The sequence below is a fragment of the Polynucleobacter sp. IMCC 29146 genome (genome assembly GCF_021395195.1).
Taxonomy (GTDB): Bacteria; Pseudomonadota; Gammaproteobacteria; order Burkholderiales; family Burkholderiaceae; genus Polynucleobacter.
Genome location: NZ_JAJVCR010000004.1, coordinates 1 through 113,486, shown reverse-complemented (window position 1 = coordinate 113,486; position 113,486 = coordinate 1). Strand labels below are relative to the sequence as shown.

Annotated in this window: 120 protein-coding genes, 1 other RNA gene and 1 pseudogene (1 of these 122 running past the window's edge); 52 read left to right on the top strand and 70 right to left on the bottom strand. The window is 45.8% G+C overall.

The genetic code is table 11. The features are described from left to right. Both glp and LZT22_RS06220 read left to right on the top strand, forming a co-directional pair. Positions 1–1,009: the 3' portion of a gephyrin-like molybdotransferase Glp gene (gene glp / locus LZT22_RS06225; RefSeq protein WP_233924205.1), read on the top strand. Its footprint begins 323 nt before the window's first position; the window shows 1,009 of its 1,332 coding nt (coding positions 324–1,332); its start codon lies off the left edge, out of view; the stop codon is at positions 1,007–1,009. A gap of 12 nt (positions 1,010–1,021) precedes the next feature. Continuing rightward, complete coding sequence (locus tag LZT22_RS06220; RefSeq protein ID WP_233924376.1) at positions 1,022–1,312, top strand: hypothetical protein; 291 nt, start codon at positions 1,022–1,024, stop codon at positions 1,310–1,312. A 57-nt stretch (positions 1,313–1,369) separates the two neighbouring features. On the opposite strand, the gene LZT22_RS06215 is transcribed toward LZT22_RS06220, so the two are convergent. Next, complete coding sequence (locus tag LZT22_RS06215) at positions 1,370–2,359, bottom strand: D-glycerate dehydrogenase (protein WP_233924204.1); 990 nt, start codon at positions 2,357–2,359, stop codon at positions 1,370–1,372. A 110-nt stretch (positions 2,360–2,469) separates the two neighbouring features. Here LZT22_RS06215 and fdxA point away from each other — a divergent pair, with 110 nt between their 5' ends. From fdxA to LZT22_RS06195, 4 genes are read left to right on the top strand one after another with little or no spacing between them, the layout of a single operon-like run. Then, entirely contained in the window at positions 2,470–2,793 is a 324-nt protein-coding gene (gene fdxA / locus LZT22_RS06210; RefSeq protein ID WP_233924203.1) for a ferredoxin FdxA, read from the top strand. A 29-nt stretch (positions 2,794–2,822) separates the two neighbouring features. Then, positions 2,823–3,869: an NAD(P)/FAD-dependent oxidoreductase gene (locus tag LZT22_RS06205; protein WP_233924202.1), complete on the top strand. Its 1,047-nt coding sequence runs from the start codon at positions 2,823–2,825 to the stop codon at positions 3,867–3,869. Between the two features lie 20 nt (positions 3,870–3,889). Beyond that, positions 3,890–4,684, top strand: coding sequence for a thymidylate synthase (locus tag LZT22_RS06200; RefSeq protein ID WP_233924201.1), 795 nt, complete (start codon positions 3,890–3,892; stop codon positions 4,682–4,684). A gap of 11 nt (positions 4,685–4,695) precedes the next feature. Further along, positions 4,696–5,184 carry a dihydrofolate reductase gene (locus LZT22_RS06195; protein ID WP_233924200.1) on the top strand — a complete coding sequence of 163 codons (489 nt, stop codon included), beginning with the start codon at positions 4,696–4,698 and terminating at the stop codon, positions 5,182–5,184. Positions 5,185–5,206: 22 nt separating this feature from the next. On the opposite strand, the gene pmbA is transcribed toward LZT22_RS06195, so the two are convergent. Further along, on the bottom strand, positions 5,207–6,553 hold the full coding sequence (pmbA, locus tag LZT22_RS06190; protein ID WP_370634812.1) for a metalloprotease PmbA: 1,347 nt from the start codon (positions 6,551–6,553) through the stop codon (positions 5,207–5,209). A gap of 26 nt (positions 6,554–6,579) precedes the next feature. Here pmbA and mog point away from each other — a divergent pair, with 26 nt between their 5' ends. After that, on the top strand, positions 6,580–7,203 hold the full coding sequence (gene mog / locus LZT22_RS06185; protein ID WP_233924199.1) for a molybdopterin adenylyltransferase: 624 nt from the start codon (positions 6,580–6,582) through the stop codon (positions 7,201–7,203). 38 nt (positions 7,204–7,241) lie between these two features. Here mog and orn read toward each other — a convergent pair whose 3' ends face one another. Then, on the bottom strand, positions 7,242–7,811 hold the full coding sequence (gene orn / locus LZT22_RS06180) for an oligoribonuclease (protein WP_233924198.1): 570 nt from the start codon (positions 7,809–7,811) through the stop codon (positions 7,242–7,244). 15 nt (positions 7,812–7,826) lie between these two features. Here orn and LZT22_RS06175 point away from each other — a divergent pair, with 15 nt between their 5' ends. Together LZT22_RS06175 and rsgA are read left to right on the top strand one after the other, a co-directional pair. Then, positions 7,827–9,077, top strand: coding sequence for a M48 family metallopeptidase (locus tag LZT22_RS06175; RefSeq protein ID WP_233924197.1), 1,251 nt, complete (start codon positions 7,827–7,829; stop codon positions 9,075–9,077). Between the two features lie 30 nt (positions 9,078–9,107). Next, complete coding sequence (rsgA, locus tag LZT22_RS06170) at positions 9,108–10,085, top strand: ribosome small subunit-dependent GTPase A (protein ID WP_233924196.1); 978 nt, start codon at positions 9,108–9,110, stop codon at positions 10,083–10,085. Here the strand turns inward: rsgA and LZT22_RS06165 are convergent. From LZT22_RS06165 to rpsP, 6 genes are all read right to left on the bottom strand, one after another. Beyond that, positions 10,066–11,028 carry a CobD/CbiB family protein gene (locus tag LZT22_RS06165; RefSeq protein WP_233924195.1) on the bottom strand — a complete coding sequence of 321 codons (963 nt, stop codon included), beginning with the start codon at positions 11,026–11,028 and terminating at the stop codon, positions 10,066–10,068. The genes rsgA and LZT22_RS06165 overlap by 20 nt on opposite strands. Then, entirely contained in the window at positions 11,025–11,756 is a 732-nt protein-coding gene (locus tag LZT22_RS06160; protein ID WP_233924194.1) for a CoA pyrophosphatase, read from the bottom strand. The genes LZT22_RS06165 and LZT22_RS06160 overlap by 4 nt, the downstream gene beginning before the upstream one ends. A 66-nt stretch (positions 11,757–11,822) precedes the next feature. Next, positions 11,823–12,233: a 50S ribosomal protein L19 gene (gene rplS, locus LZT22_RS06155; protein WP_233924193.1), complete on the bottom strand. Its 411-nt coding sequence runs from the start codon at positions 12,231–12,233 to the stop codon at positions 11,823–11,825. A gap of 101 nt (positions 12,234–12,334) precedes the next feature. After that, positions 12,335–13,084: a tRNA (guanosine(37)-N1)-methyltransferase TrmD gene (trmD, locus tag LZT22_RS06150; RefSeq protein WP_233924192.1), complete on the bottom strand. Its 750-nt coding sequence runs from the start codon at positions 13,082–13,084 to the stop codon at positions 12,335–12,337. A 13-nt stretch (positions 13,085–13,097) separates the two neighbouring features. Next, entirely contained in the window at positions 13,098–13,655 is a 558-nt protein-coding gene (gene rimM, locus LZT22_RS06145; protein ID WP_233924191.1) for a ribosome maturation factor RimM, read from the bottom strand. Positions 13,656–13,661: 6 nt separating this feature from the next. Beyond that, positions 13,662–13,913 carry a 30S ribosomal protein S16 gene (gene rpsP / locus LZT22_RS06140; protein ID WP_233924190.1) on the bottom strand — a complete coding sequence of 84 codons (252 nt, stop codon included), beginning with the start codon at positions 13,911–13,913 and terminating at the stop codon, positions 13,662–13,664. A 126-nt stretch (positions 13,914–14,039) separates the two neighbouring features. Between rpsP and LZT22_RS06135 the strand changes: the two genes are divergently transcribed. Then, positions 14,040–14,600 carry an META domain-containing protein gene (locus LZT22_RS06135; RefSeq protein WP_233924189.1) on the top strand — a complete coding sequence of 187 codons (561 nt, stop codon included), beginning with the start codon at positions 14,040–14,042 and terminating at the stop codon, positions 14,598–14,600. 14 nt (positions 14,601–14,614) lie between these two features. Further along, positions 14,615–15,079, top strand: coding sequence for a hypothetical protein (locus LZT22_RS06130; RefSeq protein WP_233924188.1), 465 nt, complete (start codon positions 14,615–14,617; stop codon positions 15,077–15,079). A gap of 21 nt (positions 15,080–15,100) precedes the next feature. Here the strand turns inward: LZT22_RS06130 and LZT22_RS06125 are convergent, their stop codons facing one another. From LZT22_RS06125 to LZT22_RS06105, 5 genes are all read right to left on the bottom strand, one after another. Further along, positions 15,101–16,888: an acyl-CoA dehydrogenase gene (locus tag LZT22_RS06125; RefSeq protein ID WP_233924187.1), complete on the bottom strand. Its 1,788-nt coding sequence runs from the start codon at positions 16,886–16,888 to the stop codon at positions 15,101–15,103. Positions 16,889–16,900: 12 nt separating this feature from the next. After that, a complete protein-coding gene (locus LZT22_RS06120) occupies positions 16,901–17,839 on the bottom strand; it encodes an electron transfer flavoprotein subunit alpha/FixB family protein (protein ID WP_233924186.1) in 939 nt (312 codons plus the stop codon). Beyond that, a complete protein-coding gene (locus LZT22_RS06115; protein ID WP_233924185.1) occupies positions 17,840–18,589 on the bottom strand; it encodes an electron transfer flavoprotein subunit beta/FixA family protein in 750 nt (249 codons plus the stop codon). 108 nt (positions 18,590–18,697) lie between these two features. After that, entirely contained in the window at positions 18,698–20,350 is a 1,653-nt protein-coding gene (locus LZT22_RS06110) for an acyl-CoA synthetase (protein WP_233924184.1), read from the bottom strand. Between the two features lie 32 nt (positions 20,351–20,382). Next, positions 20,383–21,303 (bottom strand): histone deacetylase family protein, encoded by a 921-nt coding sequence (locus LZT22_RS06105; RefSeq protein ID WP_233924183.1) that lies wholly within the window; start codon positions 21,301–21,303, stop codon positions 20,383–20,385. A gap of 42 nt (positions 21,304–21,345) precedes the next feature. On the opposite strand from LZT22_RS06105, the gene LZT22_RS06100 reads away from it, so the two are divergent. Then, positions 21,346–22,677: a lytic transglycosylase domain-containing protein gene (locus LZT22_RS06100; protein ID WP_233924182.1), complete on the top strand. Its 1,332-nt coding sequence runs from the start codon at positions 21,346–21,348 to the stop codon at positions 22,675–22,677. On the opposite strand, the gene cysM is transcribed toward LZT22_RS06100, so the two are convergent. The 15 genes and pseudogenes from cysM to gyrA form a co-directional block, all read right to left on the bottom strand. Next, positions 22,674–23,612 carry a cysteine synthase CysM gene (cysM, locus tag LZT22_RS06095; protein WP_233924181.1) on the bottom strand — a complete coding sequence of 313 codons (939 nt, stop codon included), beginning with the start codon at positions 23,610–23,612 and terminating at the stop codon, positions 22,674–22,676. The genes LZT22_RS06100 and cysM overlap by 4 nt on opposite strands. A 95-nt stretch (positions 23,613–23,707) precedes the next feature. Further along, positions 23,708–24,145 carry a ComEA family DNA-binding protein gene (locus tag LZT22_RS06090; RefSeq protein ID WP_233924180.1) on the bottom strand — a complete coding sequence of 146 codons (438 nt, stop codon included), beginning with the start codon at positions 24,143–24,145 and terminating at the stop codon, positions 23,708–23,710. 100 nt (positions 24,146–24,245) lie between these two features. Further along, the gene (gene rfaD, locus LZT22_RS06085; RefSeq protein WP_233924179.1) at positions 24,246–25,265 is read right to left on the bottom strand and encodes an ADP-glyceromanno-heptose 6-epimerase; all 1,020 of its coding nucleotides are present in this window, start codon (positions 25,263–25,265) and stop codon (positions 24,246–24,248) included. Then, the gene (gene rfaE1, locus LZT22_RS06080) at positions 25,262–26,194 is read right to left on the bottom strand and encodes a D-glycero-beta-D-manno-heptose-7-phosphate kinase (protein WP_233924374.1); all 933 of its coding nucleotides are present in this window, start codon (positions 26,192–26,194) and stop codon (positions 25,262–25,264) included. The genes rfaD and rfaE1 overlap by 4 nt, the downstream gene beginning before the upstream one ends. Before the next feature lie 19 nt (positions 26,195–26,213). Then, entirely contained in the window at positions 26,214–27,578 is a 1,365-nt protein-coding gene (locus LZT22_RS06075; RefSeq protein ID WP_233924178.1) for a UDP-glucose/GDP-mannose dehydrogenase family protein, read from the bottom strand. A gap of 34 nt (positions 27,579–27,612) precedes the next feature. After that, positions 27,613–28,824 (bottom strand): lipopolysaccharide assembly protein LapB, encoded by a 1,212-nt coding sequence (lapB, locus tag LZT22_RS06070; protein ID WP_233924177.1) that lies wholly within the window; start codon positions 28,822–28,824, stop codon positions 27,613–27,615. 23 nt (positions 28,825–28,847) lie between these two features. Continuing rightward, positions 28,848–29,174: pseudogene (locus LZT22_RS06065) on the bottom strand (integration host factor subunit beta); the annotation flags it as partial. 52 nt (positions 29,175–29,226) lie between these two features. Then, the gene (rpsA, locus tag LZT22_RS06060; RefSeq protein WP_233924176.1) at positions 29,227–30,900 is read right to left on the bottom strand and encodes a 30S ribosomal protein S1; all 1,674 of its coding nucleotides are present in this window, start codon (positions 30,898–30,900) and stop codon (positions 29,227–29,229) included. Between the two features lie 154 nt (positions 30,901–31,054). Beyond that, complete coding sequence (gene cmk / locus LZT22_RS06055; RefSeq protein WP_233924175.1) at positions 31,055–31,711, bottom strand: (d)CMP kinase; 657 nt, start codon at positions 31,709–31,711, stop codon at positions 31,055–31,057. 19 nt (positions 31,712–31,730) lie between these two features. Beyond that, the gene (aroA, locus tag LZT22_RS06050; protein WP_233924174.1) at positions 31,731–33,068 is read right to left on the bottom strand and encodes a 3-phosphoshikimate 1-carboxyvinyltransferase; all 1,338 of its coding nucleotides are present in this window, start codon (positions 33,066–33,068) and stop codon (positions 31,731–31,733) included. After that, complete coding sequence (locus LZT22_RS06045; protein WP_233924173.1) at positions 33,065–33,937, bottom strand: prephenate dehydrogenase/arogenate dehydrogenase family protein; 873 nt, start codon at positions 33,935–33,937, stop codon at positions 33,065–33,067. Before LZT22_RS06045 ends, aroA begins: the two co-directional genes overlap by 4 nt. Next, positions 33,934–35,070, bottom strand: coding sequence for a histidinol-phosphate transaminase (hisC, locus tag LZT22_RS06040; protein ID WP_233924172.1), 1,137 nt, complete (start codon positions 35,068–35,070; stop codon positions 33,934–33,936). The genes LZT22_RS06045 and hisC overlap by 4 nt, the downstream gene beginning before the upstream one ends. 6 nt (positions 35,071–35,076) lie before the next feature. Continuing rightward, positions 35,077–36,159, bottom strand: a complete 1,083-nt coding sequence (gene pheA, locus LZT22_RS06035; RefSeq protein ID WP_233924171.1) for a prephenate dehydratase — start codon at positions 36,157–36,159, stop codon at positions 35,077–35,079. A gap of 3 nt (positions 36,160–36,162) precedes the next feature. Next, complete coding sequence (gene serC, locus LZT22_RS06030; protein WP_233924170.1) at positions 36,163–37,260, bottom strand: 3-phosphoserine/phosphohydroxythreonine transaminase; 1,098 nt, start codon at positions 37,258–37,260, stop codon at positions 36,163–36,165. A 28-nt stretch (positions 37,261–37,288) separates the two neighbouring features. After that, a complete protein-coding gene (gyrA, locus tag LZT22_RS06025; protein ID WP_233924169.1) occupies positions 37,289–39,976 on the bottom strand; it encodes a DNA gyrase subunit A in 2,688 nt (895 codons plus the stop codon). A gap of 153 nt (positions 39,977–40,129) precedes the next feature. Here gyrA and ompA point away from each other — a divergent pair, with 153 nt between their 5' ends. From ompA to ssrA, 4 genes are all read left to right on the top strand, one after another. Continuing rightward, positions 40,130–40,735: an outer membrane protein OmpA gene (gene ompA / locus LZT22_RS06020; protein WP_233924168.1), complete on the top strand. Its 606-nt coding sequence runs from the start codon at positions 40,130–40,132 to the stop codon at positions 40,733–40,735. 111 nt (positions 40,736–40,846) lie between these two features. Next, positions 40,847–41,548, top strand: coding sequence for a bifunctional 2-polyprenyl-6-hydroxyphenol methylase/3-demethylubiquinol 3-O-methyltransferase UbiG (ubiG, locus tag LZT22_RS06015; RefSeq protein WP_233924167.1), 702 nt, complete (start codon positions 40,847–40,849; stop codon positions 41,546–41,548). Positions 41,549–41,558: 10 nt separating this feature from the next. After that, positions 41,559–42,227 (top strand): HAD family hydrolase, encoded by a 669-nt coding sequence (locus LZT22_RS06010; RefSeq protein WP_233924166.1) that lies wholly within the window; start codon positions 41,559–41,561, stop codon positions 42,225–42,227. Positions 42,228–42,280: 53 nt separating this feature from the next. Further along, positions 42,281–42,639: a transfer-messenger RNA gene (gene ssrA, locus LZT22_RS06005) on the top strand. A 103-nt stretch (positions 42,640–42,742) separates the two neighbouring features. Here ssrA and LZT22_RS06000 read toward each other — a convergent pair. Further along, positions 42,743–44,632, bottom strand: coding sequence for a hypothetical protein (locus LZT22_RS06000; RefSeq protein ID WP_233924165.1), 1,890 nt, complete (start codon positions 44,630–44,632; stop codon positions 42,743–42,745). Between the two features lie 294 nt (positions 44,633–44,926). On the opposite strand from LZT22_RS06000, the gene LZT22_RS05995 reads away from it, so the two are divergent. The 4 genes from LZT22_RS05995 to LZT22_RS05980 all read left to right on the top strand — a co-directional run bounded on the left by LZT22_RS05995 (position 44,927) and on the right by LZT22_RS05980 (position 49,313). Beyond that, entirely contained in the window at positions 44,927–45,613 is a 687-nt protein-coding gene (locus LZT22_RS05995) for a Crp/Fnr family transcriptional regulator (RefSeq protein ID WP_233924164.1), read from the top strand. Between the two features lie 225 nt (positions 45,614–45,838). Continuing rightward, positions 45,839–46,480: an outer membrane protein gene (locus tag LZT22_RS05990; protein ID WP_233924163.1), complete on the top strand. Its 642-nt coding sequence runs from the start codon at positions 45,839–45,841 to the stop codon at positions 46,478–46,480. A gap of 115 nt (positions 46,481–46,595) precedes the next feature. After that, the gene (locus LZT22_RS05985) at positions 46,596–47,954 is read left to right on the top strand and encodes a chitinase (protein WP_233924162.1); all 1,359 of its coding nucleotides are present in this window, start codon (positions 46,596–46,598) and stop codon (positions 47,952–47,954) included. 102 nt (positions 47,955–48,056) lie between these two features. Next, positions 48,057–49,313, top strand: coding sequence for a glycoside hydrolase family 18 protein (locus tag LZT22_RS05980; protein ID WP_233924161.1), 1,257 nt, complete (start codon positions 48,057–48,059; stop codon positions 49,311–49,313). Between the two features lie 37 nt (positions 49,314–49,350). Here the strand turns inward: LZT22_RS05980 and LZT22_RS05975 are convergent, their stop codons facing one another. From LZT22_RS05975 to LZT22_RS05950, 6 genes are read right to left on the bottom strand one after another with little or no spacing between them, the layout of a single operon-like run. Next, positions 49,351–50,553, bottom strand: coding sequence for a class I SAM-dependent methyltransferase (locus LZT22_RS05975; RefSeq protein WP_233924373.1), 1,203 nt, complete (start codon positions 50,551–50,553; stop codon positions 49,351–49,353). Continuing rightward, the gene (locus LZT22_RS05970) at positions 50,546–50,947 is read right to left on the bottom strand and encodes a Zn-ribbon domain-containing OB-fold protein (RefSeq protein ID WP_233924160.1); all 402 of its coding nucleotides are present in this window, start codon (positions 50,945–50,947) and stop codon (positions 50,546–50,548) included. Before LZT22_RS05970 ends, LZT22_RS05975 begins: the two co-directional genes overlap by 8 nt. Beyond that, the gene (locus tag LZT22_RS05965) at positions 50,944–52,116 is read right to left on the bottom strand and encodes a thiolase domain-containing protein (RefSeq protein ID WP_233924159.1); all 1,173 of its coding nucleotides are present in this window, start codon (positions 52,114–52,116) and stop codon (positions 50,944–50,946) included. Before LZT22_RS05965 ends, LZT22_RS05970 begins: the two co-directional genes overlap by 4 nt. Positions 52,117–52,142: 26 nt before the next feature. Next, positions 52,143–53,138: a tripartite tricarboxylate transporter substrate binding protein gene (locus tag LZT22_RS05960; RefSeq protein WP_233924158.1), complete on the bottom strand. Its 996-nt coding sequence runs from the start codon at positions 53,136–53,138 to the stop codon at positions 52,143–52,145. Positions 53,139–53,174: 36 nt separating this feature from the next. After that, complete coding sequence (locus tag LZT22_RS05955; protein ID WP_233924157.1) at positions 53,175–53,837, bottom strand: 3-oxoacid CoA-transferase subunit B; 663 nt, start codon at positions 53,835–53,837, stop codon at positions 53,175–53,177. 31 nt (positions 53,838–53,868) lie between these two features. Continuing rightward, positions 53,869–54,546, bottom strand: coding sequence for a 3-oxoacid CoA-transferase subunit A (locus LZT22_RS05950; protein WP_233924156.1), 678 nt, complete (start codon positions 54,544–54,546; stop codon positions 53,869–53,871). 147 nt (positions 54,547–54,693) lie between these two features. Between LZT22_RS05950 and LZT22_RS05945 the strand changes: the two genes are divergently transcribed. From LZT22_RS05945 to LZT22_RS05930, 4 genes are read left to right on the top strand one after another with little or no spacing between them, the layout of a single operon-like run. Continuing rightward, positions 54,694–55,611 (top strand): DUF6662 family protein, encoded by a 918-nt coding sequence (locus LZT22_RS05945; protein WP_233924155.1) that lies wholly within the window; start codon positions 54,694–54,696, stop codon positions 55,609–55,611. 11 nt (positions 55,612–55,622) lie between these two features. After that, a complete protein-coding gene (locus tag LZT22_RS05940; RefSeq protein WP_233924154.1) occupies positions 55,623–56,162 on the top strand; it encodes an FMN-binding protein in 540 nt (179 codons plus the stop codon). Continuing rightward, complete coding sequence (locus tag LZT22_RS05935) at positions 56,163–57,011, top strand: FAD:protein FMN transferase (protein WP_233924153.1); 849 nt, start codon at positions 56,163–56,165, stop codon at positions 57,009–57,011. It abuts the gene before it with no gap. Further along, positions 57,004–57,504 (top strand): hypothetical protein, encoded by a 501-nt coding sequence (locus tag LZT22_RS05930; RefSeq protein WP_233924152.1) that lies wholly within the window; start codon positions 57,004–57,006, stop codon positions 57,502–57,504. The genes LZT22_RS05935 and LZT22_RS05930 overlap by 8 nt, the downstream gene beginning before the upstream one ends. On the opposite strand, the gene LZT22_RS05925 is transcribed toward LZT22_RS05930, so the two are convergent. Together LZT22_RS05925 and LZT22_RS05920 are read right to left on the bottom strand one after the other, a co-directional pair. Next, positions 57,476–58,027, bottom strand: a complete 552-nt coding sequence (locus LZT22_RS05925) for a carboxymuconolactone decarboxylase family protein (protein WP_233924151.1) — start codon at positions 58,025–58,027, stop codon at positions 57,476–57,478. The two genes, LZT22_RS05930 and LZT22_RS05925, sit on opposite strands and share 29 nt — an antisense overlap. A gap of 46 nt (positions 58,028–58,073) precedes the next feature. After that, on the bottom strand, positions 58,074–59,090 hold the full coding sequence (locus LZT22_RS05920; RefSeq protein WP_233924150.1) for a tripartite tricarboxylate transporter substrate binding protein: 1,017 nt from the start codon (positions 59,088–59,090) through the stop codon (positions 58,074–58,076). Between the two features lie 181 nt (positions 59,091–59,271). Here LZT22_RS05920 and LZT22_RS05915 point away from each other — a divergent pair, with 181 nt between their 5' ends. The 7 genes from LZT22_RS05915 to LZT22_RS05885 all read left to right on the top strand — a co-directional run bounded on the left by LZT22_RS05915 (position 59,272) and on the right by LZT22_RS05885 (position 65,660). After that, positions 59,272–60,048 (top strand): sulfurtransferase, encoded by a 777-nt coding sequence (locus LZT22_RS05915; RefSeq protein ID WP_233924149.1) that lies wholly within the window; start codon positions 59,272–59,274, stop codon positions 60,046–60,048. Positions 60,049–60,142: 94 nt separating this feature from the next. After that, positions 60,143–61,147, top strand: a complete 1,005-nt coding sequence (locus tag LZT22_RS05910; RefSeq protein WP_233924148.1) for a tripartite tricarboxylate transporter substrate binding protein — start codon at positions 60,143–60,145, stop codon at positions 61,145–61,147. A 28-nt stretch (positions 61,148–61,175) separates the two neighbouring features. After that, on the top strand, positions 61,176–62,549 hold the full coding sequence (locus LZT22_RS05905) for an MmgE/PrpD family protein (RefSeq protein ID WP_233924147.1): 1,374 nt from the start codon (positions 61,176–61,178) through the stop codon (positions 62,547–62,549). 19 nt (positions 62,550–62,568) lie between these two features. Continuing rightward, entirely contained in the window at positions 62,569–63,543 is a 975-nt protein-coding gene (locus tag LZT22_RS05900; RefSeq protein WP_233924146.1) for a D-2-hydroxyacid dehydrogenase family protein, read from the top strand. A 1-nt stretch (position 63,544) separates the two neighbouring features. After that, entirely contained in the window at positions 63,545–64,084 is a 540-nt protein-coding gene (locus LZT22_RS05895; RefSeq protein ID WP_233924145.1) for a chromate transporter, read from the top strand. Continuing rightward, positions 64,081–64,602: a chromate transporter gene (locus LZT22_RS05890; protein ID WP_233924144.1), complete on the top strand. Its 522-nt coding sequence runs from the start codon at positions 64,081–64,083 to the stop codon at positions 64,600–64,602. Before LZT22_RS05895 ends, LZT22_RS05890 begins: the two co-directional genes overlap by 4 nt. A 59-nt stretch (positions 64,603–64,661) precedes the next feature. Then, complete coding sequence (locus LZT22_RS05885; protein ID WP_233924143.1) at positions 64,662–65,660, top strand: tripartite tricarboxylate transporter substrate binding protein; 999 nt, start codon at positions 64,662–64,664, stop codon at positions 65,658–65,660. A gap of 36 nt (positions 65,661–65,696) precedes the next feature. On the opposite strand, the gene ygiD is transcribed toward LZT22_RS05885, so the two are convergent. The 3 genes from ygiD to LZT22_RS05870 form a co-directional block, all read right to left on the bottom strand. Further along, a complete protein-coding gene (gene ygiD / locus LZT22_RS05880) occupies positions 65,697–66,476 on the bottom strand; it encodes a 4,5-DOPA dioxygenase extradiol (RefSeq protein WP_370634817.1) in 780 nt (259 codons plus the stop codon). 11 nt (positions 66,477–66,487) lie between these two features. After that, a complete protein-coding gene (locus tag LZT22_RS05875; RefSeq protein ID WP_233924141.1) occupies positions 66,488–66,625 on the bottom strand; it encodes a hypothetical protein in 138 nt (45 codons plus the stop codon). A gap of 94 nt (positions 66,626–66,719) precedes the next feature. After that, entirely contained in the window at positions 66,720–66,884 is a 165-nt protein-coding gene (locus LZT22_RS05870; protein WP_233924140.1) for a hypothetical protein, read from the bottom strand. Between the two features lie 28 nt (positions 66,885–66,912). On the opposite strand from LZT22_RS05870, the gene LZT22_RS05865 reads away from it, so the two are divergent. Together LZT22_RS05865 and LZT22_RS05860 are read left to right on the top strand one after the other, a co-directional pair. After that, positions 66,913–67,581, top strand: a complete 669-nt coding sequence (locus LZT22_RS05865) for a site-2 protease family protein (RefSeq protein ID WP_233924139.1) — start codon at positions 66,913–66,915, stop codon at positions 67,579–67,581. A 7-nt stretch (positions 67,582–67,588) separates the two neighbouring features. Further along, the gene (locus LZT22_RS05860; RefSeq protein WP_233924138.1) at positions 67,589–68,794 is read left to right on the top strand and encodes an MFS transporter; all 1,206 of its coding nucleotides are present in this window, start codon (positions 67,589–67,591) and stop codon (positions 68,792–68,794) included. 7 nt (positions 68,795–68,801) lie between these two features. Here LZT22_RS05860 and LZT22_RS05855 read toward each other — a convergent pair whose 3' ends face one another. Continuing rightward, complete coding sequence (locus LZT22_RS05855; RefSeq protein WP_233924137.1) at positions 68,802–69,743, bottom strand: 3-hydroxyacyl-CoA dehydrogenase family protein; 942 nt, start codon at positions 69,741–69,743, stop codon at positions 68,802–68,804. 4 nt (positions 69,744–69,747) lie between these two features. Next, positions 69,748–71,526, bottom strand: coding sequence for an IlvD/Edd family dehydratase (locus tag LZT22_RS05850; RefSeq protein WP_255700918.1), 1,779 nt, complete (start codon positions 71,524–71,526; stop codon positions 69,748–69,750). Positions 71,527–71,617: 91 nt separating this feature from the next. Between LZT22_RS05850 and LZT22_RS05845 the strand changes: the two genes are divergently transcribed. Genes LZT22_RS05845 through LZT22_RS05830 form a run of 4 tightly spaced genes read left to right on the top strand, consistent with a single transcriptional unit; the run spans position 71,618 to position 76,519 of the window. After that, positions 71,618–72,571: a 2-hydroxyacid dehydrogenase gene (locus LZT22_RS05845; RefSeq protein ID WP_233924136.1), complete on the top strand. Its 954-nt coding sequence runs from the start codon at positions 71,618–71,620 to the stop codon at positions 72,569–72,571. Continuing rightward, entirely contained in the window at positions 72,568–73,488 is a 921-nt protein-coding gene (locus LZT22_RS05840; protein ID WP_233924135.1) for a dihydrodipicolinate synthase family protein, read from the top strand. Before LZT22_RS05845 ends, LZT22_RS05840 begins: the two co-directional genes overlap by 4 nt. Before the next feature lie 36 nt (positions 73,489–73,524). Beyond that, entirely contained in the window at positions 73,525–74,475 is a 951-nt protein-coding gene (locus LZT22_RS05835; protein WP_233924134.1) for a TAXI family TRAP transporter solute-binding subunit, read from the top strand. A 28-nt stretch (positions 74,476–74,503) separates the two neighbouring features. Continuing rightward, positions 74,504–76,519 (top strand): TRAP transporter fused permease subunit, encoded by a 2,016-nt coding sequence (locus tag LZT22_RS05830; protein WP_233924133.1) that lies wholly within the window; start codon positions 74,504–74,506, stop codon positions 76,517–76,519. On the opposite strand, the gene LZT22_RS05825 is transcribed toward LZT22_RS05830, so the two are convergent. Together LZT22_RS05825 and LZT22_RS05820 are read right to left on the bottom strand one after the other, a co-directional pair. After that, positions 76,516–77,649, bottom strand: a complete 1,134-nt coding sequence (locus tag LZT22_RS05825) for a mandelate racemase/muconate lactonizing enzyme family protein (RefSeq protein WP_233924132.1) — start codon at positions 77,647–77,649, stop codon at positions 76,516–76,518. The genes LZT22_RS05830 and LZT22_RS05825 overlap by 4 nt on opposite strands. Positions 77,650–77,701: 52 nt before the next feature. Continuing rightward, complete coding sequence (locus LZT22_RS05820) at positions 77,702–77,950, bottom strand: hypothetical protein (protein ID WP_233924131.1); 249 nt, start codon at positions 77,948–77,950, stop codon at positions 77,702–77,704. A gap of 130 nt (positions 77,951–78,080) precedes the next feature. On the opposite strand from LZT22_RS05820, the gene LZT22_RS05815 reads away from it, so the two are divergent. The 10 genes from LZT22_RS05815 to ccmI all read left to right on the top strand — a co-directional run bounded on the left by LZT22_RS05815 (position 78,081) and on the right by ccmI (position 86,172). After that, entirely contained in the window at positions 78,081–79,568 is a 1,488-nt protein-coding gene (locus LZT22_RS05815) for a M23 family metallopeptidase (RefSeq protein ID WP_233924130.1), read from the top strand. Between the two features lie 11 nt (positions 79,569–79,579). Beyond that, positions 79,580–80,233: a cytochrome c biogenesis heme-transporting ATPase CcmA gene (gene ccmA, locus LZT22_RS05810; RefSeq protein ID WP_233924129.1), complete on the top strand. Its 654-nt coding sequence runs from the start codon at positions 79,580–79,582 to the stop codon at positions 80,231–80,233. Continuing rightward, positions 80,230–80,916: a heme exporter protein CcmB gene (gene ccmB, locus LZT22_RS05805; protein ID WP_233924128.1), complete on the top strand. Its 687-nt coding sequence runs from the start codon at positions 80,230–80,232 to the stop codon at positions 80,914–80,916. The genes ccmA and ccmB overlap by 4 nt, the downstream gene beginning before the upstream one ends. A gap of 72 nt (positions 80,917–80,988) precedes the next feature. Then, entirely contained in the window at positions 80,989–81,729 is a 741-nt protein-coding gene (gene ccmC / locus LZT22_RS05800; protein WP_233924127.1) for a heme ABC transporter permease CcmC, read from the top strand. Next, positions 81,729–81,905: a heme exporter protein CcmD gene (ccmD, locus tag LZT22_RS05795; protein ID WP_233924126.1), complete on the top strand. Its 177-nt coding sequence runs from the start codon at positions 81,729–81,731 to the stop codon at positions 81,903–81,905. Before ccmC ends, ccmD begins: the two co-directional genes overlap by 1 nt. Beyond that, positions 81,889–82,365, top strand: a complete 477-nt coding sequence (gene ccmE / locus LZT22_RS05790; protein WP_233924125.1) for a cytochrome c maturation protein CcmE — start codon at positions 81,889–81,891, stop codon at positions 82,363–82,365. Before ccmD ends, ccmE begins: the two co-directional genes overlap by 17 nt. Then, on the top strand, positions 82,365–84,299 hold the full coding sequence (locus tag LZT22_RS05785; RefSeq protein WP_233924124.1) for a heme lyase CcmF/NrfE family subunit: 1,935 nt from the start codon (positions 82,365–82,367) through the stop codon (positions 84,297–84,299). The genes ccmE and LZT22_RS05785 overlap by 1 nt, the downstream gene beginning before the upstream one ends. A 10-nt stretch (positions 84,300–84,309) precedes the next feature. Next, positions 84,310–84,834, top strand: a complete 525-nt coding sequence (locus tag LZT22_RS05780) for a DsbE family thiol:disulfide interchange protein (RefSeq protein WP_233924123.1) — start codon at positions 84,310–84,312, stop codon at positions 84,832–84,834. Further along, positions 84,827–85,330, top strand: coding sequence for a cytochrome c-type biogenesis protein (locus tag LZT22_RS05775; RefSeq protein WP_233924122.1), 504 nt, complete (start codon positions 84,827–84,829; stop codon positions 85,328–85,330). Before LZT22_RS05780 ends, LZT22_RS05775 begins: the two co-directional genes overlap by 8 nt. Next, positions 85,327–86,172 (top strand): c-type cytochrome biogenesis protein CcmI, encoded by an 846-nt coding sequence (ccmI, locus tag LZT22_RS05770; RefSeq protein WP_233924121.1) that lies wholly within the window; start codon positions 85,327–85,329, stop codon positions 86,170–86,172. Before LZT22_RS05775 ends, ccmI begins: the two co-directional genes overlap by 4 nt. An 11-nt stretch (positions 86,173–86,183) precedes the next feature. Here the strand turns inward: ccmI and LZT22_RS05765 are convergent, their stop codons facing one another. Then, the gene (locus LZT22_RS05765) at positions 86,184–86,624 is read right to left on the bottom strand and encodes a universal stress protein (protein WP_233924120.1); all 441 of its coding nucleotides are present in this window, start codon (positions 86,622–86,624) and stop codon (positions 86,184–86,186) included. An 81-nt stretch (positions 86,625–86,705) separates the two neighbouring features. On the opposite strand from LZT22_RS05765, the gene LZT22_RS05760 reads away from it, so the two are divergent. After that, the gene (locus LZT22_RS05760) at positions 86,706–87,107 is read left to right on the top strand and encodes a DUF2177 family protein (RefSeq protein WP_233924119.1); all 402 of its coding nucleotides are present in this window, start codon (positions 86,706–86,708) and stop codon (positions 87,105–87,107) included. An 8-nt stretch (positions 87,108–87,115) separates the two neighbouring features. Next, entirely contained in the window at positions 87,116–88,759 is a 1,644-nt protein-coding gene (locus LZT22_RS05755) for a SulP family inorganic anion transporter (protein WP_233924118.1), read from the top strand. Here LZT22_RS05755 and LZT22_RS05750 read toward each other — a convergent pair. Then, complete coding sequence (locus LZT22_RS05750) at positions 88,733–89,452, bottom strand: sulfite exporter TauE/SafE family protein (RefSeq protein ID WP_233924117.1); 720 nt, start codon at positions 89,450–89,452, stop codon at positions 88,733–88,735. The genes LZT22_RS05755 and LZT22_RS05750 overlap by 27 nt on opposite strands. 50 nt (positions 89,453–89,502) lie before the next feature. Between LZT22_RS05750 and LZT22_RS05745 the strand changes: the two genes are divergently transcribed. Beyond that, positions 89,503–90,243, top strand: coding sequence for a helix-turn-helix domain-containing protein (locus LZT22_RS05745; RefSeq protein WP_233924116.1), 741 nt, complete (start codon positions 89,503–89,505; stop codon positions 90,241–90,243). On the opposite strand, the gene LZT22_RS05740 is transcribed toward LZT22_RS05745, so the two are convergent. From LZT22_RS05740 to LZT22_RS05685, 12 genes are all read right to left on the bottom strand, one after another. Next, complete coding sequence (locus tag LZT22_RS05740; RefSeq protein ID WP_233924115.1) at positions 90,240–90,500, bottom strand: hypothetical protein; 261 nt, start codon at positions 90,498–90,500, stop codon at positions 90,240–90,242. The genes LZT22_RS05745 and LZT22_RS05740 overlap by 4 nt on opposite strands. Beyond that, positions 90,497–90,685: a FixH family protein gene (locus tag LZT22_RS05735; protein WP_233924114.1), complete on the bottom strand. Its 189-nt coding sequence runs from the start codon at positions 90,683–90,685 to the stop codon at positions 90,497–90,499. The genes LZT22_RS05740 and LZT22_RS05735 overlap by 4 nt, the downstream gene beginning before the upstream one ends. A gap of 37 nt (positions 90,686–90,722) precedes the next feature. Further along, positions 90,723–92,183, bottom strand: a complete 1,461-nt coding sequence (gene ccoG / locus LZT22_RS05730) for a cytochrome c oxidase accessory protein CcoG (protein ID WP_233924113.1) — start codon at positions 92,181–92,183, stop codon at positions 90,723–90,725. Positions 92,184–92,185: 2 nt separating this feature from the next. Further along, the gene (gene ccoP, locus LZT22_RS05725) at positions 92,186–93,109 is read right to left on the bottom strand and encodes a cytochrome-c oxidase, cbb3-type subunit III (protein WP_233924112.1); all 924 of its coding nucleotides are present in this window, start codon (positions 93,107–93,109) and stop codon (positions 92,186–92,188) included. 2 nt (positions 93,110–93,111) lie between these two features. Next, positions 93,112–93,273, bottom strand: coding sequence for a CcoQ/FixQ family Cbb3-type cytochrome c oxidase assembly chaperone (locus tag LZT22_RS05720; RefSeq protein WP_255696488.1), 162 nt, complete (start codon positions 93,271–93,273; stop codon positions 93,112–93,114). A gap of 17 nt (positions 93,274–93,290) precedes the next feature. Beyond that, complete coding sequence (ccoO, locus tag LZT22_RS05715) at positions 93,291–93,944, bottom strand: cytochrome-c oxidase, cbb3-type subunit II (RefSeq protein WP_233924111.1); 654 nt, start codon at positions 93,942–93,944, stop codon at positions 93,291–93,293. 10 nt (positions 93,945–93,954) lie between these two features. Next, positions 93,955–95,397 (bottom strand): cytochrome-c oxidase, cbb3-type subunit I, encoded by a 1,443-nt coding sequence (gene ccoN, locus LZT22_RS05710; protein ID WP_233924110.1) that lies wholly within the window; start codon positions 95,395–95,397, stop codon positions 93,955–93,957. A 112-nt stretch (positions 95,398–95,509) separates the two neighbouring features. Next, on the bottom strand, positions 95,510–95,698 hold the full coding sequence (gene ccoS / locus LZT22_RS05705; protein WP_233924109.1) for a cbb3-type cytochrome oxidase assembly protein CcoS: 189 nt from the start codon (positions 95,696–95,698) through the stop codon (positions 95,510–95,512). Positions 95,699–95,717: 19 nt separating this feature from the next. Beyond that, positions 95,718–98,207 carry a heavy metal translocating P-type ATPase gene (locus LZT22_RS05700; protein WP_233924108.1) on the bottom strand — a complete coding sequence of 830 codons (2,490 nt, stop codon included), beginning with the start codon at positions 98,205–98,207 and terminating at the stop codon, positions 95,718–95,720. After that, the gene (locus LZT22_RS05695; RefSeq protein ID WP_233924107.1) at positions 98,173–99,369 is read right to left on the bottom strand and encodes a nitrate/nitrite transporter; all 1,197 of its coding nucleotides are present in this window, start codon (positions 99,367–99,369) and stop codon (positions 98,173–98,175) included. The genes LZT22_RS05700 and LZT22_RS05695 overlap by 35 nt, the downstream gene beginning before the upstream one ends. A gap of 13 nt (positions 99,370–99,382) precedes the next feature. After that, a complete protein-coding gene (locus LZT22_RS05690; RefSeq protein WP_370635192.1) occupies positions 99,383–100,126 on the bottom strand; it encodes a 2OG-Fe dioxygenase family protein in 744 nt (247 codons plus the stop codon). A gap of 28 nt (positions 100,127–100,154) precedes the next feature. Continuing rightward, positions 100,155–101,174, bottom strand: coding sequence for a Bug family tripartite tricarboxylate transporter substrate binding protein (locus LZT22_RS05685; protein ID WP_370634810.1), 1,020 nt, complete (start codon positions 101,172–101,174; stop codon positions 100,155–100,157). A 73-nt stretch (positions 101,175–101,247) separates the two neighbouring features. On the opposite strand from LZT22_RS05685, the gene LZT22_RS05680 reads away from it, so the two are divergent. Beyond that, positions 101,248–102,021 carry an SDR family oxidoreductase gene (locus LZT22_RS05680; protein ID WP_233924106.1) on the top strand — a complete coding sequence of 258 codons (774 nt, stop codon included), beginning with the start codon at positions 101,248–101,250 and terminating at the stop codon, positions 102,019–102,021. 3 nt (positions 102,022–102,024) lie between these two features. Here LZT22_RS05680 and LZT22_RS05675 read toward each other — a convergent pair whose 3' ends face one another. Then, positions 102,025–102,936, bottom strand: coding sequence for a DMT family transporter (locus LZT22_RS05675; RefSeq protein ID WP_233924105.1), 912 nt, complete (start codon positions 102,934–102,936; stop codon positions 102,025–102,027). 24 nt (positions 102,937–102,960) lie between these two features. Then, positions 102,961–103,287, bottom strand: coding sequence for an NIPSNAP family protein (locus LZT22_RS05670; protein WP_233924104.1), 327 nt, complete (start codon positions 103,285–103,287; stop codon positions 102,961–102,963). A gap of 133 nt (positions 103,288–103,420) precedes the next feature. Between LZT22_RS05670 and LZT22_RS05665 the strand changes: the two genes are divergently transcribed. Next, on the top strand, positions 103,421–104,566 hold the full coding sequence (locus LZT22_RS05665; protein WP_233924103.1) for an alpha-hydroxy acid oxidase: 1,146 nt from the start codon (positions 103,421–103,423) through the stop codon (positions 104,564–104,566). Positions 104,567–104,606: 40 nt separating this feature from the next. Here LZT22_RS05665 and LZT22_RS05660 read toward each other — a convergent pair whose 3' ends face one another. The 9 genes from LZT22_RS05660 to LZT22_RS05620 form a co-directional block, all read right to left on the bottom strand. Further along, the gene (locus LZT22_RS05660) at positions 104,607–106,601 is read right to left on the bottom strand and encodes a tetratricopeptide repeat protein (RefSeq protein ID WP_233924102.1); all 1,995 of its coding nucleotides are present in this window, start codon (positions 106,599–106,601) and stop codon (positions 104,607–104,609) included. Next, the gene (locus tag LZT22_RS05655; RefSeq protein WP_233924101.1) at positions 106,598–108,904 is read right to left on the bottom strand and encodes a heavy metal translocating P-type ATPase; all 2,307 of its coding nucleotides are present in this window, start codon (positions 108,902–108,904) and stop codon (positions 106,598–106,600) included. Before LZT22_RS05655 ends, LZT22_RS05660 begins: the two co-directional genes overlap by 4 nt. Before the next feature lie 100 nt (positions 108,905–109,004). Continuing rightward, positions 109,005–109,781 carry a sulfur oxidation c-type cytochrome SoxA gene (gene soxA / locus LZT22_RS05650; protein ID WP_233924100.1) on the bottom strand — a complete coding sequence of 259 codons (777 nt, stop codon included), beginning with the start codon at positions 109,779–109,781 and terminating at the stop codon, positions 109,005–109,007. After that, on the bottom strand, positions 109,782–110,111 hold the full coding sequence (gene soxZ / locus LZT22_RS05645) for a thiosulfate oxidation carrier complex protein SoxZ (RefSeq protein WP_233924099.1): 330 nt from the start codon (positions 110,109–110,111) through the stop codon (positions 109,782–109,784). It lies immediately after the preceding gene. Further along, positions 110,108–110,557, bottom strand: coding sequence for a SoxY-related AACIE arm protein (locus tag LZT22_RS05640; protein ID WP_233924098.1), 450 nt, complete (start codon positions 110,555–110,557; stop codon positions 110,108–110,110). The genes soxZ and LZT22_RS05640 overlap by 4 nt, the downstream gene beginning before the upstream one ends. After that, entirely contained in the window at positions 110,554–110,997 is a 444-nt protein-coding gene (gene soxX, locus LZT22_RS05635; RefSeq protein WP_233924097.1) for a sulfur oxidation c-type cytochrome SoxX, read from the bottom strand. Before soxX ends, LZT22_RS05640 begins: the two co-directional genes overlap by 4 nt. Before the next feature lie 4 nt (positions 110,998–111,001). After that, positions 111,002–111,943, bottom strand: coding sequence for a molybdopterin cofactor-binding domain-containing protein (locus LZT22_RS05630; RefSeq protein WP_233924096.1), 942 nt, complete (start codon positions 111,941–111,943; stop codon positions 111,002–111,004). Positions 111,944–111,951: 8 nt separating this feature from the next. Continuing rightward, a complete protein-coding gene (locus LZT22_RS05625; protein WP_233924095.1) occupies positions 111,952–112,896 on the bottom strand; it encodes a molybdopterin cofactor-binding domain-containing protein in 945 nt (314 codons plus the stop codon). Positions 112,897–112,907: 11 nt separating this feature from the next. Next, positions 112,908–113,357 (bottom strand): (2Fe-2S)-binding protein, encoded by a 450-nt coding sequence (locus LZT22_RS05620; protein WP_255700914.1) that lies wholly within the window; start codon positions 113,355–113,357, stop codon positions 112,908–112,910. Positions 113,358–113,486 lie beyond the last annotated feature (129 nt).

Here is a 113,486-nt window from a genome sequence, read left to right as displayed (position 1 = left end):
TCATGAATGCATCAAAATAATGACTGGCGCACTCATGCCTGCCGGCTGCGATACCGTTATTCCTCAAGAGCGCATTACAGAAATCATCTCTAACGCCGCTCACGAAAATGAATTGCTATTTCCGGCTAACGCCGTAAGGGTGGGAGAAAATCGTCGGCTACGGGGCGAAGATTTGCGTTTAGGCCAAGTTGCCATTCCTGCGGGACGTATTTTGCGGCCATCTGATTTGGGTTTAGCTGCCTCTTTGGGGATTAAAACCCTATCCGTGCGTAACAAAATACGGGTTGCCATTATCTCCTCTGGCAATGAATTACGGAGCCTTGACCAAGCACTTGATACCGGTAGCGTCTACGATAGCAACCGGTATAGCCTTATTGGCCTGCTCACTCGCCTCAATTTAGAGATAATCGATTGCGGAATTGTGCAAGACGATCCAGTGGCCTTAAAAAAAGCCTTTTGTGCCGCAACCTTAAAGGCTGATGTGCTCATTTCATCGGGTGGCGTCTCCGTTGGTGAGGCAGACTTTACCAAGCAAGTCCTGCAAGAGTTGGGTGATATTGGCTTTTGGCAGATTGCGATGCGCCCAGGTAGGCCGATGGCTTTTGGAGTACTAAAACCGCTGGCGGACGCTGCCAACTCTCCAGAAGCTAAAAATAGTACCTTATTTTTCGGCTTACCAGGCAATCCAGTAGCGGTGATGGTGACGTTTTATCAGTTCGTCCGCGCGGCGCTACTGCAATTGAATGGCGCAACCCAGACCGCTGTCCCCACCATTCAAGTGCGCTCTGGCGAAGCAATTCGAAAAAAACCCGGGCGCACCGAATTTCAACGGGGTATTGTTACGCTTGATGATGCTGGGCAAGCCACAGTTCGGACTACTGGCAGCCAAGGAGCAGGCATCTTACGCTCGATGAGTGAAGCCAACTGCTTTATTGTTTTGCCGGCGGAACAAGGCAATATTCAGGTTGGTGATTTAGTTAATGTAGAGATTTTTGAAGGACTGCTTTAAGATTACGGCATGATGAAATTAACTAAAAAAGAAATAACCTTCCTTGATCCTATGCATACCGCCAAAACCTTAGTTTTGGTTTACTTATGCTTTTCAGTTCCAATCGTGCTTTTAGCCCTCTTTGTTGCCTTTATTCGTGATGGCGCAATACCGGGATTTACAGTGCTGTCTGCTCTTATTCTTAATGCTGTTCTTGGCTTTGGCTTGCTTTGGGTAGCCTGCAAGGTTTATAACTGGGTTGCCAATAATTTCGGCGGTATCGAGTTAGCCTTGAAAGAGGTGCCCGAAGAAACCAATGACTGATTATTAATGCAGAAAATACGCTCGCTGTGAATTCTTTTGGCCAATCAATAAAAATAATTACTTCAGTACTTCAGGATTAATCAAGCTGGGCGGCCTATCACCTGCCAAAGCAGCGCGCACATTTTGAATCGCTAAATCAACCATTGCGCGCCGCGTTTTTTCTGTACCACTAGCAATATGCGGCGCCAACACCACATTACTGAGTTTTAATAAATCAGGGTGCACAACGGGCTCACCTTCAAACACATCGAGGCCAGCGGCAAAAATTTTCTTTTCTCGTAAGGCTTGTGCCAGAGCTACATCATCTACGATCCCGCCCCGCGCAATATTTACTAATGTCGCGGTAGGCTTCATCAGCGCAATTTCTTTTGCGCCTATGGTGTGATGATTGTCAGCGGAATAAGGCAAAACTAAAATGACATGATCAGCTTGACGGAGCAAGCTCTCTTTATCAACATACGTGGCTCCACAGGCCATTTCATCGGCCTCGGGTAAGCGCCGACGATTGTTATAAATCACTTTCATGCCGAAACCTAAAGCCCGTTTTGCAATCCCTTGACCGATCCGGCCCATACCAATAATGCCCAAAGTACTGCCATGAATATCCATACCTAAAGGGTTGTTGGTAATCGACCATTGGTCCCATTGACCATTACGAATCCAATGTTCAGATTCAGTAACGCGCCGCGCCGTAGCCATCAATAGCGCAAACCCAAAATCAGCGGTGGTATTCGTCAAAACATCAGGTGTATTTGTCGCCATCACACCTGCGGCAGTAATGGCGGGTACATCAAAATTGTTATAGCCAACCGAAATATTGGCAACAATTTTTAGTTTTTTTGCCTGGGCCAATGCGTTCGCATCGATCCGTTCGCTGCCGGCTACCAGGGCCGCATCGACTTCGCTTAAGTATTTTTGCAGTTCGGCTGGCGTGAACACACGATCGGCCTGATTATCGATGACTTCAAAAGACTCATGTAAAGCAGCCAAAGCATCGGGGAAAATTGACCTAGCAACTAAGATTTTGGGTTTGTGGCTTGTATTCATCCCTAAACTTTACAACAAGCTGGAAATTGGGGTGCTTGGCGCTTTTAGCTTCATTTCGGCTAAAATCAAGTATCCGCCTTTTATGGGCTTTTATTTATCGACCTAAAATCATGACTTACGTTGTTACTGAATCCTGTATCCGTTGCAAATATACCGATTGCGTTGATGTTTGCCCCGTAGACTGTTTCCGCGAAGGCCCTAATTTTCTCTCAATCGATCCTGATGAGTGCATCGATTGCGCGGTCTGCGTTCCCGAGTGCCCTGTGAATGCCATTTATGCAGAGGATGACGTACCTGGAGATCAACAAGCGTTTATTCAACTCAACGTTGAACTGTCTCGCCTCTGGCCTTCAATTACCAAATCAAAAGCGCCGTTAGCTGATGCCGATGAATGGCAAGACGTTAAAGATAAACTTAACGAATTAGTTAAGTAAACTGTGAGCTGCACTTTTTAGGACTATTTGTGTCACTCCCCCCTATTGAAGCCGATGCCGTCATTATTGGCGCCGGACCCGTTGGACTTTTTCAAGTCTTTGAGCTTGGCCTTTTAGAAATTAAAGCCCATGTAATCGACTCTTTGCCGGTCGTTGGTGGCCAATGCGTGGAGTTATATCCTGATAAGCCTATTTACGATATCCCCGCTGTACCCATGTGTACCGGGCAAGAGCTCACCGATAATTTAATGAAACAAATTGAGCCTTTTGGCGCCCATTTTCATTTGGGGCAAGAAGTGACTGAGGTAGAAAAACGCAGCGATGGCCGCTTCGATCTGCGCACTACTTTAGGCACTCATCTCATCACGAAAACAATTTTTATTGCCGCTGGTGTGGGCTCATTTCAAGCGCGCACCATTAAAATTGATGGCATTGAAGCGTTCGAAAATAAACAACTGTTTTATCGCGTCAAAGATCCAACCCAATTTGCTGGCAAAAATATCGTCATTTGTGGCGGCGGCGATTCCGCTCTCGATTGGGCACTCAATTTTGTTGGTAAAGCGGAAAGTGTCATCTTAATTCATCGTCGCGATGGTTTTAAAGCTGCGCCTAGCTCAGTAGCAAAAATGAAGGAGTTATGTGCCAAATATGAAATGCAATTTGAGGTTGGACAAATTACCGGCTTCGAAGAACGCGATGGCCACCTAAGGGAAATTAAAGTCACTGGTAGTGATGGGGTTACGCGGCGGATGCCACTCGATGTCTTACTAGTTTTCTTTGGCCTTTCACCCAAATTGGGCCCCATTGCTAATTGGGGCTTAGGTATTGATCGCAAGCAACTTACCGTCGATACCGAGCGCTTTGAAACAACCGTTCCCGGCATCTTTGCGGTGGGTGACATTAATATCTATCCAGGCAAGAAAAAACTGATCTTGTCAGGTTTTCATGAAGCCGCCTTGGCGGCATTCGGGTGTGTGCAATATATTTATCCTGATAAAAAGGTGCACCTGCAATACACCACCACCTCAACTAAGTTACATAAAGTCCTTGGTGTTGAATCGCCTATTTTTGATTAATTGCTTAAAGACAGCTGCTAATGCGCCAATACCATGACTTAATGAAAGCAGTATTGGTACAAGGCGTTGATAAGGCTGATCGCACTGGTACTGGGACCAAATCGATTTTTGGCTATCAAATGCGTTTCGATTTGGCTGCGGGTTTTCCCATGGTCACTACCAAAAAACTCCACCTCAAATCGATTGTGTATGAATTACTGTGGTTTCTGAATGGAAGTACAAATAATCAGTGGCTGAAAGACCGTGGCGTTTCTATTTGGGATGAGTGGGCTGCACCCGATGGCGAACTCGGCCCTATTTATGGCTATCAGTGGCGCTCATGGCCAGCGCCAAATGGCCAACATATTGATCAAATTCAAGAGCTCATGGCAACCCTACAATCGAACCCCGACTCACGCCGAATGATTGTGTCGGCGTGGAATGTAGCAGACATTCCTCGCATGGCACTCGCCCCCTGTCATGCCTTCTTTCAATTTTATGTCGCGAACAATAAGCTATCGTGTCAACTCTATCAGCGTAGCGCTGATATTTTCCTTGGCGTACCTTTTAATATAGCCAGTTATGCAGTCCTTACCCATATGGTTGCTCAGCAAGCTAATTTAAAAGTGGGAGACTTTATTTGGACCGGTGGCGATTGCCATCTGTATAACAATCATTTAGCCCAAGTAGAAATGCAATTAGCGCGTGAACCCTTTCCTCTGCCTACATTGCAATTTCGCCGTAAGCCCGCTTCCTTATTTGACTATGAGTTTGACGATTTTGAAGTACTGAACTATCAGTCTCATTCCCATATCAAGGCTCCTGTCGCCATCTAAACCAATCGAATATGACTAATCCAGCCATTGCTTTTATCGTTGCTCGCACCCGTAACCACGTCATTGGCAAAGACAATCAAATACCCTGGAAGATTTCTGCTGACTTGCAATTCTTTAAACGCGTCACTATGGGGCATCCCATTATTATGGGGCGAAAGACTTGGGATTCTATTGGCCGGCCATTACCAGGACGGCGGAACTTGGTTATCAGTCGTAATACCGACTTGCAATTAGCTGGGGCGGAAGTGATGCATTCGCTAGACGATGCCCTGAAGCAGCTTGCTGACGTTCCGCGGGTATTCATTATTGGTGGCCAACAATTATTTACCCAGGCTTTTGCAAAAGCCGACCAACTTTATCTTACCGAAATTGATCTAGATATTACTGGAGATACTTTTTTTGCAGTTCCTGACCCACAAAATTGGCAGGAAATCGAATGTGTCGAAGGTCAAGAAGGGGAAATTCATTTCCGTTTTTTAACGCTAGAGCGCAAAAAATAGTTGCGCAAATAAACGCACTGGCTTATTTACCACCAATAGTCATTGAGCCAATGAGGAGTGAGCCCGACTCCTTCGAGCCTCGCACTAAAACATCACTGCCCACCATTTGAATATCAAGCAACATTTCGCGTAAATTACCCGCAATCGTAATTTCTTCAACTGGATATTGAATTTCTCCCTGCTCGACCCAGTAACCAAAGGCTCCGCGCGAGTAATCGCCAGTGACATAATTGACCCCTTGACCCATTAATTCGGTCACGAGTAGGCCGGTACCCATCGCCTTCAGTAGTGCGGGTAAACCGCCCGATACGGTATTGTTACTCGCCAAGCGAAGATGATGTGAGCCACCTGCATTGCCAGTACTTTGAAGGCCTAATTTTCGTGCGGTGTAAGTCGATAAAAAATAAGCTTGCAGAACACCGTTTGCAACTACCGTGCGAGCCTGTGTTTTAACACCCTCTTCATCGAATGGTGCACTACCGCTAATACCAGGAATATGTGGATCTTCATATAAGCTAAGGTGACTTGCCAAAACAGCTTTACCCAAACTATCTAATAAAAAACTCGAGCGCCGATATAAAGCGCCCCCAGAAACAGCCTGCACAAAAGAGCCTAATAAACCAGCGGCCACTGGCGCCTCAAAAATAACGGGGCAACGCTGCGTGCGAATTGACCGTGCTTTGAGGCGAGCCAAGGCACGCTGAGCTGCATAGCGCCCAATTTCGGCGGGCGGAGCTAATTGAGTTGGAATACGTGAGCTGGAATACCAATCGTCACGCTGCATAGACGGTCTTTTGCCCGTTGTACTCGCGATGGGTGCACATGAAATAAAGTGGCGTGAATAGGCATAGCCGCCTAAAAACCCTTGGCTACTAGCCAAAATAAAATGACCTTGATGCGTTGAGACAGAAGCGCCATCACTATTTTGAATTTGGGGGCTCACTGCAAATGCAGCCGCCTCGGCAGAGCGTGCTATTTCAATAGCGTCTATGGCTTCAATATCCCAAGGATGAAATAAATCGAGATTCAGGGGATTTTTTTCAAGCAAATCATACTCTGGGAGACCTGCACAATCATCCTCGGCAGTATGTTGAGCTATATGAAAGGCGGCTTCGACGGTAGCCCGTAGCGAGGTCGGTGAAAAGTCGCTAGTACTTGCATTACCGCGTCGCTGCCCCAAATAAAGACTTACCCCCACTTGTTTATCGAGGCTTTGCTCTATGGTCTCAATTTCTCCCTTGCGGGTGGTTACAGCTAGCCCATGGCCCTCAGAAATCTCTGCAGCGGCATCGCTCGCCCCTAAACGACTGGCTTCTGCCAGCATAAATTGCACAATTAATTGAAATTGCTCAGTGGTATAGGTAAACATACCCTAATAATAGCTAGAATAGCGATATGAAGCATACCGAAGCTTGGCACCGCAGTACCCCCAATGAACTGAAGATTGGTTTAGTCTCGGTTTCCGACCGAGCCAGTCAAGGGGTATATACCGATCAAGGCATTCCTGCCTTGCGCGCTTGGCTTGATCAGGCCCTAGTCTCTCCCCATGTTTTTGTCGAGCGCCTCATCCCTGATACCCAAGAACTCATTACCGTCACCTTAATTGAGCTGGTCGATGAGTATGCCTGCGATTTAGTTCTCACCACTGGCGGCACTGGCCCCTCTCGGCGCGATATTACCCCCGAGGCGACTTTAGAGGCGGGGACAAAAATCATGCCTGGATTTGGTGAACAAATGCGGCAGATTAGCTTGCATTTTGTACCCACCGCTATTCTTTCACGGCAGCTTGCAGTCTTGCGTGAAATTGTTGACCATGCTGCTTTAATTATTAATTTACCTGGGCAACCGAAGTCCATTCAAGAAACGCTAGAAGGCCTTAAAGACGCTGATGGCAAAGTACTGGTTCCAGGTATTTTTGCCGCAGTACCTTATTGCATAGACCTCATTGGCGGGCCTTATATGGAAACGAATGAAGCAGTGGTGAAAGCTTTTCGACCAAAAAGTGCATTGAAAAAATAGCGATTGCCGTCAAGCGACCCTGCTTTTGCGCTAATTCGCTAATTGGGGGTAATAAAGAATTTTTCGCGGTAATACTTCAACTCTTCAATCGATTCTAAAATATCCGCTAAAGCAGTATGGGCTTGCTGCTTCGCAAAGCCTTTCATTAAATTGGGTTGCCAGCGTTTCGCCAATTCTTTAATGGTTGATACATCCACATTGCGATAATGAAAAAACGCTTCGAGCTTTGGCATATAACGCGCCATAAAACGGCGGTCTTGACAAATTGAATTGCCGCACATAGGAGAAACGCCCGCTTTCAGATATTGCTTAAGAAAATCGATGGCGGCCTGCTCAACCATGGCTTCGTCAAGCACTGAGGCCTTGACTTTATCGATTAGCCCAGATTTACTGTGGGTGCCAGTGTTCCAAGAGTCCATGCCGTCTAAAACTGCATCGCTTTGATGCACTACGAAAACGGGTGCGGTAGCCAGTAAGTTCAAGTTTGCATCGGTAATGACCAAGGCAATTTCCAGAATTCGATCACTATCAGGTTTAAGTCCTGACATTTCCATATCAATCCAAATTAATGACTCACTAGCAGTACTTAGGGCAGTTTTTTCACTCATAACTATAATCATCTCATGACCTTCACAATTATCTTCTTGAGCGCCTTTTTTCTTAGCTTTGGCATACGCTACTGGCTTGCCCAGCGGCAAATAAGGTATGTCGCCCAACATCGTGATGTCGTCCCGGCCGAATTTGCGACAAGGATCTCTTTGGTAGAACATCAAAAAGCTGCCGACTACACCATCGCCAAATTACGCTTAGGCACTATTGAAAACATTCTGAGTGCCATCGTCTTAATCTCCTTCACGCTCTTGGGGGGTCTTGAATACTTAAATCAACAACTCACGCAATGGCTTGGGAATGGCATTTCGCAACAAATCGCTTTACTGTGCAGCATCTTCATCATTACTGGGGTGCTCGATTTACCCTTTAGTTGGTACAAGCAATTCAAGCTTGAAGAGGCCTTTGGCTTTAATCGCATGACCCTAAAACTGTTTTGCCTCGATTTATTAAAGGGCGTGGTCTTAGGTGCTGCTTTGGGCCTACCACTGCTGTGGGTAATCCTAAGCTTAATGGCTGAGGCAGGGCCGCTCTGGTGGCTGTGGACTTGGTTTGTCTGGACTGCATTCAATGGCCTATTACTGTGGCTATTTCCAACCTTTATTGCACCACTGTTTAACAAATTTAAAGCCCTTGAAGATGGTCCCCTCAAAATTCAAATTGAACAACTTTTAAAGCGCTGTGACTTTGCTAGTCAAGGCCTCTTTGTGATGGATGGCAGTACCCGCAGTGCCCACGGTAATGCTTATTTCACGGGAATTGGCAAGGCGAAGCGAATTGTTTTTTTCGATACGCTGATTGAAAAACTAAACCCGGGCGAAGTCGAGGCAGTTTTAGCGCATGAGTTAGGCCACTTCAAACGTAAACATATCCGCAAACGTTTATTGGTGTCATTTGCCCTCAGCTTAGTGGTATTAGCACTCTTAGGCTGGCTTAGTGGGCAACCCTGGTTCTATTTTGATCTGGGTGTCACACCGAGTCTGTCTGGCTATAACGGCGGTTTAGCATTGGCCTTATTTATGTTGGTGTCACCCGTATTTGGTTTTTTCCTTACCCCCCTTAATAGCCTTGCTTCTCGTAAACATGAATATGAGGCCGATAACTTTGCGGCTGAAAAATCGTCTGCGAGCGATTTAATTTCAGCATTAGTGAAGCTCTATCAAGACAATGCGTCAACCTTAACTCCCGATCCGCTCTACACCGCATTCTATAGCTCACATCCCCCTGCACCGCTGCGCATTGCGAATTTAAAGCAAAGCCGCTGATGCACTCTTAACCCCAATGGCTCGCGTTCCATGTCGCTTAGTCGCGCCCTACTAATAGCTTCGTATGGCAGGCATTATTTAGCCCAAACTCTGCGTACCGATGTATCTAAGCATCAATCCCATGGCGGGCCACTGATCGAAGTGACCACGCCAGGCAAACGCCATTTGGGTGCAGTGGGTGATATTTTGCAATTAGAAAGAAGTTCTGATAGACAAGCGCGCTTAGTTGAAATTGAGCCCCGCCGTAATTTGCTTTATCGCTCCGATGCATTTAAAAGTAAATTAATCGCTGCTAATGTGGATCAAATCCTCGTGGTCTTGGCAACTCAACCCGCTTTTTCTCCAGACCTGCTAGGGCGTGCAGTTGTGGCAGCAGAGGCCAATCAAATTGGTTTACATATCTTGCTTAATAAATGTGACTTAAGCGACTCAATTGAAACTGCGCGAAAATTGATTGAGCCCTATGCACGCATGGGCTATCCAGTGAGTGAAGTCTCCGCAAAATTTGATACCGCCTCACTCGAGCGTCTTCATGGCGCGCTGCAGGGTAAAGTTTCTGTACTGGTTGGCCAATCGGGTATGGGTAAATCAAGTTTACTGAATGCTTGGGTACCCAATGCCGCGGCCGTCACCCAAGAGTATTCTGTGCGCCTTGATACCGGCAAACATACAACTACTGCCTGTCGCTATTTTAATTTACCCAGTGAATGGGGCATAGCAGATGGTAAATTAGGCGCCCTTATCGACTCACCCGGTTTTCAAGAATTTGGTCTTGCTCATCTCTCAGTGAGTGAGTTACAACATGCATTTCGCGAGTTCAAAGACTATCTGGGGCACTGTCGTTTTCATAATTGCGCCCATGAAACAGAGCCTGGCTGTGTGATTCGTGAAGCGGTTGCTAAGCACATAATTGCACCAGAGCGTTTGGCTTTATTTCGTCAACTACGCTCAGACTCGCAAACCGCTGATACCCAAATGATGGGTATTACTACAGCCAAACAGCGATAGTCAACATTGCCAACAAAATCATCAGAGCAATAATCACGCGCCAGACTAAACCAATTGCCGAACGCAATGTTCTTTCACTAGGCTCAAGCCCTACATCATAAATTGGCGCGTCACCCACCTCAGCCATGCGTAAAGCTTCTTCACTATCAGGCTCACGTAAAGGCTCACCTAAGCGAACACCCAGAGCGCCACTACCGGCCGCTAAAATCACTGCTGATAATTCATCAGCCCACTTATGCGTGAGATAGCGCCAAGCATAGATGGTGTCTTCAAAATTTCCAGCCAAAGCAAAACTCATCGCCGTTAAACGTGCCGGCACCCAATCGAGCACATAAAAGAAATGACGGGCAGCCGCTTCTAAATTATGTGAATTGGGCACATGCTTACCCCAACGCTCGGCGGCCATATCGGCCAAACGGTATAAAACAACGCCGCCAGGCCCTAGGGGCATCAGAAACCAAAAAAATACGCCAAATACATGACGATGCGAGCCAATAATGGCTTTTTCTAAAGCCAAAGAAATAATCTCAATTTCATTTAAATGTGCAAGCTCTAAATCGGGTCCATACCACTCACCCAATGCAAGGCGCGCTGCTGGCAGATCATGGTTTTGAATGGCCTGATGCACCGCTGTAAAAGAATGACTAAATTGACGAAAACCAAAGAACCAATACACAATTAAGACATTCCAGAAGAAAGCCAAAATTGGATACGTCATCATGCAAGCAATGTGAATAATAAAAACTAAAAAGGTTGGCAAAATAAAAGCAATCAAACAGGCGAGGCGAGCCCCAACTGGAGTGGCACCCTGCCCAGCTTTGCCGCTAAATTCTTTGGCAACCCAATCTAGCCAAGCAACACTCCAACGACGAACCCAATGCTGTGCATTGACTGGCCGATATTGTTCAGCAATGAGGGCAAAGAGAATGGAGAAGAAAATCATACTTTAAGTAAATGATAAAGGTTGCGCAGCATACCTGCTGTAGCACCCCAAATAAAACGATTTTCGAAGGGCATCGCGTAAAACCGACGACTGCCCTGCTCGCTAGTTGCCACGCGCACTTGGTGATGGGCCGGATTCATTAAGAATGTTAAAGGCACCTCAAACGCGTCAGCCACTTCGAATTCATCTAAAACATAATTGGTCTGTGGATGCACTAAACCTACGATGGGAGTAACGCGATACCCCGAGACCGTTAAATATTCAGGCAATTGACCTAGTAACTCAACCTGATCAGCTGCTAGCCCAACCTCCTCATAACTCTCACGTAAGGCGGTCACCGCAGCGCTACTATCGCTTGACTCCATGCGCCCCCCAGGAAAGCTAATTTGCCCCGCATGGTCGTGAAGATGATCGGTTCTTTGCGTCAATAAAACAGCTATACCAGCTGCTCGTAAGACCAGCGGAATCAGCACTGCAGCTTGAGTCGAAAGGCCTTGTGCTTGGCGCTGCGCAATAATATCGCTGGCCATCACATGGCGATTTTCATCGGTAATTTCCGGCGTCCATATTGGTGGCGCAATAAAACGCTGGCGCAATTGATCGGGTAGTAGCCTACTACTTGCAATTGATGGCTCGCCAGCACAATTAGACTGAATCGGAACCGCCTGCGGATTAAACCCAAGTGGTACGGCAATCGAGGTAGCGGACGGCGAAAGTTTAGACATCATTGGACTATTTTAGGGTAATAAAAAAGGCGACTGTAGTCGCCTTAGTTTTGCCGCTGAAAAATGCCCTTATTCAGTGGCAGGCGCTTCAACAACTTCAGCAACCACCGCTTTAACGCGGGCTTGCAACTTTTCTTTAATACGCGCAGATTTGCCTGAGCGATCGCGCAAGTAATAGAGCTTGGCACGACGAACATCGCCGCGACGCTTCACCTCAATATTAGCAATTAGGGGTGAATATAACTGAAAGGTTCGCTCGACCCCTTCTCCAGAGGAAATTTTTCGCACAATAAAGCTGGAATTCAGGCCACGGTTGCGTTTTGCAATCACGACGCCTTCAAAAGCCTGTGTTCGCTTACGCGTGCCCTCAACCACATTGACACTAACCACAATGGTATCGCCAGGCGCAAAGCTCGGCATTTTTTTATTAGCACTGAGACGAGCAATTTCTTCTTGCTCAATTTTTTCAATCAAATTCATTACAACTCCTTAAACATCATGTCTGCGTTTAATCCCGTTTACCTCTTAGTAATAAATACCTGAGAGCGGACCAGATAGAGGATGCAATTAAACCATTTTTATTAAGCTAGAGAATGCAGAAACTGCTCATCCTCTTGACTTAATAACCCTTTTGCACGAGCAGACTCAATGAGATCTGGTCGTAACCTTTTTGTCAGCGCCAAAGACTGCTGCCGACGCCAACCCATTATTTTAGCGTGATGTCCGCCTAAAAGCACGTCCGGCACAGATAAATTACCAACTATTTCTGGTCGGGTGTAGTGCGGATAGTCCAAAAGGCCATTTATAAAGCTATCTTGGGCTGCTGACTCTTGATCCCCAAGTGCCCCAGGAATTAAGCGAATCACCGCATCCATCATCGCCATGGCAGGTAATTCACCCCCAGAAAGCACAAAATCCCCCAAAGAAAGCTGTAAATCGACCTTGCGCTCAATAAAACGCTGGTCAACTGCCTCGTACCTACCGCAAATTAGGGTTAAATTACCGTAATTGAGGATATCTGCTGCTATCTGTTGCGAAAATGCTTTTCCTTGCGGGGCTAAAAGGCAGACTGGGCCTGAACGAATGCCTAGCTGTTGATGTTGCGCCTGAATTGCCTCGACCGCATCTTCAAGCGGCTTGGCCATCATCACCATGCCAGGACCACCGCCATAAGCCCTATCATCGACTGTTTTACGGGCATCAGTAGAAAAATCCCTTGGATTCCAAAGACTTACGCTAGTTAGCTGGTGCTCACATGCACGCCCTGTTACACCCCACTTGGTCAAAGCGGAGAACATTTCGGGAAAGATGGTAACGACATCAAAGCGCATTGAAGCCCCTTTCTTACCAGTCGGCTTGCCAATCAAGCTCAATGGTACGGGAAGATAAATCCACTTTTTTAATGATTTCGGGTACAAAGGGAATCAGGATAGGTTTTGGTCCGACTGACAAGATCGGGTGGGCTGCGTTATCCGTAATCTCGATTACCTCGCCCAAATCTTCCCCCTGGAGATTAATTACTTTACAGGCGATCAAATCAACCCAGTAATACGCGTCATTCTCAGGCTTTGGAAAATCGCTTCGTCTCGCTAAAATACGACCGCCCTTTAAAGCTAAGGCTGCATCACGATCAGTTACCCCCTCTAGGTGGAGCACGACTAAGCCACTATGGCTCTTCGCCTGCTTAACAGCATATTTTTGGGGGGAGAAAACTGAACTAGGAGACTTTTCACCAGCGGCATCTTTCGCCAAATGGGGGCGCAATGACAACCAAACCGACTTAATTGCTAATAGGGCAACAGGATCTGGGGAAAAAGGGCGAACTTTAATTCCGCCCTGCAAGGCTTGTGCATCTTGAATTTGGCCTAACTCAACTAAATCGTCTGGCAGTGAATCAGCCACCTCAGCTTAAACTACAGCAGCAGGATGATCTTTGATCAAGCGTTTTACAGTCGGCGAAATTTGAGCACCGACGGTAGTCCAGTAAGTCATGCGTTCTTGCGCAATACGCATGGCCTGCTCGGATTCAACAGCATTCGGGTTGAAATAACCCAGACGCTCAATGAAGTTCGAGTCACGACGATTGCGTTTATCGGTTGCAACAATGCTATAAAAGGGGCGGTTCTTAGAACCTCCACGTGCCAGTCGAATGACGACCATACTTATTCCTTAAAATCTAAAATGAAAACGGGTTATTGATGACTCATGCCAAAGCAGAGAACCCCATATTCTAGATGAAAACCGTGCTTTGAGCCATCAAATTCCCTAACCTATCATTAGCTAGATATGAAAAACCCCTTAAAAACAACATCTTATACGCCATCTAGGCCCCTATCGGCGATCTGCTTATCGCCTATTAAAGGCATCGTCATCAGCTGCTTACTAGGCCTTCTTACCGCCTGCAGCAGCCTTACCCCACCTTGCGCCGCTAGAGTAAGCCCGCCTTATGCGGAATTGCGCGGCACTAAGTGGGAACTGATACGTTGGAATTTACCCCCCAATACTGCCGGAGAGGTGCGTCAGCGACCAATTCCTCAAGGGGATCTGGGCCAGCCGATTCAATTTGAATTCGCTCCTCAAGGCCTCATCATCAGTGGTTTTACTGGCTGCAACCGCTTTACTGGTGAGATTGTTGAGGAAGCACGAGGTATTAGCATTGAACGCGTGGCTAGTACCCGTATGTCTTGTTCGGGCCCAAGAAATGAATTAGAAAATGATTTTCTTTATGAACTCAATGATTATCGTAATCTAGTGCGTGATGGTGATCGACTGCTCCTCATTGGTCGTGACCGTGAAGTGCTCAGCTTTATACAACGACCCGCCTCCATAAACCCAAAAAAGAATTAAGAGAGTAACGCTACTTGCCCACTATCCAAATTAAACGGAAATCAAAACTGCTCTTTTGCGCCCTTGGCCTACTTTTGCCTGGCACAGGCATGAATTGTTTTTATTTGCGCGGCCTTTCCTCATTTTGGGCTTGGTCTCAGTTACTCGCCCTGCTTTTAGGTTGCATCGGCTGGACCATCTTGCAGGGTGCCGAATTAAATTCCGTACTCGGCTGGATATTATTAACGCTAGGCTTTATTTCTTTAGAGGCCAGTTGGCTAACGACAATTGCCTTTGGTTTACGTACCGATCAACGCTGGGATGCCCAATTCAATCCCTTAATTGACCCGCAGCAAGCTACTCAATCAGGCTGGCTAACCGTGTTAACCGTGATTTTTTCGTTGGTCTTCGGGGCTGGAGTAATGATGACTTTTCTAGCGATTGCATTTGAGCAATTTTTTATTGCCCAATTGGCAGAAGCGCGTAAACTCTCGCAATAAAAAATAGTGTGCACGCCCAATTTAAAATTGTTCGCTAGCGAGAGCATTGGTAATAGCGCCCCCAGTAATAATACTAGTGGCTAAAGCACTCGCCTGAGGCAGTAAATTTTCAGCAAAAAATTGGGCGGTGATTATTTTCGCCTCATAAAATGTTGGATCTTGATCACGTAAACGCTCTGCAGCTAGTAGTGCGCGCGCCATTTGCCAGGCGCCTAATACTAGACCGCATAGCTTTAAATAGGCGTAACTGCCAGCATACACATTTTTAACTTCTGTTTTGGCGTGCAATAAGATATAGCTCAGTACTTGCTCAAAAGCCAAGCGACCTATTTGTAATTGTGCTAACACTGCTAGTGCAGCAACGCTATTACTGGTCCTCAAGTTCGCTTCTGTAGCCACAATACTGGCAATGAGTTCATAGGCTACTTTGCCCCCATCGCGGACCGTTTTACGACCGATCAAATCATTGGCCTGAATAGCTGTGGTACCTTCATAAATCGTCAAAATACGCGCATCACGATAAAACTGCGCGGCGCCAGTCTCCTCAATAAAACCCATTCCGCCGTGCACTTGCACGCCAAGACTCGCAACCTCTATCGCCATTTCAGTAGAGAAGCCTTTAACAATAGGCACTAAAAATTCATACAGCCCTTGGCCATGGGTTCGCTGCTTAAGATCTACAGCAGCATGTGCAGCATCGTATTGAGCAGCAGCCATGTAGGCTAATGCGCGCGCTGCTTCGGTGTAAGCCCGCATCGTTAACAACATGCGTTTCACATCAGGTTGATGAATAATGCTGACAGAATTTTCTGAACCATCTAAATCACGCCCTTGCACCCGATCTTTAGCATAAGCAACGGCCTTTTGATAAGCTCGATCAGCCACCGCTATGCCCTGAATGCCTACTGCAAAGCGAGAGGCATTCATCATCACAAACATATACTCCAGCCCACGATTTTCTTCGCCCACCAGATAGCCGATTGCACCACTCTGATCGCCAAACTGTAAAACTGCAGTGGGGCTCGCTTTAATCCCCAATTTATGTTCTATTGAAATGCACTCAACTTCATTTCGCGCACCTAAACTACCATCTGCTGCTAACAGGAATTTTGGCACCACAAATAAAGAAATGCCTTTGATTCCCGCTGGCGCGTGCGGAGTTCGAGCCAATACCAAATGCACGATATTGTCAGTCATATCGTGTTCACCATAGGTGATATAAATTTTGGTGCCGAAGAGCCGATAACTACCATCGGCTTCTGGTTCAGCGCGGGTGCGCACCAAGGAAAGATCGGAGCCAGCTTGCGGCTCAGTTAAGTTCATTGTGCCAGCCCAAGCACCAGAAATCATCGCGGGTAAATATTGCGCCTTTAAATCATCATTAGCGGCAATTAACAGAGCTTCAATCGCACCATCAGTTAAGAGCGGACATAAAGCAAAAGAGAGGTTAGCTGCATTGACCATCTCTAAGCAGGGTGTAGCAATTAATTTGGGTAGGCCTTGGCCGCCATACTGCGCGGGATGAATCACACCCTGCCAGCCAGCATCTGCATATTGCTGCAAGGCTTCTTTAAAGCCAGCAGTCATGCTCACCACACCGTTATTCCAAGTGCTGGGATTCTGGTCGCCAGCCCAGTTCAGCGGTGCAATAACAGTCTCATTGAATTTCGCAGACTCTTCTAAAACAGCAGGGGCCAGTTCTTCATCAGCACCCGCTTCAGCGTACCGCGGATATTGCACTACCTTAGCCAAATCAGCCAATTCTTGCATCACAAACAACATGTCCTTCACTGGCGCATGGTATGTCATGACAATGGCAGATCAGCTCTTTAACAATGCAGTGAGCTCAGGAATTGCAGTAAATAAATCGGCTACCAAGCCATAATCAGCAACACCAAAAATTGGTGCTTCAGGATCTTTATTAATAGCCACAATAACCTTCGAATCTTTCATGCCAGCCAAATGCTGAATGGCCCCAGAAATTCCGATGGCGATATAGAGCTGGGGTGCTACGATTTTTCCAGTTTGGCCTACCTGATAATCATTGGGCACATAACCAGCATCGACTGCTGCCCGTGAAGCTCCTAATGCCGCCCCCAATTGATCGGCTAAAGGGTCAATCAACTCATGGTATTTTTCACTCGAACCTAAACCTCGACCACCTGAAACAATTATTTTTGCTGCGGTTAACTCAGGGCGATCTGATTTAGTTAAGTCGCGACCTACAAAACTCGATTTACCTAGATCTGCAACTGCAGTTTTTTGCTCAATACTTGCTGTACCCCCCGTGGCAGCAACGGCATCAAAACCCGTAGTGCGCACAGTAATGAGCTTTTTAGCGTCACTGGACTGCACCGTCGCAATCGCATTTCCCGCATATATAGGGCGTTCAAAGGTATCTGCCGAAATCACTTTAGTAATATCAGAAATTTGGGCCACATCTAATTTTGCTGCCACGCGAGGTAAAACATTTTTACCATGCGAGGTTGCAGGCGCCAAAATATAATCGTATGACGGTGCTAACCATAAGATTTGTGCAGCAACGGGCTCAGCCAACTGATTACTTAAAAAATCGGCGTCAATGTGAATAACTTTACGCACGCCCACGATTTTTGCTGCTGCTTGTGCCACGCCCTCTGCTACATAACCAATCACCAAGAGATCGACTTCAGGAGAGCAGGCTAAAGCAGCAGTAACGGTATTCAATGTTGCAGATTTGAGCGATTGATTATCATGCTCGACAAGAACTAAAGCGCTCATTTAAATTACCTTTGCTTCATTTTTTAATTTATCAACTAAAGCCGCTACATCGGCAACCATGACTCCAGCAGTTCGTTTAGGAGGCTCTTCCACCTTCAGGATTTTTAAGCGGGGGTTCACGTCAACGCCCAAGTCTGCTGGCTTGATGATTTCAAGGGTTTTCTTCTTCGCCTTCATGATGTTAGGCAAGGTTACATACCGTGGTTCATTTAAGCGTAAATCGGTGGTAATGATAGCGGGTAAAGTAATTGAAATAGTCTCTAAACCACCGTCAACTTCGCGAGTTACATTCGCCTTACCATCAGCAACCGTCACCTTAGAGGCAAAAGTAGCCTGGGGGAAATCTAATAAGGCAGCTAACATTTGGCCAGTTTGATTGCTGTCATCATCAATGGCTTGCTTTCCAAGAATGACCATTTGCGGGGCCTCCTTAATACAGAGGGCTTGCAAAATTTTTGCGACTGCTAAGGGTTGCAAGTCAAGCTCGGTCTCAACCAAAATGGCGCGATCGGCACCAATTGCCAAAGCAGTGCGTAAGGTTTCTTGACATTGGGGTAAGCCAGCAGAAACCACAATCACCTCGGAAGCTAAACCAGCCTCTTTTAAGCGTACTGCTTCTTCAACAGCAATTTCATCAAAAGGATTCATACTCATTTTGACGTTGGCGATATCAACTCCAGATTGATCTGATTTAACCCGCACTTTGACGTTGTAATCAACGACTCGCTTTACCGCAACTAAAATTTTCATTGCACTCTCTTTAAATACTAAAAAATCACTTTAGGGCATTAAAATTAATGGGGGAAATGGCTTATTCCAGCCTCAGTGCTATTTTATCAAGCTCTGGCAATAGACTATCTAAACATCTATAGCCGTAGCTGAGCCAGCGCGTTTACGTAACTCAAACTTTTGAATTTTGCCAGTTGAAGTTTTGGGCAATTCACCAAAAACAACCGCCTTAGGCACCTTAAAGTTGGCTAAATATTGCTTACAATGGGCGATAATCTCGGCGGCAGTTACGGTTTCACTGGCCTTAAGCTCTAGAAATGCGCAGGGCGTTTCGCCCCACTTAGGATCGGGCTTAGCGACTACTGCGGCGGCTAATACCGCCGGATGGCGATACAGTACATCCTCAATTTCGAGTGAAGAAATATTTTCACCGCCAGAAATAATAATATCTTTACTGCGATCTTTAACTTTGATGTAACCATCAGGATTCATCACGGCTAAATCGCCTGAATGAAACCAACCGCCCGCAAAGGCTTCTTGTGTTGCTTGCGGGTTTTTTAAGTAACCCTTCATGGTGATGTTGCCGCGAAACATAATTTCACCCATAGTTTCCCCATCAGCTGGCACAGCTTGCATGGTTTCTGGATCAAATACCATAAAAGCTTCTTGCAAGTGATAGCGCACACCCTGCTGTGCATTAAGACGTGCCCTAGTGCCTAAATCTTGCTGCTCCCAATCATCCTGCTTGACACAGACAGCGGCAGGACCATAAGTTTCAGTAAGGCCGTATACGTGGGTCATATCAAAGCCCATCATTTCCATGCCCTCAATAATGGCTGCGGGAGGCGCCGACCCAGCGATCATTGCCTTAACACCGCGTGGCACACCAATTTTTAATTCAGCTGGGCTATTGACGAGCATATTGTGCACAATGGGTGCCGCACAATAATGGGTCACGTGCTGCTCTTTAATGGCCGCAAAAATCGTTTGGGGGTCAACTCGTCGTAAACAGACATTGATGCCAGCACGCGCCGCAACAGTCCATGCAAAACACCAACCATTGCAATGAAATAGTGGCAAAGTCCATAAATACACAGGATGCTTTGCCATATCCCATTCTAAAATATTGGAAACAGCATTAATTGCTGCACCTCGGTGGTGATACACCACTCCCTTTGGATTACCGGTGGTACCAGAAGTGTAGTTAAGGCAAATTGCCGCCCATTCATCTGCAGGTAATGCCCATTTATATTGGGGGTCTCCTTCAGCTAATAATTGCTCATAGGTCAGCTTGCCAATTTTTTCACTTGCCCCTGAATACTCAACATCTTCTGCGTCAATGACTAAAATCTCACGACCACTTTCTGCGCGCGCTAAGGCCAATGCTTTTTTCATTGTGGGAACAAATTCAGGATCAACAATCACCGCTTTAGCTTCACCATGATTTAACATAAAAGCTATCGCCTCAGCATCTAAACGGGTATTGAGTGCATTTAACACTGCGCCCGACATCGGCACCCCAAAGTGAGCCTCGACCATCGGCGGCGTGTTTGGCAACATCACTGCTACCGTATCGCCTACTGTAATTCCTTGTTTGTTAAGAGCGCTAGCTAAGCGGCGACAACGAATGGCCGTCTCGCTCCAAGTTTGCCGCAAGGATCCATGAATAATGGCTAAATGATGAGGATAAATATCCGCTGCTCGCTCAACAAATAAAAGCGGTGTCATGGGCGTGTAATTTGCCGCGTTTCGCTCTAAACCTTCTTCAAAAATACTTGCCATCTTGACCTCAGAAATGATTCCTGTAAATATACTTATAAATCCCCTAAAGCCTTTAAGTGAGCAACTACACTGCGCCCTAATGCAGAAAGGTTATAGCCGCCCTCTAAGCAACTCACAATTCGACCTTCAGCAAACTCATGTGCAACAGCTTTGAGGCGCTTGGTAATCCACGCATAATCATCTTCAACTAAACCCATTTGACCTAAATCATCTTCACGATGAGCATCAAACCCAGCTGAAATCACAATGAGCTGCGGTTTAAATTCTCTTAAGCGGGGTAACCATACTGCATCTACCAACTCGCGCACAACTTTGCCATTGGTTGATGCCGGCAAGGGAATATTAATCATATTATCGGCAGCCTCTAAGCCGCTGTATGGATAAAACGGATGCTGAAAAAAACTACACATTAACACTCGTGGATCATCGATAAAGGCGGCTTCGGTACCATTACCATGGTGGACATCAAAATCAATAATCGCTACCCGCTCTAAACCATATTGCTGCATCGCATAGCGTGCGGCTATGGCAACATTATTAAAAATACAAAATCCCATGGCACGATTTGGCTCAGCATGGTGTCCAGGTGGCCGTACCGCACAAAAGGCATTTTCTACTTCGCCCTTCATCACCGCATCAACTGCTGCTATTGCCGCACCTGCGGCGCGGCGGGCAGTTTGCCAAGAAGCACTATTCATAATCGTATCGCCATCGAGCATGAAGTAGCCACTGGCAGGTGCGTGCGATTTTACAAACTCAATATGATCTGCGCCATGCACTAATTCTAAATTGGCTTCGGTTGCTAGGGGGGGATCAATCCGTTGCAAATAACCATCAATACGACTTTGAATAATTTGATCTTCAATCGCCTGAATACGCTCAGGACACTCAGGGTGGTGGCGCCCCATCTCATGTAATAAAAAATCTGGGTGGCTGATATAAGCGGTGGTCATTTTTACTGCCTTTCCATCTAAACGGTAAACTACTTCTGCTCTATGAATAAACTTTATTCCATTAATCAATTGAACACTGTCAAGCTTGGCTTCATTTTTACTTTCATTGCCACCTGCATTCTGATTGCGCTCTGCTTGTCAGGCTGCACTACACCCATCCCCTCCGGAACTCCCGAGACACTAGTCAGCCAAGACCCCATTGCTCCAGCCCAAACCCCTAATGCTAGGGCTCCAGATGCTAGTTTCGCAAAAAACTTGACTGAACTATTACTCCAGGTATCAAACAATCATAACGTGCCGCTAGCCATCCTTGAGGCGGGATTTCAAGATACTAAATCGATTCATAGTATTAAGAAATTGGTATTACCCCCATCTCAGGAATTTAAAAAGAATTGGGCCGCTTATCGCCTGCGCTTTATCGAACCCGTGCGCATTAAGGCTGCGCAAGCATTTTGGGTGCAAAATCGCGAATTTTTGAGCCAAACCGAAGCCAGTACTGGAGTTCCGGCCCCTTTAATCGTCGCAATTATTGGCATCGAAACAATTTATGGCCGTCAATTAGGAGCCTTTCGGGCTAAAGATGTCTTAACTACTCTCGCCTTTGAATACCCACCAACCCCTAACCAAGCTACTCGTGAAGCCTTATTCCGAGAGCAAATTAAAGAGCTCATTTTACTTTGCTGGGCCGAAAGCAATACTGGCGCAAATTTTCAGCAAACTCAATTTAATCAATGCCTCAATCAAAATAGCTCTTATGCTGGCGCCATTGGATTACCTCAATTTATGCCAAGCAGTATTCGCGCCTACGCCAAAGATGGGGATGGCGATAATAAGATTGATTTAAAGGTCAGCGCTAAAGACGCCATTGCAAGCGTAGCCAATTTTTTGCAACAACAGGGCTGGCAAGTTGGTATGCCAATTTATTTTCCACTATTACCTAGTTCACAAGCCCTAACTGCCGCTGCTCTCCTTGCCGATGGCGAACCTGATCTAAAACATACTATTCAGGAATTCATTCGACTTGGGATTCTTGCCCCCGAGCGAGGCGATTTACAGCATGGTGGCGTGAGTCCAACAAGCAAAGCGCTGATTGTTGATTTACCTTATCTGGATAAAAAAGGCCTTGAACAAACTCGCTATGTAGTCGGACTAGCCAATTTTCTCAGTATAGTAAATTACAACCGCAGTTATTTTTATGCTCAAAGTGTGGCTGAATTTGCTGAAGCCTTGGGTTACGAAAATAAAAGTGCGGTTCCTATTATTCCTCAATCCATGCAATCTTTAGTGATGGAAAAAACAGTACCGTCAAGCTCTTCAGCGAAAGCGAAAGCGAGTACCAAGAAAAAACGGCAGAAGACTAATCTCGCAAATTAAGCGGGGAAAACCCCTGTCGACAAATAGCGATCACCCCGATCGCAAACAATAAAAACTATAGTGGCATTCTCTACTTCTTGCGCAATCCGTAAAGCAATAACTAAAGCGCCAGCTGCAGAAATTCCACAAAAAATCCCTTCTTCCGCGGCCATTCGGCGCGCCATTTCTTCTGCAGCCGATTGGGTTACGTACTCAATACGATCAACGCGCTCGCCTTGATAAATTTTGGGCAAATAAGCAGGTGCCCATTTGCGAATTCCGGGAATTTGCGATCCTTCGGCAGGTTGCGCGCCAATAATTTCAATCGCTGGATTCATCATCTTTAGATAGGTAGATACTCCAGTAATCGTGCCAGTGGTGCCCATTGCCGAGACAAAGTGAGTAACTTGACCGGCAGTATCACGCCAAATTTCAGGGCCGGTAGTTTCTAAATGAGCGCGGGGATTATCGGTATTGGCAAATTGATCGAGTAAACGTCCACGTCCCTCACGCTGCAGCTGTACAGCATAATCACGGGCTAATTCCATACCCCCAGAAGCCGAAGTTAAAATTAATTCAGCGCCATAAGCTGTCATACTTTGACGGCGTTCTAGACTTTGATTTTCTGGCATTACTAAGAGCATTTTGTATCCCAGCATCGCCGCCGTCATGGCCAAGGCAATACCCGTGTTGCCACTAGTTGCCTCAATCAAGGTATCGCCCGGTTCTATTTCGCCGCGCTCATGGGCGCGTCGTATCATCGATAAAGCTGCACGATCTTTGACTGAACCGGCGGGATTATTCCCTTCTAACTTACCCAAAATGAGATTGTTACGGGGCTCACCTACCGCCCCAGGAATTCGTTGTAAACGGACCAAAGGCGTATTACCCACAGTATCGGCAATAGTAAGGTAGGCAGGAGTTGGGTCGACATTTGGCACGGCAGGCAAGTTCATTGCTTCATTTTAGCTATATTGGAAATTACCTGCCGTAGGCTGAGCATCTTACTTTAGCGCCAACTTACCGCCTGAGTTAACGCCTAAACCGCGGCTTAATTTCTTGGTGACGGCTTTCCTGAATAGGCCTTTTCACGCTCAGCACTTTTATTACTTGGCTTACGACGACCCCCACCTTGATCAGCGCGGCCCTTGCTTTTGGTTTCACGATAACCACTAGCCGCTTCAATCGTCAGACCGTTATCGATTAATTTTTCAACAGATTTGCTGCCAATACCGCGTACCCGTTTTTGCAAGTCATCGGCATTTTGAAATGCACCGCCATCATCACGCGCAGTAATGATCGCTCGCGCACGTGCGGGACCAATACCCTTAATACTTTCGAGCTCACTTTGACTGGCCGTATTCACATTAATACCGTCTGTAGCAGCTATTGCGGTGGAATGCAATATCCCCCAAGATGAAATAAGCGCCAAGACCAAGGCAAGCTTTAAAAGCGTATTACGAAAAACTGTATTCAAATTCCAAGCCATAGATTCTCCAAAAGTTTAAACATCGATAACAATTCACAAGCTGAAGCCTGCGAAGCATTACAACGGAATTGAAGATGGTGAGTTGACTAAAAAAACGGGATTAGATCGGCTGGGCTAAAAAATCAGCGTTAGCTGACAGCCAGTCAACATAACGACTGACGCCCTGCTCAACATTGAGGAAGGAATCAGAATAGCCAATAGCGCGCAATTGTTGCATATCAGCTTGCGTAAAACACTGGTACTTACCTTTTAAATCAGCTGGAAACGGCATGTATTGAATCAAACCAGCTTTAACTAATTCGGGCAGAGTCAGTGGTGGCTCACCGGCAGCTTTGCGCAAAGAATTGACTACTGCACAAGCAACATCATTAAATGGCTGGGCTTGGCCAGTACCTAAATTAAAAATGCCACTTTTGTCGGGATGATCAAAGAAAAATAAATTGACTTTAACCACGTCTTCAATCGAAACAAAATCCCGACTTTGTTCGCCTGACTGATACCCGCCATACTCACCAAATAATTGTACAAAACCTTGTTTTTTAAACTGATGAAATTGATGAAATGCGACTGAGGCCATGCGACCTTTGTGTGATTCGCGCGAGCCATAAACATTAAAGTAACGTAGGCCAACCACTTGCGCCGTATTAACATTTTCAACAAACTTGGCGCGCATATATTGATCAAATAAAAATTTTGAGTAGCCATAAACGTTTAGTGGCTTCTCATATTGGCGCTCTTCCATAAATTTTTCAGAGCCGCCATACACTGCAGCAGAAGAGGCGTAAAGAAATGCTGTCTTTTGAGCCATACAGGTTTCGTAAACATCCAACGAATATTGATAATTGTTTGCCATCATGAATACGCCGTCACTTTCCATGGTGTCAGAACAGGCACCTTGATGGAAAACCGCACTCACCTCGCCAAACCAGCCCTTTTTAAAGGAATTAATAAAAGCTGACTTATCGACATAATCTGCTATGTGCAGATCGGCCATATTCCGAAATTTATCCCCTTGACTCAAATCATCGACGGCAATGATCTGCCGCTCACCGCGCGCATTCAGTGCTTGGACTAAATTAGAGCCTATGAAACCGGCGGCCCCAGTAACAATAACGGTCACTGTAATTCCTCACTAGTAACGGTGGCTGTGCCTAGCTTACCCACGACGATACCACCAGCACGATTAGCTAAAGCCATAGCGCGTTCTAGGGGCCAAGCCGCTGCCAGAGCCACTGCTAAAGTAGCAATGACCGTATCGCCAGCACCAGATACATCAAATACTTCGCGGGCTTGAGCACGTACATGGCTGACACCAGCATCGGTATATAAACTCATGCCATCTTCTGAACGCGTGAGTAGTAAAGCTTGAATTTCTAAGGAACGCCGTAAGGCTTGCGCACGCTCGGTCAGCTCTTCTTCACTAGCCCATTTGCCAATGACTTGCCGCAATTCAGCGCGATTCGGCGTAATCACCGTTGCGCCTCGATAGCGTTCAAAATCGCTACCCTTAGGATCAACTAAGATAATTTTTTGTTGAGCCCTGGCCTGCAAAATCATGGTGGCAACTTGATCTAAAGTGCCTTTGCCATAATCCGACAGAATCACTGCATCGACTGCAGTAAGTAGGGATTCAAACCGGGCTAATTTATGTTTTAAGGCTGCAGCGCTAGGCGCCTCTTCAAAATCAAGGCGAATCAGTTGTTGCTGCCGCGCAATGACACGCAATTTAACCGTAGTCGGCACTTTGGCATCTTCTTCTAATTGACTGTCAACTCCGCTAGCTAAAAGCAGTTCGCGCACACGAGTGCCCGCTTCATCTTCCCCAACGACGCCCAATAAACTGGTTTTTGCTCCCAAGGCAGCCACATTACGGGCGACATTTGCAGCCCCACCCAAACGCTCGTCAATTTTTGCTACCTGCACTATTGGTACTGGGGCCTCAGGAGAGATGCGCTCGCTATCCCCAAACCAATAGCGATCTAACATGACATCGCCCACCACCAAGATGCGGGTTTGTTGAAATTGTGTAGCTTGTGCTTTTTCGACCATCTGCTTTTTGCTCGCTAACTTAACTATGCCGCCCAATGCCAAAATATTCAATCCCTAATTCTTGCATAGTTAACGGCTCATATAAATTTCGGCCATCAAAAATAACGGGTTTTTTCAACTTTTGTTTCAACTGCTCAAAATCGGGACTCCGAAACGCCTTCCATTCAGTCACGATGACCAAGGCATCGCAAGCGTCAACCGCCTCCATAGGACCGTTTACCATGCTGACTTTTTTTAAACCCGTAGGATTATCTTGAAAGTCTAGTTCAAGGCAGTGTTGGGCCTCTGTCATCGCAACAGGATCATAAGCCACGACGCTAGCGCCACGGCGAACCAATTCTTGAATAATGACGCGACTAGGCGCCTCACGCATATCATCCGTATTCGGCTTAAAAGCTAAGCCCCATAAAGCAAATTTCAAGCCGGATAAATCATTGCCAAAACGTTTCACTATTTTTTCAATCAAAATGGTTTTTTGCGCCTCATTCACCGCCTCAACTGCTTGTAAAATTTTTAAATCGCGACCATGCTCAAGCGCTGTTTGACTCAGCGCTGAAACATCTTTAGGAAAACAAGAGCCACCATAACCGGTGCCAGAATATAAAAAACCATATCCAATACGCGAATCAGAACCAATGCCTTGTCTTACCGATTCAATATCTGCACCAACAATATCTGCTAAATTGGCTAATTCATTCATAAACGAAATACGTGTGGCTAACATCGCATTAGCTGCATACTTGGTGAGCTCAGCACTTTTTACGTCCATATAGTAGGTGCGCTCATGATGACGATTAAAGGGTGCATATAGCTTCCGCATTTGTTCTCGTGCACGTAAGCCTGCAGCGTCGGTAGCAGTACCAATCACAATCCGATCAGGGCGCATAAAATCTTCAACTGCAGCACCTTCTTTTAAAAACTCTGGGTTTGAAACAACCGAACACAGATCTAGATTTAAGTTGCGCAGCTGAAGTTCCGCTGTAATTGCTGCTGTTACTCGATCGGCAGTCCCTACGGGTACTGTCGATTTATCAACAATGACTTTCGGAGATATCATGTGGCGGCCAATATTACGCGCGGCGGCAACTACATATTGTAAGTCGGCTGAACCATCTTCATCGGGCGGTGTACCGACCGCAATAAATTGAATCTCGCCATGCGCCACACTGGCGGCAACATCGTTAGAAAATTGCAAACGACCCGCTGCGCGATTACGCTCTATGACCTCTTTAAGTCCAGGCTCAAAAATGGGCACCCCACCTGCATTTAAAGTGGCGATTTTTTTGGGATCTAAATCTAAGCAAAAAACATCATTGCCAATTTCAGCTAAACAGGCACCAGTTACCAAACCAACATATCCGCTACCAACAATGGTTACTTTCATCAATCTTTCCTTACGCCTGCAGAATTGGTCATCATCACATAGAAGGGCCGCTAATCACGACACCCTCTGATCTACGAGGCGAGTATGCCTCCCAATGGTTACAACCTGGACACTGCCAATAAAAACGTCTAGCCCTAAAGCCGCAATTACCACAGGTATAACGCGCTAATGAGGTCGTACGTAGTTTTAGTAGCCCTAGGGTAGCCTGTAAATCGGTGACACGTGTCGCAGGGCCATCGGTCTTTGCTAAAGTCAAGCGCGTTTCTGCCAACTTTGCTAAAGCGCTTAAGCTAGGTGAATGCTGCATGACCTCAACTAACATCTGTTCCGCAGCATTTGCACCCAATAAGCTCATAGTGTGCTTATGAACGATATCCAACAATTCGCCTGAACCTTGCGTTGGTAACAAATCTGCCAGCTGATTTAAGCCTTCCTTAGCCCTATCTAAACTAGTGAAAGCAGCCATCCAACGATCCGCAACTAAATGCATATATGCAGGATGATTTTGGGCAATTAAATTCCACGCTTCAATTGCTTGTGCTGGCCGATCCATAGCTAGCAAATAATCCCCTTGCAAAATGAGCGCTCGCGCTTGATTTGGCACAGCTTGTAAAGCACGCTCAATTGATTGTTCAGCCTCTAGCAAGTCGTTTCTGCGCAGCGCCTCTTGGGCGATCTCACAATGAAACTGGGCAATTTCAATTTGGTGACTTTTCTTTTGTAAGGCAGCAAGTTCAGTAGCAGCAACGATCGCTTTTTTCCAATCGCGCTCAACTTGATACATTTCCAATAAGCTTTCTTTAGCGGGTATGGCGTATTTACCTTCACCCACGCGGTTTAAAGAGGCTTCAGCACGATCTAATAAGCCTGCGCGCAAAAAATCCCGACCTAATTCATATGCGGCATGATCGCGATCACGCGATTTTAAATCAGTACGATTCGCTAAATGCTGGTGCACCCGAATCGCTCTTTCAGTTTCACCTCTTCGCCGAAATAAATTTCCCAATGAAAAGTGGAGCTCAATGGTCTCGGGATCAAGTTGGGCAATTTTGACTAGGGTTTCGATTGCCTGATCAGGCTGCTCATTCAGTAAAAGGCTTAAGCCTTTAAAAGTCGAGCGCTGTTGACGCATGCGCTCTTGTTCATCCATCCGACTTTCTAAACGAAAATCCCATCGCGATGCTAGCCACCCCAAACCAAACAACACCGGCAGGAGTAATAACCATGCGGTTTCAATCTGAATCATGACACCCAAAGCGACTAAACACCCGAACTACCTTTGGCTTTAAGCGCTTGATAGTCGACTCGTTCGCGTAATTCTTTGCCAGGCTTGAAATGCGGCACCCGCTTCTCGGGGATGAGCACTTTTTCTCCAGATTTCGGATTTCGGCCTGCGCGCGCTGGGCGATGATGCAAAACAAAACTGCCTACGCCACGCAATTCAATACGCTTACCCTCAGCTAAGGCTTGAGTCATGGTATCGAGCAGCGTTTTCACCGCCAACTCAACGTCACGAGGTAATAACTGTGGAAATTGCTCCGCCAAGCTTTCGACTAACTCTGAACGGGTAATCGCTTGTTGCTCTTGATCTGACATGATGAATAAATAAAAAAACGCTACCTTCAGATGAAAGTAGCGTAGATTTAAATTAGCCCTGATTGTCCATTTTTGCTTTTAATAAAGCGCCTAAATTGGTCGTACCCGATTGCGCCTCACCTTGCATTTTAGTCATCGTGTCCTGCTGATCAGCACTATCTTTTGCTTTAATCGAAAGATTAATGGTGCGTGACTTACGGTCAATATTAATAATCATTGCAGTTACCGAATCACCCTCTTTCAACACATTGCGCGCATCTTCAACCCGATCAGTTGAAATTTCGGAAGCACGTAAATATGCTTCTACTTCATCGGCCAAATGAATGACTGCGCCCTTGGCATCAACAGTCTTCACGGTTCCTGTAACCATACTACCTTTATCGCTAGTCGAGGTGTAATTGTTGAATGGGTCACCAGACAACTGCTTGATACCAAGCGAAATACGCTCTTTCTCAACGTCAATTGCTAGTACAGTTGCCTCAACTTCATCGCCTTTTTTATACTTCTTCACAGCCTCTTCACCTGGCTCGTTCCATGATAGGTCGGAGAGATGCACCAAACCATCAATGCCCCCAGGCAAGCCAATAAATACTCCGAAGTCGGTAATCGACTTAATTGCACCGCTTAACTTATCGCCTTTTTGTTGACCACGTGAAAACTCTTCCCAAGGGTTCGCTTTGCACTGTTTAATGCCCAAGCTAATACGGCGTTTATCTTCATCAATATCAAGCACCATCACTTCAACTTCGGTGCCTAAAGCAGTGGCCTTACTAGGTGCGACATTTTTATTAGTCCAATCCATTTCAGAAACGTGGACCAAGCCTTCGATACCAGATTCGATTTCAACAAACGCGCCGTAATCGGTGAGGTTCGTGACTTTGCCAAATAAACGGGTATTTGGAGGATAGCGTCGAGCGATGCCAACCCAAGGATCATCGCCAAGCTGCTTCACACCGAGTGAGACACGGTTCTTCTCTTGATCGAACTTCAAAATCTTTGCGGTAACTTCTTGACCAACAGTCAACATCTCGCTTGGGTGACGCACGCGACGCCAGGCCAAATCGGTAATGTGTAAGAGGCCGTCAATGCCACCCAAGTCAACGAAGGCGCCGTAATCAGTAATATTTTTCACCACACCCTGTACGACGGAACCTTCTTTGAGATTCGACATCAACTTAGCGCGCTCTTCACCTTGACTGGCTTCGACTACTGCACGACGGGATAAGACCACATTGTTACGCTTCCGATCAAGTTTAATAACTTTAAACTCCATCGTTTTGCCTTCATAGGGGCTTGTGTCTTTAATGGGGCGGGTATCAACCAGTGAGCCAGGTAAAAAAGCGCGAATGCCATTCACCATCACAGTGAGGCCGCCTTTAACTTTGCCAGTCACCGTACCGGTGACGATCTCGGCTTGTTCGAGGGCTTTTTCGAGATTCATCCATGATGCCAATCGTTTGGCCTTGTCACGGGACAAAATCGTATCGCCATAACCATTTTCAAGCGCATCGATGGCAACAGAAACAAAATCGCCAGGGTTGACTTCAATTTCACCAGCGTCGTTATGGAATTCTTCAACAGGAATAAACGCTTCCGACTTTAAACCAGCGTTTACAACTACGAAATTATGATCAATACGAAGTACTTCGGCCGAAATAACCTGGCCGGTTTTCATATTAGAACGGGTTAGGGATTCTTCAAATAGTGCTGCAAAAGATTCAGACATGTGTATTCACTTTGTGCCGCCGGAAGGCCCGACGGGTTAGGTTGCAAAAGCCTTACAGAAACACGCTTTTAAGAATTTGCGTTGTAGAGTTTCTGAAGACGCCAAAAAAACAAGAAAACGAATTACAAACTACTTTTACCAAAAACACTTGGATTCATTCTTCATACCAAGCTAAAACTTGCCGCACCGCTTGGTCAACTGATAAATCAGAGGTATCCAAGGTTTTGGCTCCTTCTGCTATTAAGAGGGGCGCATTTTTGCGGGATTGGTCCCGTGCATCACGCTCTTCTAAATCTCGCAGTAAGTCTGCCATATTAGCAGAAAATCCCTTAGCTATCAACTGCTTATACCTTCGTTGGCCGCGCGCCAGTACGCTCGCGGTGAGGTAGACCTTAAGGCTGGCATCAGGGAAAATCACACTACCCATATCGCGCCCATCAGCCACCAAGCCTGGCAATTGACGAAAACTGCGCTGCAAACCCACTAAAGCGGCTCTAACCTCAGGATGAATCGCGACTTCCGAGGCCCTTTTGCCAATTGACTCTGCCCGAAGAGCGCTACTAACATCCGCCCCATGCAGTAAAACTAAGCCATTCTTGAAGGAAATGGACAGTGTGGCAGTAAGTTGCCCTAAAGCAACAGCGTTGGTGGAACTTAAGCCCGCTCGCTCACTGGCCAGTGCCACTAGACGATATAAGGCGCCACTTTCTAAATAATGGAATCCCAAGGCCTGGGCGACCAATATCGCTACCGTCCCCTTGCCCGAAGCAGTGGGGCCATCGATGGCAATGACGGGGGGTAAAGATGGCATGAATTAAGTCTTAAATCAATTAAGTGAGGTGCTTGGTGAGGACGGCAAAATAATCAGGGAAGGTTTTTGCTACGCATGCAGGATCATTTATTTGAATTGCCTTTGGACCGAAGCTGGCTAATGAAAAACACATGGCCATGCGATGATCATCGTAGGTATCGATTCCCGCAACTGGTGAACGCCAATTTGCGCGTGTGGTTGGCGGCCGAATACACAAATAATCATCCCCTTCCTCTACGGTTGCTCCTAATTTTTGTAATTCTTTTGCCATCGCTGCAATGCGATCGGTTTCTTTTACCCGCCAACTAGCAATATTATTTAAGCGAGTTTCTCCTTCAGCAAATAAGGCAACTACCGCTAAGGTCATCGCTGCATCTGGAATCGCCGTGCAATCTAAGGTAATGCCTTGTAAGCGACCTGAGGATGTTTGTACTCCAGCCACCTCAAGCCAATCGGCGCCTTGATGAACTATCGCCCCCATTTGCGCCAACGCGGCCACAAATGCGACATCACCTTGGATACTATCGCGACCGACTCCCAACACCCGCATCGGACCCTTAGTAATGGCGCCGGCTGCTAAAAAATAGGATGCTGATGAAGCATCGCCCTCAACCAGAACTGTGCCAGGGCTTTGGTACGCTGTGCCCTTAGCTGCGGGAATTAAAAAAGTATGGTCATCGGGACACTGCACAACCGCTCCAAATAAAGCCATCATCTTGAGGGTAATCTCAATGTAGGGACGAGAAATTAATTCACCGACCACTTCAAGTCGAATGGCTTGTTTTGCCACTAACGGTAATGCCATCAACAAGGCCGTTAAAAACTGACTCGAAACATCACCACGAACTTGCACTGCTGCAGGAATTGAAATCGCAGCTGGATTAATTTGAATGGGTGGATAACCTTCTGTACCAAGATATTCAATCTCTGCGCCCAGTTGACGTAAGCCATCCACCAAATCGCGAATGGGGCGTTCATGCATTCTCGGCACTCCCGATAAGCGATATGAACCCCCTTGTACAGCTAAAGCCGCCGTTAATGGGCGAATAGCAGTACCCGCATTACCCATCATCAAATCAGCTTGCTTAACAGGAAAGTGCCCGCTACATCCCTGCACCGTACAAGCCAACTCAAAGACCTGATCGGTGACCTGTAAACCCAAAGTGCGCAGGGCTTGCCGCATCACTTGCGTGTCATCAGCATCCAATAAATTTTGTAAACGGGTTTCTCCGCTAGCTAAAGCTGCTAAGAGCAAAGCGCGATTAGAGATACTTTTAGAACCGGGCAATTGCACTGTTCCACTAGCTTGGGTAAAGGGGCCCAATTGAATCATGGGAGCTTGACTAAACTCAGTCATTCAGACCCAGTCCATTTTTGGCGTGCCTCACTCGCTTTAATAAATAATTTTTCTAAGGCAGCGCCATCGCTATTGGCAATTAAATCGCGTAAGTGTTTTGTTATAGCAAGATATTGATCTAATTCATGCAAGATGGCTGCCCGATTAGTCAAACAAATATCACGCCACATTTCAGGACTAGATGCAGCTATGCGGGTGAAATCACGAAACCCACCGCCCGCGTGGCCTAACTTCTCAGCTGCATCTTCCGCATTCATCACGCTTAACATCAAGGCATAAGATAAAACATGAGGTAAGTGTGATACAGCAGCATAAATAGCGTCGTGTTGGATTGCTGAAATCAGTTTTACAGTTGCGCCTGTAGCACTCCAAAATTGTTTAATTAAATCTAAATCGGTCGCAGAATTTTCTTGTAAGGGGCAAATAATGGTTTGCTTTCCCCTAAACAAATCGGCTTGCGCAGCTGCTGCGCCATGTTGCGCGCCCCCAGCAATTGGGTGGGCCGGAATAAATTGGCAAGCTTTTTTGCCCAAGACTTCTTTTGCGGCCAAAATAATTTCGCTCTTAGTACTGCCTGCATCGGTCACTAAGGTATTGACTTGTAAGATCGGCTCGAGGGCAATAAAGCAGGCACGCATTTGCGCAACGGGCATGCATAAAACAATAATTTGCGAGCGCGCGGCAGCCTCAGGAAGACTTACTACCGCATCAATCGCACCCATTGTTAATGCTTGATCTAAATTAGCTTGACTACGCCCCACCCCCAAAACTTCTGTTACGCAACCCGCTTTTTTTAAAGCTAAACCAAGTGAGGCACCAATTAAGCCCACCCCAACAATCGTTACCGTTCCAAAATGGGCTTGACTCATAAGATGGCGCGTAAGGCTGCAATAAAAATGGCGTTTTCTTCAGGCAAGCCAATTGAAATTCGCAACCATTGCGGTAAACCATAATTACCAACCGGTCGCACAATAATGCCCCGCTTAACCAAAGCTAAATTCACTCGCACGCCCGCACCTTCATCGTCGCCTACCCTAACTAAAACAAAGTTACCCGCTGAGGGCAGAAAGGGCAAATTGAGTTCGGTGAATGCTGCAGTCAACTGCGCATAACCAGCGCGATTCAAATCGTAACCACGCTGTAAAAATTCCGTGTCTTGCAAAGCCGCAATCGCCGCAGCTTGGGCCAAACTATTCACATTAAATGGCTGGCGAATCCGATTGAGTAAATCGGTTAACTCGGGTTGTGCAACGCCATAGCCAATTCGTAATCCAGCCAAGCCATAGGCTTTAGAAAAACTTCTTGATACCAGTAAATTGGGAAAGCGCTTAACCCAGTCAATCGCGTTATAACGCTGTTCGGGACTTAAGTATTCGTTGTACGCCTCGTCCAACACCACCACCACATGACTAGGTACAGCGCTTAAAAAAGCTTCAATTGCCGATGCACTTAAATAACTACCCGTTGGATTATTCGGATTGGCAATGAAAACTAACCTGACTTTAGATTTACCTAATGACTCGGTATTGTTAACTGCTGCAAGCATGGCAGTTAAATCATGCCCATAATCTGCCGTGGGTGCAACTTCAATAGCCTGCGCGCCAACGGCTTGCGTTGCTAATGAATAGACCGCAAAAGCATGTTTAGAAAAAATAATGGTGTCGCCTGCTTGGGCTACTGCTCGGGCCGCAAGCTCTAAAATATCATTGCTGCCATTCCCCAAAGTAATCCAATCGCTAGGAACGCCGAGGCGATTAGAAAGAACTTCCTTCAGCTCAAAGCCATTGGAATCAGGGTAGCGACCTAAGTCACTTGCTGCACGAACCATTGCATCCATTGCCGACTGCGGCATACCGAGGGGATTTTCGTTCGAGGCTAGTTTGACAATCTTGCTTTCATCTAGACCATATTCCCGTGCTACCTCGCTAATAGGCCGGCCGCCAATATAAGGTGCAATAGCCTGCACATGTTGTAAACCCAGTTGGGCAGTCTTCGTAATCATCGTCAATTAAACCGTAGCGCGAGGATAAGAACCCAGCATTTTATAAAATGCTGCTAGCGCCTGTAAATCGCTAAGGGCTAAAGCAACTTGGGCATCTTCAGCATGACCCGCAATATCAATAAAAAAATGATATTCCCAAGTGCCCTTACGCGCGGGACGAGACTCAAAGCGCGTCATTGACACCCCATGTTGGGCTAGCGGCGCTAATAAGCGATAAACCGCACCGGCTTGGTTATCCACCGATAACACTAAAGAAGTTTGATCGTGACCCGTTGCCTGGCAAGTATGCCGACCAATAATGACAAAACGGGTGCGATTGTGCGCATCATCTTGAATATGCCCTGCATTCACTTGCAAACCATAAGCAATTTGAGCAGGATCACCGGCTATTGCAGCCAAAGTGGGATCGAGTGCAGCCATGCGAGCCGCCTCAGCATTGCTACTGACGGCCTGTCGTTTGAGGTTTGGAGTATGGGCAGTAAGCCATTGCTGACACTGCGCTAAAGCTTGTGCATGTGCACAAACCGTGGTTACTCCAGCAAGCAAGCCTGTCTTGGTAAGTAAATGGTGACGAATCGGCAAAACTACTTCGCCACTAATTTGCAAGGGCGAATCTAAGAGTAAATCTAAAGTTCTAGAAATTGCCCCTTCACTCGAATTTTCTACAGGCACCACGCCAAATTGCGCTGCCCCCTTTTCAACCGCCTTAAATACCTCATCAAGGCTATTGCAAGCAAGGCCTTCAATCGAACTTCCAAAAGCGGCCTCAGCTGCTTGCTCTGAAAAAGTTCCTCTTGGACCTAAATAGGCAATCGTTTGCTTAGCTTCTAAAGCCCGACAGGCAGACATAATTTCTCGCCATATGGCCGTAATGCCTTCCGCATGCAAAGGGCCCTGATTCGATTGCAGCAAATTAGCAATCACTTGTAGCTCGCGTTCAGGCCGAAAAACTGGCGAAGCGGCCTCGCCTTTAATGTGCCCAATCTCCTGTGCGGTACGAGCGCGCTTAGACATGAGCTCAAGAAGCTTGATGTCGAGAGCATCAATTTGCGCTCGCAAGGGTGCAAGGCGTTGATCTTCCGTTGCCATTAATTAAGCCAATCTTTCAAATTCACGCATAAATTCAATTAGAGTCTCGACACCTTTTAAGGGCATCGCGTTATAAATACTAGCGCGCATCCCTCCCGCTGCCTTATGACCCCGCAATGCTGCTAAGCCATTTTCACTCGATTGCGCTAAAAATGCAGTATTTAATTCTTCATTTTTTAAAAAGAAAGTGACATTCATCCGCGAACGTACCGATTTTTCGACGCGATTTTCGTACAAACTACTACCATCTATAAAATCGTAAAGTAGTTGGGCTTTTAGTTGATTACGCTTGGCCATTACGGGGACACCGCCTTGTTGAATCAACCATTTAAATACCAATCCCGCCATATAAATTGAAAAGGTCGCTGGGGTATTAAACATCGATTGATGATTAACTTGTTTAGCCCAATCAAATACCGAGGGCGTTATTTGCATTTGGTGGCCGATTAAATCGCGCCGAATAATCACTATCGCCGCCCCCGCTGGACCAATATTTTTTTGTGCTCCGGCAAAACAAACACCACAGCGTGACACATCGAACTCTCGCGACAAAATATTACTGGAGATATCGGCAACGAGGGGAGCATCACCCACCTCTGGAATCGTTTGAAACTCCACTCCACCAATGGTTTCATTTGCGCAGTAATGCACATACGCCGCATCACTCGATAATTGCCAAGTCGCTCGATCGGGAATCGAGCGGTAATGATCTGCTACTGAAGTGGCCGCTAAATGGGCAACCCCATATTTTTCAGCCTCTTTAATCGACTTTTCCGACCACACCCCTGTGACAATAAAATCGGCTTTGGGCCCATTGGGAGCTAAGGACATGAGGTTCAGAGGAATCGCCGCATTTTGACCAATACCGCCCCCTTGCAATAACAAAATTTCGTAGTTATTGGGAATGTGCATTAAGGCACGTAAATCTTGCAAAGCCTCTTCATATACTGCCATGAACTCTTTGCTACGATGGCTAATTTCCATCACGCTTGTGCCAAGACCATGCCAATTTAATAATTCATCAGCTGCCTGCTGCAAGACTTCGGCAGGCAAGGTTGCGGGCCCCGCTGAAAAATTAAAGATGCGGTGGTCAAACGTCATGTTGGTGAGTTAATTAGCCCAAGACAGGCTAGTTACCCGCATCATCATCAGGCACATCAGACCCCGTATCTAGCGTGCCTTCGCTCACCAGCCCACCATCTGCATCGACCTCTTCGCCATCATCATCGGTATCGCTCTCAGCAATGCGCTGCAGACCTGATAAACGGGTGCCCTCGTCGACATTAATTAAGGTAACGCCCTGAGTAGCTCGGCCCATCTCCCGAATTTCAGCAACCCGGGTGCGCACTAAAACACCTCCCGTTGTAATCAACATAATTTGATCATCTGGGGAAACCAAAGCGGCTGCAACTACTTTGCCATTTCGCTCGGAAGTTTGAATCGCAATCATACCCTTGGTGCCGCGGCCGTGACGGGTGTATTCCACGATAGGTGTGCGCTTACCAAAACCATTTTCGGTAGCTGTTAAGACACTACCCTCGGTAACTTCTGCAGCTGTTTCAGCAGGCGCTACCAACATGGCAATGACCTGCTGGGCGGCGGCGAGGTTCATACCCCTTACCCCACGCGCAGTTCGGCCCATGGGACGCACATCATTTTCATCAAAGCGAACCGCCTTACCAGCATCCGAGAACAACATCACATCATGCTTTCCATCGGTAATTGCTGCGCCAACCAAGAAATCGTTTTCGTTTAAATCAACCGCAATAATGCCGCCTTTACGGGGATTAGAAAAATCAGATAAACGCGTTTTCTTGACGGTTCCCAAGCTAGTGGCCATAAAGACAAAGTGATCATCCTGATAACCCTTAATTGGCAAAATAACAGTGATCTTTTCGCCCTCAATTAAAGGGAACATATTCACAATCGGTTTGCCGCGCGAAGTACGACTACCTTGCGGTACTTCCCACACTTTTAGCCAATACATCCGACCCCGATCGGAAAAACATAAAATCGTGTCATGGGTATTGGCAACAAATAAGGTATCAATCCAATCTTCGTCTTTTGTCGTTGCGGCCTGTTTACCGCGACCCCCCCGTTTTTGTGCCCGATATTCGCTTAAAGGCTGGCTCTTCATGTAGCCGGTATGCGAAAGGGTCACCACCATATCAGTAGGCGTAATTAAATCTTCCGTGAATAATTCCGTCGCATTCATTTCAATAAAAGAGCGCCGCCCTGAATCACCACCAGCAATACCAAATTCAGCTTGCACTTCTTTTAATTCTTCCTCAATAACCTGCGTGACCCTTGATGGCTTGGCTAACAAATCGAGCAGATCGGAAATTTCAGTCATGACCTCTTTATATTCCGCAACAATTTTGTCTTGCTCAAGACCAGTCAAACGCTGCAAGCGCATTTGTAAAATTTCTTGCGCCTGACTATCGGATAAGCGATACAAACCGCTGGCTTGCATGCCATACTCGGGCAATAAACCATCGGGGCGGTAAGCATTACGACCGCCGGGAGTGTCGGTTTCAGCGCGCGCTAACATCTCGCGCACCATGGCAGAATCCCAAGGTTTGCTCATTAATTCTTGTTTAGCAACCACCGGATTTGCCGCGGCTTTAATGAGTACGATGAACTCGTCGATATTCGCCAATGCAACTGCGAGTCCTTCAAGCACATGGCCGCGATCGCGAGCTTTACGCAATTCAAAAATCGTCCGCCGCGTAACTACCTCGCGTCGATGCTGTAAAAAATATTCCAGCATCTGTTTCAAATTGAGCAGGCGTGGTTGGTTATCAACCAAGGCCACCATATTCATCCCGAAGTTATCTTGTAGCTGAGTGCTCTTGTATAAATTATTGAGTACGACTTCTGGCACCTCACCGCGCTTAAGTTCAATAACAACCCGCATGCCTGATTTATCAGACTCATCACGTAAATCGGAAATGCCTTCAACTTTTTTCTCGTTGACTAATTCAGCAATGCGTTCGAGTAAATTCTTTTTATTTACCTGATACGGTAACTCATCAACAATGATGGCTTGGCGTGAACCCTTATCAATATCTTCAAAGTGGGTTTTAGCCCGCATCACTACCCGTCCTCGGCCTGTACGGTAACCTTCACGCACGCCTTGAACCCCATAAATAATGCCCGCAGTAGGGAAGTCGGGGGCGGGCACGATTTCGATTAACTCATCAATAGTGCAATCGGGGTTATGAAGGACATACAAACAAGCGGTGATCACTTCATCTAAGTTATGGGGGGGGATATTCGTAGCCATACCCACGGCGATGCCTGAAGAGCCGTTAATCAGTAAATTGGGTACTTTGGCAGGCATGATCAGGGGTTCGTGTTCGCTCCCATCGTAATTAGGCCCAAAATCAACGGTTTCTTTATCTAAATCGGCTAAAAGCTCATGGGCGATTTTGCGTAAGCGAATCTCGGTATACCGCATTGCCGCGGCATTATCGCCATCCACTGAACCAAAATTGCCCTGGCCATCAACTAACATATACCTTAGCGAGAAATCTTGAGCCATTCGGACAATAGTGTCGTAGACCGCAGAATCGCCGTGCGGATGGTATTTACCGATGACATCGCCAACTATACGGGCAGATTTTTTGTAAGGACGATTCCAATCGTTGTTTAATTCATACATCGCGAAAAGGACCCTGCGGTGGACCGGTTTTAGACCGTCACGTACGTCTGGCAAGGCTCTGCCGACTATGACGCTCATGGCGTAGTCCAAATAGGACCTCCGCATTTCGTCTTCTAGGGATATTGGTAGTGTTTCTTTAGCGGCTTGTTCCATATCGAAATAATATCATCTAGAAGACCCATAACTTGTGCTAACATTCTGGTCAGATTGTAAGAAATTTAGATGTGTCGCCTTGCAAAAGCTTAATAAAGCAAAGCGAAACGTGTGAGTTTGACATTATTTTAAAGTGATTTTTGAGGACAAAAAATGAACAAAACCGTAAAACTATTGCTCGCTTCTGTAATTACCATTTCAGCAAGCTCGGCTATGGCCCAAGGTAAAGACAACTGGGCTAACTCAGATGGCACCATACCTTGGAAAAACTCCGATGGCACACTGTGCTGGCGCGATAACAACTGGACTCCCGCTTCAGCAATGGCAAAGTGTGATGGCTGGATTGCTCCTAAGCCTCCTCCTGCCCCCAAGCCTGCTGCTGCACCTGCTGTAACCCAAAGCAAAATCACTTTACAAGCCGATACCTTGTATGACTTCGATAAATCTACATTGAAGCCTGAAGGCAAAGCTACTTTAGACAAAATTGCTGCTGATTTAAGCAAAATCAAATTAGAAGTCATCATCGCTGTTGGTAACACCGATAGCATTGGTACTGATGCATACAACATGGCTCTTGGCCAGCGCCGTGCGCAATCAGTTAAAGCCTATTTGGTTAGCAAAGGTGTCGATCAAAGCCGTATCTATACCGAAAGCAAAGGCAAGAGCAACCCAGTTGCTAGCAATGCTACTGCTGAAGGACGTGCTAAGAACCGCCGTACCGACATTGAAGTTGTAGGAACAGCTGCTGTTAAGAAGTAAGCGCTTCTCTCGCAAAAAAGCCCGGTTAATCCCGGGCTTTTTTGTTTCCGCTATATTCGTAAATTTGGAAGTCTAGCTCTCTAATTCCTCTTTTCACTCGTCTATAAATATATGAACGTCGATCAATCTGAAATAGCTAAATTTAGCGCTCTTGCCCATCGCTGGTGGGACCAAAATAGCGATTTCAAACCCTTGCATGCTATAAATCCATTACGACTGGGCTGGATAAAGTCTTTCGTCGAACTGAATGATCAACGTGCTTTAGATGTTGGCTGTGGTGGCGGCATTTTGGCTGAAGCCTTGGCACAATCGGGTGCACAAACGACTGGCATTGATTTATCGGAAAAGGCCCTAAAAGTAGCTGAGTTACATGCGCTTGAAAGTGGCGCACAAGTAAATTATCAAGCCATCTCTGCCGAAGCACTTGCGCTAACTGAGCCCGAAAGTTTTGATGTAGTGACCTGCATGGAAATGCTCGAGCATGTACCCAACCCTGCTTCAGTGGTCCATGCCTGTGCAACACTAGCTAAGCCTGGAGCCACCTTATTTTTTAGCACCCTCAATCGCAACCCAAAATCGTATTTATTTGCCATCATTGGGGCCGAGTATTTACTGCGTTTGCTACCAAAAGGTACTCATGACTACCGTAAATTTATTACGCCCTCTGAATTGGGGCGCTTTGTGCGTGATGCAGGGCTTGAAATCATTGACATTAAAGGTCTTAGCTACAATCCGCTTACGCAAATTTATAGCCTTAGTGACGACACTTCTGTTAATTATTTAATTGCGACGCGTAAAGCTTCTAAAAACTAGGGGTAATGATTTGGCCCATAGCCCGTTCGCAGGAATATTTTTTGATTTAGACGGTACGCTTGCTGATACTGCGCCTGATTTAGTTAATGCTGCCAATTTATTACTCATTGCCCGTCAACTTCCACCAAAGCCTTATGAAGAAATGCGTCCCCACTCATCTGCAGGTGCGCGCGGTTTAATCCAATGCGCCTTTGGTATCGATACCAAGCATCCTGACTTCATTCCTTTGCGCGATGAATTTTTTATTAATTACGAACAAGCGCTATTAGTCCATAGCAGCATCTTCGAGGGCATTCATGATCTATTAAATACCTTAGACGATGCCAAAATGCCTTGGGGTATCGTTACCAATAAAAGTGAGCGCTTTACGCATCCATTAACTGAGCTCATGGGTTTACGGCATCGCGCTGCTTCCACCGTTTCAGGAGACACGACTGCCCATCCAAAACCCCACCCCGCGCCATTGCTGCATGCAGCAGAAATTGCCCAAGTTGATCCCAATAAATCCCTTTATGTCGGTGATGATATTCGCGATATCGTCGCTGGTAAAGCCGCTGGAATGAAAACCGTCGCAGCCGCCTATGGCTACTGTGGTTGTGCTGAACCCCCGCAAGACTGGGGCGCTGACTTCCTCGTCAATGACCCACGCGAGCTACTACAGATTATCTTTCCCAAATAAGGTGCAATTTCTTTAGAAGCGCTTTAAAATAGTTGTCCCAACGTTTTTAATTTGGGGTCGACATGGTTTCGACGTGGATTACAAAGCAGCAAGGGCATACCGAGGACCCGTTATCTCGTAAATCAATGGGAATGTAATAACTGCTAACGACGAACGTTACGCACTAGCCGCTTAAATGCGGTTGCCCCTGAACTGATTCTCTCTTGGGTCAGGTAGCGCAAGCTACATCAGGGTCATTTACAAGAGATAAGATCATCTCGTGTCACGAGGGGTGATACGAAAACTAAGTGAATCGCGATTGCATAGCGTGTTGGTTCGCGGTGCAATGGTTAAATTAAATAACACAACTAAGTATGTAGAACTTGTTGTAGAGGATTTGCGGACGCGGGTTCGATTCCCGCCGACTCCACCATTTTGAAGTCTGTAACAGTGCAACGCCACCCACCAGGGTGGCGTTTTTCTTTATAGATAAAGGCCCGCAATATTCGCCGGGGAATTCAAGCAAACAGTGGTGACTAGCTACAACTTTGTACGGTCCATGCAGAGCTAGTTGCACTACCAGTAGCTGGCGCATAAGCCCATTCCGCACTGCTATTGCACCAAGCTGCAACACCGGCATTGCACTTGTATAAAAAACCATCGCTAGCTTTTACGATGGTTCCACTTAAATAGCTACCACGTCCAGCTGGATATACCTGTGAACCACTTGGACAGTTATTACTAATACTTGATGTTGGGCTTGACATTGGTGATGTCGTAGCACCACCAATGGTGGTTTGAGTAACGGCACTAAAGCTAATGTTTAAGTTAGCAGCTAAATTATTAATCGCAGCATCTAATAAATTAAAGAATTGCGTTCTGCCAGCAGTAGTAGAAATATTTAAAATAGTAGTCGAGCTCAAACCAGTGGCTGTTAAGGCTACAGTAAAAGCTTTATTACTATCTGCGGGCGCTATATAGCTATATTGGTTGGAACTGTTAAGGTACGCCATCGTTCCAAATACGTTACTAAAAATAGTCGCAATATCTTGAGCATTTAATTGCACACTATTTGTAGCAAGAATTGCGCCAGAATTAAATGTTTTTTGGTTATAAATTTGATCAAGGTATAAACGAATTTGGCGGGGATATAAAATAAAGGTTGAACCAGCAGATTCTGTTGAGCCAATGGCTGCTATATAAGCGGTGTCAGACAAGCTGTAGTCACCTATTGATTTCAATTGCGCCATTTCTGGGTTTGTTGTGTACATCCCCGCGCAGACTCTGAAATAATCTTTAATGATTGCGGAATACGTACCCGCGTTATAGGCCGCGTTCAAAATTAAATCATAAATATTATTTACAGCTTGAGCCGAGCTAGGTAGCGATAAATTACTCATACATTTGGCATAATATTGAGATTGGGGACCCCAAGTTTGCGCATTATTCATTGCCAAACGATTCATATCATTAAAATGGAAATATGCGGCGGCTAATGGGCCAAAGTATTTTTGATCAAGGGAATCTGGCCCCTTACTTAAAGTTTGACTACCGTTATCTTGTTGTTCCACGGTATACCCAAGGCCTTTTTGGAGTGCCACAAAATTAACCAAACCAATACCGCTTGAATCTTCAAGGCGTTTTGAGTAGTCATTAATTTGATATGGCCCACCTTGGCCAATCGCTAATAAGCTTGCCCGTTGCGCATCATTTGCATTGATCCAATTGGTCGAATTAATATAACCTGCTGTATCAATATTTTCTTGCAATAATTGACCAAACAAACTGCCATAAATATAATCTTTATTAAACTGTAAGTTCGGATATTTTTCGCGCATCATTCGTCCAAGCAGGGCTCCGGCGACATAATTTGAAATCAATAAATCCGTGTAATTTGAAGTCAAGGTTAATTTTTCAATATTTCCAGAGCCATAGGGCAAATTCAAGTGATAATTAATCACCCCACTAGCAGTACTTAATGGCGTAAATTGAATGGGAGATGGTAAACCATTTGTAGCATTGGTAATATTAGATGGGGCGGGTGGCACCGCAGTCGGTGGATTGACTAAGGGTATTGGTTCAGCTATCGGGGTTGGAGCAACTCCACAATTGCTTATTAATGTCCATGGCTGACCACTCCCAGCACCCCCGCTATTCGTTTCTGGATTATTTCCTTGGGTCCACCAATTATTTTTATATTCACTCCCATTTTGTACTACCAGCATGCCAGGGGTTGCATAAACTTTATTGGTATCCCAAGTAGCAATTCCATCGCATGTTGAATTTGTCAGGCCATTGGCCGATAGTTGTAAAGCGCGGTTTTGCGCTACAGTAGGTTCATTAGATGACCCGCCCCCACAGGAGATGAGCCATAAAAGTGGTAGCAAATACACTATCGACAATAATTTTTTTAAATAAGTAAGCATCGCATTCTTCTTGATTTAATTAGGCGCAAGGATTCGCCCGCTTAGCCAAGTCTAATAGACCCTTATAAGCTCTATCAAGAAATGAATTATTTTGGGCGGTAATAGTACCGATTTTAAGAATTATGTTGATTTTTTAATTAATTTTAAGATCCACTTTAGTAAAGTAAATTTTTGCTAAACTATTTCCAAAGGGGTATTAATTGCGCCTAAAAGCCAGTTAATTTATCCTGAATAATTGAAGGGTGACTCTTTTCGCCGCCTAAAATTTATAGTAATTTGCGGAGACTTTAACTGATGACACTCTCACCGACAGTTTCAAATTTACTACTGCAAAACATCCCTCTTTTTTCTTTGTTATCTGAAGATAGCTTAACTTTACTTTCGAGGGCAACGGCTAGGAAAAAATTTCCAAAAGAATACCTTATTATTTCTGCTGGTGAGCATGCCAATAATCTTTATGCAATTATTAGTGGTGAAGTAAAAGTCTTCATGAATGATAAAAAACAGAAAGAAATTATTATTACCAAGTTACATAAAGGAGACTTCTTTGGGCATATGGGGTTATTAGACAATAGCAAGGGTTTGGCTTCGGTGATGACAACCAAAGATACGGAAATATTATTATTAAGTAAAATTGAATTTCAAAAGTGTCTTAAAAAAAATCCTAATTTGGTTTTAGAATTACTACATACTATGGTTCACTATCTTCGTGCCGCAGATCACAAGATCAGTAGCCTTGCTTTGTTAAGTGTTTACCAGCGCGTTGCTGATTTTCTAATCATGACAGCCAAGCCAATGGGTGATAAGCGGGCATATGTTGATGAGGCTTCAAGACAAGATATTGCAGAAGTTGTGGGCGCTTCTAGAGAAATGGTTGGGAAGGTATTGCATAGCTTGGAAATGAAAGGGTTGATCCAGATTCACGGCAAAGCAATCGTTTTAAGCCAGGAGATTGCATTACCTGCCGATGACGATGAATAAACCGTTCGTTTGATTTAAAAATCAAACTAAGTTCATTTAGCGAGCGCAGGATTAACATGCATATATAGGGCAGTTAATTTATGGCGAATCCTGGCCCAGTTGCTGAGATGCAAGGGAAAACCCTACTATATTAGTAAATGATTGGGTTTAGTATTTAATAAATTGATCAAGTACCAATGCTAATGTTGTCATACATTCAAATTTATTAATAAAAAAAGGGGCCCCATGAAAACTAAACAGCTCATCATCACCACAGCACTGGCTAGCGCATTAATCGCACCCAGTGCTTTCGCACAATCAGTTTTTCAAGGGTTTTATGGCCAAATTGGTATTGGTTATGAATCCTCTGCCCCGAGCTTTTCAGGTGGTACTGTTACTGGCACCCCCTACACCTATTCAGTCTCTTCTAGTAATCTCAATTACTTTACTGGCACAGTCGCAGCGGGCTATTACTTTCCGATCACGAACGCCTTTCTCTTGGGTATTGGCGCTGAGTATTCTCCCATTGAGAGCCCTTCTACTAATTACAGCGTAACCATTCCCAGCGCTAAATACACTGAGCAGCAAGGCGTGAAAAAACAAAATTCTTATAATATTTTTATCTCACCAGCTTGGGCTATTGATAAAGAAAAATTAGCCTACGCCAAAATTGGCTATGCTAGTGCCCAATATAAGGCTGAACAAACCGATACCTTTACTGGCTATTCTTTGGGTCTAGGGTATCGTCAAATTATTACGGGTAATTGGTATGGCTTTGGTGAAATTAACTATACCAGCTACGGCAACCAAAACTTAGCTAGCAATGCGACTGGTACCGTTAGTATTAATGCAACCAATGCCCTTGTTGGGGTAGGTTATAAATTCTAATTTAATAATTTTTATTTAAACCGGCACTATTACCGTTTTTCCTACTTTATTGCTGGAGTAAGATCCAATCAGTCCTTTAAACTTAAAAAGCATCCATTAAACGAGATCAATCCAAATGAAAACTCTAATAAAACGTCTTTTTATCTGCGCTACCGCTGTAATAACTTTAGCCTCTTGTGGTGGCGGTAATGATGTCGCTTCCGGTGGCACGGGTACTGGAGTGACCTCCGCTAGTGCGGTGACTAATACTGCACCAACCTCCGTCACTGCCACTAAGGCGGCGATGGATAAGATTGGCGACCCAACACCAGCGTGGGTAATGCAGGCTTACCAACAAATATTTCCGAGTAATCCTGCTGGGTACACTGCGCAATCGCTATCCGATGCGCTAGCCTTCCATAACGTATTTGCCGGGCAAGATTCTGTTCAGCAAGTTTATAATTTTGCTGGGTTCTTGGCCAATGCAGCTCATGAATCGGGTCTTTTTTTATATATGACTGAATTAGGTGGCTACAGCCCAGGATCCCCCACCAATTGGAGTACAAATGGACAAGGGGTATTTTCTGGTAGCTATGCTGGTTGCCAAGTTCCCTATGGTGGAACCGGTACAAATTGCTACTATGGCAGAGGAGCTCTACAAATTTCGCATGACTATAACTATAAGGTATATGACACAGGTAATGGGGTCTATGCAAACCCGGATAAAATTTTAGGAAGTGGTGCGCCAAACTTTACTAATAATCTTTTATTTGACTCAGCAGTCTGGTTTTGGTCGGATGACTCAACGGGACTCCAAGCACTTCGCCCAGTTGATGGATTTAAAGCCGCTTCCAGCACTTATGCTGCAAGTGATCCTTTTGGGCAATCTATTAAAGTTATTAATGGGGGCATTGAATGTGGCCCAAACCCAGCAGGAGGAGCCACGGCTATTGCCGAAAGAAACGATCGGATAGCTAAATTTATCAGCTATCTTCCTACCATTGCCAAGGCGGCGGGAGTGCAACTGGTTTCGGGCTATAGTTCAGCAGCAGATGGCACAATTGGTGTGGCTTGTACAGCCGGCGCGGCTCCCGCAGCTTTTACAATGACCATTCAAAATACTGGGAGCACCTATGCTTCCGTCATTCTTCAGGCGCCTGACTATAGTGCGTATTACTATATCGGCGCAGGGAATATTGCAATTGCGCCAGGCGCAACAGTTACCGTTGGCACTACAGCAGCTAAACTGCCTCTGGTTAGTAGTGGTTTAAATAGTGCATTTCCCAGCACTGCAGCGCAAGTAGTCATTCCCAGAATTAGTATCGGTACTTATGGAAGTGCTGTCGATGTGACCACTTCAAACCCAACTAATGGCGCAGCGGGAACCCTCTGTAGCAGCTTGCCCCTGCCCGCGGCTAATTTTCGGCCTAATACTAAAGCATCAATCGTCATCAATGTTGGGGCTGGGACATGTGCTTTAACAAATCCCAGTTAAAAACTTAGCGCCTCCTCATCTCAACAGTCGTGCTGAATATACAGTGCGACTGTTTCGGGGTTTCAGCATAAATAGTGCTTCTCTTTTAATAGGAAATTGACTATGCTGCCCATCCTCAAAAAAATGACTATGTGCGTTTCTGCCGTCATCGTTTTAGCTTCGTGCGGTGGTGGCAATGATGTGGCCTCTGGTGGCACGGGTACTGGAGTGACTTCCGCTAGTGCTGTTGCGCCTGCTGCGAGTGTAGCCAGTTCTAATACTAGTGCTCGCACTTCGATATCCCCAACCATGGCAGCAATCGATAAAGTGGGGAACTCCTTCTCATCAGTTCCCGCAGGCTCAATTCTGCGCGTAGCTTACGTTGATGCATTTGCAAATACATTTGCAGGGATTCCAACTGCGGGGTTTGCTGCACCCGACATTCTGATTTATGCATTTGTGCAGTCTGGCTTAACTTCTCCGGTCTTAGATTCTGCGCTAATCAGCGCTATTACAAGCGCGGCACCAAAACAAAGTGTGGGATCAAAAACTTTTATTAGCATTGGCGGTCAAAATGGCTCGAGCGCAACCCTCAGCAATACCGCAACGGTAGTGAGCAATGTTAGTGCAGGAATTAAAGCGCTTAATGCTACGCTCCCCAAAGCAAATCAAGTAGTAGGGGTTGATTTAGATTTAGAGAATGGCATTAGTGCAGCGACCATTTCAGCCTTAGCAGCTGGCTTTAAGCAGGCTGGGTTCTTAGTTTCAATTGCGCCGCAACCCATTGCGGGACCTGTGCAAGCTGCACCTTGGAATGCGCCTAACGTAGATCCAGCTGCTCCAAATGGAGTTACAGGAGTTAGCTCGGCATTATATTTAAGCTCGGGGAGCACCTCTAACGACTACGGCGCTGCTATAGCCAGCGGTAATGTGGACTATATTTTTGCTCAGGCCTATAACACTGGGCCGGGTGCAGTTAATATCGGCCAGTGTGCTGAAACCCAAACCTGTATTATTGGTCAGCTAGCAACTGCATTTAATAATCTAATCAAAACAAGTTGTGCAGGCTCTACTGGCACGCCTTTATGTATTCCGAGCACTACTCAATATGCCATTGGCTTACCTTCGATTCGCGGTGCGGCTGGAACTTATACGATCTGGCAACCACCTTCGTCTGCCGCTTACAGCGATCAAACTATTCTCAGTGCACTAGCCGCCGAGATTAATAAAGCGCCACTAAATGGTAAAAATGGAATTATGACTTGGGTCCTAAATGCAGACTATTCACCAGCTAAGGATCCTTACAATGACTCGTATGCCTGTACTGGAGGATTTAGCTCAGTTGTATTTGGAGCAACACAAGCCATGAGTTGCCCCTAAAGCATTTGCTAGCTTGACTCATGAAAACAGTTGACGCCTAAGGTTTAGTCAATACTCCCAAGCGCCACAAATTAGTGATCTCAGCAGAGCGCGCAGCATGTAGCGGATCTGTTGCGTCACTTATCTTGGGATGACGTGGCTTGATGGATTCTTTTCCCAGAACCACTAAGCCTGCATTTTCAATCCACGTCATTAACTCTGCCTGCGAGCGTAAACCTAAGTGTTCAGCTATATCGGAAAGAATCAACCACCCTTCGCCATTTGTTTCTAAATGCGCAGCTAAGCCATTGATAAACCCGCGTAACATTTGACTATCGGGATCGTAAATAGCGCGCTCTAATGCAGAACTCGGGCGTGCTGGAATCCACGGCGGATTACAAACGATGAGGGCTGCTTTACTTGGCGGAAATAAATCGTACTCAGCTACGGTCACCTGCTCGCTTAAGCCCAACTGTAAGAGATTTTCTTGTGCGCAGATTAAGGCACGCGCATCAATCTCAGTGGCAATAATTTTTTCAATGCCACGCTTTGCCAAAATGGCAGCGAGCACGCCCGTTCCTGTACCAATATCGAATGCTGTGGAATTCAAGCTAAGCGCTTTTGGTAGCACAGCATTTGCCACCAACTCAAGATATTCACCGCGAATCGGGGAAAAAACACCGTAATGGGGATAAATACGTTGCGTGCCATTGGCGTCTAAAGCCTTAATTACTACCCCTTTTTTACGCCATTCATGGGCACCTACTAAACCCAATAATTCGCGTAAGGAAATGAGGTAAGACGCATTGATTTCCCCGAAAGCCTCAAAGCAAGCTTCTGCAACTAATGGTGCTCGGCGTAATGCAATCTGGTGATTTGGGTCTACGCGAATTATGATCTGACCTAAAGTTCTCGCACGCTGTGATTGCGCTAGGCGATGCAGATTAAATACATCATTTGTTATTGCAACTGGCAATTTGTCATGCAGCTTCTCCTGCACATTCTTTTTGGAAACACGTTTTTTCTTCCGTGGGCGATCAATGCGCCGCGCAATTGCTTGTAAAAGTTGCCGGGCATTTTGAAAGTCGCCCCGCCATAATAATGCAGTCCCCTCACAAGCTAGCCGATACGCATCGTCTGCGGGGATTGTATCGTCTGCCAGCACCATTTTTTTAGGGGGCAGCAGTCGATTTTCTGAATGCCAAAGTGCCGAGTGGCTTTGATCGCCCTCAAGCCAAGTAACGGTAGACTTATCAGGCAATGGGTTCAAACAACGGTACTTTCTGACCTTCTTGGGTTTCTTGCATCACCACCTTAACCGGTTGACCAATATAAATTGCATCAAAATCACAATTGGTAATATGCGTTAGCATTTTGATGCCCTCTTCTAAGGTCACATAAGCCATGGCAAATGGTACCTCTACGCCACGGCGCATAACGGTAAACGAATAAATTTCGCCTTTACCGCTCGACTCAACCCAACGGGTTTGATCGCTGCCACAATGCGGGCAAATCGTTCGCGGATAAAAATGGGGTTCATTGCAAGTTGAGCACATTTTTAATAACAAACGCCCCTCTTGAGCCGCCTCCCAAAACGGCTTATTTTCGGCATTAATCACTGGGCTTGGCAAGGGCACATTCAAAATATTGCTCATGACACTCTGCCCATAATTAAGGTGGCTGCACCGTGGCGCGTTCCCAGAGCGCCGCCAATGCCAGAGGCTAAAGCAAATTCCAGATTCGGAATTTGCACTGCCGGATGGGCTTCACCGCGTAATTGGCGCACTGCCTCAATGATCTTCGTCATACCGCCACGATTGGCTGGATGGTTGTTGCATAAGCCACCACCATCAGTATTAAAAGCTAGCGAACCTTTACCAGCGATTAACTGGCCGTGCTCGACAAAACGACCACCTTCGCCTTTTTTACAAAAACCCAAATCTTCTAACTGAATTAATACGGTGATAGTAAAACTATCGTAAATCGAGGCATACCGAATTTGCTTTGGCGTTATACCGGCTTCTGCAAACGCGCGAGGGCCAGTCCAAGCTACACCAGAATAGGTTAAATCGACCTTGCCACCCATTTGTCCTTTAGCCGATTCAGCAGCACCCAGCATTTGTACTACTGGGCGCTTTAATGACTTAGCGATATCGGGATGCACCACAATTACTGCGCCGCCGCTATCGGTTACCACACAACAATCGGCTCGGTGCAAGGGATCAGCAATCATTGGCGAGCTTAAAACATCTTCTACCGTTAGCACTTCCCGCAGTAAAGCATGGGGATTATGTTGCGCATGCGCTGAGGCGGCTACTTTAATCCACGCCAGCTGTTCGCTGGTAGTGCCAAATTCGAACATATGGCGCATGGCACACATCGCATACGTATTTAATGGCGCTGGTGAGTAGGGTTTTTCAAAAGCAAAGTCGGGCGCAGATGCATGTTGACTGCGCACCTGTGTACCGCTCGAACCCTCTGATTTAGGCCGGCCTGCTAAGGTAATCAAAGCAACCTTACACTGCCCTTGGGCGATTGCGCGAGCAGCATGATTTACATGCGCTAAATAAGAAGCGCCACCAATATCGCTTGAATCAAGATAGTTAACCTTTTTTAAGCCCAAATAATCGACCATCGACACTGGGCCCATTCCTGGAGCATCGCCAGCACAAAAGTAGCCATCAACATCATTTAAGCTTAAGCCTGCATCTAATAGCGCACCTCGAGCTACCTCAGCATGCAATTGCGCCACCGTATGATTAGGCGCTACCCGTAGTGGGTGTTCATAAATACCTACAATGCAGGCGTTTGATTTAGATGACATTCGTAATTCCTAGCGGACCAGCGCAATTATTCAATGGTAATTTTCGATTGCACTATTAACTTGCGCCAGCGCTCAACTTCACTGGAAATAAAGCGGGTAAATTGTTCTGGAGTGCCTGGCATTGGATCAGCTCCTTGCGCAATTAATTTATCTTTAAATTTAGGATCAGCCAAAATCAGTTGTAGTTCTTTATTTAAACGATTCCGAATCTCTACTGGTAAGCCCGCTGGACCCACTAAGCCATACCATGTGCCCATGTCATACCCAGGTACACCTGCTTCTGCAATGGTTGGTATATTGGGGGCTGAAGGGGAGCGCTTGGCGGTAGTAACACCCAAAGCCCGCAAATTTCCAGCCTTCACTTGCGGTAATGCACTGGGTAAATTCGGGAAAGCCATATCTACTTGCCCCGAAATAATATCGGCCATTGCACTACCAGTTCCTTTGTAGGGAATATGGACTAAATCAATATTGGCCATTTTCATGAAAAGTTCAGCCGATAAATGGACTGAGGTGCCATTACCGCTAGAAGCAAAAGTGAGTTTGCCTGGGCTTGCTTTAGCTGCGGTAATGAGCTCGCCCACTGTCTTATAGGGCGAACTCATCGGCACCACGAACATATTAGGCGCCGAAAAAACGCTACCAATTGCCGTAAAGTCTTTAATCGGATCGTAATTGAGATTCTTATACAGCGAAGCATTGACTGCTTGGCCAATCGAAGGAAAATATAAAACATAGCCATCAGGCGCTGAACGCGCGACTAATTCTGCAGCGATATTGCCATTGGCCCCTGCACGGTTTTCAACAATGACTGATTGACCTAGGCGTAACGATAAATTTTCTGCTAACGAGCGCCCTACCGTATCCGCTGCTCCGCCAGGAGAAAACCCGACAATCAAGCGTATGGTTTTCGATGGATAGGTCGAGTTATCGGTCGCCGCGAATACCGCAGTACCGCATAAGACCAGTAAAGTAGCCAGTCCCGAAGTAAATAGGGATATAAAACGATATTCTTGTCTCATGATGTAATCTGCCGCGCTCTTCTGATCTGCATCAACTTAACTGCTTTTGCCATTGCGTAGCTCAACTCCACTGAGTTCACGCAACTGCTCAAAGCTTAAACCGTCCACCCAATCGAGTGCAACAAGCCCACTTGGGGTAACTAAAATTGTTGCTAAATCGGTATAAATACAATCAACCACGGCTAGCCCTGTAATGGGGTAGGTACAAGTATTAACAATCTTAGATACACCTGATTTAGTCAGATGTTCCATCATCACAAATAATTTTTTTGCCCCTAAAGCTAAATCCATCGCTCCACCTACTGCTGGAATGGCCTTGGGATCGCCAGTACGCCAATTAGCTAAGTCACCTGCTACTGAAACCTGAAAGCCGCCTAAAACACAAATATCAATGTGCCCTCCGCGAATCATGGCGAATGAATCAGCATGATGAAACAATGATGCGCCAGGCAGCATCGTGACAGGTTGTTTACCCGCATTAACAATTTCTTCGTCTATTTGTTCGCCTACAGCTAAAGGCCCCATACCCAGCAAACCATTTTCGCTATGCAAAATAATTTCGCGATCAGGCGGTAAATAATTGGAAATAGTCATTGGCTGACCAATCCCTAAATTCACCGTTGCGCCATCGGGTATGTCTGCGACGATGCGTTTAGCAATCTCTGCAGTACTACGCTTTTTAAGCTGACTTAGATCCATGCTAAGCCCCGCCTTGAATTTATTTTGAGAGTCATTTTTTCTCCCGTTCACCGATACAGACCACGCGCTTCACAAAAATCCCGGGGGTAATAATCGTCTCGGGATTTAATTCTCCTAATTCCACCAGCCGATTTACCTGAGCAATCGTGCACGTTGCGGCAGTAGCCATGACAGGCCCAAAATTACGGCCTGTACCGTGATACGTTAAATTGCCCCAACGATCACCTAGATCAGCTTTAATTAATGCGAAATCGGCTTGAATCGCCATTTCTAAAATTTGTTGAACACCATTGATCTCTTTAATCTCTTTGCCAACTGCTAGTTCAGTGCCATAAGCAGTAGGGGTGAAAAAAGCGCCTATACCTGCACCGCCAGCACGTATACGCTCGGCTAAAGTGCCTTGTGGCACTAATTCCAATTCAATTTTTCCAGCACGAAATAAATCATCAAAAGCCCCAGATTCAGGTTGACGTGGAAATGAACAGATCATTTTGCGTACCCGTCCATTAGCAATTAATTTAGCAATCCCCAAACCCGCATTACCAGCATTGTTACTCACAATGGTTAAGTCTTTAGCGCCCTGTTCGAGGAGGGCATCTAAAAGCTGAAATGGTAGGCCTGCGCCTCCAAATCCTGACACCAGAATGGTGGCGCCATCCAAAATATTTCTCACTGCTTCGGCTGTATTGGCGACGATTTTTTGGATCACTACTGCCCTCCCTTTTGCTTCATGCGCATAGCTTAACCTCTTTTTTTCTTATCCGAATAATCCCACAATTATGTAGTTGATAATTGTTCTCATTTAGAATTTCTCCTCACCCACTCAGTTCATCAACGTATTCACCAAGGAGAAATAATGGCAGTAAGAAAACAATCATTCCCGCTAGGCCTAAAACAATACCTCTGTGCTGGCCTAATTTCAGTCAGTAGTTTAGCAAGTGCGGGTGAAGGCCTATTTGGGTGGATTTATACCCTTGATTTACAACCCAAAGGTAGCCTCGAGTTTGAGCAACGCTTGCAATTAACAACTGGTCAAGCGAACGGGAAATACGATTTTTGGTATTCGCGTTCTGAGCTGGAATACGGCCTAACGGATGATATTCAAGTGGCGGCTTATCTCAATGCCTATTCAGTTGATGCCTCGCAAAATTACCTTAATCCTGAGGTTTGTGGTGATGCCGTCTCTTGTACTTCTGGGTACGGGGTTCCAGATAGTGCCAATGAATTTGATGGCTACGGTAAAACTGGCTTAGATGGCGGCTCATTAGAAGGTATTTGGCGGATTACCAACCCTGTTACTCAACCTATTGGCGTGGGAATTTATTTAGAGCCTACTTTAGGAAAACTGAAAAATGCATTTGAGTCGCGCCTTCTAGTGCAAGCTAACTTTATTGATGATCGTTTAATTTTGGCCGGCAACCTCGTCTTAGAAAATGAGCAGTTGAAATCGACTGGCGAAACCATTCCTGAATCGTTAATTGATGTTTTACTCGGGGCAAGCTACCGATTTGCGCCTAAATGGTCAGCTGGTATTGAGTATCGATATCACACCGATTACAACAGCTATTTCTGGCAAAACCAAGTGCAAACTGCCAACTTCATTGGGCCCAATTTGCACTATGCGGATAAAAATTGGTGGGCCACACTTGCTTGGCGTTACCAAATAGATGGGCAATGCATGGGTGAAGGTACGGCAGAGTGCTCTGGAGGCAATGTCTGGGATAGCCATGGCACGAATGAAATTATTGCCAAAATTGGTTTTCCATTTAGCTAAGAAATCGCAACATGCTTTGGAAACCTAGTTCAATTATGTTTTTGACGGGGGCTAGCGTTATTAGTGGGGCTAGCCTCGCCCACGCCAAGATTTATATCTCGGCCGAACAAGCGCAAAAAATCATCTTTCCTAGTAAGAAATTTACTTTGCAGCCGATGATTATTCATTCTTCACTTCAATCCAGCATGAAAAAAATATCTGGGGTGCACTACCCCTTTCGCGGTGAGCACATTTGGCATGATCAAGCAGGTAACTATCTTATAGTCGATGAAGTCGTTGGCAAACATGAAATGATTCGCTATGCCGTTGGTATAAGCTCTACAGGACGCATTCAGGGGGTTGAAATTTTAGAGTACCGAGAATCATATGGCTATGAAGTAGCTGAGCAGCAATGGCGCCAACAATTTGTAGGTAAAACAGCGCAAGACCCGCTTAAACTCAATCGCGATATCCAAAATATTTCAGGGGCTACTCTTTCTAGTAAGCACATTACTGATGGTGTAAAGCGGGTGATGCATTTCTATGAAATAGCGCTTAAGGTTGCCAACTAAATGAACCAAACTGATTGGCGAAGTTTAAAGCGCTGTAAACCCTTATTAGGCACCTATGTGGATATATCTGCGCATACCTACACAGGACATTCGATTGCATATCGCGATCTTAAATACTGCATCGAAAAAGCTTTTACTACTATTAGCGAGATCCAGAGCAGACTAAATTTTTATGCAGACGACAGTGAGCTTTCACATTTCAATCGCTTAGTACATTTAAGGCCACTAAGCATCTCGACTGAATTAAAGACAATCTTATTAATTGCCCAACAGATCTTTGTGCACTCTGCTGGTTTATTTAACTGCGGAATTGGTCAGCGCACCATTAAATTAAAAAAAGCGCGGGCAGCCTTTGGTGATCTGGCTGATCTGGAATTTCTTCCCAATGGCCTAGTTTATGCAAAACGACCTTTATGCTTAAATCTAGGTGGTATTGCAAAAGGGTATGCGGTTGACTGTGCGGTCGAAAATTTACTGCAACAAGGGGTTGCTGCAGGTTGTGTAAATGCTGGAGGAGACCTCAGAGTATTTGGCGCAAGTGGACAAAAAATTTATATTCGCCTGCCGCATCAATGGCAAAGTTTGATCGAGTTAGGTGAATTACAAAATGGTGCAGTTGCTAGTTCAGCTAATTATTTTTATCGCCACGATCAAGCACAAACAGAACGTCAAGGCATTGTTCACCCTACAGCAGGGTTACGAAGTGACTCACCCCATTCCTATTCAGTTATAGCGCCGCATTGTGTACACGCCGATGCCTTAACTAAGGTATTGATACTTTCAAATGATGTAAGGCATCCCTGCTTTGAGCGATTTAGCGCTAAACCTGTGATTTTTTACCATGAATAAAGTTGCTCCAAAAATGAAGTCGCCCAGTCAGTCTTTAACAAAATCTACTCCTAAGGTGATGCCAAACTGGCAGAGGCAATTAAGTTATCCTAGTTTTTGTATTTGCATGGGGAGCGGTCTTCTCTATCTGCTTATTCAAGAATGGGCTACTGAACTTAGCTTTGTGGCTAATCGATGGGTACTTATTTTGCATGGGGTATCGGCAATGGCAGTAACGATTATTTTTGGTGCCGCTCTGCCCCTACATATTCGGCTTGGCCTGCATTTGAATAAAAATATTCTCAGTGGACTTGGTTTCACTACAGTCCTGATGGTGCTAATGATCTCTGGTCAATTACTCTATTACGGCAGTGGCGATACTCGCGAATGGGTCATTACTGCACATTGGCTTATTGGAGTGTTAAGCATATTAATTGCTTACTGCCATATTGTGAAGCGCTCAGGGAGCAAATGTAGTGTCGCGCTTAAGCGGGGGGATGATCTTCAGGGTTAATATCAAGCGCGATGAGAAAACGTGAAACCATATTGTAGGCGGCGATCACGCTTACCAATTCCACCACTGCCGTATTGCCTAAGGCTTTTTGTAAATGGTTGATAACGGTTTTATCCACCACTACATCACGCGTCATTTGTAAAGTGAGCTTCACAGTATCAAGTTCTACTGCATTAAAACGCTCTTGTGGAAAGCTACTCTCGCCAATGTGACGTAGAGCCTCTACTTGCTCTTCGGTGCCGCCGGCTTTACGAAATGGCGGAGCATGATGAAAAAACTCATACTCCGCACCATTTAACACGGCCACACCACACATTGCTAATTCACGTAGCTTTGGATCCAGCGATAAATTTTCCCGAATTTCACCAATAAATGCGTTCCAGCCCCGTGCCACAGGAATGCTATGCAAAAGCATGCGGTCTAAATTAATCAATTGTCCGCCACGACGTTTACGAATTGCGGCCACTAATTCAGCCGGTTCTGCGATATCAAGTGGTTGATAGTCAATGGCGCGATTGGTCATCAGTTAGCTTTCTGGAGAAATAAGGTGACTAAATGAACGGTATTAATTAAGGCGTATCTTTAATACCATTTTCGATCACAAACTTACCCCATAGGGCAATCTGCTTACCAATCCAATCTTTAGTAGCTTCGGGTCCGCCAGCCACAATCTCAATGCCTTGAGCGCGCAATTTATCGGCGACTGCTGGGCTTTTTAGCGCTTTAGTAACCGCTTGATTCATCGCATTCACAATCGCTGGTGGCGTTTTAGCCGGTGCTAATACCGCCCACCATGCTGGCGCATTAAATCCCGGGAAACCACTTTCTGCAATCGTGGGAACTTTCGGTAATTCGGCAGTACGTTTAGTAGTAGTGACTGCCAAAGGAATAACACCACCGCTATCGATATGCGGCTTGACTAAAAACACCGAGCCAATAGCAAGGGGCACCTGGCCACCCAGAATATCTTGCATTAAAGGCCCACCCCCCCGATAAGGTACGTGTACCCAATCAAAGCCTGCAGTTTTGGCTAAACGCGCAATGGCTAAATGCCCTAAGCTACCGACCCCAATTGAGCCATAGTTAAACTTTTTCTTGGCTTTCGACTCTTCCACTAATTGCTGAAAAGTTTTAATTCCCGAGTTTTTACTAGCTACCAAGACCATAGCTGAGGTGCCAATTAAGGTAACTGGCGCAATGTCAGTGATGGTGTCGTAGGGTAATTTATCTTTGATACTAGGATTCACGCCATGTGTATCAAAAACAATTGCAAAAGTGTAACCGTCAGGATCTGAGCGCACCATCGCCCCAGTACCGATTACGCCAGAAGCACCACCAATATTTTCCACAATCACATTTTGTTTGAGTTCAGCCTGAATAGCGGGCGCCAAAATTCGCGCCACCTGATCAACCGAACCGCCAGGAGGAAAAACCGCAATCAGACGCACTGGTTTTTGGGTCGGCCAAGTGCCTAAGCCAGCAGCAATGCGACTGGTTTGGCTAAAGGCGTTGAACCCGAGCAAACAAGCTGCAAGGCCAAAAATAAAGCTAAAAAGGCAGGTTTTTAATTTGCTTCGGTAACTCATACTCATCTCCTAAATACAGCGTTTTGCGGATCTTTATACCTTGTTTGGGCTCGCTTAGGGTTGACAATAGGCTTGTTTAGACTAAGCCTCGCCAGCAAGCAAGCGCCTCAGTTTAACCGCCTTCGCGCTCTAGCGCAGTGCGCCCTCGATAGTCAGTATTCATCTTGTTTGATAATAGGGTATGTCGCCCATTTTAAATATTGCTAGTTACCAATTTGTGGAGATTGAAAATCCCAGCGAATTGCGCCAAAGCGCTTTGGCAGAGTGTGAGCGCCTTCATTTGAAGGGGACCATCTTACTTGCACCTGAGGGTATCAATTTATTTCTCGCGGGCACTGAAAATGCCGTGCGTACTTTTGTCGCTTGGCTACGGAATGATCCGCGCTTTGCCCAAATTGAAGCGAAAGAAAGTTGGTCTGATGTGCAACCGTTTCGTCGATTGCTGATCAAAATTAAAGCAGAAATTATCCGCATGAATCATCCCACCATTCAACCTAAAAAAGGTCGCGCCCAATTTATTTCCCCTCAACAGTTATGTGCTTGGCTAGATCGTGGTGCCGATGATCTGGGTCGACCAGTAGTCATGCTCGACACCCGTAATGGCTTTGAAGTGGAATACGGTACTTTTATAAATGCCCTGAACTTGCAGCTTGAAAAATTCAGTGACTTTCCTGCCGCAATTCAGCCGCACCTTGCAGACTTACAAAATAAAACCGTCGTCAGCTTTTGTACGGGCGGAATTCGCTGTGAAAAATCGGGTATCTACATGCGTGAATTAGGTGCCCAACATAGCTATCAATTAGAGGGTGGGATCTTGAAGTATTTTGAAGAAGTCGGGTCAAATCATTATCAGGGCACCTGTTTTGTTTTCGACGAACGTGAAGCACTCGAGCCAAATCTTGCAACTATTGGTCTTGAGCAATCGATCCGCAAACAACGGATTAAAATAGTAAAATAACCTTGTAAATATTTCTAGCTCTCAGCAAAGTCTTAAAAAAAATAGAACAAGAAATATAATTAACATAATAAGCATCATATTCGGGGATAAATTCATGAACCAACTAGTTAATCGGCTACCGCCGATTTTTTTATCTATACAAATAGTTGCGCTGGGCTGTTTTACTTTGGGTTGGTCCCTATCTGGGCTAGCACAACCTGCTCCCTACCCTAATAAATCGATTCGTTTGCTAGCACCAGTTGCTGCTGGTGGCGGCCTTGATAAAATTGCCCGCACTGTGGCTGAACGCTTAGGTCATGCTTTAGGGCAAACCATCATCGTTGAGAACCTCACTGGCGGGGGCGGCATTATTGCCTCGCAAGCGACTGCCAAAGCTGCTCCTGACGGCTACACCCTGATGATTGGTTATGTCGGCACCCATGGCACTAACCCTGCAGTCCGCAAGCTTCCTTATGATGCAATTAAAGATTTCACGCCGATTGGCATGATTGGCGCAACTCCAAATGTCCTTGTTTTAAACATGTCCATACCCGCAAAGAACGTGAAAGAATTTATTGCCTATGCTAAAAAAAATCCCGCTAAATTAAGTTATGGTTCAGCTGGCCCTGGTACTCTCACGCATTTATCAATGGAACAATTTAAGAATGAGTCGGGTATTTATTTAGTTCACATTCCTTACCGAGGAATTGCTCCGGCTTTTACTGATTTAATGGGTGGGCAAACCCAAGCGATGTTTCCCGCACTCTTTGCTGCGCTGCCCTATATTGATACCGATAAAATTCGCCCGCTTGCCGTAACTGGCCCAAACCGAAACCCGGCGATTCCCAATGTGCCCACTTTTAAAGAGCTCGGCTACGCTGGGTTTGAAGGTCAACAATGGTACGGTATTGTTGGTCCCGCAAAAATGCCTGAAGTTCTTGTCAATAAATTAAACATGGAATTGAATAAGGTTTTAAATAATCCCGAGTTTGCGGCGAAGTTAACCAGCGAAGCATTAGTAGTCATGCCCATGTCATCCAGCCAATTTGGGCGTTATATGGCCGACGACATTGCCCGCTGGACTAAAGTTGTCAAAGACCGAAAAATCGAAATCGAATAAATAATTAAATAAAGCGCTAGAACCCATCATGTCAAACACAATTCAAGCAGCAGCCGATCTTAACGCCCCACCTGTTACCCAAATTCTGGCTGATTTTGTTGCCAAGCATCCCAGTCGGGGCTGGACTCCTGAAGTCGAACATGAAGCCCATCGCACTTTTTTAAACTGGCTCGGCTGTGCAATTGGCGCAGCTCAACACGAAAGCGTTGCCACATCATTAGCGGCAATTCAAGAATTTCAACCTGCCCCACAAGCCACTATTCTGGGCCGCAAAGAACGGGTTGATATGGCGGGTGCGGCGCTAATTAATGGCATTAGTTCGCACACCTTCGACTTTGACGACACCCACTTAAAAACTGTGATTCATCCTGCTGGACCCGTAGCCTCCGCTATTTTGGCTTTAGGCGAACATATTAATACCAATGGTCGTAAGCTGATTGATGCGCTGGTTTTAGGGATTGATGTTGAATGTCGGATTGGTAATTGTATGTATCCCGATCACTACCATCGTGGTTGGCACATTACCAGCTCAACTGGAATGTTAGGCGCAGCCGCAGCGAGTGCTCGCTTAATGGGGCTCAATGCCCAACAAACTACCATGGCACTCGGAATTGCCGCTTCGCAACCCATTGGGATGCGGGAACAATTTGGCACGATGACTAAACCATTTCATCCTGGTGGAGCGGCACGAGCAGGTCAACTTTCAGCTTTATTAGCAAAACACGGCTTTACTGCTAGCAGTAAAGCGCTTGAGGCTGGTCGAGGATATGTCCAGACCGTTTCAACCAAAGCCGATTGGTCTGAAATCGAGCGCGGTCTAGGTAAGGTATTTGAAATTTCCCTTAATACCTATAAACCTTTTGCTTGCGGCATTGTGATTCATCCAAGTATCGATGCGTGTGTACAACTTAGAGCGCAAGGCGTGAAGCCAGATGAAGTAGAACGCCTTGAAATAAAAGTTCATCCTTTAGTGTTAGAACTAACTGGCAAGAAAACCCCGCAGCGGGGTCTTGAGGGTAAATTTAGTGTTTATCATGGTTGTGCTGTTGGGCTTATTTTTGGTCAAGCCGCTGAAAGTGAATATGCTGATGACATCGTTACCCGTGCCGATGTCGTTGCTTTGCGCGATAAAGTTCATGCCACGATTGATGCTTCAATCAGCGAAGCAGCAGTTGATGTCACGGCCTTCTTAAAAAGTGGGCAGCAAGTGCATGTGTTTGTTGAACATGCAATTGGATCGATTGAAAATCCCATGAGCGATGCCCAACTCGAAGCTAAATTTACCAGTTTGGCGGAGCCCATTATTGGCAAAGAAAAAACCCAGCAATTAATTGCAGCACTATGGAGTCTGGGTAAAGCGCCCGATTTACACACCATCTTGCGCTTAAGTATTCCTTCGTAACACTAGAGGAAATATGCAGATGAAAACGCGTCCAAATATCGTCATTCTAGGTGACTATGAGCAAGCCATTCGCCGTTTCTCAAATTGGGATGCACTTGAACAACGTGCGAATCTAAGCTTCCATCATCAACCGCTTCGCGATGAGGCGCTCTTTGAGGTAATTAAAGATGCTGATGCCATTGCGATTGTGCGCGACCGTGCGCCCTTAAATAAAGCCCTCCTCAAGCGCTTAAATAAACTCAAATTTTTGATGTTTACTGGCGAGCGTAATGGCACTCTTGAAGCTACTGCGCTAGTCGAGCGCAATATTCCCATGGCTTGTTCCCCTGGTGGGCCATCAAAAGAAACTACTGCCGAATTAACTTGGGCTTTAATTTTGGGTGCTTCTAAACGCCTACTTGAACAAAATCAGTTAATCGTCCAAGGTGGCTGGCGTGACGCACTATCTGTTCTGCCAATGCTGAGTGGCGAACGCTTGGGCATTATTGGTTTAGGTGCGATTGGTAGTCGAGTAGCCCGCGTCGGCCAAGCCTTTGGCATGGAAGTGGTCACTTGGAGCCCACGCATGACTGTAGAGCGCGCAGCAGCTGAGAACACAAAATCTGTCACTCTTGATGAGCTACTTAGTACCGCAAAAGTCGTCAGCCTGCATTTAGTAGCTGGGCCTCATACCAAAGGTTTAATCAACGCGGAAAAATTAGCTCTGATGCGATCCGATGCCATTCTGGTGAACACCTCGCGCGCTAGCTTAATTGATATGCAAGCCCTGCCTGCGGCCTTGGCTGACGGTCACCCAGGCCAAGCCGCAATCGATGTATTTGATCTTGAACCACTACCTATTGGTGATCCTTTGCGTAAAACCCCTAATTTATTAGTTACGCCCCACTTAGGCTTTATTGCCGAACCTATTTTTGCCGCCTTTGCTGACGGCATCACGCAAACCTTAATGGCCTGGCTCGATAACAAACCCCTACCGCATCCATTTAAGCCTTAACTTGAAATCAGTCAGTCCCAAACAACTATTTATTGGCTTTACCAAAATTGGATTATCGGGCTTTGGCGGCGTGCTACCTTGGGCGCGCAGGACGGTTGTTGAACAAAATAAATGGTTAACCGCGCATGAGTTCAACGCCATATTAGGTATATGTCAAATCGTGCCTGGGCCTAATATTATGAATTTAGCCGTTTGCATTGGTTCACGCTTTGCTGGTGTCAAAGGTGCTATTGCCGCAGTAGCAGGCTTGATGCTGGGTCCAATCAGCTTGGTATTGGTGTTAGCGGCACTCTATGATCGGTACGGCTACCTGACTGCAGTCCAAGGCGTCTTGCGTGGCATCTCTGCAGTTGGCGTAGGGTTAATTGCCGCCACTGGCTTCAAAATGATGCGCGATGAATTTCACTATCCGCTGATGTTCATTGTGGTAGCAGTCACGTTTGTCGCAGCAACCGTATTTCACTTAGCGCTTGGCTGGGTGGTACTTATCGCTCTGCCGCTGGGCTTGTGGCTCGCGTGGGGTAAGGTCAAGCAACCATGAGCGTCCTTCTCGGTCTATTTCTTCAATTCTCGGCTTTTTCTTTAATTGCCTTTGGCGGCGTCAATGCCTTACTGCCCGTGCTCTACGATATATCAGTCAACCAAGAGCATTGGATTGATGCCCAAACCTTTGCCAACTATTTTGCCATTGCACAAGCAGCCCCAGGCCCTAACTTTATGACTGTCACCTTAATTGGTTGGCATGTTTACGGCGTATTTGGAGCCTTAGTGGCGACTCTGGCTATTGCTTGGCCCTCTTCTATTCTTATTTTCTGGTTACAACGCTATATTCAGAGTATGAAAAATGTGCAACATCAGCAAGCTATTCAGTATGCGGCGGCGGCCCTCGCAATTGGGTTAGTGCTTGCTTCCGCGTGGCAAATATCCTGGCAAATTAATCATGGGGTCGTAGCTTATGTCATTACTCTGGGCACCCTTGCTATCATGCTGCTAACGCCTTGGCACCCCTTATGGCTTATTTTGCTGGGCGCCCTATGCGGTTTATTCGGTATTATTTAAGTTATTCCTATTTCACTTGAACGTACTAATCTCAATTCCTTCAAAACGTGGAGCATGACATGTCTAAACTAAACAATTTACCTTGGGTTCGAATTGCCTTCATTGCGCTGGGCTTAATCGGTGCTAGTTGCAATATCAGCCTTAGTCATGCACAAGCAGACTATCCCAGTAAGCCGATTAATTTCATCGTGCCTTATGGTGCTGGTGGCGGTGCAGATTCACGTAGCCGTCAAATTGCCCTGCGCATGAGCGCAATTTTGAAGCAAAGCATCATCGTGGAAAATAAAGCTGGTGCTGGCGGTAATATTGGTACCGAATTTATTGCCCGGGCTGCGCCAGATGGGTACACCATTGGCATGGGGAATTTTGCCCCCCTAGCCGTTAATAAAAGTTTATTTGGTAATTTACGCTACGATCCTGAAGCCGATCTCGTACCGATTGTATTAATCGAAAAAGGGCCTTTAGTTTTAGTGGTTAATCCTAAATCGCCCTATAAAACTGTGCAAGATATTGTTGCTGCGGCTAAAGCAAAGCCTGGTGTTCTGACTTTTTCTTCTGGGGGTATCGGTGGTAGCCACCAACTTTCAGCTGAAGTATTTATGGATAGCGCCGGTATAACAATGATTCATGTACCTTATAAAAGTGGGTCTGCAGGTCTAACCGATTTAATGGCGGGTAATGTTGACATGATGTTTGATCAAATGTATTCAGCCATGCCAAGCATTAAAGGCGATAAATTACGCGCCTTGGCTATTACCAGCAAAAAACGTTCACCGTTGTTACCTAATATCCCTAGCTTCACCGAGCTTGGCTACCCCAAAGTTGAGGTGCTCAATTGGCAAGGTTTGGTCGCCCCCAAAGGCACACCCAAAGCAATTATTGATAAACTCAATGCAGTGGCCAACGAAGCATTAAAAGATCCCCAGTTTCGTGAATTGATGCTTGCGCAAGGTAATGAAATTGGCGGTGGTACACCGGCAGACTTTGCAGCACTGATTAAAGCAGAAGCGGCTAAGTGGAGTGCAGTAGTAAAGGCTCATAACATCAAGCCTGAATAAATTTGGGACAGCCACTAGGGTCAAAAAATAGGGGTCCTAGTGGATGATGAAGCTCAACATACTAATTGAGCTCATTTCAATTCCATCAGTAATGACAGTAACTTTTTCACCTGGCTGCTGTAAAGCTAGCGGATAAAGTGCCGGCCAATAATGCTCAGGTGTTGGAATCGCTAAGCGGGCCGCCTCACCAAGACTTTCGTAGTCAATTAAAGCCTGATACTGGTTTGCTTGCAACGCCTGTAAAAAGAAATGATTAAACTCCAGAGCCCAAGGATAAGGGGTAGCATCTGCCTGCCAATGAATGAGGCGTAGGTTATGAACTACATTGCCACTCGCCAGAATTAAAATATTTTCTGCTCGCAGGGGGGCTAATTGACGAGCTAAATCGTAATGGCCTTGCGCGTCTAAGCCGCCATTTAAACTCATTTGCACTACTGGTATATCGGCTGCAGGATAGAGGTAGCGCAGTACCGACCAAGCACCGTGATCGATACCCCATTCATTTTCTTCTAAAACCACTGCGGTCAGCGGTGCTAATAAGGTTTTTACCCGTTGCGCTAAATTAGGGCTGCCAGGAGCAGGGTACTGCAACTGAAATAGGGCATCTGGAAAGCCACCAAAATCATGAATTGTTTGGGGCATTTGCATTGCGGTAGCCCAAACGCCGCGGGTTAACCAATGGGCTGAAATGACTAAAATCGCGTCGGGACGAGGGAGATTTTTTCCTAATTCGGCCCAAGCTTTGGTATGCCGATTAGCCTCAAGCGCATACATAGGGCTTCCATGGCCAAGAAAAACAAGGGGTTGTAACTGTATACGGTTAACGTTTATCTAAAAACGTATCCAATATGGGCAGCAGTAATCGCAAACAAAATAGCCAAGCTCGTTGCTACCGCAAGCATTACAACTAAAACAATAATCTTACGATTAATTGCCGATTTTTCCTCACCATGCCATTCATTCATTTTGATCCCCTAGTGCATTCCTCATATTTGAATTATCCCCTATTCAGAAGCCAAGCTCCTACTTCTGCCACCTAAGCGCCTCGCTTCGTGATTCTTAACGCCCACGGCCAGCCTTGCGCATCATGCCCTTGCCGCCACCAAAGCCTGCCTGCGGACGCCCGCCTAAGCTCTGTGGGCCTTTCGCTACAGGACGTGCCGGGGGTTTACCCGCCGCTGGCTTGGCTGGATTCTTACTTGCTGGTTTCTTTTCTTCCGTCACAATTTGCTCCTATCGATATCATATTGTCATGATTACTGACTATTCTATCCAAGCTGTCGCCATTAATGCAATTCCGCTCATTTTTGCCATTACCATACATGAGGCAGCCCATGGTTATGCGGCTAAGCGTTTTGGCGACAACACGGCATACATGCTAGGCCGAGTGACCCTTAACCCAGCCAAGCACATCGACTTGGTGGGCACCATCTTAATCCCCTTAGCACTTATTTTAATGGGGTCTTCGTTTTTAATTGGTTACGCGAAACCAGTACCTGTTCGCTTTGACCATTTACGTAACCCCAAAATCGATATGATTTGGGTTGCTTTGGCTGGCCCCGGCTCGAATTTTATCCAAGCCATCGTCTGGGCCTTTCTCTGGATTACCTTGCAAGGATTCGGTATCGATGAGACTTTTTTTATTTCCATGGCTAAAGCAGGGGTGCTCTGGAATATTGGCTTGCTAGTGTTCAATTTATTTCCCTTGCCACCATTAGACGGTGGCCGAATTTTGTCTGGCCTCTTACCCGTGCGTCAATCCATTGCTTTAGGAAAAATAGAGCCCTGGGGATTTTTTATTGTGCTCGGTTTAGCTTTCACCGGTTTCATTACCACTTGGTGGATGCAGCCGCTCAGTGCTTTTTTTATTTGGTTGCTCACCCTCATTACTTCGCCGCTACGACTCCTCTTTGGAGCATAAACTCGAGATGTCCACTCGCCAAGCTTTTCAAACGCTTTTAATCTACCGCATAGGCGTCACCCTCAACTACCAAATTATCATGGTTGCAGTGGGTTGGCATATTTATGAGCTAACGAATAGCGTGGTGTCACTGGGGTTAGTTGGCTTAGCGGAGCTAGTACCCTACTTTGCTTTTGCGCTTTACTCAGGTCACGCAGTCGATACCTACTCGCGACGTTTGATTGCGGCCATTGCCTGCTCTATTCATATCGGTGTAGCCTTTTTTCTGGTGGCTATTGCGCTCAATTTAATGAGTCCACCAGTACCCCTTATTTATACGGCAGTTGCCTTTCTAGGTATCGGTAGAGCGCTGATGCGCCCCTCGTATACGGCCATCTTTGGCCAAATTATTCCGCGTGCAGAACTCACCCGCTACACCGCGCTCGCTTCTTCGGTATTTCAAATTTGTGTGGTTGCGGGGCCCGGTATCGGCGGCCTACTCATTGGCTTTGCTGGTCTATCGTGGACTTATTGTCTAGCTGGACTCTGCGCTGGAGTCGGCTTGTATGGTGCTTGGCTTATTCAAGCGCAAAAACCGCAGCTCAGCACGGTAAGGGCTCATTTTTTTACGAGTTTTTTAGAGGGCTTTAATTATGTTCGTAAGCACGAGTTAATTTTAGCGACAATGGCCCTCGATATGTTTGCAGTTTTGCTGGGGGGTGCGGTGTCAATCTTGCCAGCTTTTGTGAAAGAAGTTTTACATGCTGGACCAGAAACTTTAGGTATTTTACGTGCCTCACCCGCACTCGCGGCAGTGATTACAGGCGTTATCTTGGCTCGCAAACCCATGCTATATAACTCGGGCCGTTATTTATTAATGTCGGTTGCGGGCTTTGGCTTGGCCATTGTTGGCTTTGGGCTGTCGACTGAGTTATGGGTAGCGGCAAGCTTCTTAATGCTATCGGGCTGCTGTGACTCAGTATCGGTGGTCATTCGCGGTTCGATTATGCAGCTCACTACCCCGGATCAAATGCGTGGCAGAGTCAGTGCTATCAACGGTATTTTTATTGGCTCTTCGAATGAACTCGGCGCACTCGAATCAGGCATTGCTGCCAGCTTAATGGGACTAGTGCCCTCAATTATTTTTGGCGGAATTGCCACAATTGCAGTGGTAACCTGCACTTACTATCTTGCCCCACAATTGCGCCGCTTACATATTGCCGATTTATCTTAAAAATAATTTATTTAATTTCAGGTAATTCTTTTTGAATTAATTGCAAGCTAGCCCTTAAAAGATTGTTATAGCGCTCTCGCTCTGCTCGAATCGTTTCTGGCGTCCATTGAAAAAACCCCTCACCGGTTTTCATGCCCAATTTGCCATGGGCTGCAGGCTCTGCTAAGCATTGCGCAATTTGTGGAGAATTGTTAAGCGATGGATAAATGCTCGCGCCTGCAGCGGCATGAATATCAAGGCCGGCATGATCACGCTGTAACACGGGGCCAGCAGCTAAATAACGAAAGCCAAAGCCAAAGCGCACCGCTTTATCAATATCCTCCAAACTTGCAATACCTTCATCCACCATCCAAAAGGCTTCGCGTGATAAAGCATGTTGCAGCCGGTTGGCTAAAAAACCAGGTAAATCTTTTTTTACCCTCACTGGCACCATGCCGCATGCCGTCATGAGGCGTGACAGGCTTTCGCCGACAAGAGGTGACGTTTTTGGACCATAAACAACTTCGACACAGGGCACCAAATGCGCTGGCATAAAAAAATGTAGTCCAATCATACGAGCTTGCGTTTTTAAATCTGTACAGATCGCGCTAATTGGAAAGCTTGAGCTATTGCTCGCTAAGACTGTTTCAGCTTTAGCGCGTTTTTCTAATTCAATAAATAAGGCTTGTTTAATATCTAAGCGCTCGGGAATACACTCAACGACTAAATCGACTTCAGACCAATCGACGTCATTCAACGAGCCTGCTGTCGTCAAAAGATGGATGCGCTGCTCGTAGCCCAACTCGATCATTTGATTAGCAAAGTAAGTAGGTAAAGCTGCACGGCGTTCGGTGGTGAGTTCACATACTTGCGTAGCACAGCCACCGCGGGCAAATACGGTTGCCACATCAGCGCCCATCGTGCCGCCGCCAATAATTAATACTTTAGTTTCAGCTGGAGTAAATAACATCACACTATTCCTTAATTAGGGGTGCAGAACGAGTTGCTACAGGCACCATAAAATCAAAATCACAGCCCACATCGGCTTGTGTAACAGTCGTTTGGTAAAGCCGACGATAACCTGTCGCTGGAATCTCTAAGCGTGCTTCAGGGGCGCCTAACTCGGCTAAACGTTGCTTAATTTCTGCCTCATCGACTAACAGTGTGATGCTGCGCTTAGGTACATCTAATTCAATCATGTCACCGTTACGTACCGCTGCAAGTGGTCCATTTTCAGCAGCCTCTGGAGTAATATGCAAAACGATCGTGCCAAAGGCAGTACCACTCATCCGTGCATCGGAAAGACGCACCATATCTTTCACTCCAGCTTGGGCTAATTTTTTGGGGATAGGTAAATATCCCGCCTCGGGCATTCCTGGGGCGCCTTTTGGACCCGCATTTTGTAACACTAAAATATCTTCCGCTCGTACATCTAAATCATCGCGATCAATACGCGAAGCTAAATCTTCTAAAGAGGTGAATACCACAGCGCGACCGCGATGCTGCAATAAAGCAGGGGTCGCAGCCGAGTGTTTAATGACGGCTCCGCGCGGGGCTAAATTGCCTTTTAAGACCGCTAAACCTCCGACAGGGAAGATCGGCTCGGCAGCGATCCGAATCACCTTTTTATGACGCGCCATACTTTTATTATTTTGTGCTGATTCTATTTCTTCGCCTAGGGTGCGACCACTAATCGTCAGGCAATCTAAATAGAGATGGGGTTTTAATTCTTGCAAGATCGCCATCAAGCCACCATCTTCGTACAAATGTTCCATGTAATGGCTACCACTCGGTTTTAAATCAACCAGAACTGGCACATGACGACCTAAACGGTCAATCGCCTCTAAGTCAATCTGTATTCCTAGGCGTGCGGCAATGGCAGTGAAGTGAATCAAGGCATTGGTCGAACCACCAATCGCATGCAATACGGTAAATGCATTCGTAAAAGCCTGTGGAGTCAAAATGGCCTGACTAGAAAATGTACTAGGATCAGGTAATTGCGCCAGCTCGACTGCACGCCGACCAGTGAACTCGGCAAGACGAAAGCGTTCAGCCATCACTGCGGGTACTGCTGCCGTTCCCGCTAAACTCATGCCGGCAGCCTCAGTCATGCAGGCAATCGTGCTAGCCGTTCCCATGACCATGCAGGTGCCCGTCGTCGGGGCTAATTTTTCATTCACTGCATCAATTTCAGTCTGATCGATTTCATGCGCACGAAACTTTGCCCAGTAACGCCGACAATCCGTACAAGCCCCCAAACGATCGCCTTGATAAGTGGTGGTTAGCATGGGTCCTGTGGGGATCACAATAACTGGCACTGATACGCTAGCTGCAGCCATTAATTGCGCTGGAATCGTTTTATCGCAGCCCCCAATTAACACCACTGCATCAACGGGCTGTGCACGGATCATTTCTTCCGTATCTAAAGCCATCAAATTACGTAAGTACATACTGGTTGGGAAGGCAAAAGACTCATGAATCGAAATAGTAGGAAAAACCAGCGGCATGCCGCCAGCTTGCATCACACCACGCTTGGCAGCCTCAATCATTTGGGGCACATTGCCGTGACAGGGGTTAAAGTCGCTGAAGGTATTCGTAATGCCAATAATTGGGCGGTCGAGGGCACTATCGCTATAACCCATCGCCTTAATAAAGGCTTTGCGTAAAAATAGTGAAAATCCCGCATCGCCATAGCGTGTCAGCCCCTTAAGCATGCCGCGGGAGGTAGTCTTGGCTGGATCGGAATTGCTCAATGGTTTGCCCCAAAAGTGGTTAATGAATCAGGGTAGCAGGATTAAGAAAACACTTACAATGTGCCATTATTTCAAAAAAACATAAAGAGACATGATTCCCGTCAATTCGGTGCTCCAAGTCGGCCCATTTTCAGGCCCCATGCAAGCGGAAATCGATCGCCGGATCGGTCATGGTAACTATGGTAAGTTACTTAATCCGCTCGATAAACCGCCCCTTGGTGTATTTAAGGCGATCCTCACCCGCTCGCCTACTATTCTTCCCATTAGCCTTTTAGAACAATTGCCAAAATTAGAAATTATCGCCAATTGTGGGGTTGGTTACGATAATTTGCCGCTAGATTACTTGCAGCAAAAACACATTATTGCTAGCAATACACCTGGGGTTCTTAATGATGCAGTCTGCGAATTGGCAGTGGGTTTGCTGTTGGCATTAATGCGCCAAATACCCGCTGCAGAACAGTATTTACGTGCCGGCACTTGGAGTAACGGGCCCTACACCTTAACTAGCAGTTTGGCTGGCAAGCGGGTGGGTATCGTCGGCCTTGGCCGTATTGCCCTCGATTTGGTTGAGCGTCTCAAGCCATTTAAAGTCCATTTGAGTTATTGCGGTCCGAATCAAAAAAATGTGCCCTACACCTACTATAGCGATATCGTCAGCTTAGCTGCCAATAGTGATATTTTGATCATGCTGTGCCCCGCTGGGCCAAGCACCGCAAAAATCGCGAATGCGGCGGTGTTTAAGGCCCTCGGACCCACCGCTTATTTTATTAATATTGCCCGTGGCAGTGTGCTAGATGAAGCCGCGCTCTTACACGCACTAGAAAATAAGCTGATTGCTGGAGCCGCCTTAGATGTATTCGAAAATGAGCCCACTCCTAATCCTGAATTTTTTAAATATAGCAATGTTGTACTCACGCCGCATATGGCTAGCGGTACGAATGAAACCCGCATTGCCATGACAAACTTAACCCTCGATAATCTCGACGCTTTTTTTCAACAGCAGCCCCTTCTTACCCCAATACCATTTGATCTGGAGACCTTATGAAAACGATTGCCTCTTCCCTGCCAACTATTCTTTCGCCGGTGTTAACTCCATTTAACGCAGATGGCAGTCCCAATTCCAAAGTCTTATTAAAACAATGTCAATGGTTATCAAAAAATGGCGTTGGGCATGCCGTTTTTGGTACTAATTCCGAAGCAAATTCCATGTCGGCCACCCAAAAATTGCGGGTACTTGATGATTTATTGGCGGGCGGGCTCGATCCAAGCCAAATGATGCCAGGTACCGGTGCTTGCTCCGTCGATGATGCTGTCACCATGACTAAAGCTGCAGTCAAGGCTAAATGTGCCGGCGTTTTAATGTTGCCGCCCTTTTACTATAAAGATGTTTCAGACGATGGATTGTTTGCTTACTTTGCTGAAGTGATTGAAAAAGTTGGTGATAGCGCTTTACAAATTTATGTTTACAACATCCCGCCTGTGAGCAAAATTGGTTTGAGCTTAGATTTGCTCGAACGCTTAGTCGAGGCCTTTCCAAAAACCGTAGTCGGCATTAAAGACAGTTCGGGCGACTGGGATTACACTGAATCGGTGATTAAAGTATTAGCTCCTACTGGCTTTCGCGTCTATGCGGGCAGCGAAATATTTTTACTGCGTACCATGCGCGCTGGCGGAGTGGGCTGTATTTCTGCTACAGCTAATATCAACCCAAAAGCCATTGCCGATTTAGGCGCCCACTGGGAAGATGCTTATGCTGATGAAAGTCAGGCGGCTTTAGACAAGGTGCGCGCAGTGTTTATGCAATATCCCCCAATGGCCGCCATGAAAGCAGTGGTTGCCCACTTCAGTAAAGATCCAGGTTGGTTACGTATGCGCCCACCTCTCGTCACCTTGCCAGTTGAGCAGCAGAAAAAATTAATTGCTGAATTAGCAGCCATTAATTTCACCATGCCTGGACTGTGATTTCCCCACGTTTATTTTCCTCTTTGGAGACACTTTATGAAACTTTCTAAATTAATTGTCGTACTTGCTACATTGTGTTTTTCTAGCGCCCAAGCAGAAAATTTATCAATTGCCACTGGCGGCACTGGGGGGGTGTATTACCCCATGGGCGGCGGGCTTGCAGCGGTGCTTTCTAAATATATTCCCAATATGTCGGCTACTGCTGAGGTCACTGGTGGCTCGGTTGACAATTTGAATTTGATTGGCACAGGTAAACCGTATGTTGGATTTTCAATGGCCGACGCGGCCAAAGACGCACAAATGGGTGAAGGTAAATTTGCTAATAAAAAAGTTGACTTACGTACGCTCTTAGTACTCTATCCCAATTTAATGCACGTGGTCACAGTTGAGTCAACTGGTATTAAAACCATGAAAGATTTAAAAGGTAAGCGAGTAAGCACTGGAGCCCCAGGTAGCGCTACTGAGATTATGGCCTTTCGTGAGCTCGAGGCAGCTGGGCTGGATAAAGATAAAGATGTGAAACGCGAACGCCTCAGTGTTGCTGAATCCGTCAACGCAATCAAAGACCGGAAAATTGATGCCTTCTTTTGGGTTGGCGGTCTGCCAACTGCAGCAGTTACTGATTTAGCCAATAGTCCTGGCATGAAAATCGTCATGATTGATAATGCAGATGAAGTCGCTGCGATGAATAAAAAGTATGGCAACCTCTATTTTCCTACCGTCATTCCAAAAACCATTTATAGCGGCATGGCCAAAGATAACAAAGTGGCAGCGGTGGCCAATATTTTGGTTGTCAACGCTAATATGTCAGATGCAGAAGCCTACCAAATTGTCAAAACCATTTTTGATCATAAACTCGATTTAGTGCGGACCCATCAGGAATACATTAACGTCACTTTAGAAAATCAAAAAACCAAATCTACGCCAGTAGCCTACCATCCTGGTGCTTTAAAGTACTTCAAAGAAAAGAAATTAAATTTGAATTAATCACCCGCTTCATTTAATTAGGTCAATCATGGAACAAGTGCCCATTGATAACATCACTCAAGCCAAACTTGAGTCATTTATCAAACAAGAAGAAGGTGATGCAAATGATTACCGTGGGTGGTTAGCAACCTTTATTACTTTGGCGGCAGTTGGCATGTCGCTATTTCACCTCTACGCGGCCTATGCCATCGTGCCTACCCAAGTACTGCGCACGGTGCATGTGGGTATTGTGTTGTTTTTGGTATTCCTCAGCTTTCCGTTTTTAAATCGCTTTAAAAATCGTTTGATGTGGTGGGATGTGCTGTTAGCCGTTGGCTCAATTGTGATTGCCTATTACATCTTAAGTAGTGGCGATGAGTTTGCTGATCGTAATACAGCCCCTAATCCCACGGATGTAATGTATGGCATTGCACTAATTTTAATGATTCTAGAGGCTGTGCGTCGCACCAATGGCTTAGTCTTAGTCGCGGTTACGGTCTGTTTTTTACTTTATGCCCTTTTTGGCAATCATTTACCTGCACCTTGGACACACAAAGGTTACGACCTAGATCGCCTCGTAGGCTATATGTACATGACGCTTGAAGGTATTTATGGCACAGCTGTAGATGTTTCGGCAACCTTAATTATTCTCTTCACTATTTTTGGGGCTTTTTTACAGTTCACTGGTGCGGGTAAATTTTTTATCGATTTTTCATTCGCTGCTATGGGTGGTAAATCGTCGGGTGTGGGGCGCACCATCGTCTTATCGTCATTTTTACTTGGCGGCCCATCAGGCTCTGGAGTTGCAACAACTGTTACCGTTGGCTCAGTGGCAGCGCCAATGCTCGAAAAAGTGGGTTATGAACGCAATGCAGCTGGCGGTCTTTTGGCTGCAGGCGGGCTGGGAGCCATTATCTCGCCGCCGGTATTGGGGGCGGCAGCATTTTTGATTGCTGACTTCTTAAAAATTTCTTATCTCGATGTACTGCTAATGGCTAGTATTCCTACGGTTTTATTTTATCTTGGTCTTTTTGTCATGGTTGAAATTGATGTACGTAAATACGGCATGAAAGATATTCATTTTGAAACAGCTGAAAGTGCCTGGTCTTTAGCCAAAAAATACTGGTATCACTTCTTTTCCTTGATTTCTATTGTGGTCTTCATGATGTATGGTTTTTCTCCCATCATGTCGGTCTTCTGGGCTACAGTGGTATCAGCTGCGTCAAGCATGCTGCGGCGAGATACCGCAATTATTCCGTATGCCTGGTTTACCGGTAAATTGCCCTTCCTATCAGGACTGTATCAATCTAACTTAATTAAAGCCCTAGCCGCTGGCTCTACTGGCGTTCTAGCCATTGCGGTGACCTGCGCTGGCGCGGGCTTAATTGTTGGCACAGTCACCCTGACTGGCTTAGGTCTTAAATTTAGTACCATCGTTATTCAATATGCCGGTGGCTCTTTATTACTAACCACTATTTTTACGGCTCTGGTAGTTTGGGTGGTTGGTCTAGCTGTTCCAGTAACTGCTTCGTATATTATTTGCGCAGTTATTGCAGCCCCAGCACTAATTAATTTAGGTGTGCCGGCTTTTGCTGCCCACATGTTTATTTTTTATTACGCTGTACTTTCGGAAGTATCTCCACCTACCGCGCTCTCGCCTTTTGCAGCGGCGGCTATTTGTAAAGGTAATCCCTACAAAACCACCATGCAAACGTGGAAGTATGTTGCGCCAGCTATTTTGGTGCCCTTTATGTTTACTTTAGACAAGTCGGGCACTGCTTTACTGCTGATGGGGTCTATGGAGGCCTTAAGCAAAGCGAATTGGGCTGATATTGCTTGGGTCTCTTTTACCGCCGCAATTGGTGTTGTCTGTTTGGCCGGCGGCTTACAAGGCTGGTTTATTGAAAAGACTAAATGGCTCGAGCGCACTATTATGGTGATCTCGGGTGTGGCCTTAGCTTACCCATCAACTGAAGCAGATTTAATTGGCTTTATTGGCTTTGCGGTCGTTCTAGCAACCCAAGTTCTGCGACACTTCCGAATCCAGCGATCCCAGATTACTTAAGCGATGGTAGTCCACGCTAATTTACCTGCCAACTTTTTAATTTCCACTTCATTAAATTCAAAACCTAAACCAGGGCTTTGGTGCAAAATTAAATCGCCGTTAATGAAGCTTAATTGCTTATTGATAAGGCGCCGGAAATTAAGCACCTGATCGTCAGCAAAAAACTCGACAAACCGCGCATTTGGTGTAGCTGCTACTAGCGGTGCGTGTAAATCATGAAACCAGTGTGGACAAACGGTGATGCCTTTAGCATCGGCATAATTCGCAATGCGCCGCCATTCTGAAATGCCACCACAAACCGCTGCATCGCTTTGTAAAATGCCTGCACCACCCGCGTCAATGAGCTCACGAAAGCGCCAGCGGCCAGCCTCAATCTCTCCAGTGGCTACGGTAATCATGGTGCTACGGGCTAAAGCGGCATGCAAATCAATGGCATCAGGTGAAAAGGGTTCTTCAATCCAATATGGGTCATAAGCCTCAAACCGCCGTAGATAATCTAAAGCAGTAGGTAGGTCGCGCCAAGCATTATTGGCATCTAACATCAATAAAATATCGGGGCCAATTGCCTGACGAGCCGCCTTCACTCGCGCCTCTTCCTCGCGTGGCGAGAGGCGACCTACTTTCATTTTGACCGCTTTAAAACCTAACTTAAGATAGGACTCCATTTCTTTACCTAATTTGGCTGGAGTCTTGCCTGCCAAATAGTAACCGCCACTAGCATAGGCGGGCACCCGATCATTGACCACTGCCCCTAAGTAGAGATGCAAAGGTAAGCTAGCGGAACGGGCATTCAGATCCCAAAGGGCATTATCTAAAATAGAAATGCCACGCATCACCGAACCTGTACGACCCTGTAATACTGATTCGTTATACATGTCTAACCACAACCCTTCACTTCGGTGGCTTTCTTGACCTAGTAATTTGGGGGCCAGTAATTGCACTACGGCAATCTTGGCAATCTCACCAGCGGCGCTACCAACATAACAAAAACCGATACCCTCAAGCCCCTCTTTACTACGCACTTTTACCAAACAATAATGGCGCTCAGAAACCGTACGGGTTGAGAATGAAGTCACTTGATCTAAAGGAACAGCAATGACAGCAACTTGAACCGATTCAATAATAGGCATGGGGCTCTCTTAAAAAAACTTATTGTAGCCATATTTAAAACGCGAATTGGGCTTAATGGCTCGCCGCATCCTTGCTACATTTAAGCACATGACTATGCCGTACTGCACCAGTTAATTTTTTTTCATTGGCGCTCGCCTCGCAAGCCGCTTTAATATCTTTTTCACATTTTTTTAAAAAGCTCGATTTAGCCGCGCCGGTTAATTTTTTTTCAGTTGCACTAGCGGCACACGTTTTAGCTAATCCACTTGGTAGATAACTGCTAGCGGCAATCAGTACTACTAAACCGAGGTACTTGCGCATTTAACATCCTTTTTGCAACGAGGGTACTAGGTAGAACTATGTAGGTAATTATGCCTACTATAGCTATCTAAAATGTTGCAGCACAGCAAAAATAACTAGCCCAAGTCTAACAATATTAGATAATCTAGCGGTGATTGCACTTCTCCATACCCTGCGCGTTTTTAGACTCAAGGCCTTACTGCTTGTTTTATGTGGATTGATGGGGGCTGCGCTCGCTCAAACCCCAGCTTCCAACAAACCCTCAGTTGCGTCTAATGAAGGTAACCCTAATCAAAAAAGGGCTCCTATTGTTGTTAAAGAAAGAAAGCCCACTATTAACTCAAGTAATACAGCGAAAGCGAATAAGGGCGTTAACCCTCAAACTGGCGGCATTCAAGATCGCTCTAAAACGGGTCTAGAAGTACGCAAGCTGAATAGTGCTTTAGTGGATTCAAATGCCCAAGATGATGTGCTCATTACTGGCGCCGGGAATTTAGATTACCGGGTAGAACGTGGCTGTGCCCGCCGTAACTTTTTCGATGACCAACTACTAGAACAAATTGGGGTTGAAAATAAACTGTTCAATGCTTTTTTTGCAACCCAGGCTAATGCTTTTTTTGCCCGCGTACGGGGAAATTGCATTCCCTATGCTTTAGCACTTGGGAAGCGAAATCGCTTCGAGTCCTTAAGTCTTTTAACGGGTAATGAACGTGACTCTAAAACAGAAATTTGGACTTTTACACCCTCAGCATTTGATGGTTTTTTATTACAACAAGAGCCTTTAGTGAATGAATTGGGGCGCTTAACTGAAATTGAAATCCCATTAAAGGCGGTTCTCTATGACCCAAATCAAGTTGAAAATAAATTACCAATTGAATTAGTCTGGGAATTAAACACTGTGGTGAAACAAATTTATACCGAAGAAAATAACATCACAGAACAAACTAATAACATCGTCCGCGTGATCGTAGATTATGGCGATCGCGAGCAATGGGCGCAAATTTGGGCGGTGGAAATTATTGCCCCAAGCACAAAAGAGGTTTTGGCTAGTGCTTTTTGGCTCAATCGCAACGAGCTCCCCGGAGGCTTTTACACCCCTAATGGTGAATCGATAGAACGAACCATGTGGACTAATCCCCTCAGTTATCGGCGCATCTCGCGTGGAGTGGGAATGGTTCCTGCAGGGCGGAAAAAAGTGCCTGCCGTAACTAGTAAAAATAATACTGTACAAGCGCCACCTACTAACTCGAGGTATCGAGCGCATATGGGCATTGATTACTCTGCCCCTATTGGTACGCCCGTCTTTAGCGTGGCTACTGGCAAGGTTGTAGCGCGCGGCTATAACGGGGCTTTTGGTAATCTGATTATCTTAGAACACCCAGGCGGATATCGAACGTATTACGCCCACCTCAGCAACTTCAATGCGGAATTAGATGTAGGTAACGAAGTTCGGCGCGGTTTTGAAATTGGCTATGTCGGCAATACAGGTCGCTCAACTGGCCCCCACTTGCATTTTGAATTACGCAAAGATGGGGTTTACCTCAATCCATACAATCCTAAGTTACAACTCGACTTATGGACCATGTTAAATAGTGATAGCGGACAATTCACTAAATTACTATTACTTTTTGGCAGTTAATTATTTTCCTTATGCCAACTAGCCCTATATCTACTTATCTCGATCAATCATTACTGCTGGAGAACCTCGCTGGTACGCGGGGGGGTAAAGTACTTTTTTCTGAGTTAACCCAGTTAATTAAACCAGGTCAGCTACTACATATTGTGGGTAAAAATGGTTCAGGTAAATCCAGTTTGCTCCGTATCTTATGTGGGCTGCTTAGCCCCAGTAGCGGGCAAGTAAAATGGTCAGGGCAGGCAATTCGTACTGATGCCGAACAATTTAATGCGCAATTGATTTATCTTGGTCATGTGCCAGCACTGAAGGGTGATCTTACCGCCGCTGAAAATCTGCTGAGCGCTGCACTCTGTCGCCAAGATGCCTTGTCAATTTCTGAGATAGACGATGTTCTTAGGAAAGTGGGATTATTAGCCCTCCGGAATACAATGGTTCGCACCTTATCTCAAGGGCAAAAACAGCGAATCGCCTTAGCGCAACTTCAACTTCAGCCGCGTAAACAATTTTGGCTATTAGACGAGCCTTTTAATGCGCTTGATCGTGATGCCAGTGACGCTTTACAACAATATATTCAGCAACATCTTCAGTTGGGTGGAATAGTGGCTCTGAGTAGTCATCAAGAAATTCTGCTTCAGCAGCCCAATGCACTAGTACGTATTGAATTATGACCAATATCTTCAGTCTCTTTACTGCCATGGCCGCGCTGATTCAACGCGACTTAAGCTTAGTCTGGCGACGGAAAAATGATAGCCTTGCAACCCTATTTTTCTTTGCTGTTGTCGCTAGTTTATTCCCCCTGGGGGTGGGACCAGAGCCCAAATTACTACAGCAAATTGCCTCTGGAATGTTATGGATTGCAGCCTTACTTGCAGCGATGCTTTCTTTAAATCGTCTCTTTGCTGATGATTTCCAAGATGGCACGCTTGATCTGCTCCTCTTGGGTACGATTCCTCTGCCATTAGCAGTGCTAGCAAAAATGATTGCGCATTGGATTAGTTCAGGGCTCTTGCTGAGTTTTGCTGCAGTACTGCTGGCCTTACAATTTAACCTCTCGGCTGAAAGTGTGTTGATTCTTTTTCTCTCACTGCTATTAGGTACTCCTATCTTTAGCCTGATTGGCGCCATCGGTGCGGCCCTAACCTTAGGTACCCGGGGGGGTGGTGTTCTGTTATCTCTCTTAGTCTTGCCGCTTTTAATCCCAATCTTAATTTTTGGTGCAGGGGCAGTTGAGGCACATCAATCTGGGCTACCCGTGGCGGGTCATTTTTATTTATTAGGGGCCCTTTTTGTGCTTAGCCTATTTTTTGCCCCTTTAGCTGCTGCCCTGAGCTTGCGTATTGCAGTGGAATAAACGGATCGAATAATCGTTCTAAAATTCCCTATACCATTCAATCCATTTCAATTTTATAGAAAGCACTTCCTTTTGCCCCTCAGAAATATCAACTGGTTCAAGTATTCAGCACCCCAACCCTTTTATGGCTTGGCTGGCAAATTGATCCCTTGGTTTGCGGCAGGCGCATTATTTCTTGGGCTTGCTGGACTTTATGTTGGGCTCTTAGTTGCCCCCACGGATGCCCAACAGGGAGACGCCTACCGCATTATTTTTGTCCATGTACCCGCCGCTTGGATGTCGATGTTCATTTATCTCCTCGTTGCTTTCTGGGCGGCTATTGGCTTAATTTTTAATGCTCGCTTAGCTAGCATGCTGGCTTTATCATTGGCACCCACTGGTGCCCTCATGACTTTTATTGCTTTGTTTACTGGTGCGCTTTGGGGTAAGCCCACTTGGGGCGCTTGGTGGGTTTGGGATGCGCGCTTAACTTCTGAGTTGATCTTATTATTTTTATATTTTGGCTTCTTATCACTTCATGCCGCAATTGATGACCCGCGGCGAGCTGATCGCAGTGCAGCGGTATTAGCTTTAGTTGGCGTGATTAACGTGCCTATTATTTATTTTTCGGTGAAGTGGTGGAATACCTTGCACCAAGGCGCGACCATTAGTATGACAAAAGCACCGTCGATGGCAAGTCAAATGCTGCTTGGCATGCTGCTCATGGCGGGCTCATTTTGGCTTTATGCCATTGCTACTAGCTTTTATCGCTGCCGCACACTGGTATTAGAACGTGAAGAGCATACTGCTTGGGTCATGAAAGAGGCGCAATAATGTACTGGACTAATGTTAGTGAATTTTTCGCGATGGGAGGCTATGGCGCCTATGTCTGGTGGTCATTTGGCGTCACCTTCATGCTCTTTATTGGGGAATGGATTGGCCTGATTCGCAGCAGAAAAGCAACTTGCGAAAAATTAGGCAAAATAAGGGGCTATGAAACCCCGCACTAAACGTCTACTGGCAATTGTTATTGGCCTCATTAGCCTTGCCGTTGCCGCCTTTTTGGTTTTTAAAACCTTTCAAAGTAATTTGGTCTTCTTTTTTAGCCCAAGCCAAATTGTCGCGCAAGAGGCGCCCATCGATAAAGCCTTTCGCCTTGGTGGCTTAGTTAAGGCAGGTAGCTTACAACGTGACCCTGCCGGACTCAAGGTTAATTTTATTGTCACCGACTTAGTTAATGAAACCCCAGTATCTTATGAGGGAATGTTGCCAGACCTCTTTAAGGAAGGTAAGGGTGTGGTAGCCCAAGGACGCCTAAATAATCAAGGCATGTTTATCGCCGATCAAGTACTCGCGAAGCACGATGAAAACTATATGCCCCCTGAAGCAGCAGAAGCCTTGAAAAAAGCCCAAAGCCATCAAACTCAAGCTGCGCCAACCTTGAGCGCACCCGCAGGAAGTGCCCGCTAATGATCCCTGAATTAGGTCAGCTGGCGCTCATTCTAGCTTTAATAACAGCACTCATATTAGGCGTCTTACCGCTCATTGGAGCGCAAACCAACCGCCCCTCTCTTACTCTCGTCGGCAGACCGGCCGCGATCGCTTTATTTATTTGGGTAGCGATGGCTTTTATTTGCCTAATGATTGCCTTTATTCAAAATGATTTTTCTGTTTTATATGTGGCGCAAAATTCGAATTCACTGCTGCCCACAATTTATCGTATTGGTGCAGTGTGGGGTGGCCATGAGGGCTCCATTTTATTGTGGGCTTTAATGCTCGCTGGTTGGACTTTAGCAGTCGCAGTTTTTTCCAAGCACCTGCCCCAAAAAATGGTTGCCCGAATTTTGGCTGTCTTAGGTTTACTCAGCGTAGGTGTGTTGCTATTTACATTATTAACTTCTAACCCGTTCATGCGCCTTTTACCAGCAGCCATGGAAGGAAAAGACCTTAACCCACTGTTGCAAGATCCTGGCATGATTGCGCATCCTCCTTTTTTGTATATGGGGTATGTGGGTTCCTCAGTCGCTTTTGCCTTTGCTATCGCTGCACTTTTATCAGGGCGTCTTGATGCTGCATGGGCGCGCTGGTCACGACCATGGGTTACATCAGCATGGTGTTTCTTGACCATTGGCATTGCCTTAGGCAGTGCTTGGGCCTATTACGAATTAGGTTGGGGTGGCTGGTGGTTTTGGGACCCAGTAGAAAATGCTTCTTTCATGCCGTGGTTAGTGGGTACGGCACTCATTCACTCGTTAGCGGTGACTGAAAAAAGGGGTGGGTTCAAAATGTGGACTGCGCTCTTAGCCATTATTGCTTTCTCTTTATCCTTATTGGGCACTTTTTTAGTCCGCTCAGGTGTACTTACCTCAGTGCATGCTTTTGCCACCGACCCTAAACGCGGTATTTTTATTCTTGGCTTTCTGGCAGTCGTCATTGGCGGTTCTTTACTTCTCTTCGCTTGGCGCGCCCCCAAAGCTAACATCGGCGGCTCATTTGCCACGGTTTCGCGTGAAAGTATGTTGCTAGCAAATAATGTTTTATTTTTAGTAGCAGCCGGCGCAGTATTGCTCGGCACCTTATACCCAATGATTCTGGATGCACTGAACTTAGGCAAAATTTCGGTGGGGGTACCCTATTTTGAAGCCGTGTTCTTGCCCTTGATGACCCCCGCACTCTTTCTCATCGGCATTGGGCCCATGACTCGTTGGCGGCAATCGGCTCCCCTTGATATTGCTGAAAAACTCAAATGGGCCGCGGCAGTAAGTGCACTCACTGCAGTCATTGCACCTTTCATTTTGCGTGGCTGGACACCACTGATTGGTTTTGGATTATTTTTAGCAGCTTGGATTATCACCACCAGTACGGTACAACTTATTGAGCGTGCGCGTAGTACTGCTGAACGAAGCTGGTGGCAAAATTTACTAGCACAGCCAGCCAGCTTTTATGGCATGGTCATGGCGCACCTTGGAGTGGCTTTTTTTATCATCGGCGTCACTGGCGTGCGGGGCTTTGAAAGTGAACAAGATTTACGCATGACCGTGGGTAGCAGCGCCCAACTCGGCGGCTATGACTTTGAATTGCGCGCCTTAAATCCGCTTCAAGGACCAAACTATCAAGCCATGCAAGGTCAATTTGTCGTCACACAAAATGGCCAAGTTATTACCATGATGGCGCCAGAAAAACGTCTCTATGATTCCAGTCAAATGCCAATGACCGAGGCGGCTATTAGCGTTGGCTTGAGTCGTGATCTCTATATTTCACTTGGCGAGCAACTCAACGAGCGCGACTGGAGTGTGCGCATTCATATTAAGCCGTTTGTTGATTGGATTTGGGGTGGGTGTTTTGTGATGGCCTTAGGCGGTTTACTGGCTATTACCGATCGCCGCTATCGCAAACGGTCTTGACCCCTAAATCATGAAGCGATTTCTAATCCCTCTAGCAATTTTTGTCCTACTCTTAGGATTTTTAGGTTTGGGTTTACAACTTCATCCCCGCGAAGTACCCTCACCCTTAATTGATAAGCCAGCTCCAAACTTTACTTTAGGTGTTTTAGGTAATGAAACACTCCGCTTTTCCCCGCCACAAATGCGTGGTCAAGTCTGGCTGCTCAATGTCTGGGCATCTTGGTGCGTAGCTTGTCGAGAAGAGCATGATTTATTAATGACGATTAGCCAACAAAAATTAGTGCCGATGATTGGCCTAGATTACAAAGACAAAGTAGCTGATGCCGAGTTGTGGCTTAAAGAGCGTGGGAATCCATATGTCCTCTCAATTTCGGATAGCCAAGGCCAAGTGGGAATTGATTATGGTGTGTATGGCGTGCCCGAAACATTTGTCATCGATCGAAATGGCGTTATTCGCTATAAACAGATTGGCCCCTTAACACCACAAATATTCCAAGACAAAATTTTGCCACTGATTCGGAAATTAAATGCGTAAAGTGATTTCAGTCGCACTCTTGATTTATGCTTGGCAAGTTAGTTGTTTAGCACAAGCGCCAAGTGCTGCACAACCCCTCAGCACTAATCCTGCTCTCGAAGCGCAAGTGAATATCATTGCCAATGAGTTACGCTGCTTAGTTTGTCAAAATCAAACGATTGCCGATTCGCATGCCGACTTAGCAGTTGATCTCAAAAATCAAATCCGCACCCAGTTAACCCAAGGCCGAACCCAAACAGAAATTCTTGACTATATGGTGCAGCGCTATGGTGATTTTGTACTCTACAAGCCGCCATTAAAAGCCAGTACTTGGTTTTTATGGCTCGGGCCTTTTGCTATTTTATTACTAGCGTTTTTCTTTTTGTGGCGGCAAATTCAGGTGCGCAAAAAATTACTTGGTGAACAGCAATTTTCTGCGGCAGACCTCGCTAGAGCAAAAGCATTACTCAATAATGGTACGCAAAATAATCTAGCTCAGCCTAAGGATCAAGCATGACTTGGTTATTTTTTGCTATTGCACTAGGAATGGTAACGCTGGCAATTCTTGTATTGGTTTTGCCCTTTAGAAAACCGGCCACTTTTAACGCGGGCGATCAAGCTGATAATCTGGCTATTTTGCGCGATCAATTGCAACAGTTGACCATTGATTTTAGCAATGGACGTATCGATCGCGATCAACTTGAGCTGGCCCAAACTGATATTGCCAAACGTGTGCTCCTCGAAGAGCGAGCCATAGCGGCAGACTTACCAAGCCCGGCGACAAAAAAAATAAAGGTGCTGATACCGGTCTTGCTCATTAGTATTGGCTTACCTATTCTCGCTTTAAGCCTTTATTTAATTGTAGGCAGCCCTTTCGCCATAGACGCTCCGCAGCGTACGACCCAAAATATTCCGAGCCAACAAGATATTGAAGGAATGGTTGAGCGTCTGGCCGAAAAATTGAAGTCTGAGCCCAATAATGCCCAAGGCTGGCAAATGCTAGCCCGCTCTTATCTAGCTTTGCAGCGCCTGCCAGAAGCTGTACAAGCTTATAGTAAGGCGGTAGCGTTAGCTCCCAATGATGCGCAGCTCTTAATTGATTACGCTGACTTACTTGCCTTTCAAAATCGCAGCACCAAGGGCGAGCCGCTGCAATTAATTCAGAAAGCGTTAGTCCTTGATCCAAAAAACTTGAAAGTGCTTGCTTTAGCTGGTACAGCCTATTTTGAAGTAGGGGATTTTGCTAAAGCTGAAAAATACTGGCAACAAGCTTATGCACTCGCACCACCAGAAAGTGATTTTGCTAAAGGCATGGCAGAAAATATAACGGCGGCAAAAAATGCCGCCGCTAAAAAATAAAGCGCGCTAAATTAGCTTAAAACTAACACTGGCAAGCTTGCATGAACGATCACCTCCTGAGCTTCACTGCCAAGCAACATACCCTTAATGCCGGTGCGCTTATGAGATGCCATGACGACGACATCCGCCTTGGCTTTCTTGGCCGCGTCTAATATGCCTTCAGCTAAATTGGGATGATACAAATGCAATGTACTCGCTTTAAGCCCTATTCCTAATATTGGTAGGGCTTTTTTAAAGAGCGCTTTAGCATAGGCATCGCAGGCTTTTTTATGCTCTTTCTGCGTAAAACCATAGCCTAAGGTGCTATCCCCATAAACCATCGGCGGGGTTGGATCAGATACATAGGCTAAAACAACCTTAGCATCATCGGCCTTAGCTAAAGCAGCGACCTTTTTCAGGGCCTTTTTAGTCAGCTCAGAGCCGTCAATCGGAACCAATAATTGCTTAAACATACACACTCCCCTTTGAGTAACAAGTCTACATCTATGATAATGCTCTTATTAACTAATCAACAGCTAAAAAGGTGAACTGAATTGCTCAAGTATTTAATCACGTATTTTGCGGTTTTTATCACTCTTTTGGCCCTTGATCTCACTTGGTTGCTCGGCATTGCCAAAAACCTCTACCAGTCCCAAATGGGGGGGCTCATGTCACCAGACCCGAAACTAGGGGCGGGGCTCGCCTTTTACGTCCTTTACGCTCTAGGCGTTTGTATTTTTGTTGTGGGGCCAGCCCTTTCTAAAGAATCATGGCTTTATGCCTTAGGTATGGGCGCCCTTTTCGGCTTCTTTTGCTATATGACCTACGATTTAACCAATTTAGCAGTGGTGCGCGATTTTCCTACGCAATTGGCTTTTATTGATATTGCATGGGGTTGTACTGTAACCGCGATTACCTCTACCTTTGCTTATTGGGTAGTCAATAAATTGGCTTAATTTACTAAATGCACTATCGCCCGCAATTATTACAATCATTTGCTGGCTATAACTTTAGGCTTTTTACCCAAGATATTTTGGCTGGTATTACGGTTGGGGTTGTTGCCCTCCCCTTAGCAATGGCGTTTGCAATTGCCAGCGGCCTCAAACCAGAGCTTGGTATTTACACCGCCATTATTGGTGGTGGTTTGATCTCGCTATTTGGCGGTAGTCGAGTGCAGATTGGCGGACCAGCCGGCGCTTTCATCGTCATCGTCTATGGCATCGTTGATCGCTACGGTATTGCTAACCTCCTTATCGCCACCTTTATGTCTGGCATCTTCTTGTTTGCCATGGGATTCTTCCGCTTAGGTACCTTGGTACGCTTTATCCCCATCGCTGTCATCGTCGGCTTTACAAATGGGATTGCCCTGTTAATTGCCCTGTCGCAAATAAATAATTTCTTCGGCCTGACTATTGAGAAAATGCCAGCGCAATTTTTCGGCATGATGAGCGCAATTTTTAGCGCCTTAAATACCTTCAATCCCATTACCCTAAGTGTCTCAGTTGCGAGTCTGGGTCTGCTTATTGCTTGGCGCTTCTTGCATCATCATTTCGGTTGGTTTAGGCATTTACCAGGTCCCGTTGTAGTGATGGTAAGCGCAACTTGGGCAGTCAGTTTTTTTAATTTATCCACCGCGACGATTGGCAGTCGCTTTGGCGGAATCCCAGCGAGCCTACCGCAATTTGATTTGATCGCAGTGAATTGGGATAGCGCTCAATTAATGATTGCACCAGCAATCACTTTAGCGCTATTAGGAGCAATTGAATCACTGCTATGTGCTCGAGTTGCTGACGGCTTAATTCATCAACGTCATGATTCAAATCAAGAATTAATGGCCCAGGGCATGGCTAACTGTGTCGTACCATTTTTTGGCGGGATGCCAGCTACTGGAACTATTGCCCGAACCGTTACCAATATACAAAGCGGCGGCACGACACCCCTAGCTGGCCTGATCCATGCCTTAACTTTATTACTCATTATTTTATTTGCCGCCCCTTTAGCACAAAATATTCCGCTCGGTTGTTTGGCGGCTATCTTGATGTATGTAGCATGGAATATGGGCGAATGGCGTAAGTTAATTTACCTTAAGCAATTTCGCCTACCCTACCGTATCACTTTGCTAAGCGTTTTTATCCTCACGGTAGTAGTTGATTTAACGGTTGCTCTTGAAGTAGGTTTGCTTTGTGCGCTCCTAACTTTTGTTTACCGCGTGTCAAACCTCTCGCGCTCTGAGGCGGTGAATTTAGAGGAACACCCTGAACTCAAGCCATTGACAGGTGAAGTCGCCGCTTACCGCATGTATGGCGCACTTTTCTTTGGCGCAGTTAAGCTCATTGAACGACTTGAAACTAAACTACCAAAAAAAATATTAATCCTTGATCTAAAAAATATTATTTATATCGATAGCTCAGGCATGGATGCCCTTCTCGAGCTTTATCGCCACTGCCAACAGGCAGGGGTACACTTCATTCTCTGTGGGCTGAATAACCAACCTCATGATATTGCTCAGCGGATGGATTTATTTAAGCTGATGCCGGCAGAATATTTTTATCCCGATCTAGCGCAGGGCATTCACTTTGCATTAAGTAAAACAAAAGCCACCTTTTAAGAGCGCTTCGGGTAGCGTCCAAGCACGATAAAAACCAAATATACCGCTCACAATTAACAGACTGGCCGCAAAGATTCGTACCCAAGGATAGTGACTAAATTGCACTAAGGCAGCTGAAAACCGAGTGATTAGTAATAAATTGGGTAAAGTACCCAAGCCAAAAGCTAACATGAATGCTGCCCCAGTCAGGGGTGAACCCGATAAAAAAGCTAAGGGCAAAATACTATAGACCAAACCACATGGCACTAAGCCCCACAACATGCCACTAAACCAGCGGGCTGGCGTACTTGCCTGGCGCCCTAAATAGTGGGCCCAATAGCGAGCCAAATGATTCCCAAACCAAAGACCGGCAAGCCCAACCTTGGCTTTTTCTCGATAAAGCAGCCGTAGCCCAAGAAAAATCAAAATACTGGAAGCAAGTGCAAATAAAGGCCGCTGCAAGGGGATGAAATTTTGTTGCCATAACGCCGCCCCAATACCTCCTGCCAGGGCTCCTAAGAGCACATAAGTTGTCATGCGCCCGAAATGCATAATGAGCTGTTGTTGCCATAAACGCTGGATTGACGTCTTTAGTAACGGTTTTTCAGCGCCGCTCTCAATACCGGCGGCAATCCCCCCACACATCAAGGCACAATGCCAGCCGCTGAGTAAAGAACCCAGAAAAATCGCTAATAATAGGCTAGTGGTTAACACGAGGTTTTAAGTTGGTTCGGCATAGGGTCTATCGTAATAGAATAGGGGGAATGAAAGAGCTTAAAAATAAATGCTCGACCTGCGTGCTTGGGCAGTTTTGTTTGCCGGTAGGGCTTTCTCCCGCTGATATTGGGCGAGTAGACTCCTTGGTAGATAAACGCCTTCACCTTAAAAAAGGGGATTCTCTCTATCGGCATGGCGACCCCTTAAGCGCGGTTTACAGCCTCCGTTTTGGTTCATTAAAAACCGAACATACCCTGCCCGATGGTCGTTTACAAATAATTGGCTTTCACTTGCCAGGCGAAATGCTTGGACTTGATGGCATTGGTGAAAGCCAGTATCAATTAAATGCCATTGCCCTTGAAGAAAGTGAAGCTTGTGTTATCGATTTTCATGAACTCGAAGGCCTTGCCCACCAAATTCCCAATTTACAACAGCAGTTCCACCGTATTATGAGCCGCGAATTAACCCAAGATCAGCGGCACCTTTTATCGCTTGGCAGCTTAAGAGCCGAGGAACGATTAGCCGGGTTTTTAATTAATTTTTCAGTGCGCCTGGCAGCCCGCGGTTATCTCAATAATGAATTTACCTTACGCATGAGTCGTGAAGAAATCGGCAGTTACCTGGGTATTAAATTTGAAACGGTTAGTCGTATGTTTTCTCGTTTTGCTGAATCTGGCCTCATTCAATTACAACAAAGACATGTGAAATTAATTGATATGGATGGCCTCTATGAGTTGGCTGGTCAACCTAATCCCCTCCATTTAAACACCATCAAAACGCCCTGCTAAATAAGACCTGAATCTTGCTCAGAGCTGCCATGAGCATCTTTGCTTGGCAAAATATAAATACTGAGGGCGCTCGATAAAGCGCAAAAACCCCAGATTAGAAAAAACCCAAGCGAATAAATACCCTCATCGGAGAGGGTTAAGTGGTGCCCAAAGAAAATTAAATCTTCGGGCCGAATAAAACTAAAGAGCAAACCCTCAGCTAAACCCGCAACCAAAAAAGCTGGCCACAGTATCCAGATCAGTATGCGGAATTTCATTTTGCAACCTGCTCAACTTTGAAGCCTTGTTTAACCACTCCATCCCGGATAGGTGCATCAGGATACAGACTAAAGGCCAACCAAATCGTAATCGAGCATCCAACTACTGCAATAGTTGGCAGGCTAATTAAAAACCAGGGCCAACTTTGTTTCCACCAGGGCGTTATGGCTATTTCGTTTGTCATCATCTTTCCTCTCAATATTATGATTTCGATAAAATTTTTAATGGGGAATAATAAAAATTGATTTTTCATCCCGCTGCCGTAGTACACGTTTTGCATCATCCTCTATCTCATACGCGTTGACTGCAAAATGAATGGGGTAATTTCCTGCTTCAATTTTTCCTAATTTTGAACTCACTTTAATTGGCATGAGTAAATTACTTGAGGGCTCTACTTTAATTTCAGTTATTTCTTTATTTTGAGAGTTTAAAATTTTTAGCTCTTCTAGACCATTTACCTTTAAATTAACTGTCATCGGATGCTCCGATGAATTCATAATCTGCATGCGATAAATATTTTCAATTCGCTCACCATCAACTTCACGAGCTAATGCACCGCGATCACGCATGACATCTACCCGCAGTGGATTTCGAGTAAAGAGAGAAAACAAAAAAGCGGCCGATAAAGCAGCAATAAAAAGGGTATAGAAAATAACGCGGGGCCGTAAAATATGTCGTATGGCACTTTGATTGGTTTCATGATCAAGCATTGCTCGCTCAGTGGTGTAGCGGATTAAACCCTTTGGGTATTGCATCTTTTCCATCACTAAGTCGCAGGCGTCGATACAGGCACCACATCCAATACACATATATTGCAAGCCATCGCGAATATCGATGCCAGTTGGACATACCTGCACACAAATACTGCAATCTACGCAGTCTCCTAAGCCCTCGGCTACGACATCAGTAGTTTTATGTCGGCTACCTCTGGGTTCGCCACGTAATTTATCGTAGGTCACCACAAAAGTATCTTTATCGACCATTACACTTTGAAAGCGCGCATAAGGGCACATGTATTTGCAGACTTGCTCGCGCATAAAGCCTGCATTTCCCCAAGTTGCAAAGCTGTAAAAGAACAACCAAAATGCTTGCCACGGACCTAAGGACAAGGTGAGAATGGCACCACTAAGCTCATGAATTGGGGTGAAATAACCAATAAAGGTGAAACCCGTCCAGAAGGCGATGATTAACCATAGGCTGTGCTTGACTACTTTTAAGCGCCACTTATGCAAACTCCATGGCCATTCCTCGCCATCCAACCGTATTCGCGCGAAGCGATCGCCCTCGACTTGACGCTCGATCCACATAAAAATTTCGGTATAGACGGTTTGTGGGCAAGCATAGCCACAAAACAAGCGTCCCGCAACGGCGGTAAAGAGGAATAGTGCTAAAGCCGAAAGAATCAGTAATAGGGTTAAGTAAATCACGTCTTGTGGCCATAACACTAAGCCAAAGATATAAAACTTACGTTGAATTAAATCAAATAGAACGGCTTGGCGACCATTCCAGCTCACCCACGGCAAACCATAAAAAAGAATTTGCGTGAGAAAAACAAAATAAATCCGCCACCGTGCAAACGTGCCTGATACTGATCTGGCGTAAATTTTTTGCCTGATTTCGTAAAGAGATTCTTCTACGATCTCAATCGGAATAGCCTTTCTAGGCGTTAATGGAGTGGACACTGCTACTTAGTTGAGGCTGGCTTGAGATTAGATAAGCCCCATACATAGGCAGTTAATAAATGAATTTTTTCAGGTGTTAAATTATTTTCCTGAGCTGGCATTAAGGCATTGCGACCCTTATTTATGGTTTCTTCAATAGTAGCCTGTGAGCTACCATATAACCAGGTTTTATCGGTTAAATTCGGTGCGCCTAGTAATTGATTGCCCTTTCCCTCAGCGCCATGACAAGCGACACAATTTTCAGCAAAAATTGGGGCGCCTAAATTGGCTTTGGCGGCATCTACTGTTAAACCAGAAAGACTACGTACGTAAATAGCGAGTTCTTGAATTTTTGCCGCACCCAAATGGGCGTAAGGTGGCATCACGCCTGCGCGCCCTTGCTTAATAGTCGTTTTAATTGCCTCTGGACTACCGCCATAAAGCCAATCACCATCGGTCAAATTTGGGAAACCCTTAGCACCCCCTGCATCAGAGCCATGGCATTGGGAGCAATAATTTAAAAATAAACGCTGACCAATATCATGCGCCTTTGGATCGGCAGCCACTTGAGCGATATCCATCGCCATGTATTTAGTATAGAGGGGTTGTACTTCTTTATTTGCCTCGATGACCGATTCTTGGTGTGAACTTACGGTGGTGTATCCCAACATACCAGGCATTGAACCCAGTCCTGGATATAGCACTAAATAAACTAAGCCAAAAATACATGACAATAAAAACATCCACATCCACCAACGTGGCAAAGGATTATTGAGTTCACGTAAATCACCATCCCACACGTGACCAGTATCGGCTACAGAGCCGTCAGCGTTGTACTTAACCTTAACCTTACGCTGAGAAAATAATAACCAGATACACCAAACAATGCCGATAATCGTGATCGAGGCAATATAAATACTCCAACCAGCACTTAAAAAATCACTCATGATTAGTCCTTGCGGTATTCGTCGGGAAGGTCGAACGGTAGTTCAGCAGATGCTTCATTCGCTTTTTTTCGTTTTGCGGAATAAGCCCACCAAACAATACCTAAAAAAAGTAGGATGCCGATGAGATTAGTGATCGCTGAAATATAGGGGAAAATCTGTTCCATGTTTATGTCTTTCCCGATCAATTATTGGCCGTTGTTTTAGTTAATGGAATCGCACGCCGATTAATACCCAGGCCCTGTAAATATGCAATCAAAGCGTCTTCTTCGGTTTTACCTGCCAAATCTTTGGGTGCATTCGCAATTTGCTCATCGGTATAAGGAACGCCTACTCGACGCAGTGCAATTAAGTGGGATTGAATTGAATCAGCATCTGCAGGGGCATTTTCTAGCCACGGATATGCTGGCATATTTGATTCGGGTACAACCGCCCGCGGATTGCGTAAATGAATACGATGCCAATCGTCAGAATAACGGCCGCCAACCCGAGCTAAATCAGGGCCAGTTCGTTTGCTCCCCCACAAGAACGGGTGATCGTATACCGATTCGCCCGCCAAGGAATAGGGGCCATAACGTTCAGTCTCAGAACGTAATAAGCGAATTTGCTGTGAATGGCAATTAGAGCAGCCCTCGCGCTGAAAAATATCTCGACCAGCTAAATTGAGTGGGGGGAAGGGTTTTATGCCTTCGCTAGGTGTAGTGGTGGAATGCTGAAAATACAAGGGCACAATCTGCACCAAGCCCGCTACAGCGACAGCCAAAATCGTGGCAACGATTAACCAACCGACATTACGCTCTAGCGTGGCGTGCGAAAAAAATGGGTGATGTTCAGACATTCTCGCCTCCTTAGTGAGCTAATTGAGTGGTTACTGGAATAATGGCGTCAATACAGGGCTTGCGATAGACCGTCTTAAATACGTTGTAAGCCATCAGCAGCATGCCGCTTAAATAACAAATACCGCCAATTAAACGAATGACATAAAAGGGATAAGTCGCTTTGACACTTTCCACAAAGCTATAGGTTAAAGTTCCGTCGGGCTCGAATGCCCGCCACATTAAACCTTGCATGACTCCCGCAATCCACATTGCAGCGATATAAATAACCACGCCTGTTGTAGCAATCCAGAAATGTAAATCAATTAACTTCACGCTATACATATCTTTTTGCCCGACGAGTCGCGGAATCATGTAATACAAGGAGCCAATACTAATCATGCCCACCCAGCCCAAAGCTCCAGAGTGCACGTGGCCAATTGTCCAATCGGTGTAGTGCGATAAAGCATTGACGGTTTTGATGGACATCATCGAGCCTTCAAAAGTTGACATGCCATAAAAAGATAAGGCGACAACCAAAAACTTCAGAATTGGGTCACTGCGTAATTTATGCCAAGCGCCCGACAAAGTCATGATGCCGTTAATCATGCCTCCCCATGACGGTGCCAATAAAATTAATGAAAATACCGTGCCTAATGATTGCGTCCAATCGGGTAAGGAGGTATTTTGTAAATGATGTGGACCAGCCCACATATACGTAAAATTCAACGCCCAGAAGTGCACAATCGATAAGCGATATGAGTAAATGGGGCGCTCAGCGGCTTTAGGAATAAAGTAATACATCATGCCTAAAAAACTAGTGGTTAAAAAGAAACCGACTGCATTATGCCCATACCACCATTGAATCATGGCATCCTGTGCACCAGAGTAAGCTGAGTAAGACTTCCATAGGCTAGCTGGCATCTCAACGTTGTTGACAAGATGTAGAATCGCAATCGTCAAAATAAAAGCGCCAAAAAACCAATTAGAAACATAAATATGTTTAGTTTTACGCTTGATCAGAGTGCCAAAAAATACTACTGCATAAGCAACCCACACCAAGGTTATTAAAATATCGATGGGCCATTCCAGCTCAGCATATTCTTTCGAGGTAGTAATCCCCAAGGGCAAAGTAATTGCTGCAGCAACAATCACTAATTGCCAACCCCAAAATGTGAATGCCGCTAACTTATCGCAAAATAAGCGGGTTTGACAAGTGCGCTGAACAATATAGTAAGAAGTGGCAAAGAGAGCGCATCCACCAAAGGCAAAAATCACCGCATTGGTATGCAAAGGGCGCAAACGACCATAACTAAGCCAAGGAATATTAAAGGTAATCTCAGGCCAAATCAATTGGGCAGCAATTAATACCCCCACTAACATTCCGACAATGCCCCATAAAACCGTTACCAAGGCAAATTGCCGCACAATTTTGTAATTAAATGATGTCTGACTGTTATCCACGGCAGTGCCCATGGTTTCTCCCTAGTTAACCCATACTTCACGCAATCTAATAATTCCTCTGAATTATCAAATTAAGCGGCCGAGTGTAGGTTGATCTAGATCAAAACGGTGGCGGGTAAAACGACTAACTTGGCAGATTCTGCCGATCTTGCTGATCTGCCGTGGGTTTAGGCACATCTTCATCCATTAATAAGGCCTGTGCTGGCCCATCCATATCATCAAACTGCCCACTTTTAATCGACCAATGAAATAAATAGGCTAATAAGGCAATCAGTATGAGTGAGAAGGGAATCAACAAATATAAGCTTTCCATATTCTTAGTCTAGCTTGATTTAGGTTTTACGCAATCGCCAAGCATTTAAGGTCACAAACAATGATGACAGCGACATACCAATGCCCGCTACCCAGGGATTAACCCAACCCAGCATGGCAACTGGAATAGCGACTACGTTATATAACAAAGCCCACGCGATATTTTCTTTAATAATGAGACGCGTCTTGATGGCACTGCGTAGTAAATAAACCAAAGGCTCGAGCGAGTTAGCGGTTAAAATAGCATCTGCCCCAGCTGTAATCAGGGGTGCACCGGCTCCTACTGCTACTGAAACGTTGGCACGCGCTAATAGGGGCGCATCATTTACGCCATCACCAATCGCCCACACTATTTTCCCTTGTTCTTGTAGCTTAGCGACATAAGCATATTTTCCCTCGGGTGAAGCCGCGCTAGAAAAATTCGTAATGCCAAAATAATTTGCCCACCAAGCGACAGTCTGAGCATCATCTCCAGAAACTAAATGGACGGTGATCTTTCTTTGTTGTACGGCTGACAATAATTCTTGTACTCCTGGACGGGGGGTATCTAAAAATAAGAAAGTCGCAATCAACCCCTGTCCATCGACCAAGTAAACTTTGCCGTGTTCGCCAGATTGTCGCTCCAAAAGATCAGCTTCTATTTGTTGATCCAGGCCAACATGAAGCGCGCTACCTAGGCGATATTCGCCCGCACGTAATCCGCGCCCCAATTCGCCGACCGAAGCGAGGGGTAAATTTTGGACGGGCAGATTTTCTACTGCTGCCGCACGTAAGAGTGAGAGGGCCAATGGATGCGTTTGCCCTGCCTCCATTGCGGCCGCCAAACTTAAAGCGCAGTGAGCAGAAAAGTCAGCTCGCGCCACTCGAATAGTTTGCAATTCAGGCTGCCCCAAAGTTAAGGTGCCCGTTTTATCTATTACTAAATCACTTACCTCAACCAAGCTTTCCATGACGTGCCCGCGCACGATGAGGATGCCCAATTTTGTTACGGCGCCTTGGGCTGCAGCCATCGCCGTTGGCACTGCCAACGACAGTGCGCAAGGACAACTCGCTACCAATACCGCCACTAAGACGGTCCATGATTTACTAGGATCAAATATAAACCAGAGACCAGAAGCGATCAGAGCAGTCGCAAGCAAAAATAGAATGAAATGGCTCGCCCAGCGTTCTGCCAAGCTAACTAAATGAGGTTTGGCTAATAAAGCCTGATCTAATAAGGCAGCAATACCTGCAATGCGTGTAGCTTGACCTACTGTATCAATCCGCATGATGCAAGGATTCAAAATATTATGACTTCCAGCGTAAAGAGGGTCGCCAATTTTTTTCCTAATCGCCCGTGCCTCCCCCGTTAATAGAGATTCATTAATCTCGGTTTCATTGGCTATTAAAACTCCATCGGCTGGAATAATCTCGCCTGGTGATACTCGTATAAAATCACCTTGATGGCAGTTCACTACTGGCACTTCTTTTAACTCTAAGGAGTCTGGATAGTGTAAATATTTTTCACAGATAGCAGGTAATTGTTTTGCTAAAGCTTCGGCACCGCTTTGGGCATCTTGCCGGGCTAATAGTTCAACATAGCGCGCGCCCAAAATAAAAGCCACAAACATGGTGATCGAATCAAAATAACTTGCGCCATTACCAGTTAATAAATTCAAGGTGCCAGCAAAAAACGCTAAGCCCAAAGCAATGGCAATTGGCACATCCATACCCAATATATGGGTTTGCGGGAAAAGTCGTACGCTCCGCCAAGCAGCAAGAAAAATCGGTCCAGCAGAATAAAGAATTACAGGCACGGTTAAAACCCAACTCGCCCAGCCCAATAAGGCACCGTATTCTTGGCTTAAATCGCCCGTCCCAGTATAGGTTGGCCAAGCATACATCATCACCTGCATCATGCCTAATAAGGCCACGCCAAGCCGCGTAAGTAATTGGCGTCGCTCTCTTCTACCTAAATCCGCTGCTTGCGATGGTTCGAATGGCCAAGCAGAATATCCAATCCGCTCAATTTCAAATAACAAGTGCGACAAATTGCATTGCTCTAAGTCAAACTGTATTTTGGCTTTTTGCGTAACATAATTAATTTGCACATCACGAACCCCTGTGAGCCGCTTTAAATACTGATCACATAACCAAACACAAGCAGCACAGCGAATTTTTTCTAAGCGTAAGGTTGTTTCTAATAGACCATCAGCTATTGGGCGCGAGAAGCGTGCAAGCAAGGCAGGATCATCATAAGCAAGTAAACGATTCGGAATCGTATTGCCGCTAAGCGCTTGGTCTGGTTTGACACCTAACTGTATCCGGCGAGCATAAAATACATCGAGACCTTTACCATGAATAGTTTGGGCAATCGCCATACAGCCTGCGCAACAAAAGACTTGCTTCAACCCGCCTAGCTCGGCTACGAAATAAGTAGCGGCAGGAATGAGGCTGCCGCAGTGATAGCAGTTATGCACTGCGGCCATCTGCTCCCTAGCGCTTTCTACTCCAGCCGTGGCGTTTTTCATACATCACGAACAATACACCCCAAATGACAATTGCGCCATACGCCCAAATCCAAGCATCTGGCGAGCTACGCGAACCCGTTAAATCTAAAACAAAACCAAAAATAGCGGGCCCTAATAAACCGCCTCCAAAGCCCATTAAAGAATGTAAGCCCATCGCTGCGCCTTTAATATTCTCTGGCGCACTCATTACTAAGCCCGCAGTTAGCGTTGCCGAGTCGGCCATAATAAAAATCGCATGGGCAATGGCTAAGCTAACAATTAACCACCAGGCTTGTCCTGAAGCGGTAGCTAAAGCAATGCCCGCTACCGCACTGCCTAGCATCACAAATGCAATCCAATTTTTTCGACCTACGCGTAGAGCAATTTCATTACCAATGATCGATGCGGGTACACCAAAGAAATTAATCATGCCTGCCAGGGTGGTAATCGCCAAGAAAAAATTGCTGCCAGAAGCAAGTGTACAAAAACCAAAAAAGGCTACTAGCCAGCTACGTGAAGCAAATAGTTCTAGCGAATGGGTAGTGTAGCCAAAGATGTATCCTGCAGCATCGCGATTATGCAAAACTAAGCGCCAGGTTTTAATCGGGAATAAATCGCGCCAATGTAAATTTAAACTACCAAGCCCTGCTGCGGACTTTAAAGGTGGAATAAAAAATAAAACAATTAAGGTCGCTGCCAGTGGTCCTAAGGCAATCCATCGATACACTGCCTGCCAATCTTGAGCCTCTAAAATCCAGCCTGAAAGTACATAAGATAAGCCAGTGCCGATACCAAAGAAGGCGGTATAAAAAGAAATATGTCGACTTAATTCGCCTTGTTGAATGCGGTCAGAAAGAATTTTCAGGCCAGGCATATACGTACCTGCCAGCCCAGCGCCACTGATCACCATAAAAAGCACAGCGGACCAAAATCCATTGGCGATAAACCCCATACCCAAAAGACCCAAAAACCCGAGCAAGCCACCAACAAAATAAATTTTGCGGGCATCGATACGATCGGTTAAGGCAGTGGCAAATGGCACCGCACACATATACCCTAAGAAAATTGCGCTAGCAATTAAACCGGATTGCAAATTACTGAGTTGCCACAAGGCTTGTAAGGGCAACAAAGTTGTGGCATAACAGGCGAAGCCGAGCAAAGCGCAGGACTGCGCCAGCAACATTATCGGGGTGTAATTATTGCTCTTGGCCAACTTGTTCTTGAAAACCATGCGCCCTGAAGGTTAGCACTAAGGTATCGCGATAGCCCCCGGGTTGAAGTGGCTGAATTGGAGTTGACTCATGGATCATGCGCTCATCATCTAACATTAATAACGACCAAGAGTCGGTTAAGGTAAAGCGTTGTCCAGCCGAACCTTGGGCCTCAAAAATGCGCGTCTCACCGCCTTTAATATGATGACGATCGACCAAAAATACAGCTACATAATCGACTCCATCGCGGTGCGCGCCCTCCGGTGTTGGTCGACCAATACCCTCAGCAGTATCAATCCGAAACTGATGGGCTTCAACAAACCAAGTAGTTACTGGCTTTGCTTGACTTAATATTTTTGCGGTAGCGCATAGGAGTTTTTGCCACACTGGATCGCGTGCTAAACCACTAACGATCGGCTCAAACCACCGGTGAATTCCGCCATGCAAAGCGTTATAGTTAAGTGATTGCCAGTGTGCTCGATGCGGCATAAGCTCTAATGCACCTTGATGAATTCGATAACTATCATGCCGTCTAAAACGATAGCGACCACCATCTTTCAAATAGGGATCACGGGGCAAATCGTGCCAATATTGTTGAAGGTGGGATAAGTCAGAGAGCGAGAGTTGGCTGTAATCGGCCACTGCTTGCGGCGCAGCTACTGCAAAACTTTGGCGCTGTAAAGTTTTAACTAATTGCTTGGCGGGTGTAAAGGGGGGCTGTAGAATCACCCCCCTATTTTAGGACATCTCTTCGCCTTTAATCGAGTTGCGCCCCAGATGCCTTAACAATACGAGCCCACTTCATTATTTCTTCTTTTAAAAAGCCCGCTAATTTATTGGTAGTAACGGGTGTTAAATCAAGTCCTTGTTGTGTTAGACGCTCTCGCACATCTGGGCGAGCCATAACCTTAGCCATAGCCGCTTGAATTGTTTTGGCAATTTCTGGATTCACGCCGGTTGGTGCAAAGAGGCCAACCCATACTTCACCTACACAATCAGGATAGGTTTCAGCAATCGTTGGCACATCTGGAGCAGCTGGCGAACGTTTGGCCGAACTAATCGCAATCGATTGCAATTTACCCGCTTTCATATAGGATAAGGCTGAAGGGAGGCTAGCAAAAGCCAAAGGAACCTGCCCACCTAAGACATCATTAATCGCTGGGGCTACTCCTTTGTAAGGAATGTGTTGAAGTTCAATGCCTGCACTCGTCGCTAACATCGCTCCTAATAAATGACTAATAGTGCCATTGCCGGCTGATGCATAAGCTAACTCACCCGGTTTCTTTTTCGCTGCCGCTACTACCTCGGCCAGCGTTTTTAGAGGCGAGCCAGGTGGCGAAACTAATACGTAGGGAGTTGCGCCAAGGTAATATAAAAAAGTAAAATCAGCAACGGGATCAAACCCAGGATTTTTATAAAGCGCGGGATTAATTGCCTGCGCACTATTAATCGTGAGAAGCAAGGTGTAACCATCTTTAGGGCCTTTGGCCACTGCTTGTGTGCCAATATTACCGCCAGCCCCAGGTCGGTTTTCAACAACCACCGAACCATTCAAAGCCTCACTGAGAGCAGGCGCAATTAAGCGGGCAACAATATCATTCGTGCCAGCGGCCGCTTGCGGTACGACCAATATCACTGGCTTGGTGGGGTAGGTCTGGGCTTGTACAGTTTCAGTCAGTAAACTTAAAGCCAAACTGAAGCCTAAACTTGCCGCCAAACTGAAGCCTAAATTGAACTGCCTACTCAACAATTTCCTGCTTGATTGTGTTTGATACATAAGCCCCCCTATTCAGTTAAGATCCTACTATAAATACGTAAATTAAACCCAACTAATAAAAGATCAAACCACCATGACGAATTCTCCTAACACTTCCCACCAACGTGTTGCCCTAGTTACAGGCGCTGGCACCGGTATTGGGAGAGCGGCAGCCAAGGCCTTACTCCATGGCGGCTTTCAGATTGTTCTTACCGGCAGAAATATTGATAAATTAAAAACGGCCATTACTACGATTGGTGGTACTGAGGCAAACTGCTTAGCGGTTGCTTGCGATGTTGGCAAACCTGATGAGGTTAAAAAATTATTTGCCGCCTTAGAGGCAAAATTTGGGCGAATCGATCTCTTATTTAATAATGCTGGTTTAGGCACACCTGCAATGCCGATGGAAGACATTAGTTACGAACAGTGGATGTCGGTAGTTAATACTAATTTAAGTGGGGCCTTTTTATGCTCGCAAGAGGCAATTCGCATGATGAAAGCGCAATCACCCCAAGGGGGGCGCATCATTAATAATGGCTCGATCTCTGCGCATGCACCGCGCCCTTTTTCCGCTCCCTATACGGCCACTAAACACGCGATGACGGGCCTAACCAAAGCCATTTCGTTAGATGGCCGCAATCATCACATTGTCTGTGGACAAATTGATATTGGTAATGCTGCCACCGAAATGACTGAGCGCATGGCTAAGGGCATTATTCAAGCAGATGGCTCGAGCAAAATTGAGCCCCGCATGGATGTTGATCACGTCGGCCAAGCCGTTTTACATATGGCGCAATTACCGCTTGAGAGTAATGTGCTCTTTATGACCATCATGGCTAACAATATGCCTTTCGTTGGTCGCGGCTAAATCCTAAACCGTTGCTGATTTACTTGCCACTGTACGAATCGGCATTTTTCTGCCAATCATCACCACAGCGACTACGGCGGTAGCGAAAAGAATATTTACCAAGGTAATGGGCTCAGGTAAAAATAGGCTCGCCGCTAAAAAAGTCATGAAGGGTTGTAAAAGCTGCACCTGACCAACCCGTGCAATGCCTCCTAAAGCGAGGCCGTTATACCAAAAGAAGTTGGCGATAAAAGCGGAGACCAATCCCAGAAAAAGTAAGGCTATCCAAGTGCCAATAGAAATGGTTGGCGCTAACTGCAAAAAATTTGGTGTTTGAAAAGCGAAATATAACGCCAAGGGAAAATTAATTGCTAGACCCATTACTAGAACCCAAGAAATCACCACTGGACCGCCCATTTTTTGCGATAACTTCGCTGCTTCCGCATAACCATATGAAGCCGATACCGCCGCAATAATTAAAGCCCAATCAGCAAACTCCAGACCGCCATGACTTTGCCAAAGTGAATACAGAATTACCAGCAGACTACCAATGGCAGCGGTAATCCAAAATCCTACCGAAGGCCGCTCGCCGAATCGCAAAGCACCAAATAAAGCCGTTAATAATGGCGTAATACCCAACACTACGCCCCCACGCGAGGAGGGTAAGTAAGTCATTGCCACACTAATGCCTAAAGGAAAGCCGAAGACAATAAAAACAGTAGTGACCAGTAAAGCTAATGCATCTTTACGATTGGGCCAAGCAGGTCGTAAATAAAGTAAGTAAGCTAAAGCACCTAGGCCGCCCAAAGTAGCACGATAAAAAGCAGCAGGGAAGGTGCCAAAGTCAGCGACAACTAAGCGTGTCGCCGGCAGGGTAATGCTGAAAAAAATAATCCCTACTAGCCCAAGCCAAAGGCCCTTAGTTTCCGCTTTCATTAAACCTGGTAGCTTTTTTGCGAGTTAACGTAAAGCTGAATACGAGGTTGGCACCAAGATCATATTTTCAATACGCTCGACTAGAGGCCCATTGACTTCAGTACCCGCTTTAGCTGATTTCCATGCGGGGTCATTTTGAAAAGCATTCCACTTGCTTTCACGCTCAGCAAGGCTATCCCATTCCAAAAGATAATAAAGTGAATTACTATTCACTCCTACCAAGACCGTCCAAAAACCAATCTGCCGAATACCATGTTTTTTCCACATCTCTAAAGTGATGGTTTCAAAACGCTTATTAAGCTCTGGCAGTTTGCCAGGCACCGAATGATAAATACGTAATTCATGCAACATAGCCAATCCTTTATAAAACATATACTGTTAGCAATGATAATAACGAAATTGCCAAGACGAGCCCCAAAGTGAGTTAAATTGACCCTATCTAACACCCCGTGAGCCCTAATTTAGCCTTAAATTAAAGGAAGTTATGCCAATCATTACGAATATTGAAGATTTGCGTATATTGCATCAAAAGCGCGCCCCAAAAATGTTCTACGACTATGCCGATTCAGGCTCGTGGACTGAAACCACCTATCGCGCTAACGAAGCTGATTTCCAGAAAATTAAATTTCGGCAGCGGGTTGCTGTCAATATGGAAAATCGTACTACCCAAACGACCATGATTGGTGAAACTGTTGCCATGCCGGTGGCTTTAGCGCCAACTGGTTTAACTGGCATGCAATATGCCGATGGTGAAATCTTAGCGGCACGCGCTGCTGAAAAATTTGGCGTCCCCTTTTGTTTATCAACCATGAGTATTTGTTCCATTGAAGAGGTAGCCAAGCACACCACTAAACCATTTTGGTTTCAGTTGTATGTAATGAAGGACCGCGACTTTATCGAGCGTCTAATTGAGCGTGCTCGAGCAGCATCCTGCTCAGCTTTAGTACTTACTCTAGACCTACAAATTTTGGGACAACGCCATAAAGATTTAAAAAATGGTTTAAGCGCTCCGCCCAAACTAACTATTGCAAACATCATCAATATGATGACTAAACCCAGTTGGTGTCTTGGTATGGCCCAAACCCCACGTAGAAATTTTGGCAACATTGTGGGGCATGCCTCTGGAGTTGGCAATATGGCCTCCTTATCCTCATGGACCGCGGAACAATTTGACCCGGGCTTAAGCTGGGATGATGTTGCATGGATTAAAAAACGCTGGGGCGGTAAACTTATTATTAAAGGTATTTTAGATGTGGAAGATGCGCGCTTAGCTGTCAACTCGGGGGCAGATGCATTAATTGTGTCAAATCATGGTGGACGGCAACTCGACCATGCGGTCTCCAGTATTCACGCCCTACCCGCAATTGTTGATGCAGTTGGCAAAGAGATTGAAGTTTGGGTTGATGGCGGCATTCGCTCAGGGCAAGATGTCCTTAAGGCCTGGGCTTTAGGCGCTCGCGGCACAATGATTGGTAGAGCCTTTTTATATGGCCTAGGCGCAATGGGCGAAGCTGGTGTTACGAAGTGCTTGGAAATTATTCATCGCGAACTTGATCTCTCAATGGCTTTTACTGGCCATCGAGATATTCACAAAGTAACTAAAGATATTTTATATCCTGGTACCTATTAGGGTGCAGCGCACAAAAGTAGCCTGGCAGAGATCTGCATTGCTACTCAACTTTCTTCGCTAGCGACTGAAATAAAATATGATCTATTGGTAAATCATCCCAATAGCGCTCCATCATTTGTTGGTAGGCGGCCTCAATCTGCTGTGCAAATAAGGGGGTATTAAATAATGGCGCACTTAAACGTTGTTCGGCTAATTTCTCCCTCAGTTGCTGTAGTCTAGCGGAATCATTTGCTAAGGCAATCGCTAGAGACTCATATTCTTCGGTATTCGTGGTGATTAACTCTGGCAAGCCAATCGCCTTGAGCAAACTAGCCGCCACCCTACTAGCAAAAGCGGCATTCACACAAGTTAACACGGGTAGCCCAGCCCAGAGTGCATCACTCGCCGTAGTATGGGCGTTGTAGGGCAAGGTATCCAAGAATAAATCAGCGGCCTGATGGCGCGCTAAGTGCTCGGCTAAGCTTAGGCGTGGAGCAAATATTAAGCGCTCAGGTTTAATATTTCTTTTAATTGCCTCTAAGCGCAAATTTTGCGCTATAAAACGATTGTCCTCTAAGAGCCATAAAACGCTGCCCTCTACCTGCCCCAAAATACGCATCCAAGAATCAAATATGGGTGGATTGATTTTGTAATTATTATTAAAACAACAGAAAACAAAGCCCTGTTCGGGTAACCCTAACTCAGGGCGCGAAGCTTTTTTTTCTGCAATCTGTTTTTTATTGTCGTTAGCTTGATATGAAAAAGGGAGATAGGCAATTTTTTCTGAATAATATTGCCGACAATCTTCAGGAATTAAGGTGTGATCTGCAATGATGTAATCGATATAGTCAGCGCCCATGGTGCCTGGATAACCCAGGTAATTTACCTGAATTGGCGCCGCCCGATAAGCCAATAAACCAGGACGACTATCCTGCACTAAGCCCATTAAATCGACCGCAATATCGATTTCCATTTCGCGTGACAGTTTTGCTACCTCAAGGTCACTCAGGCCTTGAATATCAACCAATTGATCTAGGGCTTGATTAATCCGCTGAAAAACTTCAGCATTATTATCTTGGCCAAACGAAAAAGCAATGACTTCAAATTGCGCTTTATCATGATTTTCAAATAAACCAGCGATCAGTTGAGTAACCGCATGGTTACGAAAATCTGCCGAATAATAGCCAAGCCGAATTTTTTTATTGCGCTTTCGTTTGACAATTGCTGGTAGTGCTAACTCGGCTTTAGCTCTTTTTTGCGTATATTGTTTTGCCACAGCAAGCTGTAACTCAGGATCACTAGAGATGGCGAGTACGCCAAATGGGGTGATCACCTTTTCGCCAACACTGAGCTTATTGAGAATGGCCGCTAAAGCAGCATCATAGCCAATCCATTTACCCATACTCATTTTGAGATTAAATGGCATCGCATATAAATAGTCGTAGTTGGGTTTTATGGCTACCGCTTTTTCATAAGCAATGAAGGCCTTATCTTCGTAGTGGAGTTGGGTAAATAAAATCGCCGTATTAAGCCAAGCTTCAAAATAATCAGGTTTAAGACTAATGGCCCGCCCATACGCATTGAGTGCAGCTTCGTTACGCCCTAAGGCTTTAAGTGCCAGCCCTTGGTTAAACCAAGCTGCAGCATTAGTATCTTGGATAGCTAAGGCTTTTTGATAGCAGCTGAGGGCCTCCTCATAATTACTTAGCTTAAATAAACTAATACCAAAATTAAGCCATGCCGCAGGATTAAAGGGAGTTAATTGCGTGGCTAACTCATGGTGGACTAAAGCGGCATGCTCTTGATCAGACTCAGACAAAGCTTTTGCCAAATTAAATTGTAGCCCTGCATCTTGTGGATCAATCTGGGCCGCTTGTTGTAAGAAGTTGGCTGCAGCATGATGCTGACCTTGGCTAGCCTTAACTAAACCATAAATCTGTAAAGCCGATAAATGCTTAGGCTCAGCATGTAATGCCTCATCTAAAGCAAGTTCGCAAGCGGTAAAATTACCAGCCTCAAATGCGGTAATGGCTTGCTTTAATAAATCATCAATCATTTCAGGCGCAGTGCATTCGTGATGACTGAAACAGAGCTAAAACTCATTGCTACTGCTGCAATCATCGGCGATAACAAAAGTCCAATAAATGGGTACAACACACCTGCTGCAATAGGTACACCTAAGGCGTTATAAACCATTGCAAAAGCTAAATTTTGTTTCATATTACGCACGGTTGCCCGCGAGATTAAAAATGCTTGCGCAATGCCGCGTAAATCACCCTTCACTAAGGTAATTTGGGCGTTGTTAATGGCCACGTCAGTACCCGTACCCATGGCAATGCCAATATTGGCTTTGGCTAAGGCAGGCGCATCATTAATACCATCACCGGCCATTGCTACAATCCGACCAGTTTTTTGTAGACCTTCCACTAGCGCTAATTTATCAGCCGGCTTTACGTTGCCATAGACTTCACTAATACCCAGTCTTGCGCCAATGGCTGCGGCGGCCAGCTGATGATCTCCAGAGGCCATCACAATCTTAATACCGAGACCTTGCAGGCTAGCAAGGGCCTCTGCCGAGCTTGCTTTAATAGGATCAGATAGTACGATAGCGCCGGCAAACTGTTGGTCGACCCCTAAATACATTACTGTCGCACCCTGCGCCAACGCCTCTTGAATTGCTGAAGATTGAGCAAGGCTTATCTGATTTGCTTCCATTAACTCAACATTACCAATTGCCAGCCAGCGACCATTGATAAGACCCTTCACGCCCATCCCAGGTACAGCTTCAAAATGCTCAACCCGATCTAATCCTAAATTTTTCTCAACAGCAGCCGCCACAATACTGGCAGCAAGGGGATGTTCACTACTGTGATCGACACTCGCAGCCATTTGTAAAATTTCTTGCTCACTATAGTTTCCAACAGAAATAATGCGCTCTACTTGTGGACGGCCTTCAGTGAGCGTGCCGGTTTTATCAACGATTAAAGTATTCACTTTACAAAGATTTTCAATCGCTGCCGCATCACGAAAGAGTATGCCTTGCGATGCCGCTTTACCGCTTGCAACCATAATCGACATGGGTGTTGCCAAGCCTAGCGCACAGGGGCAGGCAATGATTAATACCGACACTGCATTAATTAAACCGAACACCCAACTGGGTTGGGGACCAAATAAACCCCAGGCAAAAAAACTAAGTAAGGCAATGCTCACCACTGAGAGCACAAAATAGTTTGAGACTACATCAGCCATCTTTTGCATTGGGGCTTTAGAGCGCTGGGCTTGGGCTACCATTTGTACGATCTGCGCCAACATCGTCTCAGAACCAATGCGTTCAGCACGAATCACTAGGGTGCCATTCGTATTCAAGGTAGCGCCAATGACTTTACCGCCCGCTTTACGGCTAACCGGTACAGGTTCACCAGTAATCATGGCTTCATCGATATAACTCGCACCTTCTACCACCACACCATCAACCGGTATTTTCTCTCCTGGCCGTACCCGAATTAAATCGCCCAGCTGTATCACCTCTAAGGGCACATCTTCTTCCTTGCCATCAATACCGATGCGCCGTGCGGTCTTAGGGCTTAGGCCTAATAAAGAACGGATTGCTGCGGAAGTTTGTGAACGTGCACGCAGCTCCATCAACTGCCCCACTAAAGTTAAAGAAATAATGACGGCCGCTGCCTCAAAATACACTGAGACCCGTCCCATAGAAGTAAAGGAACTCGGAAAAACATTCGGTACGAGGGTTGCAACCACACTGTAAATATAGGCAGAACCGGTACCCATGCCAATGAGCGTGAACATATTGGGGCTCCGATTTTGAATCGAAACCCAAGCTTGCATAAAGAAAGGCCAGCCAGCCCATAAAACAACTGGCGTAGCTAAGGCAAACTCAAGCAAACTCGCACTCGCCATCGAGACTAAATGCAGCGACTCATTAAACATCGCCAGAATAAAAACGCTGATCGTTAGAGGTAAAGTCCACCAAAAACGACGTCGATATGAAATTAACTCAGGATTTTCGCCTTCGTCGAGACTGGGCATCTCTGGCTCTAAAGCCATGCCACACAAGGGGCAACTACCAGGGTGGTCTTGGCGAATTTCAGGATGCATCGGGCAGGTGTAAATCGCTCCGGGTTTTACAGGTTCAGGCTCTTTAGGGGCCGGATGTAAGTAGGACTCCGGGTCAGCACTAAATTTGGTGCGGCATTTGGCGCCGCAAAAATAATATTGATGGTGCTGGTATTCAAAATGATGTACTGACTGCTCAGTAACATTCATATTGCAAACTGGGTCTTTTAACTGAGGATGGTCAGGGGAATTCGGCTGACTAGAGACATGATGTGTATGGTCCATCCTCTAATTCTAGTGCCAAACCACCACCATCAGCCTCTAAGCAAAATTCGCTACTATTGCATCAAGCAAAAAGATGATGGAGCACTATAGAGAATCATCATTAAGGCCTAACTCCTGGGGCTTCAAGCGGCATGCCATTGGCGCGCATCATTAAAAATAGCTCCAGCTCAGTTAACTCTTTCGAGCCATACGCATAAGGCTCGGCCCGTACTCCGCTCATGCAATTACGTAAACGCCGCTGTAATGAACCCACGCTTTGCCACTCAATTCGATAGATGGGATAAGCAGTAGGATGAGCCTGAGGTACTGGAATACCGGCTAACTTTTCACCGGCCCGCTCTTCATGGCATTGCTTACAAGATAAATTCAGCTGGCCAATACGTTGATTAAATTGGCGCTTACCAGCATCAAGGTAAGGCTGTGTTGCTGGATTAGCCTTAATTTGAATTGGCATGCCTTTCGACTGCACTGAAATATAGGCTAACAAAGATAAGAGTTCTTTGCTTTCATAAGGAAGCGGTTTAACTTTTTGTTTTTCAGCGCGACACTGGTTAATGCGACCCTCTAAATTTGTTAACTTGCCATCCACTAACTGTGGGTAACGGGTAGCCACTCCCCGCATTGATTTTGCTGCATCACCATGACAACTTGCACACGCTTGATTAGAGCTCCCAAGCTTTTCTTGCCAAGCACTTTGGCCATCTAAGATGGCAAAAGTTGCTGGATTCAGGTTGGGGTCATCCTGCATCGCCTTATTTTCAGCTGACATTAACTGATAACCGGATTGTCGAGGATCAGCCGCAGACGATGGAGCAGCGTGTAACAGCATGAACTGTAAACCGACCAGAATCACTACTCGGAAATGAAAGGGACTCACTTAAGTTACGGAAATTTGACTTTGATTGGTAGCCAAATAGCCGTCGTCACCCGCCCAAGAAAATTGTAAAATTCCACTAGTCGTTGCAATGACCGTAAATATCAGTAATGGATTAGCCCCAACGGCTGGAAAAAAATCAGCCTTAAAGACTTCGGCGCCATTATATTGACACGTAAAAACCCGAATAATATCCCGCGGTATCAACTTACCCTGCTCGGTATGCCTAAAACCCGTCTCCATATCGTGCTGCACAATTGCTTTGATCTCGATAATTTCACCTTTACGCGCCATCTTTGGCATAGTAATTAGGGTGCGCGAAGTTTTGCTCATATAAATCCCTCAGAGCAAGCAGAGCTAGTAACCAGCGTATCAGCATACGTCTGATAAAAACTACCATCACTCATTTGCGCAATCGCCCAAACCCGCTGGGTATCAGCCAAACGAATACGGGTAGTGAAGTTCGCAGTTCCAGATAGAGGAGTGAAATATGCACTAATGATATTAGGCAAAGGATTTTTTCCAGCTACCAAATGAATTGCTTTAACATAATCATTCGCAGTCATTGGGCTATCGACACGAATTTTAATGACTACTAAATTGCCATTTTCAATTAAGCTGGCCAATTCTAATTGCACCCTGCCTTCTTTGGCTGTATTAGCACCAATAATGCTATTTATTGCTGCGGACGCTTCTTCTGGAGTTGCATGCGCTTGCTGTACTGGAATTAAACCTACTATTCCTAAAGCCTTAAGTAACTTTCGGCGCTGATTTTTCATTGCTTTAGACTCGCTAAAAAACTGATTACATCTTCAATTTCTTGGGCACTCAAAATAGTCTTTCCAGTGAACTGTGGCGCAACTCGGTTTAAATGATTGACACGAAAATAGGCGGGCATGATGGTATTTGGATTGAAACGACTTGCATCGACCAAACGCGCGCGTAATTGAGGTGATGATAAACGCGCACTACTGACCAGCAAATCGGGGGCCAAATTACCCTGAAAACGCTCCTCAGGAAATGGCCCACTATGGCACAAAAGACAAAGTCCAGTTTGGCGACTTGCCACTACAGCGCGACCGCGCATGACGTTGCCCGCTTCTTGAGTCAGCGGTTCGGGGATAGCATCGCCAGAATAGCTTTGGGAAAAAACTGGTAGTGGATATAAAAGCGGCAGCGCTAGAAATAAACTGATGACTAGCGCAGACCGCATGGGCATAGAATTAAACCAACTTAACGCCACTATTCTTCAGGGGAATCGTCCGATAGCGTTTACCAGTCGCCCGATAAATGGCATTTAATACTGCTGGTGCTGCCACCGCAATAGTGGGTTCACCAATACCGCCCCACTCTGGTCCGCCCCCTTCAAGAATGATCGTTTCTACCTTAGGCATTTGGGCTAAACGTAGAGAATTAAAGGTATCAAAATTCGTTTGCTCAATGCGCCCATTCTTGACCGTACATTCCTCTAAAAAGAGTGCTGATAAGCCATACACAAATGAACCAGAAACTTGACGACGAATTTGTGCGGGATTTACGGCATAACCACAATCGGTTGCAGCCACTATACGGTGAATTTTTACTTCATTGTTTTTATTCACGGATAACTCACAGGCTGCTGCAACGAAACTGCCAAAAGCCTTCATTTGAGCAATACCGCGGTGTACTCCAGCAGGAGCTGGTTTTGTCCAGCCAATACCTTCAGCGGCAGCATTCAGCACAGCTAAATTTCGTGGGTATTTGTCCATATACTTACGGCGAAACTCGACAGCATCAACGCCGGCAATCTCGGCCATTTCATCCATAAAACATTCCATGAAAATAGCGTTTTGATTGACATTGACCCCGCGCCAAAAACCTGGCGGCACATGGGTATTGCGCATCACATGGTCAATATGGTAATCGGGAAAGTGGTAACCGAAAGCATGTTCACCAGTATTAAATACACCCTGAAAAGTAAGGGGGTCCATCCCTTTATTGGCAGCTACAATTGCCGGCCGCACTGCATGCAAAATTGACTGCCCACATAAGCGCATATGAAATGAGGTGAGATTTTTCTTATCATCAAAAGAAGCGCTCATTTTTGCCATCATCACGGGGTGATAACGTCCTTGGGTCATATCCTCTTCGCGAGTCCAAATTAATTTAATTGGCACGCCAGGCATTTGCTTGGCTATATAAAGGCTTCGTCAGCATTTAAGCCATCTTCAAGCATCTTTTTAATAGTCGCGCTGGAATTATTGGCATTAGGGCCCTCATCCCACACAATCGGCAACTTATCAAGTGCGGTTTTAGCTATCCAAAAGGTATCTGCCACGACAGCTACTGCTGAGTCGCCAACTTGTACTACTTTCTTCACGCCTTTAATGCCAGTCACTTTACTAGCATCAAAACTTTTTACTTTGCCACCAAATACGGGGCATTCTTTAATATTGGCAATCAACATGCCTGGCATTTTTAAATCAATAGCATAAATCTGCTTGCCAGTTACCTTACCAATCGTGTCATCAATTCGATCTACTGGCTTACCAATGAGCTTCCAATCTTTAGGATTTTTTAAGATAATTTCAGTTGGCACGGGTAATTTTGCGGCTGCTACTGAGACTTTGCCAAATGTTGTTTTACGCCCTGTAGGAGTATGCGTAATCACGCCATTACTTGCCACACACTCCCCTACTGGCACACCCCAATCACTTGCTGCAGCTTGTATTAACATCATGCGCGCCGCAGCGCCGCCTTTACGAACATAGTCTTGAGAAGTACGAATACCACGACTACCACCAGTACCAAAATCGCCCCAAACACGCTTACGTTTGACGTTTTCAGCGGGGCTCGGATATTCATAGCCCACCATTTTCCAATCACACTCCAGCTCTTCAGCAACCATTTGGGCCAAACCTGTGATCGTCCCCTGCCCCATCTCAGAGCGAGCAACGCGGACAATCACGCGCTCATCGGGCTGAATTACGACCCACACACCAATTTCTGGCGCACTTAGGGCAGCATCAGCCTCACATAAACCAAACGGAATTTCAAACCCTAGGGTTAGGCCAGTGCCAACTGCCGCAGTTTGAACAATAAATTTTCTACGCGCTGGGCTTTGTATTGTTGTATTCATTAATCAGCCCCTTAAGCTTTAGCAACAGCATGAATTGCAGTACGTACTTCTTGGAAGGTGCCGCACCGACAAATATTCGTGATAGCAGCGTCAATTTGAGCATCAGTTGGTTTCGGATTTTTACGCAACAATGCCGTAGTGGCCATGACCATGCCCGACTGGCAATACCCACATTGAGGAACTTGATTGTCAACCCAGGCTTGCTGAATTTTGCTGAGCTGGCCATTCTTTTCTAAGCTTTCAATGGTTTCTATTTTTTTACCAGCAGCAGCACTGACCGGTAACATGCAACTCCGCAAAGCCTGCCCTTCAAACAAAATAGTGCAAGACCCACACTGGCCAATACCACAGCCATATTTTGTCCCAGTAAGGTCGAGTTGTTCACGCAGAACCCAAAGTAAAGGCGTACTAGGATCAACGTCCACACTCATTTTTTTACCATTAACATTTGGTGGATTCAACTACGAAGTGCAACTTTGAACAACTAAGCCTAGTGGCTAAGGATATCTTAGTATCCATAGCTTCTAGACCAGCAAGTCAAAGTAGCCATGACCTATCAACACCTTAGCCAAGAAGAACGATATCAGATT

Excerpts from the sequence above, each read along its gene's own strand:
- LZT22_RS05835 (WP_233924134.1), top strand. The coding sequence starts at position 73,525 with ATGAAACTTTCTAAATTAATTGTCGTACTTGCTACATTGTGTTTTTCT.
- LZT22_RS05785 (WP_233924124.1), top strand. The coding sequence starts at position 82,365 with ATGATCCCTGAATTAGGTCAGCTGGCGCTCATTCTAGCTTTAATAACA.
- LZT22_RS05875 (WP_233924141.1), bottom strand. The coding sequence starts at position 66,625 with ATGAATGAATGGCATGGTGAGGAAAAATCGGCAATTAATCGTAAGATT.
- LZT22_RS05665 (WP_233924103.1), top strand. The coding sequence starts at position 103,421 with ATGCCAATCATTACGAATATTGAAGATTTGCGTATATTGCATCAAAAG.
- lapB (WP_233924177.1), bottom strand. The coding sequence starts at position 28,824 with ATGATTCAGATTGAAACCGCATGGTTATTACTCCTGCCGGTGTTGTTT.
- LZT22_RS06125 (WP_233924187.1), bottom strand. The coding sequence starts at position 16,888 with ATGACATACCATGCGCCAGTGAAGGACATGTTGTTTGTGATGCAAGAA.
- LZT22_RS05745 (WP_233924116.1), top strand. The coding sequence starts at position 89,503 with ATGAAAGAGCTTAAAAATAAATGCTCGACCTGCGTGCTTGGGCAGTTT.
- pheA (WP_233924171.1), bottom strand. The coding sequence starts at position 36,159 with ATGGCAACGGAAGATCAACGCCTTGCACCCTTGCGAGCGCAAATTGAT.
- LZT22_RS06160 (WP_233924194.1), bottom strand. The coding sequence starts at position 11,756 with ATGATGTCTAAACTTTCGCCGTCCGCTACCTCGATTGCCGTACCACTT.
- LZT22_RS06120 (WP_233924186.1), bottom strand. The coding sequence starts at position 17,839 with ATGAGCGCTTTAGTTCTTGTCGAGCATGATAATCAATCGCTCAAATCT.
- rpsP (WP_233924190.1), bottom strand. The coding sequence starts at position 13,913 with ATGGTCGTCATTCGACTGGCACGTGGAGGTTCTAAGAACCGCCCCTTT.
- ubiG (WP_233924167.1), top strand. The coding sequence starts at position 40,847 with ATGAACGTCGATCAATCTGAAATAGCTAAATTTAGCGCTCTTGCCCAT.
- ccoN (WP_233924110.1), bottom strand. The coding sequence starts at position 95,397 with ATGGGCACTGCCGTGGATAACAGTCAGACATCATTTAATTACAAAATT.
- ccmB (WP_233924128.1), top strand. The coding sequence starts at position 80,230 with ATGACCAATATCTTCAGTCTCTTTACTGCCATGGCCGCGCTGATTCAA.
- fdxA (WP_233924203.1), top strand. The coding sequence starts at position 2,470 with ATGACTTACGTTGTTACTGAATCCTGTATCCGTTGCAAATATACCGAT.
- LZT22_RS06175 (WP_233924197.1), top strand. The coding sequence starts at position 7,827 with ATGACCTTCACAATTATCTTCTTGAGCGCCTTTTTTCTTAGCTTTGGC.
- LZT22_RS05655 (WP_233924101.1), bottom strand. The coding sequence starts at position 108,904 with ATGGACCATACACATCATGTCTCTAGTCAGCCGAATTCCCCTGACCAT.
- LZT22_RS05930 (WP_233924152.1), top strand. The coding sequence starts at position 57,004 with ATGAATAAAGTTGCTCCAAAAATGAAGTCGCCCAGTCAGTCTTTAACA.
- LZT22_RS06100 (WP_233924182.1), top strand. The coding sequence starts at position 21,346 with ATGAATAAACTTTATTCCATTAATCAATTGAACACTGTCAAGCTTGGC.
- LZT22_RS05865 (WP_233924139.1), top strand. The coding sequence starts at position 66,913 with ATGATTACTGACTATTCTATCCAAGCTGTCGCCATTAATGCAATTCCG.
- LZT22_RS05970 (WP_233924160.1), bottom strand. The coding sequence starts at position 50,947 with ATGAGCAATATTTTGAATGTGCCCTTGCCAAGCCCAGTGATTAATGCC.
- LZT22_RS05900 (WP_233924146.1), top strand. The coding sequence starts at position 62,569 with ATGAAAACGCGTCCAAATATCGTCATTCTAGGTGACTATGAGCAAGCC.
- LZT22_RS05985 (WP_233924162.1), top strand. The coding sequence starts at position 46,596 with ATGAAAACTCTAATAAAACGTCTTTTTATCTGCGCTACCGCTGTAATA.
- serC (WP_233924170.1), bottom strand. The coding sequence starts at position 37,260 with ATGACGTTTGACCACCGCATCTTTAATTTTTCAGCGGGGCCCGCAACC.
- LZT22_RS05630 (WP_233924096.1), bottom strand. The coding sequence starts at position 111,943 with ATGCCTGGCGTGCCAATTAAATTAATTTGGACTCGCGAAGAGGATATG.
- LZT22_RS06165 (WP_233924195.1), bottom strand. The coding sequence starts at position 11,028 with ATGATTTTCTTCTCCATTCTCTTTGCCCTCATTGCTGAACAATATCGG.
- LZT22_RS05935 (WP_233924153.1), top strand. The coding sequence starts at position 56,163 with ATGAACCAAACTGATTGGCGAAGTTTAAAGCGCTGTAAACCCTTATTA.
- LZT22_RS05890 (WP_233924144.1), top strand. The coding sequence starts at position 64,081 with ATGAGCGTCCTTCTCGGTCTATTTCTTCAATTCTCGGCTTTTTCTTTA.
- LZT22_RS05860 (WP_233924138.1), top strand. The coding sequence starts at position 67,589 with ATGTCCACTCGCCAAGCTTTTCAAACGCTTTTAATCTACCGCATAGGC.
- LZT22_RS05740 (WP_233924115.1), bottom strand. The coding sequence starts at position 90,500 with ATGAAATTCCGCATACTGATCTGGATACTGTGGCCAGCTTTTTTGGTT.
- rsgA (WP_233924196.1), top strand. The coding sequence starts at position 9,108 with ATGTCGCTTAGTCGCGCCCTACTAATAGCTTCGTATGGCAGGCATTAT.
- LZT22_RS05825 (WP_233924132.1), bottom strand. The coding sequence starts at position 77,649 with ATGCCTATTATTGAATCGGTTCAAGTTGCTGTCATTGCTGTTCCTTTA.
- trmD (WP_233924192.1), bottom strand. The coding sequence starts at position 13,084 with ATGCGCTTTGATGTCGTTACCATCTTTCCCGAAATGTTCTCCGCTTTG.
- LZT22_RS05855 (WP_233924137.1), bottom strand. The coding sequence starts at position 69,743 with ATGTTATTTACTCCAGCTGAAACTAAAGTATTAATTATTGGCGGCGGC.
- LZT22_RS06090 (WP_233924180.1), bottom strand. The coding sequence starts at position 24,145 with ATGGCTTGGAATTTGAATACAGTTTTTCGTAATACGCTTTTAAAGCTT.
- ccmI (WP_233924121.1), top strand. The coding sequence starts at position 85,327 with ATGACTTGGTTATTTTTTGCTATTGCACTAGGAATGGTAACGCTGGCA.
- LZT22_RS05845 (WP_233924136.1), top strand. The coding sequence starts at position 71,618 with ATGATTCCCGTCAATTCGGTGCTCCAAGTCGGCCCATTTTCAGGCCCC.
- LZT22_RS05675 (WP_233924105.1), bottom strand. The coding sequence starts at position 102,936 with ATGAAAGCGGAAACTAAGGGCCTTTGGCTTGGGCTAGTAGGGATTATT.
- LZT22_RS05755 (WP_233924118.1), top strand. The coding sequence starts at position 87,116 with ATGCACTATCGCCCGCAATTATTACAATCATTTGCTGGCTATAACTTT.
- LZT22_RS05670 (WP_233924104.1), bottom strand. The coding sequence starts at position 103,287 with ATGTTGCATGAATTACGTATTTATCATTCGGTGCCTGGCAAACTGCCA.
- LZT22_RS05625 (WP_233924095.1), bottom strand. The coding sequence starts at position 112,896 with ATGAATACAACAATACAAAGCCCAGCGCGTAGAAAATTTATTGTTCAA.
- aroA (WP_233924174.1), bottom strand. The coding sequence starts at position 33,068 with ATGACTGAGTTTAGTCAAGCTCCCATGATTCAATTGGGCCCCTTTACC.
- LZT22_RS05940 (WP_233924154.1), top strand. The coding sequence starts at position 55,623 with ATGCTTTGGAAACCTAGTTCAATTATGTTTTTGACGGGGGCTAGCGTT.
- LZT22_RS05765 (WP_233924120.1), bottom strand. The coding sequence starts at position 86,624 with ATGTTTAAGCAATTATTGGTTCCGATTGACGGCTCTGAGCTGACTAAA.
- mog (WP_233924199.1), top strand. The coding sequence starts at position 6,580 with ATGAAGCATACCGAAGCTTGGCACCGCAGTACCCCCAATGAACTGAAG.
- LZT22_RS06110 (WP_233924184.1), bottom strand. The coding sequence starts at position 20,350 with ATGGCAAGTATTTTTGAAGAAGGTTTAGAGCGAAACGCGGCAAATTAC.
- LZT22_RS05885 (WP_233924143.1), top strand. The coding sequence starts at position 64,662 with ATGTCTAAACTAAACAATTTACCTTGGGTTCGAATTGCCTTCATTGCG.
- LZT22_RS05720 (WP_255696488.1), bottom strand. The coding sequence starts at position 93,273 with ATGGAACAGATTTTCCCCTATATTTCAGCGATCACTAATCTCATCGGC.
- LZT22_RS05990 (WP_233924163.1), top strand. The coding sequence starts at position 45,839 with ATGAAAACTAAACAGCTCATCATCACCACAGCACTGGCTAGCGCATTA.
- cmk (WP_233924175.1), bottom strand. The coding sequence starts at position 31,711 with ATGCCATCTTTACCCCCCGTCATTGCCATCGATGGCCCCACTGCTTCG.
- LZT22_RS05700 (WP_233924108.1), bottom strand. The coding sequence starts at position 98,207 with ATGAAAAACGCCACGGCTGGAGTAGAAAGCGCTAGGGAGCAGATGGCC.
- pmbA (WP_370634812.1), bottom strand. The coding sequence starts at position 6,553 with ATGTTTACCTATACCACTGAGCAATTTCAATTAATTGTGCAATTTATG.
- LZT22_RS06115 (WP_233924185.1), bottom strand. The coding sequence starts at position 18,589 with ATGAAAATTTTAGTTGCGGTAAAGCGAGTCGTTGATTACAACGTCAAA.
- LZT22_RS06135 (WP_233924189.1), top strand. The coding sequence starts at position 14,040 with ATGAAAAACCCCTTAAAAACAACATCTTATACGCCATCTAGGCCCCTA.
- LZT22_RS05775 (WP_233924122.1), top strand. The coding sequence starts at position 84,827 with ATGCGTAAAGTGATTTCAGTCGCACTCTTGATTTATGCTTGGCAAGTT.
- LZT22_RS05925 (WP_233924151.1), bottom strand. The coding sequence starts at position 58,027 with ATGACCAATCGCGCCATTGACTATCAACCACTTGATATCGCAGAACCG.
- rpsA (WP_233924176.1), bottom strand. The coding sequence starts at position 30,900 with ATGTCTGAATCTTTTGCAGCACTATTTGAAGAATCCCTAACCCGTTCT.
- LZT22_RS05830 (WP_233924133.1), top strand. The coding sequence starts at position 74,504 with ATGGAACAAGTGCCCATTGATAACATCACTCAAGCCAAACTTGAGTCA.
- cysM (WP_233924181.1), bottom strand. The coding sequence starts at position 23,612 with ATGAACTTGCCTGCCGTGCCAAATGTCGACCCAACTCCTGCCTACCTT.
- ccmA (WP_233924129.1), top strand. The coding sequence starts at position 79,580 with ATGCCAACTAGCCCTATATCTACTTATCTCGATCAATCATTACTGCTG.
- LZT22_RS05735 (WP_233924114.1), bottom strand. The coding sequence starts at position 90,685 with ATGACAAACGAAATAGCCATAACGCCCTGGTGGAAACAAAGTTGGCCC.
- LZT22_RS05965 (WP_233924159.1), bottom strand. The coding sequence starts at position 52,116 with ATGTCATCTAAATCAAACGCCTGCATTGTAGGTATTTATGAACACCCA.
- LZT22_RS05960 (WP_233924158.1), bottom strand. The coding sequence starts at position 53,138 with ATGAGACAAGAATATCGTTTTATATCCCTATTTACTTCGGGACTGGCT.
- LZT22_RS05955 (WP_233924157.1), bottom strand. The coding sequence starts at position 53,837 with ATGGATCTAAGTCAGCTTAAAAAGCGTAGTACTGCAGAGATTGCTAAA.
- LZT22_RS05640 (WP_233924098.1), bottom strand. The coding sequence starts at position 110,557 with ATGAAAAATCAGCGCCGAAAGTTACTTAAGGCTTTAGGAATAGTAGGT.
- ompA (WP_233924168.1), top strand. The coding sequence starts at position 40,130 with ATGAACAAAACCGTAAAACTATTGCTCGCTTCTGTAATTACCATTTCA.
- soxZ (WP_233924099.1), bottom strand. The coding sequence starts at position 110,111 with ATGAGCAAAACTTCGCGCACCCTAATTACTATGCCAAAGATGGCGCGT.
- LZT22_RS06045 (WP_233924173.1), bottom strand. The coding sequence starts at position 33,937 with ATGAGTCAAGCCCATTTTGGAACGGTAACGATTGTTGGGGTGGGCTTA.
- LZT22_RS05685 (WP_370634810.1), bottom strand. The coding sequence starts at position 101,174 with ATGTATCAAACACAATCAAGCAGGAAATTGTTGAGTAGGCAGTTCAAT.
- LZT22_RS05840 (WP_233924135.1), top strand. The coding sequence starts at position 72,568 with ATGAAAACGATTGCCTCTTCCCTGCCAACTATTCTTTCGCCGGTGTTA.
- rfaE1 (WP_233924374.1), bottom strand. The coding sequence starts at position 26,194 with ATGGTCGAAAAAGCACAAGCTACACAATTTCAACAAACCCGCATCTTG.
- LZT22_RS06200 (WP_233924201.1), top strand. The coding sequence starts at position 3,890 with ATGCGCCAATACCATGACTTAATGAAAGCAGTATTGGTACAAGGCGTT.
- orn (WP_233924198.1), bottom strand. The coding sequence starts at position 7,811 with ATGAGTGAAAAAACTGCCCTAAGTACTGCTAGTGAGTCATTAATTTGG.
- LZT22_RS05995 (WP_233924164.1), top strand. The coding sequence starts at position 44,927 with ATGACACTCTCACCGACAGTTTCAAATTTACTACTGCAAAACATCCCT.
- LZT22_RS05910 (WP_233924148.1), top strand. The coding sequence starts at position 60,143 with ATGAACCAACTAGTTAATCGGCTACCGCCGATTTTTTTATCTATACAA.
- ccoO (WP_233924111.1), bottom strand. The coding sequence starts at position 93,944 with ATGTCTGAACATCACCCATTTTTTTCGCACGCCACGCTAGAGCGTAAT.
- gyrA (WP_233924169.1), bottom strand. The coding sequence starts at position 39,976 with ATGGAACAAGCCGCTAAAGAAACACTACCAATATCCCTAGAAGACGAA.
- LZT22_RS06000 (WP_233924165.1), bottom strand. The coding sequence starts at position 44,632 with ATGCTTACTTATTTAAAAAAATTATTGTCGATAGTGTATTTGCTACCA.
- LZT22_RS05945 (WP_233924155.1), top strand. The coding sequence starts at position 54,694 with ATGGCAGTAAGAAAACAATCATTCCCGCTAGGCCTAAAACAATACCTC.
- LZT22_RS06220 (WP_233924376.1), top strand. The coding sequence starts at position 1,022 with ATGAAATTAACTAAAAAAGAAATAACCTTCCTTGATCCTATGCATACC.
- LZT22_RS05915 (WP_233924149.1), top strand. The coding sequence starts at position 59,272 with ATGTCGCCCATTTTAAATATTGCTAGTTACCAATTTGTGGAGATTGAA.
- ccmE (WP_233924125.1), top strand. The coding sequence starts at position 81,889 with ATGAAACCCCGCACTAAACGTCTACTGGCAATTGTTATTGGCCTCATT.
- ccoP (WP_233924112.1), bottom strand. The coding sequence starts at position 93,109 with ATGAGTGATTTTTTAAGTGCTGGTTGGAGTATTTATATTGCCTCGATC.
- LZT22_RS05820 (WP_233924131.1), bottom strand. The coding sequence starts at position 77,950 with ATGCGCAAGTACCTCGGTTTAGTAGTACTGATTGCCGCTAGCAGTTAT.
- ccmD (WP_233924126.1), top strand. The coding sequence starts at position 81,729 with ATGTACTGGACTAATGTTAGTGAATTTTTCGCGATGGGAGGCTATGGC.
- LZT22_RS06215 (WP_233924204.1), bottom strand. The coding sequence starts at position 2,359 with ATGAATACAAGCCACAAACCCAAAATCTTAGTTGCTAGGTCAATTTTC.
- soxX (WP_233924097.1), bottom strand. The coding sequence starts at position 110,997 with ATGCCCATGCGGTCTGCGCTAGTCATCAGTTTATTTCTAGCGCTGCCG.
- LZT22_RS05980 (WP_233924161.1), top strand. The coding sequence starts at position 48,057 with ATGCTGCCCATCCTCAAAAAAATGACTATGTGCGTTTCTGCCGTCATC.
- LZT22_RS05920 (WP_233924150.1), bottom strand. The coding sequence starts at position 59,090 with ATGAGTTACCGAAGCAAATTAAAAACCTGCCTTTTTAGCTTTATTTTT.
- LZT22_RS05695 (WP_233924107.1), bottom strand. The coding sequence starts at position 99,369 with ATGTTGCTGGCGCAGTCCTGCGCTTTGCTCGGCTTCGCCTGTTATGCC.
- LZT22_RS06105 (WP_233924183.1), bottom strand. The coding sequence starts at position 21,303 with ATGACCACCGCTTATATCAGCCACCCAGATTTTTTATTACATGAGATG.
- ccoS (WP_233924109.1), bottom strand. The coding sequence starts at position 95,698 with ATGGAAAGCTTATATTTGTTGATTCCCTTCTCACTCATACTGATTGCC.
- LZT22_RS05905 (WP_233924147.1), top strand. The coding sequence starts at position 61,176 with ATGTCAAACACAATTCAAGCAGCAGCCGATCTTAACGCCCCACCTGTT.
- LZT22_RS05680 (WP_233924106.1), top strand. The coding sequence starts at position 101,248 with ATGACGAATTCTCCTAACACTTCCCACCAACGTGTTGCCCTAGTTACA.
- rplS (WP_233924193.1), bottom strand. The coding sequence starts at position 12,233 with ATGAATTTGATTGAAAAAATTGAGCAAGAAGAAATTGCTCGTCTCAGT.
- LZT22_RS05780 (WP_233924123.1), top strand. The coding sequence starts at position 84,310 with ATGAAGCGATTTCTAATCCCTCTAGCAATTTTTGTCCTACTCTTAGGA.
- LZT22_RS06195 (WP_233924200.1), top strand. The coding sequence starts at position 4,696 with ATGACTAATCCAGCCATTGCTTTTATCGTTGCTCGCACCCGTAACCAC.
- LZT22_RS05660 (WP_233924102.1), bottom strand. The coding sequence starts at position 106,601 with ATGATTGATGATTTATTAAAGCAAGCCATTACCGCATTTGAGGCTGGT.
- hisC (WP_233924172.1), bottom strand. The coding sequence starts at position 35,070 with ATGATTACGAAGACTGCCCAACTGGGTTTACAACATGTGCAGGCTATT.
- LZT22_RS06075 (WP_233924178.1), bottom strand. The coding sequence starts at position 27,578 with ATGAAAGTAACCATTGTTGGTAGCGGATATGTTGGTTTGGTAACTGGT.